This is a genomic window from Xanthomonas melonis (assembly GCF_020783655.1).
GTDB classification, from domain to species: Bacteria; Pseudomonadota; Gammaproteobacteria; order Xanthomonadales; family Xanthomonadaceae; genus Xanthomonas; species Xanthomonas melonis.
In genome coordinates, this window is record NZ_JAJGQH010000006.1 from 115,344 (window position 1) to 230,686 (window position 115,343).

88 protein-coding genes, 3 other RNA genes, 2 pseudogenes and 1 riboswitch (1 of these 94 only partly in view) are annotated in these 115,343 nt (G+C 66.9%); of the genes and pseudogenes, 44 read left to right on the forward strand and 49 right to left on the reverse strand.

Features of this window, described 5'->3' with window-relative positions; translation table 11 throughout:
* Nucleotides 1-82: 82 nt before the first annotated feature.
* The 9 genes and pseudogenes from recG to kdgD form a co-directional block, all read right to left on the reverse strand.
* The gene (recG, locus tag LL964_RS07680; RefSeq protein WP_104586736.1) at nucleotides 83-2,224 is read right to left on the reverse strand and encodes an ATP-dependent DNA helicase RecG; all 2,142 of its coding nucleotides are present in this window, start codon (nucleotides 2,222-2,224) and stop codon (nucleotides 83-85) included.
* Between the two features lie 30 nt (nucleotides 2,225-2,254).
* Nucleotides 2,255-2,635 carry a RidA family protein gene (locus tag LL964_RS07685; protein ID WP_011038342.1) on the reverse strand — a complete coding sequence of 127 codons (381 nt, stop codon included), beginning with the start codon at nucleotides 2,633-2,635 and terminating at the stop codon, nucleotides 2,255-2,257.
* 105 nt (nucleotides 2,636-2,740) lie between these two features.
* Nucleotides 2,741-2,866 (reverse strand): annotated as a pseudogene (locus tag LL964_RS07690) (IS481 family transposase); the annotation flags it as partial.
* 215 nt (nucleotides 2,867-3,081) lie between these two features.
* Nucleotides 3,082-4,623 (reverse strand): galactarate dehydratase, encoded by a 1,542-nt coding sequence (gene garD / locus LL964_RS07695; protein WP_104586737.1) that lies wholly within the window; start codon nucleotides 4,621-4,623, stop codon nucleotides 3,082-3,084.
* A 36-nt stretch (nucleotides 4,624-4,659) separates the two neighbouring features.
* Nucleotides 4,660-5,931, reverse strand: a complete 1,272-nt coding sequence (locus LL964_RS07700; RefSeq protein ID WP_104586738.1) for an OprD family porin — start codon at nucleotides 5,929-5,931, stop codon at nucleotides 4,660-4,662.
* A gap of 76 nt (nucleotides 5,932-6,007) precedes the next feature.
* Nucleotides 6,008-7,363: a glucarate dehydratase gene (gene gudD, locus LL964_RS07705; protein WP_104586739.1), complete on the reverse strand. Its 1,356-nt coding sequence runs from the start codon at nucleotides 7,361-7,363 to the stop codon at nucleotides 6,008-6,010.
* Nucleotides 7,364-7,382: 19 nt separating this feature from the next.
* A complete protein-coding gene (locus LL964_RS07710) occupies nucleotides 7,383-8,783 on the reverse strand; it encodes an MFS transporter (protein ID WP_208621405.1) in 1,401 nt (466 codons plus the stop codon).
* Nucleotides 8,784-8,898: 115 nt separating this feature from the next.
* The gene (locus tag LL964_RS07715; protein ID WP_104586740.1) at nucleotides 8,899-10,479 is read right to left on the reverse strand and encodes an aldehyde dehydrogenase (NADP(+)); all 1,581 of its coding nucleotides are present in this window, start codon (nucleotides 10,477-10,479) and stop codon (nucleotides 8,899-8,901) included.
* Nucleotides 10,479-11,396: a 5-dehydro-4-deoxyglucarate dehydratase gene (gene kdgD / locus LL964_RS07720; protein ID WP_104586741.1), complete on the reverse strand. Its 918-nt coding sequence runs from the start codon at nucleotides 11,394-11,396 to the stop codon at nucleotides 10,479-10,481. The genes LL964_RS07715 and kdgD overlap by 1 nt, the downstream gene beginning before the upstream one ends.
* Nucleotides 11,397-11,691: 295 nt before the next feature.
* Here kdgD and LL964_RS07725 point away from each other — a divergent pair, with 295 nt between their 5' ends.
* The gene (locus LL964_RS07725) at nucleotides 11,692-12,561 is read left to right on the forward strand and encodes a LysR family transcriptional regulator (protein ID WP_104586855.1); all 870 of its coding nucleotides are present in this window, start codon (nucleotides 11,692-11,694) and stop codon (nucleotides 12,559-12,561) included.
* 195 nt (nucleotides 12,562-12,756) lie between these two features.
* On the opposite strand, the gene LL964_RS07730 is transcribed toward LL964_RS07725, so the two are convergent.
* From LL964_RS07730 to LL964_RS07745, 4 genes are all read right to left on the reverse strand, one after another.
* Nucleotides 12,757-14,928: a RelA/SpoT family protein gene (locus LL964_RS07730; protein WP_104586742.1), complete on the reverse strand. Its 2,172-nt coding sequence runs from the start codon at nucleotides 14,926-14,928 to the stop codon at nucleotides 12,757-12,759.
* Between the two features lie 125 nt (nucleotides 14,929-15,053).
* A complete protein-coding gene (rpoZ, locus tag LL964_RS07735; protein ID WP_002812428.1) occupies nucleotides 15,054-15,353 on the reverse strand; it encodes a DNA-directed RNA polymerase subunit omega in 300 nt (99 codons plus the stop codon).
* Nucleotides 15,354-15,639: 286 nt separating this feature from the next.
* Entirely contained in the window at nucleotides 15,640-16,251 is a 612-nt protein-coding gene (gene gmk / locus LL964_RS07740; protein ID WP_104586743.1) for a guanylate kinase, read from the reverse strand.
* Nucleotides 16,252-16,409: 158 nt separating this feature from the next.
* Entirely contained in the window at nucleotides 16,410-17,270 is an 861-nt protein-coding gene (locus LL964_RS07745; RefSeq protein ID WP_104586744.1) for a YicC/YloC family endoribonuclease, read from the reverse strand.
* A gap of 106 nt (nucleotides 17,271-17,376) precedes the next feature.
* On the opposite strand from LL964_RS07745, the gene rph reads away from it, so the two are divergent.
* The 8 genes from rph (at nucleotide 17,377) to LL964_RS07785 (ending at nucleotide 25,153) form a co-directional block, all read left to right on the forward strand.
* The gene (gene rph / locus LL964_RS07750; protein WP_104586745.1) at nucleotides 17,377-18,102 is read left to right on the forward strand and encodes a ribonuclease PH; all 726 of its coding nucleotides are present in this window, start codon (nucleotides 17,377-17,379) and stop codon (nucleotides 18,100-18,102) included.
* Entirely contained in the window at nucleotides 18,099-18,491 is a 393-nt protein-coding gene (locus LL964_RS07755) for a VOC family protein (RefSeq protein ID WP_104586746.1), read from the forward strand. The genes rph and LL964_RS07755 overlap by 4 nt, the downstream gene beginning before the upstream one ends.
* Nucleotides 18,488-19,087: an RdgB/HAM1 family non-canonical purine NTP pyrophosphatase gene (rdgB, locus tag LL964_RS07760; protein ID WP_167395260.1), complete on the forward strand. Its 600-nt coding sequence runs from the start codon at nucleotides 18,488-18,490 to the stop codon at nucleotides 19,085-19,087. Before LL964_RS07755 ends, rdgB begins: the two co-directional genes overlap by 4 nt.
* A gap of 15 nt (nucleotides 19,088-19,102) precedes the next feature.
* A complete protein-coding gene (hemW, locus tag LL964_RS07765; protein WP_104586748.1) occupies nucleotides 19,103-20,260 on the forward strand; it encodes a radical SAM family heme chaperone HemW in 1,158 nt (385 codons plus the stop codon).
* A 326-nt stretch (nucleotides 20,261-20,586) separates the two neighbouring features.
* Nucleotides 20,587-22,995 (forward strand): DUF1631 domain-containing protein, encoded by a 2,409-nt coding sequence (locus LL964_RS07770; protein ID WP_104586749.1) that lies wholly within the window; start codon nucleotides 20,587-20,589, stop codon nucleotides 22,993-22,995.
* Nucleotides 22,992-23,339 (forward strand): PilZ domain-containing protein, encoded by a 348-nt coding sequence (locus tag LL964_RS07775; protein WP_104586750.1) that lies wholly within the window; start codon nucleotides 22,992-22,994, stop codon nucleotides 23,337-23,339. Before LL964_RS07770 ends, LL964_RS07775 begins: the two co-directional genes overlap by 4 nt.
* Nucleotides 23,340-23,400: 61 nt before the next feature.
* The gene (gene pepQ, locus LL964_RS07780) at nucleotides 23,401-24,726 is read left to right on the forward strand and encodes a Xaa-Pro dipeptidase (RefSeq protein ID WP_104586751.1); all 1,326 of its coding nucleotides are present in this window, start codon (nucleotides 23,401-23,403) and stop codon (nucleotides 24,724-24,726) included.
* Nucleotides 24,727-24,754: 28 nt separating this feature from the next.
* On the forward strand, nucleotides 24,755-25,153 hold the full coding sequence (locus LL964_RS07785; protein WP_104586752.1) for an XVIPCD domain-containing protein: 399 nt from the start codon (nucleotides 24,755-24,757) through the stop codon (nucleotides 25,151-25,153).
* 299 nt (nucleotides 25,154-25,452) lie between these two features.
* On the opposite strand, the gene LL964_RS07790 is transcribed toward LL964_RS07785, so the two are convergent.
* Together LL964_RS07790 and LL964_RS07795 are read right to left on the reverse strand one after the other, a co-directional pair.
* On the reverse strand, nucleotides 25,453-26,790 hold the full coding sequence (locus LL964_RS07790; protein WP_104586753.1) for an aminopeptidase P N-terminal domain-containing protein: 1,338 nt from the start codon (nucleotides 26,788-26,790) through the stop codon (nucleotides 25,453-25,455).
* Nucleotides 26,791-26,803: 13 nt separating this feature from the next.
* Nucleotides 26,804-27,346, reverse strand: a complete 543-nt coding sequence (locus tag LL964_RS07795) for a YecA/YgfB family protein (RefSeq protein ID WP_104586754.1) — start codon at nucleotides 27,344-27,346, stop codon at nucleotides 26,804-26,806.
* Between the two features lie 234 nt (nucleotides 27,347-27,580).
* Here LL964_RS07795 and LL964_RS07800 point away from each other — a divergent pair, with 234 nt between their 5' ends.
* From LL964_RS07800 to LL964_RS07835, 8 genes are all read left to right on the forward strand, one after another.
* Nucleotides 27,581-27,802 (forward strand): TIGR02449 family protein, encoded by a 222-nt coding sequence (locus tag LL964_RS07800; protein WP_104586856.1) that lies wholly within the window; start codon nucleotides 27,581-27,583, stop codon nucleotides 27,800-27,802.
* Nucleotides 27,799-28,098, forward strand: coding sequence for a cell division protein ZapA (locus LL964_RS07805; RefSeq protein ID WP_104586755.1), 300 nt, complete (start codon nucleotides 27,799-27,801; stop codon nucleotides 28,096-28,098). Before LL964_RS07800 ends, LL964_RS07805 begins: the two co-directional genes overlap by 4 nt.
* A gap of 96 nt (nucleotides 28,099-28,194) precedes the next feature.
* Nucleotides 28,195-28,377: non-coding RNA, 6S RNA (ssrS, locus tag LL964_RS07810), on the forward strand.
* 252 nt (nucleotides 28,378-28,629) lie between these two features.
* Nucleotides 28,630-29,220: a 5-formyltetrahydrofolate cyclo-ligase gene (locus LL964_RS07815; RefSeq protein WP_104586756.1), complete on the forward strand. Its 591-nt coding sequence runs from the start codon at nucleotides 28,630-28,632 to the stop codon at nucleotides 29,218-29,220.
* On the forward strand, nucleotides 29,217-29,693 hold the full coding sequence (locus tag LL964_RS07820; protein WP_146092347.1) for an EVE domain-containing protein: 477 nt from the start codon (nucleotides 29,217-29,219) through the stop codon (nucleotides 29,691-29,693). The genes LL964_RS07815 and LL964_RS07820 overlap by 4 nt, the downstream gene beginning before the upstream one ends.
* A gap of 92 nt (nucleotides 29,694-29,785) precedes the next feature.
* Nucleotides 29,786-30,433 carry a ribose-5-phosphate isomerase RpiA gene (rpiA, locus tag LL964_RS07825; protein ID WP_104586757.1) on the forward strand — a complete coding sequence of 216 codons (648 nt, stop codon included), beginning with the start codon at nucleotides 29,786-29,788 and terminating at the stop codon, nucleotides 30,431-30,433.
* Between the two features lie 299 nt (nucleotides 30,434-30,732).
* Entirely contained in the window at nucleotides 30,733-31,179 is a 447-nt protein-coding gene (locus LL964_RS07830; RefSeq protein WP_104586758.1) for a DUF192 domain-containing protein, read from the forward strand.
* 40 nt (nucleotides 31,180-31,219) lie between these two features.
* Nucleotides 31,220-32,101: a SirB1 family protein gene (locus tag LL964_RS07835; RefSeq protein ID WP_104586759.1), complete on the forward strand. Its 882-nt coding sequence runs from the start codon at nucleotides 31,220-31,222 to the stop codon at nucleotides 32,099-32,101.
* Between the two features lie 171 nt (nucleotides 32,102-32,272).
* On the opposite strand, the gene LL964_RS07840 is transcribed toward LL964_RS07835, so the two are convergent.
* Complete coding sequence (locus LL964_RS07840; RefSeq protein WP_146092348.1) at nucleotides 32,273-32,500, reverse strand: rubredoxin; 228 nt, start codon at nucleotides 32,498-32,500, stop codon at nucleotides 32,273-32,275.
* Between the two features lie 36 nt (nucleotides 32,501-32,536).
* Between LL964_RS07840 and thiE the strand changes: the two genes are divergently transcribed.
* Both thiE and LL964_RS07850 read left to right on the forward strand, forming a co-directional pair.
* Nucleotides 32,537-33,160, forward strand: a complete 624-nt coding sequence (thiE, locus tag LL964_RS07845; RefSeq protein ID WP_104586760.1) for a thiamine phosphate synthase — start codon at nucleotides 32,537-32,539, stop codon at nucleotides 33,158-33,160.
* 74 nt (nucleotides 33,161-33,234) lie between these two features.
* On the forward strand, nucleotides 33,235-33,501 hold the full coding sequence (locus LL964_RS07850) for a hypothetical protein (RefSeq protein ID WP_167395239.1): 267 nt from the start codon (nucleotides 33,235-33,237) through the stop codon (nucleotides 33,499-33,501).
* Nucleotides 33,502-33,824: 323 nt separating this feature from the next.
* Here LL964_RS07850 and LL964_RS07855 read toward each other — a convergent pair whose 3' ends face one another.
* Nucleotides 33,825-37,004, reverse strand: a complete 3,180-nt coding sequence (locus tag LL964_RS07855; RefSeq protein WP_167395261.1) for an outer membrane beta-barrel protein — start codon at nucleotides 37,002-37,004, stop codon at nucleotides 33,825-33,827.
* 299 nt (nucleotides 37,005-37,303) lie between these two features.
* Here LL964_RS07855 and hemL point away from each other — a divergent pair, with 299 nt between their 5' ends.
* The 3 genes from hemL to LL964_RS07870 all read left to right on the forward strand — a co-directional run bounded on the left by hemL (nucleotide 37,304) and on the right by LL964_RS07870 (nucleotide 42,260).
* Nucleotides 37,304-38,593, forward strand: a complete 1,290-nt coding sequence (gene hemL, locus LL964_RS07860; RefSeq protein WP_104586762.1) for a glutamate-1-semialdehyde 2,1-aminomutase — start codon at nucleotides 37,304-37,306, stop codon at nucleotides 38,591-38,593.
* A gap of 659 nt (nucleotides 38,594-39,252) precedes the next feature.
* A complete protein-coding gene (locus LL964_RS07865) occupies nucleotides 39,253-42,018 on the forward strand; it encodes a winged helix-turn-helix domain-containing protein (RefSeq protein ID WP_104586764.1) in 2,766 nt (921 codons plus the stop codon).
* A gap of 166 nt (nucleotides 42,019-42,184) precedes the next feature.
* Nucleotides 42,185-42,260: non-coding RNA, sX9 sRNA (locus LL964_RS07870), on the forward strand.
* 26 nt (nucleotides 42,261-42,286) lie between these two features.
* Here LL964_RS07870 and azu read toward each other — a convergent pair.
* The 4 genes from azu to LL964_RS07890 all read right to left on the reverse strand — a co-directional run bounded on the left by azu (nucleotide 42,287) and on the right by LL964_RS07890 (nucleotide 45,530).
* On the reverse strand, nucleotides 42,287-42,736 hold the full coding sequence (azu, locus tag LL964_RS07875) for an azurin (protein ID WP_104586765.1): 450 nt from the start codon (nucleotides 42,734-42,736) through the stop codon (nucleotides 42,287-42,289).
* Nucleotides 42,737-42,972: 236 nt separating this feature from the next.
* Nucleotides 42,973-43,476, reverse strand: a complete 504-nt coding sequence (locus LL964_RS07880) for a RidA family protein (RefSeq protein ID WP_104586766.1) — start codon at nucleotides 43,474-43,476, stop codon at nucleotides 42,973-42,975.
* Between the two features lie 24 nt (nucleotides 43,477-43,500).
* Entirely contained in the window at nucleotides 43,501-43,926 is a 426-nt protein-coding gene (locus LL964_RS07885; protein ID WP_104586767.1) for a c-type cytochrome, read from the reverse strand.
* A complete protein-coding gene (locus LL964_RS07890; RefSeq protein WP_167395262.1) occupies nucleotides 43,923-45,530 on the reverse strand; it encodes a flavin monoamine oxidase family protein in 1,608 nt (535 codons plus the stop codon). Before LL964_RS07890 ends, LL964_RS07885 begins: the two co-directional genes overlap by 4 nt.
* Nucleotides 45,531-45,984: 454 nt before the next feature.
* On the opposite strand from LL964_RS07890, the gene LL964_RS07895 reads away from it, so the two are divergent.
* Nucleotides 45,985-46,602 carry an HAD-IA family hydrolase gene (locus LL964_RS07895; protein WP_104586858.1) on the forward strand — a complete coding sequence of 206 codons (618 nt, stop codon included), beginning with the start codon at nucleotides 45,985-45,987 and terminating at the stop codon, nucleotides 46,600-46,602.
* Between the two features lie 96 nt (nucleotides 46,603-46,698).
* Here LL964_RS07895 and LL964_RS07900 read toward each other — a convergent pair whose 3' ends face one another.
* Entirely contained in the window at nucleotides 46,699-47,925 is a 1,227-nt protein-coding gene (locus LL964_RS07900) for an acetylornithine transaminase (protein ID WP_104586769.1), read from the reverse strand.
* Nucleotides 47,926-47,997: 72 nt separating this feature from the next.
* On the opposite strand from LL964_RS07900, the gene LL964_RS07905 reads away from it, so the two are divergent.
* Nucleotides 47,998-48,870 (forward strand): ion transporter, encoded by an 873-nt coding sequence (locus LL964_RS07905; protein WP_104586770.1) that lies wholly within the window; start codon nucleotides 47,998-48,000, stop codon nucleotides 48,868-48,870.
* Between the two features lie 138 nt (nucleotides 48,871-49,008).
* Here the strand turns inward: LL964_RS07905 and LL964_RS07910 are convergent, their stop codons facing one another.
* Together LL964_RS07910 and LL964_RS07915 are read right to left on the reverse strand one after the other, a co-directional pair.
* Entirely contained in the window at nucleotides 49,009-49,824 is an 816-nt protein-coding gene (locus LL964_RS07910) for an SDR family oxidoreductase (RefSeq protein ID WP_104586771.1), read from the reverse strand.
* A gap of 144 nt (nucleotides 49,825-49,968) precedes the next feature.
* Nucleotides 49,969-50,628: a serine/threonine-protein kinase gene (locus tag LL964_RS07915; RefSeq protein ID WP_104586772.1), complete on the reverse strand. Its 660-nt coding sequence runs from the start codon at nucleotides 50,626-50,628 to the stop codon at nucleotides 49,969-49,971.
* 159 nt (nucleotides 50,629-50,787) lie between these two features.
* Here LL964_RS07915 and LL964_RS07920 point away from each other — a divergent pair, with 159 nt between their 5' ends.
* Complete coding sequence (locus LL964_RS07920; protein WP_104586773.1) at nucleotides 50,788-52,875, forward strand: bifunctional DedA family/phosphatase PAP2 family protein; 2,088 nt, start codon at nucleotides 50,788-50,790, stop codon at nucleotides 52,873-52,875.
* A 186-nt stretch (nucleotides 52,876-53,061) separates the two neighbouring features.
* Here LL964_RS07920 and LL964_RS20105 read toward each other — a convergent pair.
* From LL964_RS20105 to LL964_RS07940, 5 genes and pseudogenes are all read right to left on the reverse strand, one after another.
* A pseudogene (locus LL964_RS20105) lies at nucleotides 53,062-53,254 on the reverse strand (hypothetical protein); the annotation flags it as partial.
* A 210-nt stretch (nucleotides 53,255-53,464) separates the two neighbouring features.
* Entirely contained in the window at nucleotides 53,465-54,349 is an 885-nt protein-coding gene (locus tag LL964_RS07925) for a bestrophin family protein (RefSeq protein ID WP_104586774.1), read from the reverse strand.
* 144 nt (nucleotides 54,350-54,493) lie between these two features.
* A complete protein-coding gene (locus LL964_RS07930) occupies nucleotides 54,494-55,090 on the reverse strand; it encodes an LON peptidase substrate-binding domain-containing protein (RefSeq protein WP_104586775.1) in 597 nt (198 codons plus the stop codon).
* Nucleotides 55,090-56,457, reverse strand: coding sequence for a UDP-N-acetylmuramate:L-alanyl-gamma-D-glutamyl-meso-diaminopimelate ligase (mpl, locus tag LL964_RS07935; RefSeq protein ID WP_208621406.1), 1,368 nt, complete (start codon nucleotides 56,455-56,457; stop codon nucleotides 55,090-55,092). The genes LL964_RS07930 and mpl overlap by 1 nt, the downstream gene beginning before the upstream one ends.
* A 331-nt stretch (nucleotides 56,458-56,788) precedes the next feature.
* A complete protein-coding gene (locus LL964_RS07940) occupies nucleotides 56,789-57,352 on the reverse strand; it encodes an adenylate kinase (protein WP_104586777.1) in 564 nt (187 codons plus the stop codon).
* Nucleotides 57,353-57,508: 156 nt separating this feature from the next.
* Here LL964_RS07940 and LL964_RS07945 point away from each other — a divergent pair, with 156 nt between their 5' ends.
* On the forward strand, nucleotides 57,509-58,765 hold the full coding sequence (locus LL964_RS07945) for a 6-phosphofructokinase (RefSeq protein ID WP_104586778.1): 1,257 nt from the start codon (nucleotides 57,509-57,511) through the stop codon (nucleotides 58,763-58,765).
* A 222-nt stretch (nucleotides 58,766-58,987) separates the two neighbouring features.
* On the opposite strand, the gene LL964_RS07950 is transcribed toward LL964_RS07945, so the two are convergent.
* The gene (locus tag LL964_RS07950; protein WP_104586779.1) at nucleotides 58,988-59,659 is read right to left on the reverse strand and encodes a hypothetical protein; all 672 of its coding nucleotides are present in this window, start codon (nucleotides 59,657-59,659) and stop codon (nucleotides 58,988-58,990) included.
* Nucleotides 59,660-59,838: 179 nt separating this feature from the next.
* Nucleotides 59,839-60,363: a hypothetical protein gene (locus LL964_RS07955; RefSeq protein ID WP_104586780.1), complete on the reverse strand. Its 525-nt coding sequence runs from the start codon at nucleotides 60,361-60,363 to the stop codon at nucleotides 59,839-59,841.
* A 246-nt stretch (nucleotides 60,364-60,609) separates the two neighbouring features.
* On the opposite strand from LL964_RS07955, the gene LL964_RS07960 reads away from it, so the two are divergent.
* On the forward strand, nucleotides 60,610-62,637 hold the full coding sequence (locus tag LL964_RS07960; protein ID WP_104586781.1) for a sodium-translocating pyrophosphatase: 2,028 nt from the start codon (nucleotides 60,610-60,612) through the stop codon (nucleotides 62,635-62,637).
* A 178-nt stretch (nucleotides 62,638-62,815) separates the two neighbouring features.
* Here the strand turns inward: LL964_RS07960 and LL964_RS07965 are convergent, their stop codons facing one another.
* Nucleotides 62,816-63,298 (reverse strand): hypothetical protein, encoded by a 483-nt coding sequence (locus LL964_RS07965; RefSeq protein WP_104586782.1) that lies wholly within the window; start codon nucleotides 63,296-63,298, stop codon nucleotides 62,816-62,818.
* A 197-nt stretch (nucleotides 63,299-63,495) separates the two neighbouring features.
* Between LL964_RS07965 and ppa the strand changes: the two genes are divergently transcribed.
* Together ppa and LL964_RS07975 are read left to right on the forward strand one after the other, a co-directional pair.
* Complete coding sequence (gene ppa, locus LL964_RS07970) at nucleotides 63,496-64,032, forward strand: inorganic diphosphatase (protein ID WP_104586783.1); 537 nt, start codon at nucleotides 63,496-63,498, stop codon at nucleotides 64,030-64,032.
* Nucleotides 64,033-64,146: 114 nt separating this feature from the next.
* Nucleotides 64,147-65,295 (forward strand): HDOD domain-containing protein, encoded by a 1,149-nt coding sequence (locus LL964_RS07975; RefSeq protein ID WP_167395263.1) that lies wholly within the window; start codon nucleotides 64,147-64,149, stop codon nucleotides 65,293-65,295.
* A gap of 448 nt (nucleotides 65,296-65,743) precedes the next feature.
* Here LL964_RS07975 and LL964_RS07980 read toward each other — a convergent pair whose 3' ends face one another.
* The 4 genes from LL964_RS07980 to thiC all read right to left on the reverse strand — a co-directional run bounded on the left by LL964_RS07980 (nucleotide 65,744) and on the right by thiC (nucleotide 74,309).
* Complete coding sequence (locus LL964_RS07980) at nucleotides 65,744-68,632, reverse strand: TonB-dependent receptor plug domain-containing protein (RefSeq protein WP_167395264.1); 2,889 nt, start codon at nucleotides 68,630-68,632, stop codon at nucleotides 65,744-65,746.
* A gap of 48 nt (nucleotides 68,633-68,680) precedes the next feature.
* Nucleotides 68,681-69,574: a helix-turn-helix domain-containing protein gene (locus LL964_RS07985; RefSeq protein WP_104586786.1), complete on the reverse strand. Its 894-nt coding sequence runs from the start codon at nucleotides 69,572-69,574 to the stop codon at nucleotides 68,681-68,683.
* A 110-nt stretch (nucleotides 69,575-69,684) separates the two neighbouring features.
* Nucleotides 69,685-72,009 carry a winged helix-turn-helix transcriptional regulator gene (locus LL964_RS07990; RefSeq protein ID WP_104586787.1) on the reverse strand — a complete coding sequence of 775 codons (2,325 nt, stop codon included), beginning with the start codon at nucleotides 72,007-72,009 and terminating at the stop codon, nucleotides 69,685-69,687.
* 422 nt (nucleotides 72,010-72,431) lie between these two features.
* The gene (gene thiC / locus LL964_RS07995) at nucleotides 72,432-74,309 is read right to left on the reverse strand and encodes a phosphomethylpyrimidine synthase ThiC (protein ID WP_104586788.1); all 1,878 of its coding nucleotides are present in this window, start codon (nucleotides 74,307-74,309) and stop codon (nucleotides 72,432-72,434) included.
* Nucleotides 74,310-74,423: 114 nt separating this feature from the next.
* Nucleotides 74,424-74,522, reverse strand: a riboswitch (TPP riboswitch).
* A gap of 133 nt (nucleotides 74,523-74,655) precedes the next feature.
* Between thiC and LL964_RS08000 the strand changes: the two genes are divergently transcribed.
* A complete protein-coding gene (locus tag LL964_RS08000) occupies nucleotides 74,656-75,267 on the forward strand; it encodes an RNA-binding protein (protein WP_146092350.1) in 612 nt (203 codons plus the stop codon).
* Nucleotides 75,268-75,430: 163 nt separating this feature from the next.
* Here LL964_RS08000 and LL964_RS08005 read toward each other — a convergent pair whose 3' ends face one another.
* Together LL964_RS08005 and ggt are read right to left on the reverse strand one after the other, a co-directional pair.
* Entirely contained in the window at nucleotides 75,431-77,269 is a 1,839-nt protein-coding gene (locus tag LL964_RS08005) for a methyl-accepting chemotaxis protein (protein WP_167395265.1), read from the reverse strand.
* Nucleotides 77,270-77,349: 80 nt separating this feature from the next.
* Nucleotides 77,350-79,059: a gamma-glutamyltransferase gene (gene ggt / locus LL964_RS08010; RefSeq protein WP_104586790.1), complete on the reverse strand. Its 1,710-nt coding sequence runs from the start codon at nucleotides 79,057-79,059 to the stop codon at nucleotides 77,350-77,352.
* A 642-nt stretch (nucleotides 79,060-79,701) separates the two neighbouring features.
* Between ggt and ilvC the strand changes: the two genes are divergently transcribed.
* The 5 genes from ilvC to LL964_RS08035 all read left to right on the forward strand — a co-directional run bounded on the left by ilvC (nucleotide 79,702) and on the right by LL964_RS08035 (nucleotide 85,461).
* The gene (gene ilvC, locus LL964_RS08015; RefSeq protein WP_104586791.1) at nucleotides 79,702-80,703 is read left to right on the forward strand and encodes a ketol-acid reductoisomerase; all 1,002 of its coding nucleotides are present in this window, start codon (nucleotides 79,702-79,704) and stop codon (nucleotides 80,701-80,703) included.
* A gap of 42 nt (nucleotides 80,704-80,745) precedes the next feature.
* Nucleotides 80,746-82,467, forward strand: a complete 1,722-nt coding sequence (gene ilvG / locus LL964_RS08020; protein WP_104586792.1) for an acetolactate synthase 2 catalytic subunit — start codon at nucleotides 80,746-80,748, stop codon at nucleotides 82,465-82,467.
* Nucleotides 82,451-82,708, forward strand: coding sequence for an ACT domain-containing protein (locus LL964_RS08025; RefSeq protein ID WP_104586793.1), 258 nt, complete (start codon nucleotides 82,451-82,453; stop codon nucleotides 82,706-82,708). Before ilvG ends, LL964_RS08025 begins: the two co-directional genes overlap by 17 nt.
* A gap of 75 nt (nucleotides 82,709-82,783) precedes the next feature.
* Nucleotides 82,784-83,902 carry a threonine dehydratase gene (locus tag LL964_RS08030; protein ID WP_104586794.1) on the forward strand — a complete coding sequence of 373 codons (1,119 nt, stop codon included), beginning with the start codon at nucleotides 82,784-82,786 and terminating at the stop codon, nucleotides 83,900-83,902.
* Entirely contained in the window at nucleotides 83,899-85,461 is a 1,563-nt protein-coding gene (locus LL964_RS08035) for a 2-isopropylmalate synthase (protein ID WP_104586795.1), read from the forward strand. Before LL964_RS08030 ends, LL964_RS08035 begins: the two co-directional genes overlap by 4 nt.
* A 698-nt stretch (nucleotides 85,462-86,159) precedes the next feature.
* On the opposite strand, the gene leuB is transcribed toward LL964_RS08035, so the two are convergent.
* From leuB to leuC, 3 genes are all read right to left on the reverse strand, one after another.
* Nucleotides 86,160-87,233, reverse strand: a complete 1,074-nt coding sequence (gene leuB / locus LL964_RS08040; protein WP_104586797.1) for a 3-isopropylmalate dehydrogenase — start codon at nucleotides 87,231-87,233, stop codon at nucleotides 86,160-86,162.
* 64 nt (nucleotides 87,234-87,297) lie between these two features.
* Complete coding sequence (gene leuD, locus LL964_RS08045; protein ID WP_104586798.1) at nucleotides 87,298-87,945, reverse strand: 3-isopropylmalate dehydratase small subunit; 648 nt, start codon at nucleotides 87,943-87,945, stop codon at nucleotides 87,298-87,300.
* A gap of 65 nt (nucleotides 87,946-88,010) precedes the next feature.
* On the reverse strand, nucleotides 88,011-89,459 hold the full coding sequence (gene leuC / locus LL964_RS08050; protein ID WP_104586799.1) for a 3-isopropylmalate dehydratase large subunit: 1,449 nt from the start codon (nucleotides 89,457-89,459) through the stop codon (nucleotides 88,011-88,013).
* A 118-nt stretch (nucleotides 89,460-89,577) separates the two neighbouring features.
* On the opposite strand from leuC, the gene LL964_RS08055 reads away from it, so the two are divergent.
* A complete protein-coding gene (locus tag LL964_RS08055) occupies nucleotides 89,578-90,462 on the forward strand; it encodes a LysR family transcriptional regulator (protein ID WP_104586860.1) in 885 nt (294 codons plus the stop codon).
* Nucleotides 90,463-90,510: 48 nt separating this feature from the next.
* On the opposite strand, the gene LL964_RS08060 is transcribed toward LL964_RS08055, so the two are convergent.
* Nucleotides 90,511-93,501 (reverse strand): two-component regulator propeller domain-containing protein, encoded by a 2,991-nt coding sequence (locus LL964_RS08060; RefSeq protein ID WP_425478147.1) that lies wholly within the window; start codon nucleotides 93,499-93,501, stop codon nucleotides 90,511-90,513.
* 349 nt (nucleotides 93,502-93,850) lie between these two features.
* Between LL964_RS08060 and LL964_RS08065 the strand changes: the two genes are divergently transcribed.
* The 3 genes from LL964_RS08065 (at nucleotide 93,851) to LL964_RS08075 (ending at nucleotide 96,683) form a co-directional block, all read left to right on the forward strand.
* Entirely contained in the window at nucleotides 93,851-94,504 is a 654-nt protein-coding gene (locus LL964_RS08065; RefSeq protein WP_104586800.1) for a TetR/AcrR family transcriptional regulator, read from the forward strand.
* A gap of 128 nt (nucleotides 94,505-94,632) precedes the next feature.
* Nucleotides 94,633-95,289 (forward strand): protein-L-isoaspartate O-methyltransferase family protein, encoded by a 657-nt coding sequence (locus tag LL964_RS08070; protein WP_104586801.1) that lies wholly within the window; start codon nucleotides 94,633-94,635, stop codon nucleotides 95,287-95,289.
* A gap of 20 nt (nucleotides 95,290-95,309) precedes the next feature.
* Nucleotides 95,310-96,683, forward strand: a complete 1,374-nt coding sequence (locus LL964_RS08075) for a TolC family outer membrane protein (RefSeq protein WP_104586802.1) — start codon at nucleotides 95,310-95,312, stop codon at nucleotides 96,681-96,683.
* Nucleotides 96,684-96,826: 143 nt separating this feature from the next.
* On the opposite strand, the gene waaA is transcribed toward LL964_RS08075, so the two are convergent.
* Nucleotides 96,827-98,143, reverse strand: coding sequence for a lipid IV(A) 3-deoxy-D-manno-octulosonic acid transferase (gene waaA, locus LL964_RS08080; protein WP_104586803.1), 1,317 nt, complete (start codon nucleotides 98,141-98,143; stop codon nucleotides 96,827-96,829).
* Between the two features lie 76 nt (nucleotides 98,144-98,219).
* On the opposite strand from waaA, the gene LL964_RS08085 reads away from it, so the two are divergent.
* Entirely contained in the window at nucleotides 98,220-99,140 is a 921-nt protein-coding gene (locus LL964_RS08085) for an LpxL/LpxP family Kdo(2)-lipid IV(A) lauroyl/palmitoleoyl acyltransferase (RefSeq protein WP_104586804.1), read from the forward strand.
* Nucleotides 99,141-99,185: 45 nt separating this feature from the next.
* On the opposite strand, the gene LL964_RS08090 is transcribed toward LL964_RS08085, so the two are convergent.
* From LL964_RS08090 to LL964_RS08100, 3 genes are read right to left on the reverse strand one after another with little or no spacing between them, the layout of a single operon-like run.
* Nucleotides 99,186-100,517 (reverse strand): O-antigen ligase family protein, encoded by a 1,332-nt coding sequence (locus tag LL964_RS08090; protein ID WP_104586805.1) that lies wholly within the window; start codon nucleotides 100,515-100,517, stop codon nucleotides 99,186-99,188.
* Nucleotides 100,498-101,610: a glycosyltransferase gene (locus tag LL964_RS08095; RefSeq protein WP_104586806.1), complete on the reverse strand. Its 1,113-nt coding sequence runs from the start codon at nucleotides 101,608-101,610 to the stop codon at nucleotides 100,498-100,500. Before LL964_RS08095 ends, LL964_RS08090 begins: the two co-directional genes overlap by 20 nt.
* A gap of 10 nt (nucleotides 101,611-101,620) precedes the next feature.
* Nucleotides 101,621-101,818: a zinc-finger domain-containing protein gene (locus LL964_RS08100; RefSeq protein ID WP_011038440.1), complete on the reverse strand. Its 198-nt coding sequence runs from the start codon at nucleotides 101,816-101,818 to the stop codon at nucleotides 101,621-101,623.
* Nucleotides 101,819-102,143: 325 nt separating this feature from the next.
* Between LL964_RS08100 and LL964_RS08105 the strand changes: the two genes are divergently transcribed.
* Nucleotides 102,144-105,506 (forward strand): GH92 family glycosyl hydrolase, encoded by a 3,363-nt coding sequence (locus tag LL964_RS08105; protein ID WP_146092351.1) that lies wholly within the window; start codon nucleotides 102,144-102,146, stop codon nucleotides 105,504-105,506.
* A 211-nt stretch (nucleotides 105,507-105,717) separates the two neighbouring features.
* On the opposite strand, the gene LL964_RS08110 is transcribed toward LL964_RS08105, so the two are convergent.
* The 3 genes from LL964_RS08110 to LL964_RS08120 form a co-directional block, all read right to left on the reverse strand.
* On the reverse strand, nucleotides 105,718-108,027 hold the full coding sequence (locus tag LL964_RS08110; RefSeq protein ID WP_104586807.1) for an NADP-dependent malic enzyme: 2,310 nt from the start codon (nucleotides 108,025-108,027) through the stop codon (nucleotides 105,718-105,720).
* Nucleotides 108,028-108,205: 178 nt separating this feature from the next.
* On the reverse strand, nucleotides 108,206-109,552 hold the full coding sequence (locus LL964_RS08115) for a dicarboxylate/amino acid:cation symporter (RefSeq protein ID WP_104586808.1): 1,347 nt from the start codon (nucleotides 109,550-109,552) through the stop codon (nucleotides 108,206-108,208).
* Nucleotides 109,553-109,654: 102 nt separating this feature from the next.
* Nucleotides 109,655-109,731: non-coding RNA, sX9 sRNA (locus LL964_RS08120), on the reverse strand.
* A 246-nt stretch (nucleotides 109,732-109,977) separates the two neighbouring features.
* Here LL964_RS08120 and LL964_RS08125 point away from each other — a divergent pair.
* The 3 genes from LL964_RS08125 to LL964_RS08135 all read left to right on the forward strand — a co-directional run.
* Nucleotides 109,978-111,147: an OprO/OprP family phosphate-selective porin gene (locus LL964_RS08125; RefSeq protein WP_104586809.1), complete on the forward strand. Its 1,170-nt coding sequence runs from the start codon at nucleotides 109,978-109,980 to the stop codon at nucleotides 111,145-111,147.
* A gap of 148 nt (nucleotides 111,148-111,295) precedes the next feature.
* The gene (locus tag LL964_RS08130; RefSeq protein WP_104586810.1) at nucleotides 111,296-113,944 is read left to right on the forward strand and encodes a hybrid sensor histidine kinase/response regulator; all 2,649 of its coding nucleotides are present in this window, start codon (nucleotides 111,296-111,298) and stop codon (nucleotides 113,942-113,944) included.
* A 154-nt stretch (nucleotides 113,945-114,098) separates the two neighbouring features.
* A protein-coding gene (locus LL964_RS08135; protein WP_104586863.1) for a TonB-dependent receptor crosses the window boundary here: on the forward strand, nucleotides 114,099-115,343 show its 5' portion. It continues 876 nt past the right edge of the window; 1,245 of the gene's 2,121 nt are visible here — the first part of the coding sequence; its start codon is at nucleotides 114,099-114,101; its stop codon lies off the right edge, out of view.

The window sequence follows — 115,343 nt, forward strand, 5'->3', positions numbered from 1 at the left end:
GATCGGCCGATCACGCGAACCTGCAGGCTGCAGCAGCCCCGCTCCGACGAATCCCCAATCCCGAATGCCCAATCCCCGCCGCTCACGCGGCGGCATACCGCACCGCGCCGCCGATCCAGCGCGCCACCACGCGGTCGGCGATCTGCGGGGCGTCGATCAGCAGCCGTTCGGCCAGCACCTGCACGCGCGGCAGCAGCGCGGCATCGCGGGCAAGGTCGGCGATGCGGAAACTGGCCAGGCCGGTCTGGCGCGTGCCCAGCAATTCGCCGGGGCCGCGCAGCTCCAGATCCTTTTCGGCGATCACGAAGCCATCGTTGGTCTGGCGCATGGTTTCCAGGCGCTGGCGCGCCATCAACGACAGCGGGCCCTGGTACAGCAGCACGCAACTGGACGCGGCCGCGCCGCGCCCGACCCGGCCGCGTAGCTGGTGCAACTGGGCCAGCCCCAGGCGCTCGGCGTTTTCGATGATCATCAGCGAGGCGTTGGGGACGTCCACGCCGACTTCGATCACGGTGGTGGCCACCAGCAGATCGCTGTGGCCCTGTTTGAAATCGAGCATGGCCCGCTGCTTCTCGGCAGGCTTCATGCGCCCGTGCACCAACGCGACGCGAACGCCGGGCAGCTGCGCCGACAAGGTCTCGTAGGTGACTTGCGCGGCCTGCGCGTCGATGCGCGGCGGCCCGTTCGGCGCGCCCTTCTCCGGCTCTTCGCTTTCTTCGATCAGTGTGCACACCCAGTAGGCCTGGCGGCCTTCGGCGCAGGCGGCGCGAATGCGTTCGACCAGCTCCGGGCGACGCTCGGCGCTCAACACGATCGTCTGCACCGGCGTGCGGCCGGGCGGCAGCTCGTCGATGGCCGACACGTCCAGGTCCGCGTAGGTGGACATCGCCAGCGTGCGCGGGATCGGGGTGGCGGTCATCACCAGTTGGTGCGGCACGCTGCCGGCGGCCGCCCCCTTGTCGCGCAGCGCCAGGCGCTGATGCACGCCGAAGCGGTGCTGCTCGTCGATGATGGCCAGGGCCAGGTCGTGGAAGACCACCGCCTCCTGCATCAAGGCGTGCGTGCCCACCACCAGCTGCGCCTGGCCGGAGGCGACCTCGGCCATGGCCGCGGCGCGCGCCTTGCCGGTGACCTTGCCGGCCAGCCAGACGATGCGGATGCCCAACGGCTCCAGCCAGCCGCGCAGGTTGCTCAGGTGCTGCTCGGCCAGCAGCTCGGTGGGCGCGGCCAGGGCGACCTGCTTGCCCTGCTCCACTGCCAGCATCGCCGCCAGCGCGGCGACCACCGTCTTGCCGCTGCCGACATCGCCCTGCACCAGCCGCAGCATCGGCGAGGGTTGTGCGAGATCGTGTGCGATCTGTTCGAACACGCGCTGCTGCGCGCCGGTGAGCTGGAACGGCAGTGCCTTGCGCAGCTGCTGCACCAGGCGAGCGCCGCGCAACTGCGGGGCACGGAAACGCTGCAACGCAATACGTTGGCGGCGCAGGCTGAGCTGGTGCGCCAGCAGCTCTTCCAGCGCAAGGCGTTGCTGGGCCGGATGCCCGCCGGCGAGCAGCTGTTGCGGGTCGGTGCCGACCGGGGGGCGGTGCATGGTCAGCAAGGCCACGCGCAGCGAGGGCAGCCGTTCGTCCTGCAGCCAATGCGGCGGCAGCAGTTCCAGCGCACCCTCCGCGGGCAGCCGCTCCAGTGCCTGGCCGATGAGCTTGCGCAACGTGGCCGGGCCAACGCCTTCGAGCACCGGATAGACCGGGTCCAGGCTGTCGCCCAATCCGGCGTCCTCGCCGGGCGCGAGCACCCGGTAGCTGGGGTGCACGATCTCCCAGCCATGCTGGCCGGGCTTGGGCGTGCCGAACACCCGCACGCGCGTGCCGACCGCGAACTGCGCCACCTGGGCGGCGCGGAAGTGGAAGAAGCGCAGCACCACGCTGCGGTGCGAGTCGTCCGAGACCGCCACACGCAACACCGGGCGGAAGCGGAAGCCGCGTTCCACCGCGTCCACCCGTCCTTCGATCTGCGCCGGCACGCCGCTCTGCAGCTGCGCGATGGTGGTCAGCCGGGTGCGGTCTTCGTAACGCAGCGGCAGGTGCAGCCACAGATCCTGCACGCTCACGATACCGCGCGCGGCGAATTTCTCGGCCACCTTGGGGCCGACGCCGGGCAGGCTGGACAGCGACGCCTCGCCGGCGACGGCCAGGCTGGGCGTTGCGATGCGCGCGCGCGGCATGACGGATCGGCGCCGATCAGTCGAACCGGATCAGTCGAGCACCATCACCGCATCGACTTCGAAGCCGGCGCCCTTGGGCAGGCCCGAGACTTCGATGGTGGAGCGGGCCGGGAACGGTGCCTGGAAATACTCCTGCATCACCGCGTTGACGGCGGCGAACTGGCCCAGGTCGGTCAGGTACAGGCCCAGCCGCACGATCTTGTCGAGCGAGCCGCCGGCCGCTTCGGCCACCGCCTTGAGGTTGTCGAAGGCGCGACGCGCCTGCGCGCCGATGTCGCCCGGCACGATCTCGCCGGTGGCCGGGTCCAGCGGGATCTGGCCGGAGAAATACACGGTGTTGCCGGCGCGCACGGCCTGGGAATACGGACCGATGGCGGCAGGCGCCTGATCGGTATGGATGATCTGGGACATGGGAACTCCGTCAACACTGAAAACGAGCGCGCATTGTATCGGCGCATGCGGTGGACGGGCGAATGGGGAACGGGGGACGACTGCGCGCGGGTGGTGGCTGGTGGACTAGCTGTATAAACCCACCACGTTGTTCATCAGGATCCCGGAGATGGGAGGTCGGCGTCCAAGGCTGGCATGGGGCCGATGCCAGTTGTCGTGATGAGGCCAGTGCGGCAGGTGCGCGGCGCGCTGCTCGGTGGGGGCATGTTTCGGCGATGCTGGTTGCTGCGCGCTTTCGCCTACGTGCGCGATTGGTTTTGCAGGGTAGCCAGTGTGTGCTGTCGGGCACTGTGTGAGGTCACTCATGAGGCTGCGCACGTATCCTCATCGGCCCCGTCGGGCACCTTCTCCCGACGGGCGAAGGAACCAGCGCCGCGCTGCCGGCCGAAAACGCTGACCCCGCAGAACTAGGTGATCGGCGCAGGGTTGAACAAGGCCAGGTCGTTGTGCAGGCGATGCTGCTCGGTCCAGGTGCGTTGGCCGCTGGCCACGTCCAGATAGCGCTGGAACAACTCCCAGCCCAGTTCCTCCAGCGTCTTGGCTCCCGTGGCCACGCCGCCGGCATCGATGTCCATCAGGTCGGACCAGCGCTGCGCCAGCTCGCTGCGGGTAGCGACCTTGATCACCGGCACCATGCCCAGGCCGTACGGGGTACCGCGCCCGGTGGTGAACACATGCAGGTTCATGCCGGCGGCCACCTGCAGCGTGCCGCAGACGAAATCGCTGGCCGGGGTCGCGCAATACTGCAGGCCACGCCCCTTAACCCGCTCGCCGGGTGGTACCACGCCGTTGATCGCCGACGAGCCGGATTTGGCGATCGACCCCATCGCCTTCTCGACGATATTGGCCAGCCCGCCCTTCTTGTTGCCCGGGGTGGTGTTGGCGCTGCGATCGGCCTGCCCGCGCGCCAGATAGGCATCGTACCAGGCCATTTCGCGTACCAGCGCCCTGGCCACATCGGCATTGGCCGCACGTGGCACCAGCAGATGGATGCCGTCGCGCACTTCGGTGTTCTCCGAAAACATCACCGTGGCGCCTGCACGCACCAGCAGATCGGCTGCCACGCCCAGCCCCGGGTTGGCGGTGACGCCGGAAAACGCGTCGCTGCCGCCGCATTGCATGCCCACCACCAGTTCGCTGGCCGGCACGGTTTCGCGGCGACGCCGGTCCAGATGGCGCAGGCGTTCCTCGGCCATGGCCATGATCGAGCCGACCATGTCGGCAAAGCCCAGGCTGGCTTCCTGCAGGCGGTAGACGTCGCTGTCGTCATCGGTGGCGTCGTCGGGCAGCAGCCGCTCGGGAGCGAGTTTTTCGCAGCCCAGCCCGACGATCAACGCCTGCCCGCCGAAGTTGGGGCTGCGCGCGATGTTGCGCAGCGTGCGGATGGGAATGATGGCCTCCGGCGCGGTGATCGCCACGCCGCACCCGTAGACATGATTGACCGCCACCACATCGTCGACGTTGGGATATTTGGGCAGCAGCTCGGTGCGAATGCGCTCCACCGCGTGACCGAGCACGCCGACCACGCACTGCACACTGGTCATGATGCCCAGGATGTTGCGCGTGCCCACGCTGCCATCGCGGTTGCGGTAGCCCTGGAAGGTGTAGCCATCCAAGGGCTCGGGTGCGGGCGTCGGCTGCAGCGACAAATCCAGCGCGGCCAGCTCGGGCGCTTCGGGCATCGCCAGCAATTGCTCGCTCACCCAGGCCCCGCGTGCGATGTCGGCATTGGCGGTGCCGATCACCGCACCCAGGCGTATCACCGGCGCGCCCGCGGACAGGTCCTCCAGCGCCATCTTGTGGCCCTGCGGAATGTGCTCGATGGCAGTCACCCCATCAGGAAAACCGGCGCCGGCGGGCGCACCGCCGTCGTTGACGACGATGGCGACATTGTCGCGCGCATGGGCGCGGATGCTGAGCCAGGGCATGGCGTGCGGGATTGCGGACATCACGGGGCTACCTTGCAGAACATGGGGTGGAATGCGTTAGCGATCGGGGCTGTCGAACTGGCGCCGGTACTGCAGGATCAGGCGGTTCTCATCGACATTGCGCTGGTAATTGGAACGGAAGGTGCCGTTGAACCAGATCAGGCTCAGATGCTTGAAGCGTTCGCCCTGGAATTGATAGGTGGTCAGGATGTCGCGTGCCCACTCGCGGCCTTCGCCGGCATAGGTGGCCGGCCGTGCATTGTCGCCGCTGATGTAGCGCGCCATGACGCTGAGACCGGGAATGCCGATGCTGTCGCCATCGATGTTGTAGCGCAGCTGCCAGCTGCGCTCGCCGCGTTCGAGGAAATCGTTGATGAAGGTCCAGTTGAAGACATTGCCGTCGGTGCCGCCCGGCCACGGCATGGCGCTGGGCCCGGACAGCCTCTGGTAGCCCACGCCGAATTCATGGCCGCCGGTGCGCCAGGACACCATGCTGCTGAACATGCGGTTGTCGATCGGGCCGGCACGCGACTGGCCGACGTCGTCGGTGCGGAAGTAACGCAGATCCACCCGCAGCCGGTCCTTGCCGAACATGTGGGTCTGGATCAGGTTGTAGAGCTGTTGGCGATAGATGTCCTGCATCAAGGCGCCCTGATAGCGCAGCTGGGTGCCCGGGGCCAGCGCGTAGGTCGCAGAGAACAGATTGAACGCATCCGAATCCGGCGTACCCGGAAAGCGCCGGTTCTTGTTGGCCAGGGTGATCGGCACGCGCGAATCGCCGTCGCGATACCAGGCGCTGGTGAAGCGGGCCAGCAGCAGATCGAGCTTGGGCACGTCCTTGGATTCCAGCGTCACGCCCTGGAAGGTCTCCGGCATGATGCGGGTGATGCTGGCGCGCACCAGCGGTTCGTTGGGAATGAAGCTGCCCCATTTCAGCTCGGTCTGCGAGGCGCGCAGTTTGAGCGTGGGCGCCACACGCACCAATGCATGCTGCGCGGTGCCGTCGTCGTTGTTGGGAAGCAGGCCGGTGCCGCCTTCCGCGCGCACGCCATCCAGCTTGAAATCGCCGATCCCCAGCAGATCCAGACCCGCACCGACCGGGCCGCGGGTGTAGCCGCTCCTGGCGTCGATCACGAAGCCCTGCGCCCATTCGGCGCGCTTGCCCTGCCCTTCGCCGCTGCGGAAGTCGCGGTTGTAGTAGAAATTGAGCGCGGTGACCTCGGCGGTGGCGCCATTCCAGAACCCCTCATCCGGCTGTTGCGCACGCGCACGCCCGGCCGCACCGACCACCAGCAGCGCCGCGCCGCTGATTGCCATCATGCTTTTCATTGCTCGGTTCTCCACCTGCGGTGAACTCATGGCCATGCGCTGCTGCCGACGATCCGGCAGCAGGCATCGGTGCGCCTCAACGCACCAGGCACGGCCGCTTGTTGTCGAAGACCCAGTCGGGGATCAGCGCCTGCATGGCCGCCGCATCGTCGCGCGCGCCAAGGCTCAGGCGTTGATAGGTGCGATGCGCCGCTTCCAATGCATCCATGTCCAGTTCCACCCCCAGGCCGGGCCTGGTCGGCAACTGGATCTGGCCGCCTGCAATCTGCAGGGGATTGCGTGTGAGCCGCTGGCCGTCCTGCCAGATCCAGTGCGTATCGATGGCCGTCACCTTGCCCGGTGCTGCAGCCGCCACGTGGGTGAACATCGCCAGCGAGATATCGAAATGGTTGTTGGAGTGCGAGCCCCAGGTCAGGCCCCAGTCACGACATAGCTGCGCTACCCGCACCGAGCCCTGCAAGGTCCAGAAATGCGGGTCGGCCAACGGGATGTCCACCGACTGCAGTTGGATCGCATGCCCCATCTGGCGCCAGTCGGTGGCGATCATGTTGGTGGCGGTCGGCAGACCGGTGGCGCGACGGAACTCGGCCATGATCTCGCGCCCGGAATAGCCCTGTTCTGCCCCGCACGGATCCTCGGCATAGGCCAGCACGCCATGCATGTCGCGGCACAGCGCAATGGCTTGCTGCAACGACCATGCGCCGTTGGGATCCAGGGTGATGCGTGCCTGCGGAAAGCGTGCATGCAGCGCGCGGATCGCCTCGATTTCGTCTTCGCCGCGCAGTACGCCGCCCTTGAGCTTGAAATCGCGGAAGCCGTATTTTTCGTAGGCTGCTTCGGCCAGCCGCACCACGGCGGCAGGCGTCAATGCTTCCTGGTCGCGCACGGCTTCCCAGGCATCGGTGGCAGCGCTGCCGTCGCGATAATCGAGCCCGGTCTTGCGGCGGTCGCCGATGAAGAATAGATAGCCCAGCACATCCACCGCATCGCGCTGCTGGCCTTCGCCGAGCAGTGCGGCGACCGGCTGATCCAGGAATTGCCCGAGCAGGTCCAGCAGTGCGGATTCGATCGCGGTCACCGCATGGATGGTGATGCGCAGGTCGAAGGTCTGCAGACCGCGCCCGGCGCTGTCTCGGTCGGCGAAGGCGGTGCGCACCTGATTGAGGATGCGCTGGTAATCGGCGATGGACCGGTCGCGGATCAGCGCTGCCGCTTCGTTCAACAGGCCGGCGATGGCGTCGCCGCCCGGCACCTCGCCCGCGCCGATGCGCCCGGACGAGTCACGCAGCACCAGCACGTTGCGGGTGAAATACGGCGCATGCGCGCCACTGAGGTTCAGCAGCATGCTGTCCTGGCCGGCAACCGGCACCACGCGGATCTCGGTGATGCGCGGCGTGGTACCGATGTTTGCAGGTGACGTATGGATATTCATCAGGATTCTCCGAAGACGATCAACGCGGTGCGGGCATGGAGACAGGCGCGGCCGGGCCACCCGGGGGGGCCTTCAGTTCCACGCGCTTGATCTCGCCCACCACGACCAGATAGGACACCACCGCCAGCAGGGCATTGAGCCCGACGAAGACCAGCGCCCATTCGAAGGTGCCGGTGGTGGAGACGATGTAGCCGATGACAATTGGCGTGGTGATGCCGGCGATATTGCCGAAGGTATTGAACAGGCCACCGGACAGGCCGGCGATCTCCTTGGGCGAGGTATCGGCCACCACTGCCCAGCCCAGCGCCCCGATGCCCTTGCCGAAGAAGGCCAGCGCCATCAGCCCGACCACCATCCATTCGGCCTGCACGTAATTGCAGCCGATCATCGTCACCGACATCAGCATGCCGATCACGATGGGTGTCTTGCGCGCGACAGTGAGCGAATAGCCGCGCCGGACCATGCGGTCGGAAACGAACCCGCCCAGGACGCCGCCGACGAAGCCGCAGACCGCCGGCAGCGAGGCGACGAAACCCGCCTCCAGGATCGACATGCCGCGCTCCTTGACCAGGTACACCGGGAACCAGGTCAGGAAGAAGTAGGTCAGCGTGGTAATGCAGTACTGGCCGATGTACACGCCCAGCAGCATGCGGTTGCATAGCAACTGTTTGGCGTAATGCCATTGCGTGCCCTTGGGCTGGCTGCCGGGCGTGGGGCGCTGTTCCATGTCCACCAGCGCACCGTTGGCCTGGATGTAGTGCAACTCCTGCGCGGACAGGCGGGGATGCTCGCGCGGCGCGTAGATGGTCTTGCGCCACAGCAGGGCCAGCAGCACGCCCACCCCGCCCATCACCAGGAACACATGCTCCCAGCCCCAGGCATGCACCAGCCAGCCCATCAGCGGCGCGAACGCCACCGTGGCGAAGTACTGCGCGGAATTGAAGATGGATGCGGCCAGGCCGCGTTCGGCGGTGGGGAACCAGGCCGCCACGATGCGGCTGTTGCCGGGAAACGACGGCGCTTCGGCGATGCCGACCAGAAAGCGCAGCGCGAACAGCGTGGTCACCGCCCAGGTCACCGGCACCCAGCCGATGAAGCCCTGCAAGACGGTGAACAACGACCAGATCAGCAGCGACAGCCCGTACACGCGGCGCGAGCCGAAGCGATCGAGCAACCAGCCGCCGGGAATCTGCCCGGCCACATAGGCCCAGCCGAATGCGGAGAAGATGAAGCCCATCTGCAGCGCATCGATGCCCAGGGCGTCCTGGACCGCGGAACCGGCGATGGACAAGGTGGCGCGATCGGCATAGTTGATCGTGGTCACCACGAACAACATCAGCAGGATCAGATAACGCCTGCGCGGAACTGTCGGTGCGCCGACCGGCGTCGAACCGACCGCTTTTGAATCGATAGCCATCATCGTTCCTCACCTATGACGATGGAAGCGCGTCGCGCTTCGGTACTCCAAGTGGGCCTGTGACTGGCGTGCCGGACCCTCCTCCGGCACGCCTCAGGCAAGGTTGCAGGCGGCTCGGTCAGTCGTGCCCCAATGCGCCGTCCACGCGCCGCCACAGACCCAGCGGATTGTCGTGCGCCACCGCCGCCGGCAGCAGCGCCGCCGGCAGGTCCTGGTAGCAGACCGGGCGCAGGAAGCGATCGATCGCCAGCGTGCCCACCGAGGTGCTGCGGCTGTCGGAGGTGGCCGGGAACGGGCCGCCATGCACCATGGCGTGGCAGACCTCCACGCCGGTGGGCCAGTCGTTGACCAGGATGCGCCCGGCCTTGCGCTCCAGCACCGGCAACAGCGCGCTCGCCAATTCGGTGTCGCCCTCGTCCATGTGCAAGGTGGCAGTGAGCTGGCCCTCCAGCCGTTCGCTCAATGCACGCAACTGGGCGATGTCCTTGCAGCGCACCAGCAGCGAAGACGCTCCGAACACTTCGGCCTGCAGTGCTTCGTCGGCCAGGAAGGCATCGGCATCGGTGCCGAACAACGCCGCCGGGCAACGCCCGGTATCTGCCGCCGCGCCACGCGCCAGCGTGGCGACCTGCGGATGCGCGCTCAGACGCTGCACGCCTTGCGCATAGGCCTGGCCGATGCCGGCAGTGAGCATCGCCGCCGGCGCTACCTCCTGCAGCGTTTGGGTGACGGAAGCGACAAACGCATCCAGCGCTGGCGAATCGATCGCCAGCAGCAGGCCGGGATTGGTGCAGAACTGTCCCGCCCCCAGGGTGAGCGAGCCGACGAAGGCCTTGCCCAGGGCCGGCGCGCGCGCCTGCAGCGCCTGCGGCAACAGATACACCGGGTTGATCGCGCTCATTTCCGCATACACCGGAATCGGCTCGCGTCGCGCTGCGGCGATCTTGACCAGGGCCATCCCGCCGGCACGCGAGCCGGTGAATCCCACCGCCTTGATGCGTGAGTCGGCCACCAGCTGCGCGCCGATCCCGATCCCGGCATCGAACAGCAGCGAGAACACGCCTTCCGGCAAGCCGCACTGCGCTACCGCGGCCTGGATCGCGCGGCCCACCAGCTCGGAGGTGCCCGGATGCGCGCCATGCGCCTTGACCACCACCGGGCAACCGGCTGCCAGGGCGGAGGCGGTATCGCCGCCGGCCACCGAGAACGCCAGCGGAAAGTTGCTGGCACCGAACACCGCCACCGGCCCCAGCGCGATATGGCGCTGGCGCAGATCCGCACGTGGCAGCGGCGTGCGCTGCGGCATGGCCGGATCGATGCGGGCCTGCAGCCAGCTGCCTTCGCGCACCACGTTGGCGAACAGCCGCAGCTGCCCCACGGTGCGCCCGCGCTCGCCTTCCAGCCGTGCGCGTGGCAGCCCGCTTTCGCGCATGGCACGTTCGATCAATGCATCGCCCAAGGCCAGGATCTGCTCGGCGATGCTCTCCAGAAAGCCGGCACGCACCTCCAGCGCGGTTTCGCGGTAGGCATCGAATGCGGCATGCGCCAGCGCACAGGCCTGCTCGAGATCCTGCGCGCTGGCCGAGGCGAACACCGGCTGCAGCGCTTCGCCGCTGGCGGCATCCAGCCCCTGGAATGTCGCACCGGCGCCGGGCACGCTGCGCTGGCCGATCAACGATTCACCCTGGATGGCATGCATCAGCGGCGTCCTCCGATCAGTTGCTTGAGCTGCGCCGATTCGGCCTCGGTCAGATCCGCCAGCGGCGTACGCACCGGCCCGGCCGGGCGGCCGACCGCGCGCATGCCGGCCTTGACGATGGACACCGCATAGCCGGCGCGGCGATTGCGCAGCACCGTGTACGGCAGCACGAAATCGTTGAGCTCGCGGTAGATGGTGGCGTGGTCGCGCGCGCGCACCGCGGCGTAAAACGCCAGCGCCCACTCGGGCAGGAAATTGAAGATGGCCGACGAATAGGTGGTGACGCCCATTTCCAAATACGGCAGCGCGAAGGTTTCGGCGGTGGGCAGGCCGCCTACGTACAGCAGCCGGTCGCCCAGCCGCGCGTAGATGCGGGTCATGCGATCCACGTCGCCGATACCGTCCTTGTAGCCCACCAGGTTGGGGCAGCGTTCGGCCACCCGTGCCAGCGTCACATCGTCGAGCTTGGCGTTGGCGCGGCCGTAGACGATCACGCCCAGCGCGGTCGCCTTGCAGACGCGTTCGACATGGTCGGCCACGCCATCGGCATCGCACTCGGTCAGGTACGGCGGAAACAGCAGGATGCCGTCGGCACCGTTGCGCTCGGCGGCCTGCGCCATCTCGATCGCGATCGCGGTGCCGTAGCCGGCCGGCGCGATCACCGGCATGCGCCCGGCGGTCTGGTCCACCGCGGCACGCACGGCGCGGTCGACCTCGCCCAGGCTCAGCGAAAACAGCTCGCCGGTGCCGCCGGCGGCGAACAGCCCGGCCGCCGGATGCGAGGACAGCCAGTCCAGGTTGCTGCGATAGGCCGGCTCGTCGAAGGCCAGCCCGGCATCGAAATGGGTCACCGGAAACGACAGCAATCCGGCGCCAAGCGCCTGGGCCATCTCGGACGGGGTGTATCTGCTGCTCATCGGACAAACGCTCCTGGATGGGGGTGCGCTGATCCTAGGAATGCAGATCGTTGCCAGTCCAAGCCAAATGACGCATCGTTTGATACATTGATTGAATCAAATGCGACAGGAATCGCACGAAAACAGTGCAAATGGCTGCTTTGCAACGCTTTTTTGTGGTCAGCGTAATTATCGATGCTCGCGCTCGTTATCGCCTTGCGGAGCGCGCCTGGCGTATTCATCCGAGCCGCATGCGCGCAGATGTTGCATGTGCAGCATCGAATTCATCCACATCGTCACATCGGAGAACACTGCCATGTTCGATCTGCCCCAGTTGCGCTGCTTCGTCGCCGTTGCCGACGAGCTGCACTTCCGGCGTGCAGCCGAGCGTCTGAACATGACCCAGCCGCCGCTCAGCCGACAGATCCAATTGCTGGAGCACAGCGTGGGTACCGCCTTGCTGGAGCGCAACAGTCGCCACGTGCGGTTGACCCAGGCCGGGCGCAGCCTGCTGGCCGAGGCGCGCGCGATCCTGCGCATGGCCGAGAACGCCGGCCTGCGCGCGCGCCGGATCGGCACCGGCGATGCCGGCAGCGTGTCGGTGGGGTTCACCGCCGGCGCCAGCTATCGCTTCCTGCCCGAGGCCATCGCGCGCTGGCGCAGCGACGCGCCGGATGTGGACCTGCAACTCAAGGAGATGGTCAGCCTGGCCCAGCTGGATGCGCTGGATGCCGGGCGGCTGGACATCGGCCTGCTGCGCCCGCCGATCCAGCGCCAGGGCCTGCACAGCCGCTGCGTCGCACGCGAACCCCTGATCGCCGCCCTGCCCGAAGACGCTCCCCTGGCGCAGCGCGACAGCCTGCGCCTGCAGGACTTCGACGGGCAGCCGCTGGTCAACTACGCCCCGGACGAGGCGCGCTACTTCTACGATCTGCTGGCGCAACTGTTCGGTGCACACGGCATCGCACCGCGCTCGGTGCAGTACGTCAGCCAGATCCACTCGGTGCTGGCCCTGGTGCGCGGCGGCATGGGCATGGCACTGGTACCCGAAGGCGCGAGCGGCCTGCGTTACGCCGGCATCGTCTACCTGCCGCTGCGCGACGAGGCACCGGCCACACCGGTGGAATTGCATCTGGTGTGGAAGCAGGACAACGACAATCCGGCGTTGCGCCGATTGATCGCCTGAGCGCATCGGCACGACCGTTGCGCCGACGGCAAAGGCCAGCGTTCGCCAGCCTTACGCGGGAGCGCCCGACCTCTTTCTCCTGTTTGCCCTGCAGACGCGCCCAAACAACCGGCGGGCGTGTTTCGGCGGGCGCTGAAGACGCTTCGCACTACCGCATCATCGATCCGCAGGGGACGATCAGGACGAGCGGATCCGCTACTGCCGCCCCACGCTCTGCACCACATGCAGACGCCGCAGCCGGCGCATCACTTCGGCCAGGTGGCGGCGGTCGCGCACCTGGATGTTGAAGCGCAGCACGGCGGCATTGAAGTCGCGGTCCAGGTAGTCCACCCGTTCGATGTTGGACTGGCTCTGCGCGATCGCCGCGGCCAGCTGCGCCAGCACGCCGGTGCGGTTTTCCACTTCGACGATCAGCGCGGTGTCGTAGTCGCCGCTGACGTTGGAGTCCCAGTCGATCGGTACCCAACGCTCGGGCGATTTGCGCAGCTCGGCCAGGTTCGGGCAATCCAGCCGGTGCACCACGATGCCCTTGCCGGCGGTGTGGTAGCCCATGATTTCGTCGCCGGGGATCGGTTGGCAGCAATTGGCGAAGCTGATCACGCCACGCTCGCTGCCGTCGATCAGGATCTTTTCGTGCGAATGCTTGGAATGCCCGCCACCGCGCAGTTCGGCGTAGGCCATCAGCGCCTGCGCGGCCTGGGTCGGCATCCAGTTGCCCAGCGCCACGTCGGCCAGCAGCGCTTCCAGCCGCGGGTAGCGATGTTCGGTGAGGAAGGCGTCCAGGCGTCCTTTGGGCAGCCGCTCCAGCGAGGAGTCCATCGCTTCCAGCGCGCGGTCGAGCATGCGGTGGCCCAGCTGCACCGCATCTTCGTGTTCGAGCTGTTTGAGCTGATGGCGGATCGCGGTACGCGCCTTGCTGCTGACCACGAACTCCAGCCATTGCGGCTTGGGCGTGGCCGAGCGCGCAGTGATGATCTCCACCGCCTGGCCGCTGACCAGCTTGGTGCGCAGCGGCACCAGCTTCTTGTCCACCCGCGAGGCCACCGCGCGGTTGCCCACGTCGGTGTGGACCGCGTAGGCGAAATCCAGCGCGGTGGAATTGCGTGGCAATGCCAGGATCTTGCCCTTGGGCGTGAACAGATAGACCTCGTCCGGGAACAGGTCGACCTTGACATTGTCCAGGAACTCCAGCGACGAGCCGGCCGCACGCTGCGAATCGATCAGCTCCACGATCCAGTCGTGCGCGCGGCTCTGCGCGCTGTTGGGTGCGGCCGAACCGACCTTGTAGGTCCAGTGCGCCGCCACGCCGCGTTCGGCGATCAGATCCATCTCCTCGGTGCGGATCTGCACTTCGATCGGCGAGCCGTACGGCCCGAACAACACCGTGTGCAGCGACTGGTAACCGTTGGCCTTCGGGATCGCGATGAAATCGCGGAAGCGCCCGTCCAGCGGCTTGAAGGTGGCATGCACCGCGCCCAGCGCGTGGTAGCAATCGGCCACCGTGCGCACCACCAGCCGGAAGCCGAACACGTCCATCACCTGGTCGAAGGACTTGTTCTCGTCGTGCATCTTCGAATAAATGCTCCACGGCGTCTTGATACGGCTGACCAGGCGGTGCTCCAGCCCTTCCTTGGCCAGCCGCTGGCTCAACTGCACTTCCACCTGCGCCATCGATTCGCGCCGCACCACCGGCTGGCTGCGGATGTGCTTTTCGATGATGGCGTGGCGCCACGGATACAGCGCACGAAAGCCCAGGTTCTGCAGCTCGGACTTGATCAGGCTCATGCCCAGGCGCTGGGCGATGGGTGCGTAGATCTCCAGCGTCTCGCGCGCGATGCGGCCGCGCGCCTCGGTGCTCTGCGCGCCCAGGGTCCGCATGTTGTGCAGGCGGTCGGCCAGCTTGATCATGATCACGCGCAGGTCGCGCGACATCGCCAGCAGCATCTTGCGGAAGCTTTCGGCCGCCGCTTCCTGGCGGTCGCGGAACTTGAGCTTGTCCAGCTTGGTAACGCCATCGACCAGCTCGGCCACCGCTTCGCCGAATTCGGAGGCCAGCTCTTCGCGCGTCAGCGGGGTGTCTTCGATGGTGTCGTGCAGGATCGCGGCGATCAACGATTCCATGTCCAGACCCAGCTCGGCCAGCACGCCGGCCACGGCCACCGGATGGGTGATGTAGGGCTCGCCGGATTTGCGGGTCTGGCCCGCATGTGCCGTGGCACCGACTTCCCAGGCACGGCGCAGGATCGGCAGCTGCTCCTTGGGCAGGTAGCTGGCAGCACGCTCGAAGTGCAGGACGTAGTCGGGAATCGCCGGGTCGGAGGACGGGGACATCGCCGCGCTCGCCTGGGCAGTAGGGCCTGGGTTCATGGCGGAAGACTATGCCAGCGGCGCAATGACGGCAAACGTTTGCATAGCCCGGCGCAGTGCAACGGTCCTAAACGAAAACAGCCCGCGGCGAGGCGGGCTGTCCGGACCGAACGCGCTGCGATGGATCAGTCGTCGTTCTTGGACATGTCTTCGTCGGCGACCACTTCGGCGGCGGCCCATTCCAGCGCTTCGCGCTCGGCGCGCTCGCGTTCGGCCTTCTCGACTTCATCGATCAGCGCGTTGTCGATCCGGCGGGCGGCGATCTCGCGCAGCGCCATCACGGTGGGCTTGTCGCTGGCGTCGGCGTTCTCGATCAGCGGCTGCACGCCGTTGGCGAGCTGACGGGCGCGCTTGGAGGCCATCATGACCAGCTCGAAACGGTTGTTCACGACTTCCAGGCAATCTTCTACGGTAATGCGGGCCATGCGGGCTCCCGGCGACCGGTAGCGGCCGCGCATCGAATGAGGGAAAGGGGGCGGAGTGTACGCCCGCCCTGCGGACCGGGCAACCGGCGGCCGTTCAGTTTCCTTTGGAATCAGCGACTTGAACCAGCGTCGCCGCCCCGAATCACGGTCCTGCTGCGCAGAACGCGGCCCCAGCGTCGCGCCTGGCGGCCTTCCGATCCCACTCGACGCAGGGCGCATGCCGCTCGCCGCGGTGGCCGATACACCGGTCCGTGAAGGACGATCTGCGCGCCGGAGGCCGCGCTGGTTACTCCAGCAGCGCCTGGATCAGCCCCGCATGCCGCTGCTGCTGCGCCTGCCGGCGCAAGCGGCTGGCGGTGAAGATGGCGCACATCTCCGCCACCGCGATGTCGAAGGTCTCGTTGATGATGACGTAGTCGAACTCTTCGAAGTGCAGCATTTCCTCGCGCGCGGCGGCCAGGCGCTGCGCCATCACGTCCTCGCTGTCCTGCCCACGCTTGCGCATGCGCTCGTCCAGCGCCTGGCGCGACGGCGGCAGGATGAACACGCTCACCGCATCGGGCACCTTCTGACGCACCTGGCGCGCACCCTGCCAGTCGATCTCCAGCAGCACGTCGTGGCCGGCGGCCAGTTGCGGCTCCACCGACTGCCGCGCGGTGCCTTTCCAGTCGCCGTGCACCAGGGCGTATTCGAAGAAGTCGCCCGCCTCGATCATGCCCTGGAACTCGCCGGCAGAGACGAAATGGTAGTGCTCGGCATGCCGCTCGCCCGGCCGCGGCGCGCGCGAAGTGAACGAGATCGACAGGGCGATCTTCGGGTCGCGTGCCAGGGTGGCGTTGACGATGCTGCTCTTGCCGGCGCCCGAGGGGGCCGCAACGATATAGAGAGTGCCGCGCATAGGGTCAGGGATTCGGAATTGGGGAGTCGGGATTCGCAAATGGACTGCGGACCGGTACCACCGGGGTCGACATGCTACCGGGATTGGCTGCAGTCCGCAGACATCCGGGCGTGCAGTTGCCCCTGCCCGAATCCCGAATCCCGAATCCCCAATCCCGGCTACTCGATGTTCTGCACCTGCTCGCGGATCTGGTCGATCAGCACCTTCAGGTCCACCGCGGCGTTGGAGGTGCGGCTGTCCACCGACTTGGAGCCGAGCGTGTTGGCCTCGCGGTTGAATTCCTGCAGCAGGAAATCCAGGCGCCGACCCACCGGTTCGCGCTGCCTGAGCACGCGGCGGATCTCGCCGATGTGGCTGGACAGCCGGTCCAGTTCCTCGTCCACATCGAGTTTCTGCAGCCACAACACCAGTTCCTGCTCGGCGCGGCCCGGGTCCACCGGATGCGGCAGATCGGCCAGGCGGGCGGCCAGCTTGGCACGCTGACCTTCGCGGATGACCGGAATCAGCGTGCGCACCTGCGCGGCGATGCGTTCGATCGCGTCCACCCGCTCGCCGATCGCCTCGGCCAGCTTGGCGCCCTCGCGCTCGCGTGCGTCCACGAAGCTGTCCACCACCTCGTCCAGCAACGCCAGCGCCTGCGCCTGCAAGGCCGGCCCATCCACGTCCTGCACCTGCAGCACGCCGGGCAGTTGCAGCAGCTCGGTGAAGCCTACCTGCAACCTGGGAAAGCTCGCATCCAGCCGCGTGGCGAGCGCGCCAAGCTCCTGCAGCAGCGCTTCGTTCACGGCCAGGCTCTGCGCATGCTCCGGCGCGCGCAGGCGCAGCGTCAGGTCCAGCTTGCCGCGGCTGTTCTTCGCCGCCACGCGTTCGCGCAGCAACGGCTCCAGCGCACGCAACTCCTCCGGCAGGCGGGTGCCGACCTCCAGAAACCGGTGGTTGACCGAGCGCAGCTCGCAGCCCAGCGTCCCCCAGGGCGTGATGCGTTCGCCGCCGGCGAATGCGGTCATGCTTCGGATCATCGTCAGTCCCGTTCCATCAAAGCGCGAATGGTACTCTAGCGGGCCGCGCTGGCTGACCGCCCGCCACGCGCCGACAGACCCACCTCCCGACTTCCGGATCCATCGCATGACCTTTTCCCGCCCCAGCGGCCGCATGGCCGATCAGCTGCGCCCGGTGCGCATCGAACGCGCTTTCACCCGCCATGCCGAAGGCTCGGTGCTGGTGAGCTTCGGCGACACCCGCGTGCTGTGCACCGCCAGCGTGGAGAACCGCGTGCCGAACTTCCTGCGCGGCAAGGGCGAAGGCTGGGTCACCGCCGAATACGGCATGCTGCCGCGCTCCACCCATACCCGCTCCGACCGCGAAGCCGCGCGCGGCAAGCAGGGCGGCCGCACGCTGGAAATCCAGCGCCTGATCGGCCGCGCACTGCGCGCCTGCGTGGACCGCAATGCCTTGGGCGAGCGCACCATCACCCTGGACTGCGACGTGCTGCAGGCCGACGGCGGCACCCGCACCGCCGCCATCACCGGCGCGTACGTGGCGCTGGCGGACGCGGTGAACCTGCTGCTCAAGCGCGGCGACATCAAGAAACACCCGGTGATCGGTGCGGTGGCGGCGGTATCGGTCGGCATCTACCGCGGCGAGCCGGTACTGGATTTGGATTACCCCGAAGACAGCGACTGCGATACCGACATGAACGTGGTTATGAACGATGGCGGTGGCTTCATCGAGCTGCAGGGCACCGCCGAAGGCCACGCCTTCCGCCGCGAGGAACTCGATGCGCTGCTGTCGCTGGCCGAAAAAGGCGTGAGCGAGCTGCTGGCGCTGCAACGCGCCGCACTGGCCGCATGAAGCGGCGCATCGCCATGACCACGCTGCTGGTCGCCGATTACGACGCGGCCATCGCCTGGTATGGCGGCGCGCTGGGTTTTCGCGTGCTCGAGGATCGAGCGCTGGGCGATGGCAAGCGTTGGGTGGTGATCGGCCCGGGCAGCGCGGACGATGCCGCCCTGCTGCTCGCGCAGCCATCCGATGCCGCGCAACAGGCGCGCATCGGCGACCAGACCGGCGGGCGGGTGGATCACTTCCTCTACACCGACGACTTCTGGCGCGACCATGCGGCGATGCAGGCGTACGGTGTGCAATTCCTGGAAACCCCACGCCAGGAGCCGTACGGAACGGTCGCCGTGTTCGCCGATCTGTACGGCACCCGGTGGGATCTGCTGGAGCCCAAACGATGAAACAACTGGTATTGGCCAGCGGCAACGCCGGCAAGCTGGAAGAACTGCGCGCCATGCTCGCCGACCTGCCGCTGCAGATCGTGGCGCAGGGCGAGCTGGGCGTGGACGAGGTGCCCGAGACCGGCCTGACCTTCGTCGAGAACGCCCTGATCAAGGCCCGCCACGCCAGCGCGGTGACCGGCCTGCCGGCACTGGCCGACGACTCGGGCCTGATCGTCGATGCGCTGGGCGGTGCGCCCGGCCTGTACAGCGCGCGCTATGCCGGCAGCCCCACCAACGCGCAGGCCAACAACGCAAAATTGCTCGATGCCATGCGCGGGATCCCCGCCGAGCGCCGCAGCGCGCGCTTCTATGCGGTGATCGTGCTGCTGCGCCATCCGGAAGATCCGCAACCGCTGATCGCCGAAGGCAGCTGGGAAGGCGTGATCACCACCGAACCGCGCGGCGACGGTGGCTTCGGCTACAACCCGGTGTTTCTGGATCCGACGCATGGCCTGACTGCCGCACAGATGGACAGCGAGCTGAAGAACCGCTTGAGCCATCGCGCAGTGGCGCTGGCCACGCTGCAGCACAAGCTGCGTGCGCTGGCGCTTTGAACGACGCGTCATGCAATGCCCGACCTGATCCCGCCCCCGCTCTCGCTCTACGTGCACCTGCCCTGGTGCGTGCGCAAATGCCCGTACTGCGACTTCAATTCGCATGCGGCCAAGGGCGCGTTGCCGTTCGACGATTACGTGGATGCATTGATCCGCGACCTGGATGCGGATCTGCCGCTGGTATGGGGCCGGGTGGTGCATTCGGTGTTCTTCGGCGGCGGCACGCCCAGCCTGTTTCCGCCTGCAGCGATCGACCGCTTCCTGCAGGCGGCTGCGGCACGGCTGCGCTTTGCGCCGAATCTCGAGATCACCCTGGAAACCAACCCGGGAACCGCCGAGCACGGCCGCTTCGAGCATTACCGCGCGGCCGGCGTGAACCGGCTGAGCTTTGGCGTGCAGAGCTTCGATGATGTGGCGCTGCAACGGCTCGGCCGCATCCACGACAGCGCCGAGGCCGAACGCGCGATCAAGCTGGCGCAGGATGCCGGCTATGACAATGTCAATATCGACCTGATGTATGCGCTGCCCGAGCAGACCCTGCAGCAGGCCGAGTACGATCTGGAACGCGCCTTCGCGCTGCAGCCCGCGCACCTGTCGCACTACCAGCTGACGCTGGAACCGAACACGGTGTTCTTCGCGCGGCCGCCCCAGGGCATCCCTGACGACGATACGGCCTGGGATATCCAGGAGCATTGCCAGCGCCTGCTCGCCGACGCCGGTTATGCGCAGTACGAAGTCAGCGCCTATGCCAGGCCGGGCCGGCAGTGCGCGCACAACCTCAATTACTGGCGCTTCGGCGATTACCTGGGCATCGGTGCCGGTGCGCACGGCAAGATCAGCGCCGGCGCGCAACAGCAGGTCATGCGGCGCTGGAAGCACAAGCATCCGCAAAGTTATCTGGCCAGCGCCGGCAGCCCGGCATCGATCGGCGGCGACGACGTCATCACGCGCGAACGGCTGCCGTTCGAATACATGCTCAACCTGTTGCGGCTGCACGAAGGCTTCCGGCTGGGCGACTTCGAAGCCTGCACCGGGCTGCCGGCCTCGGCCATCGCCGCGCCGCTGGCACGCGCGTTCGCGCAAGGCTGGCTGATCGAACAGGACGGCCGCCTGATGCCCACCGAGTTGGGCCGCCGCTTCACCAACGATGTGGTGGAACTCTTCCTGGACTGAGCGGCGCAGCAGATCAACCAGCCACCCGTGCCCGTCGCCATCTTCGAGCCTGCGTGCGATCGGGCACCGACCAGATGCCTCCCGCATGCCCGGCGCGACCGACGCGCACTCCACGCCCATCACGCGCCCGGATCGCCCCGGCGCGCGCGCCTGACCACCGAGCGACAGGCTGCCGAACCGCCGAGCCCCGCAGGCAGTGAGCTGCGCAGGCGCGAGGAATCGCCGGCACGCCGAAGCCGGCATGCAGCCCTGCGTACACCGGTTCGCTGGGCAGCGGAAAAACATGCTACATAGCTCACGCTTCGAACCGAGTCCGCCGCTCCCGGATGCCCACGCCCGCCTCTTCCCTGCCGCCCACACTCCCCGGCCCGATCGCCGAAGCGCCGGTGTCCGCGCGCGGCCGGCGCCTGCTCGGCATGCTGCACGCGCACTGCGTGCAGGCGCTCGCTGGTCCGCTGAGGCTGACCATCGTCGAGCTGGAACGCGATCTGCTGCATCAGGCCGAGCATGCGCGCAACAGCCAGATCCAGGCCGACACCTATGCGCAGACGCGCGGGCTGCGCGATCAGATCGATGGCTTTCCGCAGCGCTTTCTGCAGGCGCTGGCGCAGGACCTGGCCAACCTGCACACCCGCCCTGCGCTGATGCCGCCGCCGGAGGCATCGGCGCACCCGCAAATGCTTACGCTGGTGGAAGACACCGATATCGATCGCGACATCGTGCTCAGCGAGATCGCCAGACGCGAAACCTCGCGCCGCGCCGCTGCGCTGCAATTGCTGTCGCAGCGGCTGGCCGTGATCGGCGCGGTACCCGAATTCGAACTGGAAGCCTTGCCGCTCGGCCCCTACACGCTGTGTCGGATCCTGCGCGAATGCGGACAGACGCTTGGGCTCAACCAGGACGGGCAGCTCACACTGTACAAGGTGTTCGAGCGTCAGGTGATGGACCGGCTGGGCGATCTCTTCGAACGCGCCAATGGCACGTTGGAACAGGAAGGCATTCTGCCGGGGTTGGTCTATCACCCATATCTGGTGAAACCCACCCAGGTGCAGACGCGACGTGCGGCGCCAGCGGTTGCAGGCGCGCCCAAGGACGCCGGCGCAGGCGATGTTCGCGGCGGAGCGCAGCGCGCGGCGCGGCCAGCCACCGGCTGGAGCGGATCGGCCGCCCCGACCGCCTGGCAAAGCGCCTTGCTCGATCCGCTGAACGCGCCCGCGGCATCGCTTGGCGCTGCGGCAGGCATGCAGACCGACCCGGCCCTCGGCCAGGCCACGCACGCGCTGGGTGGCCTGATGGCGTCGGCCCGCCAGGCGCAGGCATCCAACGGCGCGCATGCCTCGCAAGGCGGCATGCCGGGCAGCCTGCGACAGGCCGCCGCGGCGCAACCTGCCAGCGCCCCCACGGCAGCAGCGGTCGCCGTGCCCAAGGCCGCGCTCGCCGAGGCGCTGGCCAGCCTGCAAGTCAACCTCCGCGCACAGCCGGATGCGGCCGCGCACACCAACGGCATCGACGCGCTGCAACACCAGGTGCTGCAAGTGCTGCGCGCCCAGCACGGCCCGGGCGCGGCACTGTCGCCGCAGGACAACGACACCTTCGACCTGCTCGGATTGCTCTACGCGCAGATGCAGCGCGAAGTGCGCGCACACACGCCTGCGCAGGCACTGCTCGCCAAACTGCAGGTGCCGGCCGTGCGCGCAGCGCTGGCCGACCCGCATTTTTTCGTACGCGACCAGCATCCGCTGCGCGAACTGCTCAACACCGTCGCCGAGTCCGGCGCGGTATGGCTGGGCGAAGACGAGATCGACCCGCAGTTGCTGCACAAGCTGGGCAGCGCAGTCGACAGCGTGGTCGACAACTACCAGGGCGATGAGGCGGTATTTGCCGCGGCGAACGACGATATCCAGGCGCACTTGCGTGCGCTCAGCCGCAAGGCCGAGGTCGCCGAGCGCCGGCATGTGGATGCCGCACGCGGCAAGGAACGGCTGGAAGCGGCCAAGCAGCAGGCCCAGGCGCGCATCGAGGACGTGTGCGAACACAGCGCGCCACCGCGGTTCGTGCAGTCGCTGCTGCGCCAGGCCTGGTCCGACGTGCTCACGCTCACCCTGCTGCGCCAGGGCGAGCAGTCGCCGGAATGGGACGAGCGCCAGGCCTTGACTGCGCGCATGGCCGAAGTCACCTGCCGCAGCAAGGGCGACCCCCCGGACACCGCGCTCGGCACCGAAGTGGAGACCGCGCTGCTGCAGGTGGGCTACCACCCCGACGAAGCGGCTGCGATCGCGCGCCGCCTGGCCACGCCCGGCGGCGAAGACGAACTCACCTCGCGCACCGAGCTCACCGCCAGGCTCAAGGCGCGTGCGCGACTGGGCGACCAGGGCAAGGGCGAAGCGCGCAAACCGGCAACGGCCCCGCGTACCCCGGCCGAAGAGGCCTGCTACGCGCAGCTACGCAGCCTGCCCTTCGGTACCTGGTTCGAATTCACCATCAACCAGCAAGGCGATCTGCGACGGCAGCGGCTGTCCTGGTATAGCCCGATGACCGGCCACGCGCTGTTCGTCAACCAGCGCGGGCAGAAGGTGGGCGAGCACTCGCTCGACGGCCTGGCACGGCTGATGGCCAACGGCCAGGCGCGGCTGCTGGTGGAAGACAAGGCACGACTGATCGATCGCGCCTGGCATGCCACCGTGCGCACGCTGCGCAGCCTGGCCGGCCAATCCCCCGCAGAGACCAGCCCATGATCCACGACACCCGCCGCGCTCCGCGCCGCCAGCCCAGCGATCTGGTGCCGGTCATCGACATGCTCAGCGAAGCGCAGATCGGCCGCGTCGGCAATGTGTCCGAAACCGGCATGCTGCTGTTGGCCTCGGTTCCGCTGCACGACGACGCTTTGTACCAGGTGCGCTTCAGCCTGCCCGAACGCCTGGGTCGCGCCACCGAGATCGATGCGGGCGTGCACCTGCTGTGGTCCGACGCGGCACATGCGCCCGGGCAGACCTGGGCCGGCTTCCGCTTCCTGAGCATGTCCGAGCCGCATCGCCTGCGCCTGCGCGCCTGGATCGCCGAAGAACACATGGTCGGCTGACCGCTTCACCGGGTTTGCGGCAAAATCGTGTCTTGCCTTCGCATCGCCGATCGAGCCCCGCATGCCCCAGCCGTCCCTGAGCCACCTGTATTCCGACCATTTGCGCACGCTCGCCGCGCGCGCCGACCAGGCGCTGCAACGCGGCGGCTTCGACCATCTGGTGGTGCCCAGCGGCAGCCTGCATTACCAGGCGTTCGACGACCGCGATTACCCGTACGCGGTGAACCCGCAATTCAAGGCCTGGGTGCCGCTGACGCGCGTGCCCGACAGCTGGCTGGTCTACACGCCGGGCCAGCGCCCGACGGTGATCTTCCATCAGCCGTTCGATTACTGGCACGTGGTGCCCGATGCGCCGAGCGGCTGGTGGGTGGAACACTGCGACATCCACATCGTCCGCACGCCCGACGAGGCGCTGACGCTGCTGCCCGCGCGCAGCGAACGCTGCGCCATCCTGGGCGAAGCGCACAGTGCGCTGGGCGCGTACGTGCCGAACAACCCGCCGCCGGTGCTCGACTACCTGGAGTATCAGCGCGCCTTCAAGACGCCATACGAACTGGCGCTGATGCGCATTGCCCAGCAACTGGCCGTCCGCGGCCATCGGGCTGCCGAAGCCGCGTTTCGCGCCGGCCAGAGCGAATTCGGCATCCACATGGCGTACTGCGCCGCGGTAGGCCAGGACGCCAACGACCTGCCCTACGGCAACATCGTCGCGCTCAACGAGCACGGCGCGGTGCTGCACTACACCGAGCTGAGCCAGCAACCGCCGCAGCCGCTGCGCAGCTTCCTCATCGATGCCGGCGCCTCCGCCTATGGCTATGCCAGCGACATCACCCGCACCTACGCCGCCGACACCGGCAGCGAGTTCCAGGCGCTGATCCAGGCGGTGGATGCCGCGCAGGTCCGCATGGGCCAGGGCGTGCGTGCCGGCGTGGACTACAAACAGCTGCATGTGGATGCGCACCTGGCGCTGATGGGCATCCTCAAGGACTTCGGCATCCTCACCGTCTCGCCCGAGGCCGCACTGGCCACCGGCGTCAGCGCCGCCTTCTTCCCGCACGGTCTGGGGCATCTGATCGGCCTGCAGGTGCACGATGTGGCGGGCTTTGCCGCCAGCGACCGCGGCGGCCGCATCGAGCGTCCGGATGGTCACCCGTATCTGCGCCTGACCCGCGTCCTGGAGCCGGGCATGGTGGTCACCATCGAGCCGGGCGTGTACTTCATCGACATGCTGCTGGAGCAGGTGAAGAAGAACGGCCATGCCGCCAGCATCGACTGGCAGCGCGTGGAACACTTCAAGCCCTATGGCGGCATCCGTATCGAAGACGAAGTGGTGTGTACCGACGACGCACCGGAAAACCTGACGCGCCCGGTGTTTGCGGCCGCATGACCGCCCCTGCGCAGCACGGAGGATTCCCATGAACGACCCACGCCAGGCCTCGCACCCAGACCATCCGATGTACCAACAGATCGAACGCGGTGTCCACGCAATCGACGCCACGCACGGGCGCACGCCCGACCAGACCAGCGCGCGGCTCACCGCGGCACTGCTGCCGTTGGCCAAGGAGAACGGCCTGTCGCGCGTGGATCACGTGCTGATGAGCGAGGCCAACGGCACCGGCGTGCACAGCGGCGAGAACGTATTCGTGGTGCAGGGCGACCCGGCCAACCCGGCGCATCTACGCGCGCACATGAAGACCGCGCAAGCGCTGGGTACGCCGGAAGAGCAATCGTTCGAGCGTGCGCGGCAGATCGCTGCGCCAGGCGAGCAGGTGCAGCAGCCCGAGCGTACCCAGACACCGCAGCTGGGACAGTAAAACAGCCGGGACGACGTACGATCAGGCACGCTCCTGACGCGCGCCGCCGGCGCGCACCCGTCTTCAGTGGTGGCCGCCGGACCCAGCTGTGAACCGGCGGCATGCCCGCGAACCGCAGCGTCGGGCGCAGGATGCGCCGTCAGGACGCGCACCGGAGCGCTCCGGCACGGCATGCCTCGCACGGGATTTTCCAAAAGCGCTTGCCACGCATCCATCACCACTGCGCGCGCCACCGCCGCGCCAGGCTTGCAGCGTTCTTTGCGCAGCGCTTTGACGCGAGGGCGCTGGCGATGGACCGGTCACAGCGACACGGTGGCACCCGCCATCTCTGCCTCGATCTCGTCGGCGCTGCGTGCCAGCGCATCGGTCAGTACGCGATGACCCTCGGCGGTGATCAGCACGTTGTCTTCGGTGCGGATGCCGATGCCGCGCCACCTGGCATCCACCGAGGTGTCGTCGGCAGACACGTAAAGCCCCGGCTCGATGGTGAACACCATGCCAGGTTCGAGCAGGCGCGACTCGCCGGCCAGTTTGTAATCGCCGACATCGTGCACGTCCAGCCCAAGCCAATGGCCGGTCTTGTGCCGATAGAACCGCTTGTAATGGCCTTCGGCGATATTGCGTTCCAGCTTGCCCTTGAGCAGCCCCAGCCGCAGCAGTCCCTCGGTCAGGGTCTGCACTGCAGCCAAATGCCCGGCTTCGTACGCCAGACCGGGGCGCGCCTGGGCCAGCGCGGCCGCCTGCGCGGCGCCGACCAGATCGTGCAGCGCGCGCTGCGCGGGGGTGAAACGGCCGTTGACCGGAAACGTGCGGGTGATGTCGGCTGCGTAGCCGCGGTATTCGGCGCCGGCGTCGATCAGCACCAGCTCGCCGTCGCGGCTGCGCGCGTTGTTGGCGCGGTAATGCAACACACAGGCATTGCTGCCGGTACCGACGATGCTGCCGTATGCCGGCCATGCGTCGGCAGCGCGGAACTCGCGTTCGACCTCCGCCTGCAGTTCGTACTCGTGCACGCCCGGGCGCGCCAGCCGCATCGCTGCGCGGTGCGCACGCACGCTGATATCGGCGGCCTGTTGCATCAGCGCGATCTCGTCGCGCGACTTGAACAGGCGCTGCTCGTGCAGCAAATGGCCAAGCTCGAGGAATTCGTGCGGCGGTTGCGCACCGTGGCGTACCTGCTCGCGCACGCGTTTGAGCCAACCGATCAGCTTGAGGTCGAAATCGACGTCACGACCGAAGTGGTAGTACACGCGGCTGCGGCCTTCGAGCAGACCCGGCAGGATGTCGTCCACATCGTCGATGGGATAGGCATCGTCCATGCCATAACGTGCCACCGCGCCTTCCTGGCCCTCGCGCGGGCCGTCCCAGGCTTCGCGCTCGGCATCGCGCTCGCGGCAGAACAGGATCGCCTCGCCATGCTTGCGGCCTGGCACCAGTACCAGCACCGCTTCCGGCTCAGGAAACCCGCTCAGATACCAAAAGTCCGAATCCTGACGGTAGGGGTAGTGCGTGTCGTGACTCCGCACGCGCTCGGGCGCGGCGGGCAGGATCAGGATGGCGTGCTCGCCGGCCATCTGCATCAGCTGCCTGCGCCGGCGCGCGTATTCGGCCGCGCCGATCCCGGTAAGCTTTTTCATGTCGGTGCGCAGATCAGTTCAGGCGTTGACGGAAACGCGGCCCCATCACGCAGTCGCCATGCAGCAACAGCACCGCCACGCGCACGAACTCCTCGATCTCGGCCAGCGCGGTATCGTCTTCCTCGCCGGCATCGAAGTCCTCGCTGGACGCCTGTGCCAGCCGTGCCAGATCCTGCAGCGCTTCTTCGCCTTCTTCGCTCAGCGCCGGCCGCTGCTGTGCGGCCAGGCCGAACCCGCCCAGGAACGCACGGCACCAATCGAACAAGGCATCGGTGCGCGCCGACAGCGGAGCGCCGTCCTCGACCAGCAGCAGTTCGAAGGCGAAGTCGCGATCCTCCAGCTGCATCACCGTAGCCTGCCGCAACCGATCCAGCGCGCCGCCCTGCGCGGGCGCTCCCTGTGCCGAATCGGCCAGGATGCGCGCCAGCCAGTCGGCGCTGTCGGCGCCACCGCCAGACAGCCAACCGCACAATCCACCATGCAACTCCGCCGCTGAGGACGCCAGCGCAAGCTGCCGGCTTTCGGTTTGCACAGCGGTCACGTCAGGCAGATCCATCGGGTCATCCAGGCTAAGAGCGGCAGGTGCCCGCGGATGGCGGGCGATCGGACTCACCAGTGTACCAAGGCGGCCTGCGCCGCCCGCCACCTCGGCGTTCCATGCAGCGTTCCACGCACCGCGTGCGCCCTGCAGGATACGGCTCCAGGCCTTGGCCTGGCTGGCCCGGCAGGAGGCAGGGGATGCCCAGGCCGCCGCTTGACCGCTCTGCGCGCGCGCGCCTATCGTGCGCGCATGGACAACGCCGCCGCCCTCGCCCAGATTCGCGCACTTGCCGCCCGCGTGGAGGCGCTGGTCGAGCGTACTCAACGGTTGACCGACGAGAACCGCAGCCTGCGCCATCAGCAGGAACAGCTGATCGGCGAGCGTTCGCAATTGCTGAGCAAGAACGAGCAGGCGCGCTCGCGCGTGGAAGCGATGATCGTACGCCTGAAGTCGCTGGAGCAGCACACGTGAGCAGCAACGAACCGGTCAGCGTGCGTATTCTGGATCGTGAATACACGGTGGGCGTGACCGCGGAAGAGCGAGAGAGCCTCACTGCCGCGGCCCGCCTGTTGGATCTGCGCATGCGCGAGATCCGCGGCAGCAACCGCATGGCCGCCGTCGATCGGGTCGCCGTACTGGCCGCGCTCAATCTGGCGCACGAACTGCAGCAACTGCGCGAGCAGCAGGCGCTTTACGATCGGGAGCTGGCCGAAACGCTGAGCTCCTTGAATCGCCGCCTGGATGGCCTGACCGACACACCGCGTTGAGGCCTGCGTCGCATTGCCGTCGCAAACATGAACTTTCGAGCGTGTGCGCCGACGAATGGGCTAGCCATCGCGCCGCAGAGGTCTATACTTCACCTGCGTTCTCTGCTGTAAACGACAGCGTGCAAAACATTCGCCTTGTCCCTTAATGACGACCACGGGGGCGCGACGAAGCCGGGTGTGCAAGTCCGCCTTGTAGCGGGAAGCCCGATGGCCTCACAACGTCCCCACTTGAACCCCGGGTTCAAGGTCGTTTCGCCGCATCGTCACGGCGGAGAATGCAAATCTGAAACGACGCCTCCGGGCGTCGTTTCTTTTTGCGCCGTCGTCGGCGAACCCGCCGCATCGGTGCTGGCCGATGATGCAGGCAAGGCCGGCGACTGCAACCCGACGCGCGCGCGTGCGCGCATATGCCGGCGCCACCGCATGCCATCGCGCACAGCGCCATGACACATCGCACTGCGGTCGAGACGGTGCTAGGCACGCGTCCACGCGGCGACGACAATGCCCACACCCCGTCGCTCCGAGAGCTCGATGACCGAGGACAGAAATGCGTTGCGTCAACGGCTGCGCGCCCAGCGCCGCGCGCTGCCGGCAGCGCAACGCCTGGCAGCGGCCGACTCCCTGGCAACGCGCCTGCTGACACTGCCGTTCGCACCGCAGACCGGCGCAGTGGCAGGGTATTGGGCGATGGATGGCGAAATCGCGCTGCACCGCTGGCAACTCGGTTTGCCGGCCGGGGTGCGCTATTGCCTGCCCGTGCTGGACGGGCGCGTGCTGCGCTTTGCGCCATGGCGGCCCGGCCAGGCACTGATCAGCAATCGTTACGGCATTCCCGAACCGGACGTGGAGCGCGCCGCCACCCTGGCGCCGGAGGAGATGGCCCTGGTGGTCGCCCCGCTCACCGGCTTCGACGCAGCCTGCCGCCGGCTGGGTATGGGAGGCGGCTGGTATGATCGCAGCTTCGCGTTCCGGCATCGCCAGGCGCCCCCGCCCTGGCTGGTGGGTGCCGGCTTCGCCGCGCAACAGGTGCCCGCCCTGCCGACCGAACCCTGGGACGTGGCGGTGGACGCCATCTGTACCGAACACGCCACCTTCCTGAAAGACGACGCCGTTTCCGTATGACCGCACGCAAGCGCTACTGGTTGATGAAGTCCGAGCCGGACACCTTTTCCATCGACGATCTGGAACGTGTCGGCACCGAGCCCTGGAATGGGGTGCGCAACTACCAGGCGCGCAATTTCATGCGCGATGGCATGCGGGTCGGCGACGGGGTGCTGTTCTATCACTCCAACTGCAAGGTGCCCGGTATCGTCGGCATCGCCAAGGTGGCCAGCACGGCGTACCCGGACGACACCCAGTTCGATCCGGCATCCGACTATCACGACCCGAAATCCACGCGCGAAGATCCGCGCTGGGTGCTGGTGGACGTGGCGTTCGAGCGCAAGCTCGGACGGACGATCGCACTGGACGAGATCAAGCAGCACGCCGACGCGCTGGGCGAGGGTTTCCCGCTGATCGCGCGCGGCAATCGGCTGTCGATCCTGCCGGTGACCGCTGCGCAGTGGAAATTGTTGCTGGCGATGGAATCGCCGTGATTCGGGATTGGGCATTCGCTCAATCCCCGCAGCCCGACGTGCGCCGCTCCGACGAATCCCGACTCCCCAATCCCCAATCCCGAGCCTCAACAATGTCCGAAGCAAAACGCCTGGCCGCCGAAAAGGCGATCGATTACGTAGAAGACGGCATGATCGTCGGCGTGGGGACCGGTTCGACGGTGGCCTACTTCATCGATGCGCTGGGCCGGATCGGCCACCGCATCAAGGGCGCAGTGTCCAGCTCCGAGCAAAGCACCGCGCGATTGCGACAGCACGGCATCGAGGTGCTGGACCTCAATCACACCGGCAACCTGTCGCTGTATGTGGACGGGGCCGACGAGTGCGACCCCAACCGCTGCCTGATCAAGGGCGGCGGCGCGGCGCTGACGCGCGAGAAGATCATTGCCGAGGCCAGCGAGCGCTTCATCTGCATCGTCGACCCGAGCAAGCAGGTGCCGGTGCTGGGCAAGTTCCCGCTGCCGGTGGAAGTGATTCCGATGGCACGCAGCCTGGTGGCCCGGCAGATCCTGGCCTCGACCGGCGGCCAGCCGGTGTGGCGCGACGGAGTGGTCACCGACAACGGCAACGTGGTGCTGGACGTGCACAACCTGCACATCGCCGACCCGGTGGCTCTGGAGCGCAGCCTGAACCAGATTCCCGGCGTGGTCTGCGTGGGCCTGTTCGCCCGCCGCCCGGCCGATGTGGTGATCGTCGGTGGCGAACCGCCGCGCGTGCTGTGACGCGTCGGCGACATGGAGCGCCGGCGGTCCGCGCGCGTCGATAATCACAGCGCCCGCGCGGCCGGCGCTTCGGCGCCCACCCGGCCGCGCTCGCGGCCAGGTCCATCCGCGGCGGCCTGTGTCCGCTTTGGAGCAACGCGCTGCAAGCGCAATGCATGCAGCGTCATTGCATCGGTCCGGACACGCTTGCCTGCAGGCCACGCAACCACGCCTGGGCCGCTGCGACGACGCACCGGCGGCTTGACGCGCGCCGGTGCATGGCAGATGGTGCGCCATCCCCCGCTTCGCCGGTCTGTCGCATGCGCCCTGTCCGCCTCTTCGCCCTCGCCTGCCTGATCCTGCTAGGGGGCTGTGCCAGCAGCGGACCATGGGTGGAGCTGGCCGGCACGCGCTACCAGGTCGAGGTGGCGCAGAACGACGCCGAGCGTATCCAGGGCCTGATGTTCCGCGATGCCATGGACGACGATCGCGGCATGCTGTTCATTCACGACCGTCAGGAGCCGCTGGCGTACTGGATGAAGAACACCAAGATCGCCCTGGACATCCTGTATTTCGACGACCAGCGCCGGCTGGTGTCGCAGCAGCGCGACGTGCCGCCGTGTTCGGCCGGCGATGCCTGCCCGCCCTACCCCAGCAAGGCTCCGGCCCGCTATGTGCTGGAACTCAATGCCGGGCAGGCGGCCAGGCTCGGCCTGCAGGACGGCACCGAGCTTGTTTTCAGTCCGGATATTCCCAAGCTGAAGTGATTCACAGCGATGCGGTGTCGCCTGTCAGGAAGTACCGGACTTGAACCCCGCGTCGCTTGCCGACACTCTTGGAGGCATGGTCGACATGCTCCCACTTCCCCACTGGACCGCACTCGCCAGCCTGGACGACGAGGCGGTGCCGCTGATGTCCACCGCGCTGCTGATCGCGCGCGACGAGTATCCACAGCTGGATGCCGAGTTGTACGACACCCTGGTGCAGAGCCATGTCGAACACCTGCGCCCCGAAGTGGAGGCGATCGATCTGTGGCCACTGAAGATGGCCGCGGTCAACCGCTACCTGTTCGACGAACTGGGGTACTCCGGCAATCACAACGAGTACTACGATCCGCGTAACAGCTATCTCAACCAGGTGTTCGAGCGCCGGCTGGGCAATCCGATCTCGCTGGCCATGGTGCAGATCGAAGTGGCGCGGCGCCTGGGCATCCCGCTGGCCGGCGTGTCGTTTCCCGGGCATTTCCTGGTCCGGCTGCCGGTCGACGACGGGGTGCTGGTGATGGACCCGTTCAACGGCGGCCGCCCGCTGGGCGTGGACGAACTACGCGAACGCGCGCGCCCGCATCTGGGCGGCGAGATTCCCGACGACCGCGCACTGGCGCAAATCCTCGACCCGGCCCCGCACCGTGCGATCCTGATCCGCATCCTGCGCAACCTGCACGGCGTCTACGCCGATGCCGAGCATTGGGACCGCGCCGCACGTAGCGCCGACCGCATCCTGAAGCTGGTGCCCGATCAGCCCGAAGCCCTGCGCGATCGCGGCATGGCGTATCTGCACCTGGGCCACCGTAGCGGCGCGCGTCACGATCTGTCGCGCTATCTGCTGCTCAACCCGAGCGCGCAGGACGCGGCGAGCCTGCACGAACATCTGGTCGAATTGAACAGTCAGCGCGCCCGCGCGCACTGAAGCACACCCCCAGCGCCGGCCAGACGGCATCCTGCCTGCGCGCGGCCTCGGCCAGGCCGACCGGGCGGCCGACATCCGTGGATGCCTCGCGTACGGCCGCGCGCGTCCGCCTGCAATGCCCGCTCCCGGGCGCAATCCGCCCGCGGCATTGGGCCAGGCGGCTTTTGCCGCTCAGTCGATCTCCACCATCTCGAAATCGTCCTTGGTCACCCCGCAGTCCGGGCAGGTCCAGGTATCGGGCACGTCCTGCCAGCGCGTGCCGGGGGCGATGCCTTCCTCGGGAATGCCGTCGGCCTCGTGGTACAGAAAGCCGCAGACCACGCACATCCAGGTTCGGTAGGTAGTCGTGGATGTCTCGCTCATCGGATAATCGCGGCCATGCAACGGTGGGGTCTGCATTGTCCCATTCCACCCACTGCTTTCGGAAGCGCAGCCATGCCGCACCTCGAAGACGCCCGCGGCGTCTACCTGATCACCCCCGATGAGCCCAACACGCAGCGCCTGCTGCTGCGCACCGTCCCGTTGCTGCCGTCCGTCACCTGGCTGCAGTACCGCAACAAGCAGGCCGACGCGCCGCTGCGGCTGCGCCAGGCGCGTGCCCTGCACGAGGCCTGCGCGGCGCATGGGGTGCCGCTGATCATCAACGACGATGCGCAGCTGGCCGCGCAGGTCGGGGCGCAGGGCGTGCATCTGGGCGAGGACGATGGCGAAGTGGCCGCAGTCCGCGCCTTGCTGGGCGAGCAGGCGATCATTGGGGTGTCGTGCTACGACGGGATCGATCGCGCACGCATCGCGGCTGCGGCAGGCGCCAGCTACGTGGCGTTCGGTGCGTTCTTCCCCACCACCACCAAGCAGACCACCCGGCGCGCCACGCCGGCGCTGCTGCAGCAGGCTGCCACGCTGGGCGTGCCGCGCGTGGCGATCGGCGGTATCACGCCTGCGCATGTGCCCGACCTGGTGGCAGCAGGTGCCGATCTGGTCGCCGTGGTCAGCGGCGTGTACGCGGCGGCGGATCCGGTCGCAGCGGTGCAGGCATATCGTGCAGGGTTCGGGTCTTAGTGCGGCAATCGTTCAGGCTTGCAGGCTTGCAGGCTTGCAGGCTTGCAGGCGCAAGCTATTCGTCCAGGCTTGTAATGCGCTTCAAGCTGGTGAATTTTTATTTCACTGCATCTGTTGATCACAGAAAGCCGGGGGCGTCGAGTGTGCGGTGCCCTCACCGCTCGCGGGACACGCCGTGGACCCGTCCATGGGGGCTAGATGGCGGCATCCATGCCGCCAACGGTCCCGCAATCGGCAAGGACACCGCATCAGATAGTTGGCTGGCAGCCAACGAAAAGCGGCTCACTGCTACGAACCGCTTGCTGCATTTGTCGATTGGGTTGCTGCTGCGGATCGGTTGATCCATGACATCCGATAGGCATTGCGACAGAAATCGAACGAGCTGACACCTGCTTTGTTCAGCGAGTCGCGCAATGCACCGCTTGTGCTACGCCCGCCGACCGTCGCGAATGGTCCTTGCCCGCTCACCGTCGCGGGACCCTTGGCGGCATCCATGCCGCCAAGGGTCCCGCAATCGGCAAGGACACCACGCCAGACAGTTGGCTGGTTCTTTTTGTTGAAGAGCAAAAGACACCGCGTCGTCAGCCAAGCCATCTCCCAAAACAAAAACAGCGACGCGTGCTTTCACGCGTCACTGCCGGAACCGGCTTTGTCGCTGGCGCGATTAGAAGTCGTAGCTCAGGGTCACCCGGCCAGAGCGCGGCGCCTGGTAGGCCACGACCTGATTCCACAACGGATTGGTCGTGTTATCGGGCAGCTGCGAGAACGGGTAGATATTGGTCGCGGTCTGCTCGTTGGTGATGTTGAACACGTCAAAGCGCAGCGCCAGCCTGCCATCGGCGAACGCGGGCTTGTAGGTCACGCCCATGTCGAGTTGCGCGATCCAGCCCAGGCGGCCCTGCGAGCCCGGAGGCGATGCCACGCCGGTGCCGGTTTCCGGGTTGTAGCAGTAGTGGTAAGGCCCGCCAGTGATGGCGCTGCCGCCATAGCCGGCCGGATCGCGGCCGCTGTATTGGCTGCCGTAGTAATTGCCCAGGCAATTGTGTGGCGCACCGGAGATCAGGCTGAAGTTGGCCGAGGCGCCCCATTGCGGATTGAACTGGTAGAAGCCGAACAACTTGAGCTGATGGCGGTGATCGTTGGACTGGTCGCCGTTGAAGTGTTCCATCAGCGCCGGATGGTCCCAGCTTTGCGTGGTCGAGACCGAGGCCTGGCCCTGGTAGCTGCCCAGCGCACCGCCGGTACGCCATAGATCCGAGCGCACCTGACCCTCTGTGGTGCCGTAGCTGTGCGACCACACATAGTTGACCTTGGCATACCACTGGCCGTCGAACGGGCGTTCCAGATTGAATTCCACCGCCGAATAGTTGCGTTTGAACTTCGGGAAGCCAGCCGCTTCACGGCTGACCGAGACTTCGTGGAATTGACCGTCGGTGCCGATCACGCCCCAGGTGTTGGTCTGGCCAGGATTGATCAGCGAGGCGCCAGCCACCTTCGAGAAATCGATGGTCACCCCTTGCGCCGCTGCCGCATCGATCAATGCGGTGTTGGAGACATCGTAGTTCTGGTCGTCGATGCCCGCGTTGAGGCGGCGATGGGTGCCGCGCATGCCCAGTACCCAGCCGCTGTCGAGTTGCTTGGTGAAGCCGAGGATGAGTTCGTCCTGGTTCTCGCCTTCGATGTCCTTGACCACCGCCGTGCGCACGTCGGCAATGCGGCCGAAGCGCGAATTGGCCGACACCGCAGAGCCCAGTTGCTGCGCCAGGATCGGCGTGCCGTCGGCATTGATGCCGCTGTAGGTGAAATAGGTGTCGGTGGTGGTGGCCGGGGTAAACAGACTCACCGCCGACAGCGGCAGGCCTAGATAGTAGCGGCCGAGGTTACCGAACACCTTCAGGCTGGAATCGCCGTTGACGTCCCAGCTGAAACCCAACCGTGGCGCCCAGGCGTTGTCCACCTCGATGTACGGGTCGCCGAACGGGGTGTAGTTGGTGAATTCGTCCTTGCGCAGGCCCAGGCTGAGCAGCAGATTATCGGTGACCTGCCATTTGTCTTCGATGTAGTACGCGCGTTGTTTCGCCTCGTAGGAATACAGGCTGGTATTGATGTTGCGCACCACGTAGTAGCCGCTCGATCCGTTGACCGGATCGACCAGCCCCGGGCTCGGCGCGCCGATGCCGCCGGCTTCGTTGGCCGACTGACTGACCAATCCGCCGGTCGCCAGCCCGTTGGGATCATTGGTCTGGCCATAGGTCCACGCAAAGCCGGGGCCGGACAGCACCGACCCGACGTCGATGCCTTCGGACTTCTGGTTGTCGATACCGAAGTTGAGCGTGTGATGGCCCAGCCGCCATTCCAGATTCAAGCGCTGATTGTCCTTCTTGTACTCGCGGTCGGGCGAGCTGACCGAGGTGACCAGCTGATTGCCGATACGCGGTGTGCCGCCGGTATAGGCGGGATTCTGCAACGCGGCGCTGTTGATCACCGGACCGTTGGCCGCGTTGTAGTTGAACGGAGTCAGCTCGTCCGGTGTGGTCATCTTGCCGTACAGCGCCGTCACGGTGAGGTTGTCGCCGAGGTAGCCGGTGTACTTGCCGGTGAACAGGGTCGGGCCGGTCTTCCAGGTGGATTCGTCGGTGAGATAGCTGCCGCGCGCGCGGCTGAGATAGTTGTAGCGATAGATCGAGCCGTTGGTTTCGGCTTCGTCACTGGCACCGGTCACCTCGATCAGATGGTTGTCGGTGATGTTCCAGTCCACCTTGGCGTACCAGCGCTGCTGCTTGTAGTCGTAGTCGGTGAGGCCGCCGGTGCGGCCATTGTCGGTGTCGCGATTGGTGCCCACGCGCACGCCGTCCGAGTCGACCTGTTCGGCGGCCAGGAAGAAGAACAGCTTGTCCTGGATGATCGGCCCGCCCACGTAGGCGCTATAGGTGGTCTGGTTGGCCTCGGCCTCGCTGGCCGGCTGGTACAGGCCGTTGGCTGCGCGCGCGTAACGGTAGGCGGCGTTGTTGACGGTGCTGGCCTGGCTGTCCGGGCGCCAGTAGAGATCGCGCTGGTTGGCGCGCAGGCCATTGGGCTCCCAGATCACCGCGGCGCCGAACTTCCATTCGTTGGTGCCACGCTTGCCGATCTGATTGATCACGCCGCCGTTGGAGCGACCGAACTGCGCGCCGTAGCCGCCGGTGAAGATTTCCTGCTGGTCGATGGCGCCGTAGGGCAGGGTCAGGCCGCCGAGATTGTTGCTGATGGTGGTGGTGTTGAAACCGTTGAGGTAGTACGCGTTTTCGCTGGCGGCCGAGCCGCCGAAGCTGGGCAGCGAGCCGCCGAGCGGGCCGTTGTCGAACCCACCGCTGTTGACCACGACGCCCGGCGCCAGCAGCGCGATCGCTTCGGCGGTGCGGCCCAGCGGCAGCTGCGCCAGCTGTTCGGCGGTGACCACGGTGCGGGTATCCACGCTGCTGACGTCGATGGTGGCCAGGCTGGCGGCATTGACGGTCACGCTGTCCAGGGTCTGCACGCCGCTTCCTGCGGCATTGGCGGCGAACGAGACGTCGGTGTTCGCGCCGACGGTGATGGCCACATTTTCGCGGGTTTCCACCACCGCGCCGTCGCGCTTGACCGTCACCTTGTAGGTACCCAGCGGCAGGTTGCCGGCGGTATAGCGGCCGCGCGCATCCACCGGCACCTCACGGCTGAGGCCACTGTTGTTTTCCACCACCACGCTGGTGCCGTTGCCCTGCCCCACGCTGCCGACGATGCTGCCGGTGGTCGACTGCGCGTGTGCGCTGCCGATGGCCACCACCAGGGCCAACGCCAGGGCACGCTTCTGGATCCTGCGGTTCATGCTGTCTCCCAAAAGTCTGAACTGTTGCGACGAATGAACGGGGCCATGAGCCACCGCAATCACACTTTCTGAACATCGGCTGCCCAGCGCCAATAGCGCTATGCCATCAGCTCATGCCCGAGGCGGTCGATACCGTCGCGCTCGATCATAGGCAGGCCGGCTCGCCCACCCGTCGCCCGCGACGGGTAGGCAGGCATCTACCGGGTAGGCGTACACGGCTGCAGGCCTGACAATGGCGCAGACGATGCCTGTTGCCGGGCATCGCGGCCCCCACCGAACTTCCTCAAGGATCCGCGCGCATGAACCACACCCGCTCCCACGCCCTGTTCGCCCGGGCGCAGACACTGCTGCCCGGTGGCGTCAACTCACCGGTGCGCGCGTTCAAGTCGGTGGGAGGCGAGCCGTTCTTCGTGGCGCGCGCCGACGGCCCGTATCTCTACGATGTCGACGACAACCGCTATATCGACTACGTGGGCTCGTGGGGCCCGATGATCGCCGGCCACAACCACCCTGCAGTGCGCGAGGCGGTGGAGCGCGCGATCCGCGACGGACTGTCGTTCGGCGCACCCTGCGCGGCCGAGGTCGGCATGGCCGACACCATCACCCGGCTGGTGCCGTCGTGCGAGATGGTGCGCATGGTCAACTCCGGCACCGAGGCCACGCTGTCAGCGGTGCGTCTGGCACGCGGCGCGACCGGGCGTAACCGCATCGTCAAGTTCGAAGGCTGCTATCACGGCCACGGCGACTCGTTCCTGGTCAAGGCCGGCAGCGGCATGCTGACCCTGGGCGTGCCCACTTCGCCGGGCGTGCCGTCGGGCCTGAGCGAGCTGACCGCCACGCTCAGCTTCAACGACTTCGAAGGCGCGACCGCCCTGTTCGACGAGATCGGCGCCGACGTGGCGGCGGTGATCATCGAACCGGTGGTGGGCAACGCCAACTGCATTCCGCCGCTGGCGGGCTACCTGCAGCACCTGCGCACGCTGTGCACGCGCCACGGCGCGCTGCTGATCTTCGACGAGGTGATGACCGGCTTCCGCGTGGCCCTGGGTGGTGCGCAGGCGCACTACGGCGTGACCCCGGACCTGACCACGTTCGGCAAGATCATCGGCGGCGGCATGCCGGTGGGCGCCTATGGCGGCCGGCGCGAGCTGATGGAGCAGATCGCGCCGGCGGGCCCGATCTACCAGGCGGGCACCTTGTCGGGCAATCCGGTGGCCATGGCCGCGGGACTGGCGATGCTGGAGCTGGTGCAGGCACCCGGCTTCCACGACCGGCTGAGCGAGGCCACCGGCCTGTTGTGCGAAGGGCTGGAAGACGCCGCACGCGCGGCCGGCGTTGCGGTCACCACCAACCGGGTGGGCGGCATGTTCGGGCTGTTCTTCACCGACCAGATCGTGGAGAGCTACGCGCAGGCCACCGCCTGCGACACCACCACCTTCAATCGCTTCTTCCACGCGATGCTGCAGCGGGGCGTGTACCTGGCGCCCTCGGCGTACGAAGCCGGCTTCATGTCCAGCGCGCACGACGCGGCGACGATCGAGGCGACGCTTGCCGCCGCAGGCGAAGCCTTTGCCGAGGTGGCGCGCTGAACGAGGCGGTCGACTGAGCGGCGCGTGTCCGCTGCGATCGCCGGCTCGGGCCATCCCGCGCCGGCGATTGGCCACGGCCGCCGATGCGTCCTGCATGGCCGGCCGCGATCGCGCCCACGTTTGCACGCGACCACCGCGCCAACGCCACAGCTCGCTGGCGAGGATGCTCGCACGGCGTGCGCGTTGGCTGAGTGGGCCGGTGGCGGTTCGCGCCCGGCCCGACGGCAACACTGCCTGCATCGCCGGATGTGCAGGACATTCGAACAGCGATCCGCGGTTTCAGCGATCGCTGCAAGCGCCGGCTCCCGTGCAGGCGCATGCAGCTGCTGCCACGGCCTGCACCGGCACCGATGCATGCGCCTGCGCGACCTTCACGAACGCCATTGGCTGACGGAGCGCGCTTGCCGACCCGGCGCACACCGACGGCATCGCTTGCCGCGATGCCTGCGATATGCAGCAGACGTCTTTGCTTTTGTCGTGTGGCTGTCATACCTTTCTGAAAGGTGCTCACGGACGGGCATGGGTGGGGACCCTCGAAGCAGCCGATCCGCCGTTGTCGTCTTCGCTGGCGACAGGTTGGCCGTCGCCGCTGTTTCATCCAGTCATGCAGCGCGTCGCGCCGGCGCGCTGCCGACGCTTGCCACGGCCGCCCTCGCCTCATGCTCAAGCCTGTTGCGTTGCTCACTCCGCGCCCGTCGCCATTGCGCGACCGCCATCTTCCCGACTGGCTGCTTGCCGGCAAGCTGGAGCCCCCATCGCCGCGTCCGGGGGCAGTGCTGCGCACGTCGCTGCTGACCGCGCTGGATCAGGCACAGGCACGCCCGCTCACCTTGCTGCTGGCGCCACCCGGCTTCGGCAAGACCACCGTGCTGGCGCAATGGCATGCCCATCTGCATGCAAGCCGGCACAGGGCGGTGGCGTGGCTATCGCTGGATGAAGAAGATGCCGATGCCGCGCGCTTGCTTGGCCACCTTGCCCTGGCGCTGCAGCACGCGGGCGCGGACGAGGCATTTTGCGCACGCGTGCTGCACGAGCGTGACCAGGACCCACGCAAGGCGCTGACCCTGTTGCTCCGCGCACTGCATAGCGCACCGCGTCCGATCAGCGTGATCCTCGACGACTATGACCGCGTGGGCAGTGCGTCGGTCGATGACCTGGTGCTGCGGTTGATCGAACACGGCGGCGGGCGCCTGCATCTGTTGCTGGCCACCCGCCGCATCCCGGCGCTGCCGCTGGCGCGCCTGGACCTGCAAGCGCAACTCAGCCGGCTCGGCAGCGCGCAACTGGCATTAGATGGCGATGAGGCGCGCGCGTTGCTGGGAGCGCAGATCCCTGCCCCGGTGGCGGACGCCTTGCTGCATTACACCGAAGGCTGGCCGGTGGCGCTGCATCTGGCCCGGCTCTGGCTGGAAGGCGATGCGCAACGCCAGCAACAGGTGACGGCGCGCTTCTCCGGGCGTAGCGCGCAGATCGCCGCTTACCTGGCCGAACAGGTGGTCAACGACCTGGATGCGGACACGCGCGATCTGTTGCTGCGCACCAGCCACCTGGAGCGCGTCAATGCATCCCTCGCCGATGCGCTACGCCAGCGCGATGACAGCGGGCGGCTGCTGGCGCGCCTGGAGCACTTCCATGGGCTGCTGGTGCCGCTGGACGGCGAGCGCGAATGGTTCCGCTATCACCCGCTGTTCGCCGACTTCCTGCAGCAGTTGCTCGACCGCGAACATCCCGGCCAGGCCATGCAGCTGCACCAACGCGCGGCGCGCTGGTTTGGCGAGCACCGGCATCTGGCCGACGCCGTGCGGCATGCCGCGCGTGGCGAGTGCGGCGACCTGGCTGCCAGCTACATCGCACGCGCAGGCACCTGGCAATTGCTGTTGACCCATGGCACGCATGCGGTGCGCGCGTTGTTGCGCCACTTCGACCACCGCACCATCCGCGACACGCCCGCGCTCAACCTGACCCAGGCGCACCTGCATCTCAAGCTCGGCGAATTCGGCCACGCACGCCTGCTGCTGGAGCGCTTCCGCGATTTCCCGGCCGCCCTGCGCGAGCCGCAACAACGCGACTACACCGTGATGGTGGCGCTGCTGCGCGACCGCCTGGATGAGATCTGCGGCAATCCGCATGGCCTGGCCCAGATCGCCGCGCAAGCCGGCGCACTGGACGAAGACGACCACCTGAGCCGCGGCATGCTGCTGTGCATCTGTGCCAACACGGCTCTCGCACAGGGCGCCTTTGCCGTGGCCGAGCGCCATGCGCTGGCCGCGCGCGATGCCATGCGCCGCGGCGGCAGCGATCTCGGCGCCAGCCAGGCGCTGCTGTCGTTGGGGCAGAGTCTGTTCTATCGGGGCCGGCTCGGCGACGCCGAAGCCTGCTACCAGCAAGCCCTGCAGTGCTGCGCGCGTTCACCGCAGCCGGATCGTGTATTGCAAGCCGCAGGTCAGTGCCTGCTTGCGCAGCTGCACCATGAGCGCGGCCACCACGACGATGCGGCCGACCTGCTGCATCCGGCTCTGGAGCTGCTGGAACAACACGATGGCAGCGCCGACATCCTGGCAGCCGCCTACCAGACCGCGCTGGGCCTGGAACGCCTGCGCGATCGCAGCGGACGCAGTGCCCTGGCGTTGCTCGAACACGTCGAACAGATCGCCCACGGGCGCAAGCTGGCGCGCTTGTCCGAACTGGCCGCCGCGTGGCGGCTGATGTTGCTGCTGGAGCACCCCGGCACGACGGCCATCGACCTGCTGATCGCGCGCAGCGGCGGCGAATCCGGCCTGGCCCACACGCTGCGTGCCGCGCACCGCTGGCGCGATCGTGCCGCGATGGGCTTCGCGCTGGCACGCTGGCACCGCCTGGCCGGACGCAGCAGTGCGGCACTGGGCATTCTTGGACAGATCGAACAGGCCTGCCTGAGCAACGATAACGCGTGGCATCTGGCGCGTACCCGCGCACGCATCGCGCTGGTGCTACAGCAGCGCGGCGAACTGCTCGAGGCACTGCCGCCGCTGTACAGTGCACTGGAGCATGTAGCGCTGACCCAAAGCTGGCAGGCCATCGTCGAGCTGGGGCTGCCCGCCAAGGCCATGCTGCGCTCGCTGCGTCAGCACGACCCGCACACCATTGGCGGCACCACGCGCGCCTTGACCATCCAGGCACTGCTCGAACGGCTCAGCGGCGACGAAGACCCGGCCAGCGACATGTTCAGCGAGCGCGAACTGGAAGTGCTGGCGCAGCTGGCGCGGGGTCACTCCAACAAGCAGATCGCCCGCCACCTGCACCTGTCGGAGAACACCGTCAAGTTCCACCTCAAGAACCTGTATCGCAAGCTCGATGCACGCAGCCGCGAGGGTGCGCTGGCGCAGGCACAGCAACGCGGTGTGTTGTGTGTCCAGCCTCCGCAGCACTCCAAGGCGCCAACTTGAGTGGGCGGCACCTTGAGCGAGCGGCGGTGCCAGGCCTATTGAACGACCCTGCCGCACTCGGCAATGCACGGGATAAGACGCGGGCAACCAACACGCTTCAGCCAAGAGCAACCCACAAAACGACGGTGCTCACCGGCAGGCGGGCGCGGCCGGTGCCCGGAACGGCATGTACCATGCATACATTCCGCTTCCTCAAAGCCGTCCATACCCAGCTCACGACTGTTCGTTACGTTCTATCAGTCGCTCTGAGTGCCACCCCGCTGCAGCTTCAGCCGAATGTGAGTGTGCCCTTCATCATCGCCCAGTGCCCGGGGAACGAGCAGAAGAACGTGTACGCGCCGCCCTTGGTCAACTTGCTGGTCGCAAAGCTGACGGTGGTACTTTCGCCGCCACCGATGACCTTGGTATGCGCGATCACGCGCGCATCGGCCTTGGGCAGATAGCTGTTGGCGATGGTCGATCGCATGCCGTCATTGGCGACCGGCTGGAAATCGGCAGACTTGGTCAGCACCCAGTTGTGCCCCATCACCGTGGCAGCCAGCTTGCCGGAGTGCTTGAGCGTCACGTCCACCTGGGTGCAGTCGGGCGCGATGCTGATGGCGCTCCGGTCGAACGCCATGTGGTCGTTGCCGGTGATGGTGACCGCACAGCTACGCGCCCATGCCGATGGCGCCATCGCCATCAAGCCGAGCACCGCAATCGTCGAATACAGTTTCAAGACATGTCTCCAGCAAACAGAACTGCGCGATCCATTCGTCACCCGCGCCGCTCGCGCACGGCGTCGGGGCACTCAGGGTAGCGCCTTGGCGCAATCAACGGAATCGAGTGCGCTCCAGTGACGCAACCTGAGCGGCGTAGCGCACCGTTGGCGCGCGGGACATGCGCGGCGTTGCCCAAGGAAACCCCTGCGTCGCCACGCTGGCGGTCATGGTGCTTCCGCATGCCAGCACGGCGTCAGGGCCGTACCGCGACCACTTCGATCTCCACCCGGTACAGCGGATTGCCCAGCGCAGCGATCTGGAAGGCCGAGCGTGCCGGAAGATTCGGCTGCGCCTTGGTGCCGAAGAACTGGCGGTAGCCTTCCATGAAGCCATTGAAATCCATCTTGCCCCCCAGGGCCGGGTCGCCGACCAAAAACACCTGCATCTTCACCACATCGCCCATCCCCAGCCCCAGCGCTTCCAGCTGCTGTTTGATCTGGTTCAACACGCTCACCGTCTGCGCTTTGGTATCGCCGTAGGCGGCAGCCGAATCCTTCGGTGCGCTGGTATCCAGCACCGCCGGTACCTTGCCGCTGACGTACACCGTCGCCTTGCCGGCAGGAATCTCCACCGCCGCGGCGATCGGGAAGTCGCTATTGGGAATCTTGTGACGGATGACCTCGGCGGCAGTGGCAGCGGCAATACCCACCGAGCATGCGAGAGCGGCAACCAGGACACTTGCAAGAGGACGGAACATGGCAACTCCTTGGCATGGAAAAGGTCAGCGACGCAGCAGTTTGACGTCGTCGGCGGTGACGCGCTCGCTGTACTCGTTGCCGAAGTGGGTGCGCACATAGCTCACCACCTCGGCCACCTGGCGATCGTCGAGCAGGTCGGCGAAGCCGGGCATGCCGGCGTGCCCGTCGAGCACCATCATCGTCACGTACGGGCCGGCCGCCAGTTTGGGATTGGTCGCCAGTGCAGGATATTCACCGGCGCCCTGGGCGCCATGTCCGGCCGGCATGTGGCACCCCTGGCAGATGGCCTGATAGACCTCCCGTCCGGAAGCCCTGGCAAAGCGCTGTTGCGGGAACAGGCGCGTGGCATCCGAACTCTGCGCCTGCGCATCGCGCATACCGGGCGGTAGCAGCAGCGCGACGATGAGCAGGCTCGCCAGGGCGATCAGGACGCGGGGTAGCAGACTCATGGGCGGGATCCTCCGGCGACGACCTTGCGATGCAGCCGGTCGACGACGTCATGCGCAGACAGGATCGCGCCCTCCTGCCAGGCGGGAATGTAGGACACATGCTCGCCCGCCAGCGCCAGGCGTCCGTCGATCTGACACAGCGCTTCGTAGTGTTCGGCACGCGCCTGCTCGCTCCACATGCCGAAACAGCCATGCGCGAACGGCACCCGATGCCAGCCGACCGCCACACCGGTCTCGAATTCGTGCGGATATTGCGGATGCAGCTGGGTGCCGTCGTCCACAGCCTTGCGCACGCGCTGCTCCGGCGTCATCGCGGTGAACTGGTAGGCGTCCAGCCCCCACGCATAGGCACCGAGCAGCACGCCTTTGCCAGGACTGTGATAACCGGTACTGGGATAGCTGATCAGCGTGATCGGCAGGTCGGTATAGCTGATGCCGCCGTAGATCGCTTCGTCCTCTTCCCAGAAACGGCGCTTGAACTGCAGCCCGACCTTGACTGAGGCCGCATACGGTACCTGACCGATCGCGGCGGTCATCGCGTCGCTGGCGGTGACCGGAATCCGGCTCAGCACCGAAAGCGGGATCGTGCAGATGCACCAGTCTGCGCTGGCGATGCGTTGCTCGCCGCCCCGCGTCACATCCTGCCAGGACACGCGCACGCCACCGCCATCCTGATCGATCCGGGTGACCTTGGCGTTGTAGGTGATGGCGTCGCCGAGCCGACGCGCGAACGCCTTGCCGATCTGATCCATGCCGCCCACCGGCTGAAACATGGTGGTCTGCATCTCGTAGTTGTTGCCGGCCGCCAGGGTGGTCCATAGCCGCGAGCGCAGCACGTCCTGCATCCCGAACGGTTCGGAGAATTCCGGCTTGCCCGACAGGCCGCCGCCGGGATAACGCGCAAAGCCGCGCCGCTCGCTGCTGTCCTTGCCGCGTACGTAGCCGAAGTTGCGATCCAGCGCGCCCCAGCTGCGCAGCGATTCCAGCAGGATCTGCTGGTCCTCTGCGCTGACGCGCGCGTCCAGCGCATGCTGCTGGGTACACTTGGCCAGCAGCTCGGACACATGCCCCCTGTAGTCGGCGTCGATGGCGCGAAAGCGCTGCGGCCTGCCGCCGAAGCCGCGCTGGCTGTGCAGCAGCGCGTTGTAGTTGACCTGATTGAACGCCTCCAGTGCCACGCCGAACTGCTTGCAGTAGCTCAGCACCGCCGCGTGGTGATGCGGAATGCGCCACGGGCCTGGATTCAGATACAGCCCATCGTCGAACTGGCAGTGCTGACTGGCACCGCCCAGTTCGGTATAGCGATCGCCTCCGCGCAGTGTCCAGTTACGGCCACCGGGTCGGCCGTTGTATTCCAGCACCTGGACGCGATAACCGGCCTTGCGCAGCTCGAAGGCCGCGGTCATGCCGGCCAAGCCGGCCCCCAGGACCAGCACCGACGCGCCCTTTGCGTCGCCATCCAGCTGCAGCGGGCCGCTGAACCTGGATTCGGCCGCCATGCCCAGGCTGCTCATCGCCTGGTACATCATGGCGCCGCCGGCGCTCATCCCGATCCGCGCCAGCAATTGCCGCCGCGTCATCACCCGCGTATGAGTACCCTGCATCAATGCATTCCCTGCACGTCATGGGCGCGTGCGGCCAGTGCGGCCGTCGGGTACTCGGTCTTCAAGTGCTCAGGCATGCAGTCGCCCCCCGGAATATGTTGCCTGCAGAGTGACCGCCCCCGCTCCCCGAGCCTGGCTGTCACCGCAGCTGCGGCACGGACCGACCATACCCAGCGCCGTTCTGCTACAGCGGCGGTGCGAAGGGTAGGCGCTGCCCGAGCGGGTAGGTTGCTACCGAATCGAAACATTTGGATACGAAGCATCGCTGCCCTCGGGCAGACGCGCGCCTGCAGGGCAAGGCATTGCCAAGGCCGGCATTCACCCGGCGGCGCGCAGGCGTGAGCCGGTCGCGGTAATGCGCCTACCCGTTCGCGGCTGGTCGGGCATCGCCCCTCGCACGCTTGCCATGCAGCGGCAAATCGACAAGGCTGCGGCACTACTCCCGAGCCTGCGCATGCCGACCGCACCGATTTCCCTGTTGCTGCTCGACTTCGACGGGGTGCTCGCCAGCTATCGGCGTCCGCGCCGTCTGGCCGCCCTGGCAACGGCCGCCGCCTGCACTCCGGAGCGCGTGCAGCAGGTGCTGTTCGAACAGGGACTGGAGCGCGCCTACGATGCCGGCGCGATCGACACGCCGACGTACCTGAACCAGCTCGGCGACGGTCTGGGGCACCCGATCGACCGGGCCACCTGGATCGCTGCACGCGTGGCCGCGTGCCGTGCAGACCCTGCGGTGGTGGCGCAGGTATTGGCGGTATCGGCGACGACCGCCGTGGCCGTGCTGACCAACAACGGCACGTTGATGGCCGAGGCGATTGCACGGATCGTGCCGTCGCTGTTTCCGCTCTTGCAGGGGCGCGTGTTGTGCAGCGGTGCACTGGGCGGGCGCAAGCCGGACCTGCAGGTGTATCAGCGTGCGCTCGACGCCCTGGGTGCGAGCGCGGCCGGCACCTTGTTTGTCGATGACCTGTTCGTCAACGTCCGCGGCGCCCGCGCTGCGGGCCTGCATGCCGACACGGTGCGCGATGCGCGTGCCTTGCGGCGGGTGTTGCGGCGGTACGGCTTGGGCTGAGGAATCGGGAACCGGAACTTCCGAGTTCGAGTTCCGAGTTCCTCACCGCTCACGTGCCTGCAACGCTGCAGCCGCAGCCACGCGCGCCGTAATCGATTACTTCTGCGCCGCGTACTCGGCAATCGCCAGCCGCAGGCGCGCCAGCCCATCGGCCAGCTCGGCATCGGTCAGATTCAGCGCCGGCACGAAGCGCAGTACGTCCGGTCCGGCCTGCAACATCAACAGCCCGTGCTTGGCCGCCAGGTCGAGGATCGCACCGGCCTGGCCGGCATGCACCTGCGCCAGCACCGCGCCCAGCATCAGGCCGCGCCCGCGGATCTGCGCGAACACGCCGAACTCGGCGTTCAATGCCTCCAGCCCTGCGCGCAATCCAGCCGATTGACGCTCCACATTGGCCGCGATCTCCGCCGAGGCCAGCTTGCGCAAGGCCACCCGCGCCACCGCCGCCGCTAGCGGATTGCCGCCGAAGGTGGTGCCGTGCGCGCCAAACTGCATGGTCTGCGCCACCTTGGAGCCGGCCAGCATCGCACCGATCGGGAAACCACCACCCAGCGCCTTGGCCAGCGTCACGATGTCCGGCGTCGCCTGCTCCTGCCAGTGCGCGAACAGGGTCCCGGTGCGGCCCATGCCGCATTGGATCTCGTCCAGCACCAGCAAGGCATCGTGTTGGTCGCACAGCGCGCGTACGCGCGCCAGGAAGCCCGGTGCGGCCGGCATCACTCCGCCCTCGCCCTGGATCGGCTCGACCATCACCGCCGCCACGTCGCCTGCGGCCATCGCCGCTTCCAGCGCCGGCACGTCGTTGAAATCCACATAGCGAAACCCGCCCGGCAGTGGCTCGTAGCCTTCCTGGTACTTCGGCTGCGCAGTCGCGGTGACCGATGCCAGCGTGCGGCCATGGAAACTGCCGCGGAAGGTGACGATCACGCGACGCTCGGCCGGGCGGCCCTGATCGCTGGCCCACTTGCGCACCAGCTTGATCGCCGCCTCGTTGGCCTCGGTGCCCGAATTGCACAGGAAAACTTTCTCGGCGAAGCGCGAAGCGCCGACCAGTTCTTCGGCCAGACGCAGCGGTGGTTCGCTGTAGAAGATGTTGCTGGTGTGCCATAGCTTGCCGGCCTGCTCGGTGAGCGCGGCCACCAGATCCGGATCGTTATGGCCCAGCCCGCTGACCGCGATGCCCGAGGACAGATCCAGATACTCGCGGCCGGCCGCGTCCCACACGCGACTGCCCTGGCCGCGCTCCAGCACCACCTGGCGCGGGCGATACACCGGCAGGTAGTAGTGCGCCAGTGACAGGGGCGAATCGGCAGCGGTACTCATGATGATCGGTCGCGGAAGCGGAAGGGGAACCGGCATTCTCGCGCATTCGCACGCCTGCGGCACAATGCGCGCATGCGCCCACTCTCCGATCCGCAGCTCACCCCCGCCACCGACCAGGGCTGGCGCCGGCACTGGTTCGACATCATCTACCGGCACGATACGCGCCCCTCGCGCAATTTCGACCTGATGCTGGTGGCGGCCATCCTGGCCAGCGTGGTGGTGATCATGATCGACAGCGTGCCGCGCATCCATGCGCAATCGGTACACTGGCTGCTGCCGCTGGAATGGGCCTTCACGATCCTGTTCACGCTGGAATATGCATTGCGCCTGGCGGTGGTGCGGCGCCCGCTGCATTACGCGCTCAGCATCTGGGGCGTGATCGACCTGCTGTCGATCCTGCCCAGCTATCTGTCCTTCTTCGTCCCCGGTGCACAGACGTTGCTGGTGGTGCGGGTGCTGCGCATCCTGCGCCTGTTCCGCATCCTCAAACTCACGCGCTATATCCAGGAAAGCGGGCAGCTGGTGGATGCGCTGTGGCGCAGCCGCCGCAAGGTGCTGGTATTCCTGTTCAGCGTACTCACCATCACCGTGATCGCCGGCGCCACGATGTACGTCATCGAAGGCCCGCAGCATGGGTTCACCAGCATTCCGACCAGCATGTACTGGGCCATCGTCACCATGGCCACGGTGGGCTTCGGCGATCTGGTGCCGCAGACCACGCTGGGCCGTTTCGTCACCTCGGCGCTGATCCTGATCGGTTACAGCATCATCGCCGTGCCCACCGGCATCTACACCGCCGAACTGGCCACCACGCTGCGCGAAGGTGGCCACGCGGGCAAGCGCGACATCCGCAACTGCGTGCGTTGCGGGCTGGAAGGCCATGCGCCGGACGCGCGCTATTGCCGGCAGTGCGCCGAGCCGCTACCGGCCGTGGGCAACGGCTGACGAAAAACCCTGCACGCAGGTGGGTCGCGCAGCCGGCAGGTGCGGCCGCAAGGCCTGCACCGCGCATCGCCAGCGGCGTGTACGCCCCGCGCTCCTGGCCCAGGCGATCCATGCGCACATGCACGCACGCGCGCAGCCTCAATCCAGAAACAGATCCGGAAGCAGGTCGCGCGAGGGATCCACCGCATAGCCGCGCAGATCGGTGATGCCGGCCTGCGCCAACACCTGCTCGTCGATCAGGAACTGCCCGTGGAAACCGGCCGCTTCGCGAGTCAGCACCGCATGTGCGGCATCGGCCACGATCTCCGGCCGGCGACAGGCGGCCGCCTCCACCCCGGGCAGCATATTGATCGCATCGGTGGCGATCACCGTGCGCGGCCACAGCGCGTTGACCGCCACGCCCTGCGGGCCGAACTCGGCGGCCAGCCCGAGCGTGACCAGGCTCATCCCCATCTTGGCCAGCGTGTAGCCGGTGTGCGCGCCCCACCACGCCGGATTCAACGAAGGCGGCGGCGCCAGGCTGAGGATGTGCGGATTCGGCGCCTGCAGCAGATGCGGCAGGCAGGCCTGTGCACAGACGAAGCTGCCGCGCGCATTGACCTGCTGCATCAGGTCGAAGCGCTTCATCGGCGTCTGCAGCGTGCCGCGCAACCAGATCGCGCTGGCGTTGTTGACCAGGATGTCGATGCCGCCGAACGCCTCCACGGTGGCGGCAACGGCGGCCTGTACCTGCTGCTCGTCGCGGATGTCGCATTTGAGCGCCAGCGCCTGCCCACCGGCCGCGCGAACCGCGTCCGCCGCACCATGGATGGTGCCGGGCAGTTTCGGATTGGCCACTGCCGACTTGGCTGCGATCGCCACATTGGCGCCATCGCGCGCCGCCCGCAGCGCAATCGCCAGCCCGATCCCGCGCGAGGCACCGGTGATGAAGAGGGTTTTGCCTTGTAACGTCATGGGATTCGGGAGTCTGGATTGGGGATTCGTCAGAGCTTACAGCCGATGCTCGCACCGAATCGGGATTCGTCATGCCGCCCAACCACCAGCCCTGCACCATCCGCTTTTACGAATCCCCAATCCCGAACAACCAATCCCGGCCCCTCAGGGCTTCGGCCCCTGCCCCTCGTTGTCTTCCCAGTGCAGGATGCGCCGGGTCACGAAGCGGTAGACCGGTTTGCCGGTGGCGAACCACAGCTCGCGCACCCAGGAGCGGCGCTGGAGCACGCGGCGCTCCACCGGGGTGATCGCGGCCGGGCAGTACATCCGCTTGTGCTTGAGCAGGTGACGCAGGTCTTCGCGTGCAAGCAGGCGCATCCAGCGCGCGCGCGGGCGGCCGCAGACTGCCAGTTGGAAATCGATCACCGCCGGGCTGCCGTCGTCCTGCACCAGCCAGTTGGCTTCCTTGGCCAGGTCGTTGTGAGCGACGCCGCGCCGATGCAGCTGCTGCAGCAGCCGGCGCGCACGGCGGAAGTAGGCCAGATCGCCGCATGGCGGGCGCTGGTACATCGCAGCGCCGGCCAGATAGCTACGGTCCAGGTGGCGCCCGTCCCAGTGCAACAGGCGCGGCGTTCGCGCCAGTCCATCCAGCTGCCGCAACGCCCGGGCCTCGCGCCGGGCCAGCCACCACGCCACACCGCGCAGCAGCCACGGCGCCGCACTCAGGTCGCGTCGCACGAAGACGCGGCCGGCGTCGCGGATCAACAGGATGCGTCCGAAGGTGTCGGACTTCAGCGGCAGGTTGCCGGCGGAATCGTCGCTCATGCCCCATTGTAGGCGGCGCGCCAACCCGACCCTACCGCAGGCGGCTGGCCCGCAGATCGCGCAGGCGCGTATCGACTCGGCTGCAACCGCAGGTGAAGCGGGCGGGCGGATGTGAGGGCCACGCACGTCAGCGCCGCCCTACCCACCTATAATTCCGCAATGAACTCATGGATCGACGCCACGCTGGAGTGGATCGGACACCACCCCACCTTGGCTGGCGTGGCGATCTTCGTCATCGCATTCTGCGATGCGGTGATCGTGCTCGGCGCCATCGTGCCTGCGCTGCCGTTGCTGTTCGCCATCGGCGTGCTGATCGGCCTGGGGCAGATCAACGGCCCGTACGCGGTGGTCTGCGCGACGCTGGGCGCCTTCGTCGGCGATGCGCTGAGCTTCTGGGTCGGCCATCGCTGGGGCCATCAACTGCATACCTACTGGCCGTTCCGGCGCTATCCGCAATTGCTGGAGCGCGGTGAACTGCTGTTCCGGCGCAATGCCTTCAAGAGCATCCTGATCGCCCGCTACGTGGGTGCGGTGCGTCCCTTCGTGCCGGCCATCGCCGGCATGTCACACATGCCGTTCAAACGCTATTTGATCGCCAGCGGGCTGGCCTGCATCTCGTGGGCTCTGCTGTTCCTGGTGCCGGGCTGGGTGCTGGGCACCGCCTACGACGCAGTGGCCGCCGTGGCCGGGCGTCTGTTCGTGGTGGTGGCGCTGCTGGCCGCGGTGATCGGCCTGGCCTGGGCGATGGTGCTGTATTCGTATCGCTGGTCGGCCGGCCACCTGGATGCCCTGCTGGCGCGGCTGCTGGAGTGGTCGCACCGGCATCCGGTGCTGGGCAACTGGTCGGTCAGCGTGTTCGATCCGCGCCGGCGCGAGTCGGTGCCGCTGGCGATGATGGCCTTGATGCTGTTGCTGCTCGGCTGGGGCTGGTTCGCGCTGTTGATGGTGGTGCTGGCGCATGGCGAACCGCTGCGCGTGGACCTGGCCGTGCACGACCTGATGCTGGCCCTGCGCAACCCGCTGGCCGATTACCCGATGGTGGCGCTGGCCTCGCTGGGCGACTGGCAGGTGCTGCTGCCGGCCATCGCGGCGGCGATGGGGTATCTGGCCTGGCGGCGGCGCTGGATGGCAGTGACGCATTGGGTGATCGCGCTGGCGTTCGGCCTTGCCCTGACCCAGTTGCTGGGCGCCACCGTCCAGGTCGTGCGCCCGCCGGCGGCCAGCAGCGGCTTCGGGTTTCCGTCGGTGGCGGTCACCATGGCCACGATTGGATTCGGCTTCTTCGCGTTGCTGATCGCACGCGAATTGCCCGGCCGGCGCCGGGTGTGGCCATACCTGGTCAGCGGTGCGCTGGTGTCGCTGATCGGCTTTGCACGGTTGTATCTGGGCGCGCACTGGCTCAGCGACGTGGTCGGCGGAATGCTGTTCGGCATCTTCTGGCTGCTGGTGCTGGGCATTGCCTACCGCCGCCGCGCCACCCGTGCATTCTGGGTCAAGCCGGTGTCGTGGATTTTTTATGGCGTCTTCCTGGGCTGTGCGATCTTCTTCGCCCCGCGCAATCTGGAGGCCAAGCTGGCGAAGTTCGAACCGCCGGCGGCGCTGCTGATGGAGCTGCCCGCCAGCGACTGGTGGAACGGCCAGTGGCGATTGCTGCCGGCGCGCCGCAACGAATTCGACGACGACCAGCGCTGGCCGCTGGACGTGCAGCTGGCCGGCCCGCTCGCGCCATTACAACGGCAACTCGAAGCGCGCGGCTGGCGCGCACAGCCGCAGGCCGGATGGGAGCAGGCGCTACATCTGCTCGATGTCAGCGACCGCCCGGATGAAGTGCCCATTCTGCCGGCGACGCTCGATACCCGGGTCGAAGCGCTGTTGATGGTGCGCCACGCCGCTCCCGGCCATGTCCATGTTCTGCGCCTGTGGCCCGCTGCCGCGCGCCTGCAGCCCGGCGCCCAGCCCCTCTGGGTAGGCAGCACGCAGACCCTGCGTTACAGCCGCCACTTCAGCCTGATAGGCCTGTGGTATCCGCTGCGTGGCGTGGATCCGGCACTGAGCGCCCTGCGCGATGCGCTCGGCCCGCTGCCGCATCGGGTGGAACAGCGGCGTCGCTCGCGAGTACCGGTGATCCTGATCGACAGCACCTCGGGCAGTGCGGTGCGTGGCGAAAACAACCACAACGCTGCAGCGCAAACGCAGACCGCGGCGTTCGATCCAGCAGCATCAGGTTCTCCACAACAACGCCGTTGATCGATCGGGCAACAGGCGATTGGCTGGCGATCGCGCGGTCGTGTTGATATGGGGTTTCAGCAACGCGTCTTGAACGCTGTATCGATGGCGGTCACGTGCTGACGTCCTGTAGAAACAGATGAATTTTCAGGGTTAACGCTTGGCTAGCCGAGCGCGCGGCGCCCTCACCACTTGCGGGACACGCCGTTAACCCATCCATGGGGGCTCGATGGCGGCATCCATGCCGCAAGCGGCGAGGACACCGCACCAGAACGTTTGTCGGTGATCTACCAAGGAGCAGAGAACACTGCACCGCCTGCATCGCATGGTTTGCTATCGCTTGAACACTCTGCGCACCGACCAACTTGACTGGTCCTTGCCCGCTCACCGTCGCGGGACCTTACGCGGCATGGATGCCGCGTAAGAGCTTACAAGGACGTACTTGCAGCGTGTCCCGCGATGGTGGGCGGGCAAGGGCCCTGCAGCCAAGCCGCAGCCGCCCTACAACTAACGCATCCGCACCGTTTCATTACCTCTCAAGGTGGCCGAGAGCTTGTGTTTCAGCGCCGTTTGGATGCGCACAAGCCGCGCTGGTCAAGGGCGCAATGCCTCACCACAACACGCCATCCACCGGCTGAATCGGCTCCGGCGCTTGCTCACCAATGGCCTGCAGCGCATCGATCTCCACCGTGCGGCACATGGTGTCCAGCGGCAGGTCGTGGATGGTGTTGGCGAACGGGTCGACCAACTCGTCGCCGATCTTGAGGACCGCCAGGAACATCAATCCGGCCACCGTCGATCCCACCGGCGTGGCGTACTGCAGGGTCTCCACCAAACCGATCGGCAGCAGCACGCAGAACAACCGGGTGAACAGCGTGGGATAGAAACGGTACTGGTAGGGCAGCGGAGTGTTCTTCAGCCGCTCCATGCCGCCTTGCGCATTGGCGATATCGACCAGGATACGTTCGACGCTGGCCTGCTGGATGCTGTCGATCCAGCCCGCGCGCCGCGCCTGCTCCACGTCGCGGCCGGTGGTATCGAGCAGGCCATTGGCCACATTGGTGCGCGTGATCACCGCCGCGACCTCGTCGGCGTGCAGGCGTGACTCCAGCGCCATCGCCACCGGCAGGCGACGCAACTGACAACGCAAGGCGTTGACGTAGGCGACCTGCCGCATCGCGATCGTACGCCCCAGCCCTGTGGCCTCCGGTGCGGACAGCAGACTCACGCCCAGACGTACCAGGTTGCGCGAGGCATTGATCATCTGCCCCCACAGCACCCGCCCTTCCCACCAGCGCTGATAGGTGGAATTGGCGCGAAAGCCCAGGAACAACGCCAAGGCCGAACCGAAGATCGTCAGCGGCAGCGCCGGCGCGCGGAACGGCAGCACGTAGTAGATGATCGTGATCAACACGTCCCACACGAACAACACCGCCAGGGTTCGCCAGACCTGGCCGATCACATCGGCCACTCGCGGTTTTACGTCGATGATCAAGGGCACACTCCGTCGGAAAGGAACGAGTGCGCCCGCGGCGCGCATCCTGTGCGCAGATGCGGTCGCTGGCGCACTCATGCGTGCGCAGTGTGAGGCCGTCGTGGTGCAAGCGTGGTGAGCGGCGGCCGGTGCGCGATCGCCGGGTTACGGCATCCACGCCAGCAGTTGATCCAGTCGCCGGTGCGGATCGTCCAGCTGCAACAGCGACAGCCGCTGCTGTTCGGTCAACGGCAGCAGTTCGGCCAATCGCCAGCCCACCCAGGCGGCCTGATCCAGCAGGCCCGGACCCACCGATGCGAACTCGCCGCCCACCTGCTCCAGCAGACGCTCCAGCAGCGTGGACAGCAGCGCGTGTTCGGGGCGCAGTTCGTCATCCGGGTCCGGTTCGCACCAGGCCACCTCGCCGACCACCAGGCCATTGTCGCGAATGCGCGAGCGCTGCACGCGGAAGCGGCGCACGCCGCGCAGGCGCAGCACCAGCACGCCGTCGGCACCCACATCGAAATCCTCGATGCGCACCTCGGTCCCGAATGCCGCAGGCGTCGCCGGTACACCGACCTCGTTGCCATCCAGGATCAGGCACACACCGAAGCTGGTGCCGCTGCGGCCGCACTCGCGCACCAGATCCAGGTAGCGGCGCTCGAACACGCGCAGGCCGATCGCCGCGCCCGGCAGCAACACGCTGTGCAAGGGGAACAGCGGCAGCGTGCCGGTGTCGGCAGTGGCATGGACCGGCGCCATCAGGCCAGCTGCGCCAGAAAACGCCGCGGCGCGCCATCGAACCCGCCGTTGGACATGAACACCACATGGTCGCCAGGGCGTGCCAGCTCGCCCAGGCGGCGCAGCAAGGCGTCCACATCCTGCGCCACGTGCGCATCGCCACGCACCTGCGCAATGATCGGCGCCGCATCCCAGGCCAGCTCGGGCCGATGCAGGAACACCACCGCGTCGGCCTCCTGCAGCGACGGTGCCAGCGCCTGCGCATGCGCGCCCAGCCGCATCGAATTGCTGCGCGGCTCCATGGCCACCACCACGCGCGCCGTGCCCACCTTCGCGCGCAGGCCCTGCAGCGTGGTCGCGATGGCGGTGGGATGGTGCGCAAAGTCGTCGTAGACGGTCACCTCGCGCGCCTGGCCCAGCAGCTCCAGCCGCCGCTTGACGCTCTGGAAGCGCGCCAGTGCCGGCATCACGCTGGATGGATCCACCCCCACCGCCTGTACGGCGGCCAGTGCGGCCAGCCCGTTGAGCACATTGTGACGCCCGACCAATGGCCACTGCACCTGGCCGATCTCCACGCCGCGATGCGCCACCGCGAAAACACTGCCATCAGCGGCGATCAGGCGCGCGCTCCACTCCAGCCCCGCGTCGAAGCCGAAGCGCTCCACCGGCGTCCAGCAGCCCATCGCCAGCACCTCGGCCAGCCGCGCATCCTCGCCATTGACGATCAGCCGCCCGCGCGCCGGCACCGTCCGCACCAGGTGATGGAACTGCCGCTGGATGGCGGCCACGTCGGGAAAGATGTCGGCGTGGTCGTATTCGAGATTGTTGAGGATCGCCACCAGCGGCCGGTAATGCACGAACTTGCTGCGCTTGTCGAAGAAGGCGGTGTCGTACTCGTCGGCCTCCACTACGAACTCGCGCCCCTGGCCCAGCCGTGCGGAGACGCCGAAATCCTCGGCCACCCCGCCGATCAGAAAGCCCGGCGCGCGGCCGGCCGCCTCCAGCAAGTAGCTCAGGATGGTGGTGGTGGTGGTCTTGCCATGGGTCCCGGCAACCGCCAGCGTGTCGCGCCCGGGCAGGACCTGCTCGGCCAGCCACTGCGCGCCGGAGGTGTAGCGCCGCCCGGCATCGAGCACCGCTTCCACCGCAGGATTGCCGCGCGACAAGGCATTGCCGATGACCACATCGCTGGCATCGGCGGCGATATTGGACGCCGCATAGCCCTGCGCCAGCGCGATGCCCAAGGTTTCCAACTGTGTGGACATGGGCGGGTAGATGGCCTGATCGCTGCCTTCCACCTGCCAGCCCAGCTCGCGCGCCAGGGCGGCCACACCGCCCATGAAGGTTCCGGCGATGCCGAGAATGTGAAGTTTGCTCATGACACCCATTGTCGCCGATCGCTGGCGTTACGCGACCTTGCAACCTTGTTACAAGCCCGCTGTCAGGAAAATCCTACCGTACTGTCAGGAATCTCCCGATATGCGAACTGCGTCACATCCATCACTATGCTGAACGCCAGTCGCAGCACCCTTTGGTCCTACTCCCCAAGAGGCCAAATCCCCAGGGAGCTCATGTTGTCGAGGCTTTGAGCAAGCCTATTACTGGCGTTATTGGGCCCCGGTCGTCTTGTACGACCGGGGTTTTTCTTTTCCGATCCGGATACCGCATACGCTGACGCACCGGTCGGCGGACCGGACCCCGTGGGCCCGGCCCGGGGGATCAGCGCTTGAGCGCCGAGCGGATCCGCTCCAGCACCTCGTCCAGCGACCCCACGCCATCCACGCGCGCCAGCTTGCCGCGCTGCGCGTAGAAGCCGATCACCGGGGCGGTGGAATCGGTGTAGACCTGCAGACGCTTGCGGACCGAATCCGGATTGTCGTCCTCACGGCCCTCGGCCTTGGCGCGCCCGGCGATGCGCTCGACCAGCAGTTCGCTGGCCACGTCCAGCTGCACGACCGCATCCAGTGGCTGCCCGATCTTGCTGAGCAGTTCGTCCAACGCATGGGCCTGGGCCACGTTGCGCGGATAGCCGTCCAGGATGAAGCCATTGGCGACATCGGCCTGGCCGAGCCGCGCTTCCAGCATGCCGAGCAGGATGTCATCGGAAACCAGGTCGCCACGCGCCATGACTTCCTTGGCTTTCAAGCCCAACGGCGAGCCGGCGGCGACTTCGGCGCGCAACAGGTCGCCGGTGGAAATATGCGGGATCTCAAAACTCTCTTTGAGCCGTGCAGCCTGGGTGCCCTTGCCCGAACCGGGCGGTCCCAACAGAACCAATCGCATCAGTGGACTCCACTTTCGAATAAAAACGCGTTGCGGTTGGCGGCGTTAGACTCGAGCCTTCGCCAGCACTGACCGTCTGGTCGTGCAGCTTACCGCATCCGGGGAATGTCCCGGCACTGTCCCTGCGTCATGTCCCCTTCGAGGAGCCTGTCCCTTATGACCATCGGCAACTTGTTGTATGCCCAATCCGGCGGCGTCACCGCTGTCATCAACGCCACCGCCGCTGGCGTGATCGGCGAGGCACGCGCACGCAAGGTCAAGGTGCTGGCGGCGCGCAACGGCATTCTGGGTGCCCTGCGCGAAGAGTTGATCGACACCTCCAGGGAATCGGCTGCCGCCATCGCCGCGCTGGCGCAGACCCCCGGCGGCGCGTTCGGCTCGTGCCGCTACAAGCTCAAGTCGCTGGAACAGGACAGCGCCAAGTACGAACGCCTGCTCGAGGTCCTGCGTGCGCATGACGTGCGCTGGTTCCTCTACAACGGCGGCAACGACTCGGCCGATACCGCGTGGAAGGTCTCGCAGCTGGCCAAGGCCTATGGCTACCCGCTGCATTGCATCGGCGTGCCCAAAACCATCGACAACGATCTGGCGGTGACCGATACCTGCCCCGGCTTTGGCTCGGCCGCCAAATACACCGCGGTATCGGTGCGCGAGGCGGCATTGGACGTCGCCGCCATGGCCGACACCTCCACCAAGGTCTTCATCTACGAAGCGATGGGCCGCCATGCCGGCTGGCTGGCTGCCGCAGCCGGCCTGGCCGGGCAGGGTCCGGACGACGCGCCGCAGATCATCCTGCTGCCCGAACGGGCCTATGATCAGGCCGCGTTCCTGGCCAGGGTCAAGCAAGTGGTCGAAAAGGTGGGCTGGTGCGTGGTGGTCGCCAGCGAAGGCATCCAGGACGCGCAGGGCCGCTTTGTCGCCGATGCGGGCGGTGCTGCAGATTCGTTCGGCCATGCCCAACTCGGCGGCGTGGCCGCGTTCCTGGCCGCGCAGGTCAAACAAGAGCTGGGCTACAAGGTGCACTGGACGCTGCCCGACTACCTGCAACGCTCCGCACGCCACCTGGCGTCGAAGACCGACTGGGAACAGGCCCAGGCAGTGGGCAAGGCCGCCGTGCAGTACGCGCTCAAGGGCATGAACGCGGTGATCCCGGTGATCGAGCGCGTCAGCGATACCCCTTATCGCTGGAAGATCGTGCCGGCCCCGCTGCACAAGGTGGCCAACCACGAAAAGAAGATGCCTCCCAGCTTCCTGCGCAAGGACGGCTTCGGCATCACCGAGCGCGCCCGTCGCTACTTCGCTCCGCTGATCAAGGGCGAAGCGCCGCTGACCTATGGCAACGACGGCCTGCCGAAGTATGTGGCGCTGAAGAACGTGGCAGTGGCCAAGAAGCTGCCGGCGTGGGAGGGCTGACGCATCGCTCAGCCCCCCGGCGCACCGCTCGGATCACGCGCATGCCACGACGCGTCATCCCGAACGCATACGGGATGCGGCGGTGCGCTCTGCCTTGAGGCAGCACGGCGACGCACCGACCACATCGGATGGGGAATCTATCGCGGAAGTGAGCCGGAGCGATGGACACTCCATCGCCACGGCAGCCGGCCACCGCTTGCAGCGTCAGCGTGGGAGCAGGAGCTACGGCGCCATCGCCAGGTTGACCCCGAGCGTGATCCAGCCGTGCGGCGCGTTGCGGCGGTCCTGTCCGGCGACAAGGTCGATGCTGGACGCCTTGCCGACCATCCGGCGCAGCCCCAACTGACCGCCTTGTCCGGCATGGTCATCCCCGAAGGCCTCGGCCAGAACGGTCCACGACGCATTGATCGCATGCTCCATCCCGAGCCCGGCGCTGGTCGTATCCGGCCCGGCATGCAGCGCAGAGGCACCGAGGTTGGCGTGGATGCGGGTAGCGGCGTCGGGGCCGATCGACCACGTCAACGGCACGCTGAGGTAGCTGCCGCGCTGCTGCGGACCCTGCCATGCGCGCTGCATGCCGACCGACACCGCAAGGCCCCAGGCGTGGCGCTCCGGATCGCGCAAGACACGCTTGGCACCGACATCCAACGATGCCGGCCCGTGCCTGAGGTCGGTCAGCCCGAACGCGATCTCCGTTCCCATTACATTGCATGCAGGTACCACGGTGCTGGAAGCGCCGCTCGGCGTTGCCCGCCACCAGGCTTCCAGCTGACAGTGGCCGCGCGCAGTGACGCCGGCATCATCGACGACCATGCTGGCGGCCGCGCGCGCCGTCACCGGATGCGACAACGCAATGGCTGCAAGCAGTATCGTGCAGTAACGAAATGGCTTCATGCATATCACATCGAAGAGGACGGCTGCCCCCGCCTACCCCACGCGGCAGCGCCGCGTAGACCAGGAATCGGGTCGACGATTGCCCACGCAGGCATGGGTTCGCTGCATGGCGCCGCGCAGTATCCACGACGCGTTGTGTGTGCCGCAATGTGGATGGCAGAGCCGCTCTCAGGGCGTCGTCACGGGCAGGCCTTGCCTTCCATGAGCTGCTGCGCTGCGAACATCGGCACCTGCGGAATCTTGCCGGCAGCAGCCTGCTGTTTCGCATCTTCCAGATAGATGCGCGACTGACCCTGCCCATCCAGCTGCGGCTTGGCGTCCACCGGCTTGCGCCAGACGCGCACCACCGCCTGCTGGCTCGGGCAGGCCGCACTGGGAACACGGATCACGTCGTTGAAGATCCAGCCCGACGCAACGCTGGGCGCGGCCTTGGCGTAGTCCACGAAACGCGCGCGCGGCTGACAGGTAGGACTGCTACGCACCACCGACAAGGTATACGGCTGCGCCGCATTCCCGGTGAAGACGCCCTCGAGCCGTGCGCACGCCTCGGGAATCTGCCGCAAGGTGTGCACGGCGCCGACCGCCTGCGCGGTGCCGGCTGGACGCGGCTTGAGCTCCGGCACGGGGTCGGCGGCGAACGCGCTACCGGCAAGCAACAAGGCACTCAGCGCTGTGACGTAGCTGGACGCGGCGTGGTTGGACATGGTCGCTCCGTGGAAGGCCTGGATCGTGGTGGCCGCAGGCTGTCACGCGGCAACTGAACGACGTGCCAAAGCCATGGTGGTGGCACCCCCGCAAACCGCGGCGCATACTCGGTCGCGATCCGGCCATTGAACATCGCGACGCGCATTGCGGCCCCTGCGGCCGTCGAGTCCGTAATCGCCATCTACTCGTCGTGCATCGCCCCTGGTTCGTCCCGACCGGATGACATCCATTCTTTGGGAGGGGTCATGCTGGAACATTACGGGTTGGTGCTTGCGCTGGGTTGTGCGGTCGTGGCAATCGTCTATGGCATGGTCTCCGCGCGCTGGGTGGTCGCGCAGCCAAGCGGCAATGCACGCATGCAGGAGATTGCCGCCGCGATCCAGGAAGGCGCGCGCGCCTACCTCAACCGGCAGTACCTCACCATTTCGATCGCCGGCGGCGTGCTGTTCGTCCTGGTCGGCCTGTTCCTGAGCTGGTACACCGCGATCGGCTTTGCGCTTGGCGCAGTGTTGTCCGGGCTGGCCGGGTACATCGGCATGAATGTCTCGGTGCGCGCCAACGTGCGCACGGCCGAGGCTGCGCGCCAGGGCATCGGCAAGGCGATGGACGTGGCGTTTCGCGGCGGCGCGATCACCGGCATGCTGGTGGTCGGACTCGGGCTGCTCGGCGTGGCCGGCTATTTCGCCGCGCTGCAGGCCATGGGGCTTGCACTGGAGCAGAACCTGCATGCGCTGGTCGGGCTGGCGTTCGGATCGTCGCTGATCTCGATCTTCGCTCGCCTGGGAGGCGGCATCTTCACCAAGGGTGCGGATGTGGGCGCGGACCTGGTGGGCAAGGTCGAAGCCGGCATTCCCGAAGACGATCCACGCAACCCGGCCGTGATCGCCGACAACGTGGGCGACAACGTGGGCGATTGCGCCGGCATGGCGGCCGATCTGTTCGAGACCTATGCGGTGACCGTGATCGCCACGATGCTGCTCGGCAGTCTGACACTCGCCGACACCGGGCCGCATGCGGTGCTGTATCCGCTGGTGCTTGGCGGTGTCTCGATCATCGCTTCGATCGTCGGCGCGGCCTTCGTCAAGGTCAAGCCCGGCGGCTCGATCATGGGCGCCCTCTACAAGGGGGTGATCGTATCCGGTGTGCTGGCGGCGCTGGCGTACTGGCCGATCACCCAGGCATTGATGCGCGACAACAGCCACGGCGCCACCGCGTTGTATCTGTGCGCGCTGATCGGCCTGGTGTTGACCGGGCTGATCGTCTGGATCACCGAGTACTACACCGGCACCCAATACACGCCGGTGCAGCACGTGGCATCGGCGAGCACCACCGGCCATGGCACCAACATCATTGCCGGCCTTGGCATTTCGATGAAATCCACCGCGCTGCCGGTGGTCGCCGTATGTGCCGCGATCTGGAGCGCGTTCCATTTCGGCGGCCTGTACGGCATCGCCATCGCGGCCACCGCCATGCTGTCGATGGCCGGCATGATCGTGGCATTGGACGCATACGGCCCCATCACCGACAACGCCGGCGGCATCGCCGAGATGGCCGAACTGCCGCCGGACGTGCGCAGCATCACCGATCCACTGGATGCGGTCGGCAATACCACCAAGGCCGTGACCAAGGGCTATGCGATCGGTTCGGCGGCGCTGGCCGCCCTGGTGCTGTTCGCCGACTACACCCACAACCTGCAGGCCGCCAACCCGGAAGCGGTGTTCACCTTCGACCTGTCCGACCACACGGTGATCATCGGCTTGCTGATCGGCGGACTGATTCCCTACCTGTTCGGCGCAATGGCGATGGAAGCGGTCGGCCGCGCGGCGGGCGCAGTGGTGGAGGAAGTGCGGCGCCAGTTCCGCGAGATGCCCGGCATCATGGCCGGCACCGCCAAGCCGCAATACGATCGTGCGGTGGACATGCTGACCCGCTCGGCGATCCGCGAAATGGTCGTGCCATCGCTGCTGCCAGTCGTGGTCCCCATCGTGGTGGGCTTGCTGCTGGGGCCACGCGCATTGGGGGGGCTGCTGATCGGCACCATCGTCACCGGGTTGTTCCTGGCCATTTCCATGACCACCGGCGGTGGCGCCTGGGACAACGCCAAGAAGTACATCGAAGATGGCCACTTCGGCGGCAAGGGCAGCGAAGCGCACAAGGCCGCGATCACTGGCGATACCGTCGGCGACCCGTACAAGGACACCGCAGGCCCGGCGATCAACCCGCTGATCAAGATCATCAACATCGTGGCTTTGCTGCTGGTGCCGCTGCTCTAGCCCGGCGCACGGCCCAAGCGGGCACCCGATGCTCCACCGATCGGGATGCCCGCTGCGGCGCGACCGCTCGACGCCAGGCGGTCGCCCGTGGGGGCACCTGCTGCGGACTACCGCGAATGGCGCAACGCATACCGCCCCGGCCTGCGCCACGTCGATCGAAGGGCCGCCGGCGCGTGTCCTATAGACAGCCGATCAGGCCGTCGTAGATCGGCGGAGCGCCGCCGGGCAGCGGCTCGAACAACGGATTGGTCACCGCCAACACGCGGTACAGCTCGTCCAGGCGGGTTCCGGCCTTCAACGGCGCAGTACAGCGCCAGACCCGGCTATCGGACCGCAGGTAACCGGTGCGCGGATCCACGCTGACCTCGCTGGCGCCGAACGTCCAGATGCAGCTGCGCACGATCCCGCTGACCCGCTGGACCGAACAACGGAAGCGCAACGACTGGTAATCGCTGAACTCCCCACCGCAGAAGGTATCGCCACAGATCTGGTCGAAGTCGTGCTCCAGCCGCTGCTCCAGGTCGATGAACGCCTCCCAGCCCTCGCCGTTGGCGGGCCAGTCCACCGCATCGACGAAGGCCGGCGCGGCGGAGGTGGCCGTGGCGGCGGGAGCCAGAATGGACAACGACAAGACGACGAGGACGTGGGCAAGCCTGTACATGGGCACTCTCCGTAGCTGGGATGTGCCGTCAGCGTGCGCCGGGGCAAGCGCCGCCGGCATCGGAGAGCTCCCCGCGTCGCGTGCGGACTATGCCGCGGCCGGCCATCGGAAGCCTGCCCATTCAGGGTCGCTGCAGCGCAACAGCCGAACGCGTAGAATCGCGCTCCACACACTGCTGATGCCTCGGAGCTACGCGCATGGGTCTTGAACTGGTCACCTCTGGCAAGAATCTGCCGGAAGAAATCAACGTCGTCATCGAAATCCCCAAGGATTCCGAGCCAGTCAAGTACGAAGTGGATAAGGCCAGCGGCGCGATCTTCGTCGACCGCATCCTGTCCACCCCGATGCGCTATCCCTGCAACTACGGCTACGTGCCCAACACCCTGTGCGGCGACGGCGATCCGGCCGATGTCCTGGTGGTGCTGCCGTTGCCGCTGGTGCCGGGCTCGGTGGTGCGGTGCCGCCCGGTCGGCGTGTTGCGCATGAGCGACGAAGCCGGCAGCGACGAAAAGATCCTGGCGGTGCCGATCGAGAAGATCTTCTCCGGCTACGCGCACATCGAGGACATCAACCAGGTGTCCAGCCACTGGATGGAGCGCATCGGCCACTTCTTCGAACACTACAAGGATCTGGAGAAGGGCAAGTGGGTCAAGCTGGACGGCTGGGGCGGCGCGGTGGAAGCCAAGCGCATCCTGGTGGAAGCGGTGGAACGCTTCAACTCCGACGTGCCCTGATCCATTCAGCCCTGCAACGGCCCTGCAGGCATGGGGCGATCGGGATCACGCTTTCGGCGTGATCCCGGTGACCGCTGGCGGCAGATTGGGTACATTGCCGACAGCGTTTGGCCGGTGTCTGTCACCGGTGACTTCTGGGGAAGTGTCTTGCGTATTCTGTTTGTTGGGGACGAAGCCAGCCTTCCGTCCGACCTGATCGATTATGTCGCCGATCTCGGCGAGCAGTGGCAGGCACAGCAGGTCGCCGATGGCAATTCGGCGATCGAGGCTGCCGCGCTGTCGCCCTTCGATGCGGTGATCGTTGCGCCGGTCCTGCCGGACCTGACTGCGGCGACCTTGCTGGGGCAGATCCGTACCCTGCGACCGGACACGATCCGGATTGCGTTGATCGACGCCCAGGATGGCCAGCGGACGCCACCGGCCCGCATCATCGGCGTGGCGCATCGCTTCCTGCCGATGCCGTTGGCGCCGGAAGTGCTGCTCGAGGCGGTCACCAGCCTGGAAGAATTACGCGATCTGCTCGGCAATCCGCGCCTGCGCGCGGCGATAGGCCGGATCGAGAAACTGCCTTCGCCGCCACACCTGTATCTGAGCCTGATGCATGCGTTGGAAGAAGACGATGGTGCCGACGCGGCCGATATCGCCAAGCTGATCGCGGGCGACCCGGCGATCGCCGCCAAGGTGCTGCAGTTGTGCAACTCGGCGTTCTTCTCCGGCGGCCGCAGCATTACCGATCTGCGCACGGCGGTCACCCGTCTGGGCGTCGCGACGCTGCGCGATCTGGTGCTTGCCAGCGAAGTGTTCTCGGTGCAGACCCTGACGCCCGCCGAACGTAGCGCGATGCAACGGCGCGCCCTGCTTTCTTCGCGGCTGGCGGCCAAGGTATTGCCGCCGACCAGCGCGGAACTGGGCTCCACCGCGGCCTTGCTGGCCGATATCGGCCTGCTGCTGCCGGGTGTGCGCGACGAACGCGAGCCGACGCCGGAGGGCGGCGACGAGCGCCTGGGCCATACCGAAGCCGGCGCCTATCTGCTCGGCCTGTGGGGCCTGCCGATGCCGATCATCGAAGCGGTCGCCTTCCATCGGCACCCGCAGCGTTCCAGCCTGCGCAGTTTCTGGGTCACCGGCGCGGTCCATGTGGCCACGGCGCTGGCCAGCGGCGAAACGGTGGACGAGGAGTATCTGTCCAGGGTCGGCGTGATCTCGCGCCTGCCCACCTGGCGCGAACAGGCCGATACCCTGCTGGGGCTTGCCGAGGCGTGATCGGCTGATCGCACTGGCGATCGGAATGGAAAAGGCGCGATCGGATCGCGCCTTTTTTCGTTGCCACCTCGCTCGCAGGCCGGGCGCCGGTCTCGCATGCATGGCCGGCCACGCACTCCGACGCTGGCGGGCTCGGCCGTTCCCACCCTGCACCGCTGGCTGTGCCGGCAGGAGCGCCTGCCGGACGCTGGCACCGCTCAGTTGGCAGCCGGCTTCAGGACACACGGCCCTGCATTTGTCGCATGTCCTGTAGCGGCTCATCTTGCAGCGGCCAGCGTAGAAACCCCGCCTTTCCGGCAGACGCCATCCTGCCAGCGCATCGTTCCGTTGAGCGTCTGTCGGCTGCGTCAACGACACGCTCCAGTGCGAGACCCCGCTGCTCGCGACGAAGCCGCACATAAAAAAAGCGGGCCTTTCGGCCCGCTTTCTTGTTGCGACGCTTCGATGATCAGAAGCGCTGGTTGTACTGCACGAACAGGAAGCGGTCGTAGTCCAGCATCGGGTCGATCGCAGCGGTGCTGCTGTTGGTGATCGAGTAGGTCACCGGCGGCTGCCTGTTCCAGATGTTGCGTGCACCAACGGTCACGCTGCCATCCCACGGAGCCTGCCAGGTCACGGAGACGTCCTGGTAGGAGATCGAACCCTTCTTGTTGGCGCCCGTACCGCCGCCCCAACCCGGATTCGGGGTCTGGTAGTTCGGGTCGTTGCACTCGATACCTGCCGAGGCATCCCAGCAGTAATCGCGGAAACCGCCGTAGTAGCGCAGGTTCCAGTTGGCCGACAGCGAACCCAGCGACCAATCCACACCCAGGGTGGCGCGCACGCGCGGGAAGTTCCAGTAGCCGGCCGAATTCGCCCAATCCGCACCCGACTCGGCCTGCGACTTGTAGGTCGCCAGGTAGTTGGTGTCCAGGTTGAAGGCGAACTTGCCGTACGCGGTTTCCGGCATGCGGTAACGCACACCGAAGTTGTAGCCTTCGGTTTCCAGACGACCCAGGTTGACGTTGCCGCGGCTCAGCGTGGTGACCTGGCCGCTGATCGGGTCACGACCGTAGTCGGCGCAGTAGCTGGCCAGGCTGTTGAGGTAGCAGTTGTTCAACACATCGTTGGCCGTCAGCGACGTGATGATGTTGGAGATCGAAATGCGGTACCAGTCCAGCGAGAGGTCCAGGCCCTGTACCCACTGCGGGCTGTACACCATGCCCACGGTGCGGGTGATGCTGTATTCCGGCTCCAGCTCCGTGTTGCCCACGCCGGAATTGAACGGTGCGTTGCCCTGCACGTCGCGGCGGGTCACCGGGTTGCCCGCAGTGTCGGTCTGGCGGTAACCGGCCGGCAGGCCTTCGCCGGCACAGCGTGCTGCCACGCCCGCATTGCCCAGCGAGCCGAAGGTGGCATCGCACGGATCGGTGAAGCTATCGAAGGTCTGAGAACCGCCACCGAAGGTGTCCGACAGCGTCGGCGCACGGAAGCCGGTGCCGTAGGTACCGCGCACCAGCAGGTCGTCGATCGGCTTCCAGGTGAAGCTGAACTTGCTGTTGGTGGTGTCGCCAAAGCGGCTGTAGTTGCTGTAGCGCGCGGCCACGTCGAACGACAGCTCCTTGGCGCCCGGCAGATCGCTCAGCACCGGGATCAGCAGTTCCAGGTAGGCTTCGTTGGTCTGGTAGCGACCTTCGGTCGCCTGCGCCGCCAGGTCGGTGGTGTAACCGGCGCTGGACAGCTGATCCGGATAGTCGTAACCGCTGATCTGGCGATGTTCGAAGCCTGCTGCGAAGCCCAGCTCACCGGCCGGCAGTTCGACCAGGCCACCGGTGATGTTGGCGGTCCACTGCTTGCTCAGGCTCTGCTGCGTGGACTGGCCAAGCGCATTGATGTACTGCAGTGCGTTCGGCGTGGAAGCCGACGGGCCGCCCAGGATGTTGAACGGGGTGCACTGGCCCAGCGCGTTGCTGGTGCCCAGTGCGATCGGAGCCGCTGCGGTACCGCACTGCACCTGGCCCTGCGCATTGAGGAACGACGGGCCGAGCGCCTTCTGCAACGCCAGCAGGTTGATGTTGCCGCGCGAAACCTGCGTCACATCGTACTTGTTGTAGTTGAAGCCGACATCCCAGTTCCAGCCGTGGCTGCCGACGTCGAACACGCCTTCGAGCGCCGCATCGAAGTGCAGGGTCTTGACGTTGCTTTCGGTGGTGCGCGGCAACTCGATGGTACGACGGAACCAGCTGGTGATGTCCTGGCCGACCGGGTTGTAGTAGCTGCTGCCGCTGATCGCCACCGGGAACTGCGGCTGCGAACGCGCCTGCAGCGGGTAGCCGGCGATCTGACGGTTCGAGTCGCGCTCGGAGTACATCGCGGTCGACTTGAAGGTCAGGCTGTCGGTCAGGTTGTAGCTACCGGTGGTGAAGATCGACTTGTTGCGGCTGGACTGCTGCAACATCATCTGGTCGACGGAGTTGTAATAGTCGTCGGTGGTGATCTCGTTGTGGTAGTTGGCCAGGTTGCGCGAATCGGCACCCACGCCACGGCCGTCGAACGAACCGGTGTGATTGAGGATGTAGGTTTCACCATTGGAGGTGAAACGACCCCACGGGCCGGTCGCGCTCAGGCTGTCCTCGATGTGGTTCGGGCCGGCCGAGTAACGGGTCAGCGCACGGTCCTTGGCCCACACCGGATCTTCGTTGGTGTAGTTGGCGCCGAACACCAGCGAGGCGCGGTCGGTGGTGGTGCCGGCGGTGAAGGAGTACTGCTCCTTGGAACCGTCGCCGCGACCGTTCTGACCGAAGTACGCCGAAGCTTCGGCGCCGTCGTAGTTCTGACGCAGGATGATGTTGACCACACCGGCCACGGCATCGGAGCCGTAGATCGCCGAGGCGCCGTCCTTCAGGACTTCGATGCGCTCGATCAGCGAGCTGGGGATGGTCGACATGTCGGTCAGGCCGTTCAGGCTGCTGGTCCAACGCTTGCCGTTCACCAGCACCAGGGTGCGGTTCTCATTCAAGTTGTACAGGTTGACGTACTGGCCACCCTGCTCCGGATCGGAGGTCAGCACCGCCGCCTTGCTATAGGTCTGGGTGCCGGCGATCGACAGGTTCTGAAGGATGTCGCCGACGCTGACCAGACCGGACTTCTGGATGTCCTGCTGGGACACGGTGAACACCGGCTGCGCGGTTTCCACGTCGACCGAGCGAATGCGCGAGCCGGTGATTTCGATGCGATCCAGCGTCGTGGTCGACGGGGCGGACTGCTCTTGTGCATTGGCGGCAAACGCCGGCGTCAACGCGATCGCAATACCGGCGGGCAACAGGCCCAGCCGCACTGCGGAGGTGCGAAGGTTCATCAATCTCTCCAGGGTTCGTTAGTGGCGCGTTAAGCGCCCCTGTGCAAATTACGTTTGCGTGAACGCCGTCGCTTTGCGGGTCACGTTCCGTGGCTTTGCCGAATCTGGCGGGATGGCCGCCTGGTCGCGGTAATGGGAGGCGGAGACACCGAAGCGCGCACGGAACGCGCGCGCGAAACTGCAGCAGTTGTCGAAGCCGCTGGCGGCCGCGACCTCACCGATCATCATCGAGGTATCGCGCAGCAGATCCGACGCGCGCTCCAGGCGCAGGCGCGCCGACAAGGCCTGCGGACTTTCCTCGTACAGGCTCTGGAAGGTCTTGGAGACGTACCAGCTGGAGAAGTTGGTCAGCTGCGCCAACTCGCTGATGCGCACCACGCGGTCGCTATTGCCTTCCAGATAGAGACGGGCGCGCTGCATGCGGCCGAAGACCTGGCGGCGACGACTGCGCGAGCGGCCCGGGCAGCGTTGTTCCTGCTCGATGAAACTGCGTTGCATGGCGGCCAAGTGCAACAGCAGCGGCCGTGCCGAGGCGCTGTCGCTTTGCGTGGCCGCGTTGCGCCACAGTCGCAACGCGATGCGCAGATCGTTGCGCGCGAGCTGGCTGCGTCCCGGGTACAGCGTGGCATCGGTCAATTCGGCCAGCGACTGCAGGCTGTCGCCATCCAGACCCACCCCAACACACAAGGCGCCGCGATCTGCCTGCACGTTGGGATGGGAATCCTTGTCGAAGGCGATCCAGTCGCCTGCACGCAGCCGGAAGCGACCCTCCTTGGATTCCACCCAGGCGCGTCCGCGCAACTGCACCCACAAAGTGAAGGTGGCAGAGACTGTGCGGATGCTGCCCAGCCGCGACACCGCCAGACAGGTGGTCGGCGCCGACTCGCCGGCGGTGTCCAGCGTCAGCGCGAGACCGCGATCGGCAGTGATGACCTGTTGCATGTTGGCAGCCCCCTGTACGAAAGAGGGCGCATTGTTTTGCCGAATCTGGCGCCGGTCAGGAAGTTCCGACGAAACCCTGCCGAAATCGCCACGAAGCCTTTCCGAGAAAGTTACGAGGCCATTTTTCTCAGCAGGATCAGCAAGTTGGAGAGCACACCCAAGTTCGCGACGGGGCGCTCCGGCAGCGTCATATGGGCGATCGCGCTGCCATCTTCTTCGGCCAGTGCCACATACAGCGCACCGCTGTGCTGATCCACGCTGAAGCCGTTGATGGTGGTGAACTTGGTCGCATCCAGGCATCGCCCGCTGCCACCACTACGCAGCATCGCATCGAAGGTGGCGCAGCTGTCGGTGGGCGAGAGATAGTGCACCTGCCCCGCAATGCCTGGCGCCCAGGCGCGATAGCGCCAGCGCGACGGCTGCTGCGGATCGATCGCCTGCAAGGTATCGGCTGCCAACGATGGCGCGATCTGCCACAAGCCGCCGCGGCTCAGCCGCGTCAACAACAGCTGGCCGCTGTGCCGGTCCAGACGCACCTGCGAGACATCCGGCAACGAGGCCAACGCACGCCACGGGCTGCTGCGCCGATCGTACAGGGTGGCGAAGGTGTGTCCATCCTCGGCCGCGGCGACCACCAACAGACGGTCGGGATCGGGCAGATGGATCGCCTGAAGCGGCCGCGGCTGCGGGACTGGCAGGCGCACCGCCTCCCCGGTTTCCGGGGTCACCTCGAACAGCGCAGCATGCCCCCGCGCATCGCTGCCGCTGACCAGCACCTGCCGCGCATCGGCCGACCAGTCGGCCGCCTGCCGCGCATCCGGTCGCACGCCTTCGATCAGACGCACCGAGCCCGGGCGGGTGACATCGCCCCACCACAATCCGTAGGCGCCTGAGCGATCGGAGGCGAAGATCAGCTGGCGGCCGTCGGGCGCGATCACGGGATGGTCGTCGCGCCCGCTGGAGACGAACAACCGCCGCCGGAGGTAACCGCCGTTCATGGGATCCTGGATGACCTGATACACGCCGAACAAGGGCCTGCGTTGCACGAACACCAGATGGCCCTGCGCAACGTCCGGGGCCTGGGCATCGTCCACCCCGAGATCGTGCAGGCTGCGATCGCCCAGATCGAGCCGATACAAACGCGACTCGCTGTCCACCCGGCGCCCGAAGACCACCCCGCTGCCGTCCGGCAGCCAGCTCCAGCCGCGGATGTCGGCGTTGTCGTAGGTCAAGCGCTCGGCACCACCGCCCTGCGCGGGAATCCTCCACAGATCGCCCAGTTGCGGGTTACGCAGGAACACGATCCAGCGCCCGTCGGGCGAATAGCGCGGCGCGTAATCGAAGTCGTCGGTGCCGGCACTGTAGCGCAGGGTCTGCCACTGACCACTGTCCAGATCCAGACGCCGGATACGCGCAGATCCCTGCGCGCCGCTCATGCTGCCGAACAGCAGCGCGCGCCCGTCCGGCGACCAGCTGAAACTGAGCATGTCCGCGCCGTCGCAGCGCGCTACCTCACGCGCGGCCGTTCCGGTCGCAGCGGCGATCATGATCCGGCACCTGCCATCGGGCGACTGCCGGGAGAACGCGATATCGCGCCCATCCGGCGACCACGCCGGTAGCCGATCGGAAACGCCGGGCGCAGGCGTCTGCAGCACGCGGGGATACGCGTTGTCGGTGCGCTTGACCAGGATCGACGTAGTCAGGCGACCTTCGGTCAGCGAGGCATAGGCCACCATGGAGCCGTCGGGCGACAGGCTGGGGGTGAGATCGAAGCCGCCACCGGTGGTGATGACCTGGTAAGGCCGTTTGGGACTGCCCGGCACGGTGGCCGAGGCCGCGCTGGAAGAGGACATCGGCGCACGCAGCCACAGCATCCACCCTGCCAGGCTCGCCACCAGCAGCACGGCCAGGGACGTGATGATCGAGACCTTCCAGCGCCCCCGCGCCCCTTTCGAATCCGCAGCGCTGGATGCGTCGGTCGAAGGCGGGCGCGCGCCCGCTGCCACCGTGTCATCGGCGGCAGCGACCGCAGGGACCGTCTCGACTGGCGACGCTTGCTGCGCAGGCAACGCAGCCGGAAGCGCGTGCGCCGACTCGGACGCATGCGCCTCCCACGCCACCGGTGCGATCAGGCGGTACCCGGTCTTGGCGATGGTCTCGATATGCTGGGAACGCTCGCTGCCCTGGCTGGCGAAGGCCTTGCGCAGCTGCGTCACCGCCTGGGTCACCACATCGTTGGTGGGCAAGGTATCCGGCCAGACCTCCGTCAGCAGTTGCTCACGACTGACCACCTGCCCGGGCTGACGTGCCAGCGTCAGCAGCACCGCCAACGACTTCGGCGCCAACCGCAGCACGCGCCGCGCGCCGGGCACATGCACCTCGCGAGAAGTCACATCGACCACGCACTCCCCGACGTACAGCCGGGCAGCGGGCATGGCATTGGCGGGAGGGACACTCATCGGCAAGGAAACGCATCGCACGCAAAGAGACGACAAAGGGCGCAACGCGCGGTCGCGCGAAACGCCAAATTCAGCAAAGGACCACGACCGACTGTGTCATGCATCCATTTGGTGCAAATTTTACCCTATGCGCCGTTGCTTCCTATGACAGGCGGCGACGTCAGGCTCTCTCTCTCTCGCCGACGAATTCGAATAATCACGATGTTCTCTTCGCGCCTTCTGGCGCGATTTTTTTATCTGCGATTCAGCTCGAGCGCCCGAGACCCTTGCACGCCGGAACCGGTTGCAGAACGACCGCACGGCGGCACTTGCGCATCGCCGTGCGATCTGCACAACTAAAACTGAACTAGCGCTAAGCGACCGCTACCCGACGTAGTGACCGCGCCGGCCGTGCGCGCTTAGGACGCACGATAGACCTGCGCGCCCTGGGCCAGGAATTGCGCCGCCTTCTCTTCCATTCCGGCTGCCAGTGCCCGCTCCTCGCCTACCCCGTGTTCGGCCGCGTAATCGCGTACGTCCTGGGTGATCTTCATCGAACAGAAATGCGGCCCGCACATCGAACAGAAGTGCGCGAGCTTGTGCGCGTCCTTCGGAAGGGTTTCGTCGTGGAACTCCTTGGCCTTGACCGGATCCAGGCCGAGATGGAATTGGTCTTCCCAGCGAAACTCGAAGCGCGCCTTGCTCAGCGCGTTGTCGCGCACCTGTGCGCCCGGATGGCCCTTGGCAAGATCGGCCGCGTGCGCGGCGATCTTGTAGGCCATGATGCCGTCGCGCACGTCCTGCCGGTTGGGTAGGCCCAGGTGTTCCTTGGGCGTGACATAGCACAGCATCGCCGTGCCGTACCAACCGATCATGGCCGCCCCGATCGCGCTGGTGATGTGGTCGTAGCCCGGCGCGATATCGGTGGTCAGCGGCCCCAGCGTGTAGAACGGCGCCTCACCGCACTCGCGCAACTGTTTGTCCATGTTTTCCTTGATCAGTTGCATCGGCACGTGGCCGGGACCTTCGATCATGGTCTGCACGTCGTGCTTCCAGGCCACCCGGGTCAACTCGCCGAGCGTTTCCAGTTCGCCGAACTGCGCCGCATCGTTGGCGTCGGCGATGCAGCCAGGACGCAGGCCATCACCCAGCGAAAAGGCCACGTCGTAGGCCTTCATGATGTCGCAGATGTCTTCGAAGTGGGTGTAGAGGAAGTTTTCCTTGTGATGGGCCAGGCACCACTTGGCCAGGATGGAACCACCGCGCGACACGATGCCGGTGAGGCGTCTGGCGGTCAGCGGCACGTAGCGCAGCAGCACGCCGGCATGGATGGTGAAGTAGTCCACGCCTTGTTCGGCCTGCTCGATCAGGGTGTCGCGGAAGATCTCCCAGGTGAGTTCTTCGGCGCGCCCGTCGACCTTTTCCAACGCCTGGTAGATCGGCACCGTCCCGATCGGCACCGGCGAATTGCGGATGATCCACTCGCGCGTCTCGTGGATGTGCTTGCCGGTGGACAGATCCATCACCGTGTCGCCGCCCCAGCGGATCGCCCACACCAGTTTTTCCACCTCTTCGGCGATACCGGACGACACCGCGCTGCTGCCGATGTTGGCGTTGATCTTGGTCAGGAAGTTACGGCCGATGATCATCGGCTCGCTCTCGGGATGATTGATGTTATTGGGCAGGATCGCACGGCCGCGCGCGATCTCCTGCCGCACGAATTCCGGCGTGATGCGCTGCTGGATCGCGGCACCGAAAGGCTCGCCCGGATGCTGCTGGCGCAGCACCGCATCGGCGACGGACTCCAGCCGCTGGTTTTCGCGAATGGCCACGAATTCCATCTCGGGAGTGACGATGCCGCTGCGTGCGTAGTGCATCTGGGTGACATTGGCGCCGGCACGTGCGACACGCGGCAGGTGGCGCGCGGGAAAGCGCACCGCGTCCAGCCGCGCATCCTGCTCGCGACCGCGTCCGAAGCTGGAACTGAGCCGATCCAGGGCCACGGTATCGCCACGTTCGGCGATCCAGCCCGCGCGCAGCGGTGCCAGCCCGGCGGCCAGATCGATCGCCGCCTGTGGATCGGTGTACGGCCCGGAGGTGTCGTAGACGCTGAGCGGCGGGTTGTCTTCGCCGCCGAACAGGGTCGGAGTGCGGGTCAGGGCGATCTCGCGCATCGGCACCTGCAGATCCGGGCGCGAGCCCTGCACGAAGATCTTGCGCGAACCGGGAATCGGCTGGGTCACAGCTCCGGACAGGGATTGGGTGTGTTGCTGCAAAACGGTGGGCGCGGCATTCATGGCATTCGTCCTGTGTGCTGGAAGACCAGCACCGGGGGCGCTGGCTCTGCGAGGGAATCGCAGTACGGACGAAGCGGCGGCGCTCAACACGCAAGGCCCGTGCAGGCACGGACCATCGCATCTAACGAAGCTTCCCTACGCCGGTATGAGCCGGATCAGGTTCGAAGGGACTATCTCAACCGCAACACTGCTGCGGTACCCCCACTTCGGTGCAAATTAGAACACGAAACGCAGCGGCCAAGCGCCGCCCGCCTTACGCGCCGGCACGCGTGCGCGGTGCATCCCGCTCTGGACGCGCCCAGACCCTTGCGCCATGCTCCGCGCCTGCTTGCACGCCACTCTGCCCATGAACTCCAGCGTCTCACGCCGCCCGTTGACTCACGCCGAAGCCGACGCGTTGCAGGCACGTTGCCCAGCCGGTTGGGAGTACCTGCGCTTGCGTGGCGGCGAGGACGGCTTCGATGCCTGCGATGGCCCACTGCGGATCGATGGGGCACTGGAAATCGAGGAGAACGTGCTCGTGGTTCTGGGCGACCTGGAGTGCGACATCCTGTTCGTCAACGATATCGCCAGCCTGATCGTCGCCGGGGAACTGCGCGCCCAGGCGATCATCGCCAACGGTGGCCTCCACGTGCTTGGCGACCTCGACTGCCAGACCCTGGTCGGTCTGTCCTATGGCGATCGTATCTTCGGCTGCACCGGGCGTGCCCGCGTGGGCACGCTGATCGAGGACGCGCATACTTTCGACTTCGTCGGCACATTCGAAGCCGACCTGATCGCGCCGCAGTCCAACGTCATCGCTGTGCCGGAGAACGCACGCATCGCCCGCGATTTCCGCCACGGCATGGACGCGCAGCAGGCGCGGGAGGCCTTCGTGGAGAGCGTACTGGAGGATGGCGCGCTCGACGTCGACCGTGTCTGCAGCGTGCTATGGGAAGGCCGCTCGCCGTTGCGTTGAACACGTACCGCTGTGCCCCCCTCTCGAATGCAGCGACGCTAGCGCGGTATCGAGGGTCTTTTCCAACCCGGCCTTCGTCCCCACAAACCCGAGCATTGCGCCAACAGGCCGCGCCTGGAACGCGCGCAGACGCCCCTGTCAGCCGGCGGCTGCTCGCCCGCGCTCACTCCAGGGTGTACCCCACCCGCAGGCCGCCCCAGTGCTTGCGGCCCACGAAGATCGGCGCAGACAGATCGAACATGATCTGCCCGGTGTCGCGGCGGTAGACCTGCAGGCGGTACGGGTCGGTGTGTGCGCCGACGCTGCGGCCGACTCGGTCGGTGAACTTGCGCTTGGTGCGGTTGCCGACCAGATCGCGCTTGGGGTCGCCGGTCAACGGCTGGGTGAAACGCAGGTTGTGGGTGGGCACGTAGCCGTCGGGATTGGCGCAGATCGCAAACACGATCCACGGATGCGCCTCCAGCAGCGGCTCCTGCAGCGGCGGAAGCACGTGATCGCACACCGCGTCGAAGTCGGTGCTGAACTTGGCCGGCTCCACGCCGGGGATCGGAGTATAGGTGCGCGCGAACAACGCCGCCTCGTCGATCTGGCCGCGTGCCATCGCCTGTGCCAGGGCCGTGCCGATCTTGCCTGCCGTGGCGACGGCCAGTTCCTTGACGCGCGCATGCCGCGGCACCTGCAACGGGTCCGCCGGCAGTCGGAACAGCCCCACGCAATCGCGCAGGGTCTCGGTGCCGCGCTCCAGCGCTTCGCTGCGTTCGGCCACATGGGCGGCGTGCTGCAGATTGCTGCGACCCAGCGCGACCACACCATCCACCGCGTGCTCGATCCCGCGAATCTCCCCATCCTGCGCCTGGATGCGCCCGGCCACCGTGGTCATCGCGGCACTGGCCTGGCCAAGCACGCGGGTGATGCCGTCGAGCACCGCTTCGGTGCCGCGCGCGGAGGCCGCACCTTCGCCTACCGCGGCGCTGGTTTCGGCCAGGATCGCGCGTACATCGCGCGCCGCAGTGGCAGCGCGTTCGGCCAGCCGGCGGATCTCGGTGGCCACGACGGCGAAGCCGCGCCCGGCCTCGCCGGCATGCGCGGCCTCGATACTGGCGTTGATCGACAGAATATTGGTCTGGAAGGCCACCGAGTCGATGACCTCGATGACCTCGCCAGCGCGTGCGGCCCGCCGTTCCACTTCGTGCATCGCCTGGCCCAGCGCATGCGCCGCGGCCACGCCCTGGCGTGCGCTGTCGTCGGCGCTGGCCGCCAACGCGATCACCTGCGCCAGTTCGGCGTTGACGTCCTGCAGGCTGGACGAGAGCCGCTCCACAGCCATGCGCGCCCCATCCAGCGCGTCGGTCTGCGCCTGCGACTGGCGCACCATTTCGTCGTTCTCGGCCACCAGCGGCGGCACTTCGGCGGCGATCTGCACCGACAGCGCCACGGCCTGGCGGATCGCTTCGGCCAGGTTGCCGAAGCCGGCCTGCAGCCGGCGGCCCATCTCGGTCTCCGCCAGGCCTGGTGGCAACAGCAATTCCAGTTCGCACCCGGCCAGCGCCTGCGCGGTGCGCTCCAGCACCGTGCGGTCTTCGTGCTCGGCCTGCAGGCGCGCCACCAGCGGTTGCAGCAGGGGCGAGATCGGCACCGGACGGCTGTCTTCGGCCAGACGCGTGGCTTCGCGCAGCAGGATCGCGGTTTCCACATGCGGCAACGACAGCATCCAGCCGCCATGCTCACGGTCGCGCACGTAGCGCACGCGCCGGGCCGGATCGTCGCCCGGTGCGGCCCACACGCCTTCGTCACCGACCAGATCGGCCGCAGCCAATCCCCATAACACCGTCGCCGGCGCGCCGATCAGATCGCTGGCAGTCGTACCCAGCACATCCAGGCCGACACGGTTGCAGGCCACGACCTGGGCAGCGGCCGACAGGCGCAGCAACGCCACCGGGGCATCGGGAAGCAGGGCCGCCTGGGTTTGCGACGGCACATCGGGCTGTTGCATCGAGCTCATGGGAATGTCCTGGTCCATCGCTGTCGTTAGCGGCGCGTCGTGGCTGGAGTTGAGCGGCGAACTCGAACCGGGCGGCCTGTTCAGTAGCCGGCGGCCTGTCCGTCCTTGCGGCTCTCCGACGCTCCGTAATAGACGCCGCTGGCCGCATCGCGTGCGATCGCCTGGTAGCCGCCGTACGGACCATCGGCAAAGATCACCCGATGCCCCTTGCGCATCAGTGCGCGGATGGTGTCGTAGGAGAAGCCGGTTTCCAGATTGAGCTCGCCGCCATCGCGCATTGCGGTGGCCTGACCGGTGGGCTCGGTGGAGCCTTCGTGCTGGATACGCGGCGCGTCGCCGGCTTCCTGCAGATTCATGTGGAAGTCCACCAGGTTCATCACGATCTGCACATGCCCCTGCGGCTGCATCGCCCCGCCCATCACGCCAAAGCTCAGCCACGGCTTTCCGTCCTTGGTGACGAAGGCCGGGATGATGGTCTGGAACGGCCGCTTGCCCGGCGCATAGCCGTTGGGATGGTCCTTCTTCAGCACGAACATCTCGCCGCGATCCTGCAGGATGAAGCCCAGGCCGGGCGGCGCCATGCCGCTGCCCATCCCGCGATAGTTGGACTGGATCAGCGACACCATCATGCCGTCGGCATCGGCCACGGTCATGTAGATGGTGTCGCCCTCTTCCAACTGCCTGGGCGTGCCGGGCTGGACTTCCTTGAGCACCTTGTCCATCGAGATCAGCGCGCGGCGCTGGGTCGCGTAGTCCTTGGAGATCAGCCTGGCCAGCGGTGCCGGCTGAAAGGCCGGGTCGGCGTAGAAGCGCGCACGGTCGGCAAACGCCAGCTTCTTGGCCTCGGTGAACAAGTGCACGTGCTCGGCCGAACCGAACGGGATCTTGGAAAAATCGTAGCCTTCCAGGATGTTGAGCATCTGCAATGCGGCGATGCCCTGGCTGTTGGGCGGCAATTCCCACACGTCGTAACCGCGGTAGTTGGTGCCGACCGGCTCCACCCACTCGCCTTGATGGCTGGCCATGTCCTCATAGCTGAGGTAGCCACCGTTGGCCTTGAAGTAGGCACCGATGGTGCGCGCGATCCCGCCCTTGTAGAACGCATCGCGGCCGCCGTCGGCGATCTGCTGCAGCGTGTTGGCCAGATTCGGGTTCTTCCACAGCTCCCCCTTGCGCGGGGCGCGGCCATCGATGGTGAACTGCTCCTTGAAGCCGGGGTATTGCGACAGGCGCGGCACCGAACGATCCCAGTAATAGGCGATGGTCTCGGCGACCGGATGGCCTTCGCGCGCATAGCGGATCGCCGGCGCCAGGTTCTGTGCCATCGGCTTGCGGCCGAAGCGCTCGTGCAGCGCGAACCAGCCGTCCACTGCGCCCGGCACCGAGATCGGCAACGGGCCGGTCGGCGGTATGTCCTTCAGCCCACGGCGCTGGAACTCGGCCAGGGTCAGCGACTTGGGCGAACGGCCCGAACCGTTGTAACCGTAGAGTTTGCTGGTCTTGGGATCCCAGACGATGGCGAACAGATCCCCGCCCACGCCGTTGCCGGTCGGCTCCATCAGGCCCAGCGCCGCATTGGCGGCAATGGCCGCATCCACCGCCGAGCCGCCATCCTTCATCACATCCAGCGCGATCTGGGTGGCCAACGGTTGCGAGGTCGCGGCCATGGCGTGCGGAGCAATGACTTCCGAGCGGGTGGCGAAGGGCTGCCCGGTGATGCGGTCGGCAGCGCCGAGAGGCGGCGCGAGCAGCGCCAGAGCAGAGACCAACAGCACAGGGACGCGACGCATTGCAGGCAACTCCAAAGGACAGGACGGATGGAGACGCCACCATACCAGCGGCCTCGCCTTGCAGCGCTCGATCGCACGCTGCACCGCGCCATGAACCCGCGCAATTGGCGATCCTGATCAGCCCGTCCGGCTGCCGGGCGATGCGGTTTCAGCGGTAACCATGCTGGCGCGCCGCGGCCTGCCACCACATCGCCGACGCATTCGCAGATGTTTCATCCGCAAGGGTTGACACCTCACTGGCAGCGATGGTTATCTCAGCCACATGTCGCATCGCCCCGCCACCTTGAACGCCTGCCTGTCCGCGCCTTCCGGCGCGTCGGCGTCGCTTCTCGTGCTCGTACTCATTACCTCGCCAACCGGTGCGGGACGAGACTTCGTGTAGGCAACAGACACACAAGGCTTCGATCAGACCCCGCACCGGCAACGGCGCGGGGTTTCGCGTTTCAGGGATCACCAAAAGTTTCGAATGACATGAACGACATCACGGCCACTTCCGCACCACTGTCGACCGACACCCGCAAGCCTGCGGCTGCCCATGGCTGCCGGTGCCGTGCCCTCGTCCATCCCCGCCTTGTTCAGCCGGCCAGTGCCTGCACTGCCGGCTGATTCGTTTTTCCACTGCCAACCTCGCAAGGATTACTCATGAGCAACCATACCCAACCGAAAATCGCGATCATCGGCTACGGCAGCCAGGGCCGCGCGCATGCACTGAACCTGCGCGATTCCGGCTTCGATGTCACTGTCGGCCTGCGCCCGGGCGGCCCCACCGAAGCCAAGGCCCAGGCCGAGGGCTTTGCCGTGGTGGCGCCGGCAGAAGCGGTGAAGACCGCCGATCTGGTCGCAGTCCTGACTCCGGACATGGTGCAGAAGAAGCTCTATGAAGACGTCATCGCTCCGAACATGAAACAGGGCGCCTGCCTGCTGTTCGCGCACGGCCTGAACGTGCACTTCGACATGATCACCCCGCGTGCCGACCTGGACGTGGTACTGGTGGCACCGAAGGGCCCGGGCGCGCTGGTGCGTCGCGAGTACGAAATCGGCCGCGGCGTGCCGTGCATCTATGCGGTGTACCAGGACACCAGCGGCAAGGCCGAGCAGTTCGCGTTGACCTACGCGGGCGGCCTCGGCGGCGCACGCGCCAACATCATCAAGACCACTTTCAAGGAGGAGACCGAAACCGACCTGTTCGGCGAACAGGCCGTGCTGTGCGGCGGCGCGTCGTCGCTGGTGCAGGCCGGTTTCGAGGTTCTGGTGGAAGCGGGCTACCAGCCGGAGATCGCATACTACGAAGTACTGCACGAATTGAAGTTGATCGTGGACCTGTTCTACGAAGGCGGCATCACCCGCATGCTGGAATTCGTCTCCGAGACCGCACAGTACGGCGATTATGTCAGCGGTCCGCGCGTGATCGACGCCAGTACCAAGGCGCGCATGAAGGATGTGCTGACCGACATCCAGAACGGCACCTTCACCAAGAACTGGGTGGCCGAATACGAAGCGGGTCTGCCCAACTACAACAAGTTCAAGCAGGCCGATCTGGAGCACCCGATCGAAGAAGTGGGCAAGAAGCTGCGCGCCAAGATGGTATGGCTCAACGGGCAACAGCAGGCCGCTACTGCACCAGCGAATCAACAAGCGGCGTAACTGCCGCCTCCCCCACCGTTTAACACCGAAGGTCCGCAACGCATGAACACCTCCGCACACAGCACGCCCCGCAATGGCGCGCGCTGGCTGACGCAGGCCCTGGAGGCCGAAGGCGTGGAAACGCTGTTCGGTTATCCGGGCGGCACCATCATGCCGTTCTACGACGCACTGGTGGATTCCAGGCTCAAGCACATCCTGGTCCGCCACGAGCAGGGCGCAGCCCTGGCCGCCAACGGCTATGCCCGCGCCAGCGGTCGGGTAGGCGTATGCGTGGCCACCTCCGGTCCGGGCGCATCCAACCTGGTCACCGGCATCGCCGATGCGATGCTCGACTCGGTGCCGATGATCTGCCTGACCGGCCAGGTCGCCACGCCGTTGCTAGGCACCGATGCGTTTCAGGAACTGGATGTGTTCGGCATGACCATGCCGATCGTCAAGCACAGCTTTCTGGTGCGCAGCGTGGACCAGTTGCCGGAGATGGTGCGCGAGGCGTTCCGGATTGCCCGCGAAGGACGTCCCGGGCCGGTCCTGATCGACCTGCCCAAGGACGTGCAGCTCGCCGATGCGGCGCATCTGCCCGACCACGTACCGGCGGCGGTGGTGCCTCCGCCGGCACCGGCCGACGCGCCGCTGGCCGACGCGCTGGCGGCCATTGCCGGCGCCGAACGCCCGATCGTGTACGGCGGCGGCGGCATTGCGCTGGCCGGCGCGGTGGACGCGTTCCGGCGCTTCGTCGAGTCCACCGGCATCCCGACCGCGCTGACCTTGCGCGGTCTGGGCGCCCTGCCGCATGGACACCCGGATTACCTGGGCATGTTGGGCATGCACGGCACCCGGGCAGCCAACATGGCCATCCAGGAATGCGATCTGCTGGTGGTGGTGGGCGCACGCTTCGACGACCGTGCCACCGGCAAATTGAGCGAATTCGCTCCGTTTGCGCGCGTCATCCATCTGGATGCCGACGCCTATGAGATTTCCAAGCTGCGCACCGCCGACATCGCGGTGCCCGGCGACGTGGCAGTGAGCCTGAAGGCGCTCAGCGCTGCGCGTGCCAATTGCCAGGCGTGGCGCACGCGCTGCTTTGCCAACCGCGAAAAGTTCGGTGCGCGCTACGACGCGCCCGGTACCGATGTCTATGCCCCGGCGCTGCTGAAGCGCCTGAGCGAAGTGGCCCCGGCCGACACCATCATTGCCTGCGACGTGGGTCAGCACCAGATGTGGGTGGCCCAGCATTGCCGTTTCAACGACCCGCGCAACCACCTGACCAGCGGCGCCCTCGGCACCATGGGCTTCGGCCTGCCCGCCGCGATGGGCGCCCAGTTCGCCTGCCCCGATCGCACCGTCGTGCTGGTCTCCGGCGATGGCAGCTTCATGATGAACGTACAGGAGCTGGTGACCATTGCGCGCTGCAAGTTGCCGGTGAAGATCGTGCTGCTGGACAACAGCTCGCTGGGCATGGTGCGGCAGTGGCAGGAACTGTTCTTCGCCGAGCGTTACAGCGAGATCGATCTGTCCGACAACCCGGACTTTGCGGCGCTGGCGCAGGTGTTCGGCATTCCGGCCAAGCGCATCGTCACGCGGAGCGAGGTGGATGCGGCGCTGGCCGAGCTGCTGGCCCAGCCCGGTCCCGGCCTGCTGCATGTGGCCATCGATGCACGCGCCAACGTCTGGCCGCTGGTACCGCCCAACAATGCCAACAGCACCATGCTGGACAGCAATCCCGCACACGCGGCCAAGGAGGCGACCCATGCGTTACCGGCTTGATCTGGTGCTGAAGCCGGCCGAAGGCGCACTGGTGCGGGTGATCGGCATGACCGAGCGCCGTGGCTTCCGTCCCTGCGCCATCCAGGGCGCCGCGCACCCGGACGGGTCGGGCCGCTGGCACCTGCAGCTGGACGTGGACAGCAGCCGCCCGCCGGAGACGCTGCGCCTGCAACTGGAAAAGGTGTACGACTGCGAAGCGGTGACGATCACCGCGCTGGAATCGATCGAGGCAGCCGCATGAACGGCCCCACCTCGCACGATCACCACAACGCCATCCGGAGGTCTCTTCTTCCGGATCGGCCAAGCGTGCGCCGCAATGCCTGATTCGGGCCGCTCTTCCGTGCAGGAGCCAGACGTAGGCGACGTCGCCGTCAGTGTGGCCGACGTCCTGGCCGCGCAGGCCCGCCTGCGCAAGTATCTGTCGCCCACGCCACTGCACTACGCCGAACGCTTCGGCGTGTGGTTGAAGCTGGAAAATCTGCAACGCACCGGCTCCTACAAGGTGCGTGGCGCGTTGAATGCCTTGCTGGCAGGGCTGGAGCGCGGCGATGAACGCCCGGTGATCTGCGCCTCGGCCGGCAACCACGCGCAAGGCGTGGCATGGTCGGCATACCGGCTCGGCGTGCAGGCCATCACCGTGATGCCGCATGGCGCACCGCAGACGAAGATCGCCGGCGTGGCCCACTGGGGCGCAACCGTGCGCCAGCACGGCAACAGTTACGACGAAGCATTCGCCTTCGCCCGCGAGCTGGCCGACCAGAACGGCTATCGGTTTCTCTCCGCTTTCGACGACCCGGATGTGATCGCCGGCCAGGGCACGGTGGGTATCGAATTGGCCGCGCATGCCCCGGATGTGGTGATCGTGCCGATCGGCGGCGGCGGCCTGGCATCCGGCATCGCCCTTGCGCTGAAGTCGCAGGGCGTGCGCGTGGTCGGTGCGCAGGTGGAGGGCGTGGACTCCATGGCCCGCGCCGTCCGCGGCGATGTGCGCGAAATCGCGCCCGTGCCCACGCTCGCCGATGGCGTCAAGGTCAAGATTCCCGGCTTCCTCACCCGTCGTCTGTGCGCCAGCCTGCTGGACGATGTCGTCATCGTGCGCGAAGCCGAATTACGCGAAACCCTGGTGCGGCTGGCACTGGAAGAACACGTCATCGCCGAGGGCGCCGGTGCGCTCGCCCTGGCCGCCGGTCGCCGCGTTGCGGGCAAACGCAAATGTGCGGTCGTCTCTGGCGGTAATATCGACGCAACCGTTCTGGCCACACTCTTGTCCGAAGTGCGGCCGCGTCCGCCACGCAAACCGCGCCGCCGCAATACCGAGCGGCTGCGCAACGAACGCAGCGTCAAGCCGCCCCCACCCGCCGCCGCTGTTTCCCGCCCATCCGCAGTCGCTACAACGCCTGTCACCGCCATCGCAGTAGAGGAGTCTTACTGGTGAACACGACCGTATCCAACCAGACCCCGCGTATCCGAATTTTCGACACCACCCTGCGCGACGGCGAGCAATCCCCCGGCTGCAGCATGACGCCCCAGCAGAAGCTGGTGATGGCGCGCGCGCTGGATGAGCTCGGCGTGGACATCATCGAAACCGGCTTCCCGGCCAGTTCGCATTCCGATCGCGAAGCGGTAGCGATGATCGGCCGCGAGCTGCGACGCCCCACGCTTGCGGTGCTGTCGCGCTGCCTGCAGGCCGACATCGAAACTTCCGCAAAGGCACTGGAGGCCGCCGCCAATCCGCGCCTGCACGTGTTCCTGTCCACCAGCCCGCTGCACCGCGAGCACAAGCTGCGCATGAACCGCGAGCAGGTGCTGGAATCGGTGCACAGGCACGTGACGCTGGCGCGCAGCTACATCGACGATGTGGAGTTCTCCGCCGAAGACGCCACCCGCACCGAGGAAGACTTCCTGGCCGAGGTCGCCCGCGTGGCGATCGCCGCTGGCGCCACGACCATCAACCTGCCCGACACGGTGGGCTTCACCACGCCGGAAGAGATCCGCGGCATGTTCTCGCGCCTGATCGCCGGTGTGGAAGGCGCCGACAGGGTGATCTTCAGCGCGCACTGCCATAACGACCTGGGCCTGGCGGTGGCCAATTCGCTGGCCGCCATCGAAGGCGGCGCGCGTCAGGTGGAATGCACCATCAACGGCATTGGCGAGCGCGCTGGCAACTGCGCGCTGGAAGAAATCACCATGGCATTGAAGGTGCGTGGTGCGTTCTACAACATCGATACCGACATCAATACCCCACGCATCGTGTCCACCTCGCAGTTGCTGCAGCGCCTGGTCGGCATGCCGGTGCAGCGCAACAAGGCGGTGGTCGGCGGCAATGCGTTCGCACACGAATCCGGCATCCACCAACACGGCATGCTGCGTCACCGCGGCACCTACGAAATCATGCGCCCGGAAGACGTGGGTTGGGAGTCCTCGCAGATGGTGCTGGGCCGCCACAGCGGACGCGCCGCAGTGGAACAGCGCCTGCGTGCGCTGGGCTACCTGCTGGAGGAAGAAGAGGTCAAGCTGGTGTTCGAACAGTTCAAGGCGCTGTGCGAGAAGCAGCGCGTGGTCACCGATGCCGACCTGCAGGCATTGATGCAGGATGCCACCGTGCAGGAAGGCTACCGCCTGGCATCGATGACCATCAGCGACGTCGGCAGCCGCGCCAATGCGCTGGTGGAATTGTCCGACCCGGAAGGCAACCGCGTGGCCGAAACCGCGCAGGGCAACGGGCCGGTCGATGCGTTGTTCGGTGCATTGGCGTCGGCCACCGGCGTGAAGCTGGAGCTGGATAGCTACCAGGTGCACAGCGTTGGCATCGGCGCCGACGCGCGCGGCGAGGCCAGCCTGAGCGTGCGTCACGACGGTGTGGAATACGAAGGCACCGGCACCAGCAAGGACATCATCGAAGCCAGTGCGCTGGCGTGGCTGGATGTGGCCAATCGTCTATTGCGCCAACGCGAGCGCGGCGTGGTCGCAGGCAAGACGGCGGCGGTGGCGTAACACTGCTCGTTGGTTAGGTGATGCAAGCCTGACGGCCAGCAGAGTGATCTGCTGGCCGTTTTGGTGTTTGGTGTTTGGTGATTTGAACGTCTTCTAAGAATGCTTGCTTGCCGATCAGCAGCCGCGAAGAGTGGGAGCGCGGCGCCGCATCGATCAATCCCACGCACGACGTCTGCCGGTTTCGCGCGAACGCCTCGTTCACTGAGGGTGCTTGCACGCGTACCGGCATGGGACACGCCGCAAGTACGTCCCTGTAGGCTCTTACGCGGCATCCATGCCGCGCAAGGTCCCACGCCGATACGCGCGCAAGCACCTCCGGTTTGAGTCGGTAACTGAAGGAAAAGCGTTCCTTGGTTGATTGATCATGCTTTGGAGCGCGCCCTTCGCTGGCGGAATCATGGCAAAGCGACAGACGAACTGCATCGACTATCGACTGCTGAATCGAAAGCATTACGCCTACAAAGGGCGTTGCTTGCCCATGAGCAACCGCAAAGAATGGAAGCACGGTGGCGCGTCCAGGGGCGGGACCATGTGGCGGCATGGATGCCACCACTGAGCCTCCACGGACGGATTTACGGCGTGTCCTGCCACTGGATGCGGCACCGCGCCATCGATAAGCCCAAAAACGAAAGCGGCCATCGCCCAAACAGGACTATGACCGCCAGTACTTCGAAAAAACGATACATCCAACCAAAGCTTTATAACGCAGCCACCACCGCGTCGCCCATTGCCACCGTACCCACCCTGGTCGTGCCTTGGGACCAGATATCGGCAGTGCGCAGGCCTTGGTCGAGCACCTTGCCGACCGCTTGCTCGATCGCATCTGCTGCGGCAGATTGCGCAAACGTATAGCGCAACATCATCGCCACCGACAGGATCGTCGCCAGCGGATTGGCGATGCCCTGCCCCGCAATATCCGGAGCCGAGCCATGGCAGGGTTCGTACATGCCCTTGCTGTCGGCATCCAGTGACGCCGACGGCAGCATGCCGATCGAACCGGTGAGCATCGACGCCTGGTCGGACAAGATATCGCCGAACATGTTGTCGGTCACGATCACGTCGAACTGTTTGGGAGCGCGCACCAGCTGCATCGCAGCGTTGTCGACATACATATGCGACAGCGCGATATCCGGATAGTCCTTGGCCACTTCTTCCACCACCGCGCGCCAGAGCTGGCTCGACGCCAGCACGTTGGCCTTGTCGACCGAACACAGCTTCTTGCCGCGCAGGCGTGCCATCTCGAAGCCGGCCTTGGCGATGCGGCGGATCTCGCTTTCGCTATACGGCAAGGTGTCGTAGGCCTGGCGCTCGCCGTTGTCCAAGGTGCGATTGCCACGCGGCTGGCCGAAATAGATGCCGCCGGTGAGCTCGCGCAGGATCAGCAGATCCAGCCCGGCCACCACCTCCGGCTTGAGCGTGGACGCCTCGGCCAGCTGCGGATACAGCAAGGCCGGGCGCAGATTGGCGAACAGGCCCAGCTGCGAGCGGATCTTCAGCAACCCGCGCTCCGGGCGCAGCGCCGGGTCGATGGTGTCCCATTGCGGGCCACCCACCGCGCCCAGCAGCACGGCATCGGCAGCGCGCGCGCGCGCCAACGTTTCATCCGCCAACGGGCTGCCGTACTTGTCGTAGGCAGCGCCACCGAGCTCGTCGTACACCAGGCTGTAGCCAAGACCGTACTGCGCATCGATCCGCGTCAGTACCTTGACCGCTTCGGCCATGATTTCCGGGCCGATGCCGTCACCGGGAAGAATCAGAATCTGCTTGCTCATGCAATCCTCGTGGGTCGGCGCCGCGGCGCCAGGTGTCGATGGGCCGTGCCGGCCGGCGTTCAGATCAGCGCAGCGCCCCGAACAGCCAGGGCTGGCGGACGCGATGGGCCTGCTCGAACCGGTCGATCGCCTCGGCGTCCTGCAAGGTCAGGCCGATATCGTCCAGGCCATTGAGCAGGCAGTGCTTGCGGAATGCGTCGATCTCGAAGGCATACTCCACGCCATCGGGCCTGCGCACGCGCTGCGCCTCCAGATCCACGGTGAGTTGGTAGCCTTCGGTGTGAAAGCACTGCGCGAACAAGGCATCCACGTCGGCTTCGGCCAGTACGATCGGCAACAGACCATTCTTGAAGCTGTTGTTGTAGAAGATGTCGGCAAAGCTGGGCGCGATGACCGTGCGGAATCCGTATTCGTCCAGCGCCCACGGCGCATGTTCGCGCGAGGAGCCGCAGCCGAAGTTCTCGCGCGCCAGCAGCACACTGGCGCCCTGGTAGCGCGGGAAGTTGAGCACGAAATCCGGGTTGAGGGGGCGCGTGCTGTTGTCGCGCCCCGGCTCGCCGATATCCAGGTACCGCCACTCGTCGAACAGGTTCGGCCCGAAACCGGTGCGCTTGATCGATTTCAGGAACTGCTTGGGAATGATCTGGTCGGTGTCGACATTGGCGCGATCCAGCGGCGCCACCAGTCCGGTGTGTTGGGTGAAAGGAGTCATGGGAATGCCGGGATTAGGGATTGGACAATGGGGATTCGAAAAGGCTGGGGATGGCGTAGCGCTTTTTACGAATCCCGAATCCCCATTCCCGAATCCCCAAGCTCACGCACATCGACAAAATGCCCGCTCACCGCCGCCGCTGCCGCCATCGCCGGGCTGACCAGGTGGGTGCGGCCACCGGCACCCTGGCGACCTTCGAAATTGCGGTTGGAGGTGGAAGCGCAATGCTCGCCGCTGCCCAGCTTGTCCGGATTCATCGCCAGGCACATCGAGCAGCCTGGCTCGCGCCATTCGAAGCCGGCCTCCAGGAATACCTTGTCCAGGCCTTCGGCCTCGGCTTGCGCCTTGACCAGGCCCGAGCCCGGTACCACCAGCGCCTGCTTGATGGTGGAGGCCACCTTGCGGCCCCTGGCAACCGCAGCGGCCGCACGCAGGTCTTCGATGCGCGAATTGGTGCATGAACCGATGAACACGCGATCCAGGCGGATCTCGGTGATCGGCTGGTTGGCGCGCAGGCCCATGTACTTGAGCGCGCGCTCGATCGAGTCGCGCCTGGTCGGATCCGGCTCGGCAGCGGGATCCGGCACCTGCTGATCCACCGCCAGCACCATCTCCGGCGAGGTCCCCCAGCTGACCTGCGGCTTGATGTCCTCGGCACGCAGTTCCACCACCGTGTCGAAGTGTGCGCCTGGGTCGGACACCAGCGTGCGCCACAACACGACGGCCGCGTCCCATTCGGCGCCCTTGGGTGCGAACGGACGACCTTGCACGTAGGCAATGGTCTTTTCGTCCACCGCCACCATGCCCACACGCGCCCCGGCTTCGATGGACATGTTGCAGATGGTCATGCGCCCTTCCATCGACAGCTCGGCAATGGCGCTGCCGGCAAATTCCAGCGCATGCCCGTTGCCGCCGGCGGTGCCGATCCTGCCGATCACGGCCAGCACGATGTCCTTGGCGGTGACGCCGAACGGCAAGCTGCCTTCGACGCGCACCTGCATGTTCTTCATCTTCTTGGCGATCAAGCACTGGGTGGCCAGCACGTGCTCGACCTCGGAGGTGCCGATGCCGTGCGCCAGCGCGCCGAATGCGCCGTGCGTGGACGTGTGGGAATCGCCGCAGACCACGGTCATGCCCGGCAAGGTGGCGCCCTGTTCGGGGCCGACCACGTGCACGATGCCCTGGCGGGTATCGTTCATCTTGAACTCGAGGATGCCGAAATCGTCGCAGTTCTCGTCCAGGGTCTGCACCTGCAGCCGCGACACTTCATCGGCGATCGCCTGCAGCCCGCCCTGGCGCTCGGTCCGCGTGGTCGGCACGTTGTGGTCGGGCGTGGCGATGTTGGCATCGATCCGCCATGGCTTGCGCCCGGCCAGACGCAGACCCTCGAAGGCCTGTGGCGAGGTCACTTCATGCAGGATGTGGCGGTCGATGTAGATCAACGACGAGCCGTCATCGCGGCGGGCGACCTCGTGCATCTCCCACAATTTGTCGTACAGGGTCTTGGCAGTCATTGCGTGGTCCGTTGGCGAAGGGTGGGCAGGCCCATCTGGCTGGGTTCGATGCTAGGAGCTTGCCTCGGATAACACAAATTCATATTGTTTATTCAAGGAATGAATTATAGGAATGGTTTTGGACCTCGCAAATCTGAGCGCGTTCGTGGCGATCGCCGAGAGCGGCAGTTTTTCTGGGGCAGGCGAGTCGCTGCACTTGACCCAACCGGCGGTGAGCAAGCGCATCGCGGTGCTTGAAGCACAACTGTCCGCACGGCTGTTCGATCGCCTGGGCCGCCAGGTCGTGCTGACCGAAGCGGGACAGGCCCTGCTGCCGCGCGCCCAGCGCATCCTGTCAGAGCTGGAAGACACCCGCCGCGTGCTGGAGCATCTGGGTGCGGCAGTCGGCGGCCGTCTGAGCCTGGCCACCAGTCACCATGTCGGCCTGCATCGTCTGCCGGCGCTGCTTCGCCAGTTTGCCGCGCAGCAGCCACAGGCAGCACTGGACATCCAGTTCCTGGATTCGGAGTTGGCATATGCGGCGGTGCTGCGCGGCGAGGTGGAGCTGGCGGTGACCACGCTGGCACCGGACACGCGTGCGCCGCTGCGTGCGCAATCGATCTGGCACGACCGCCTGCAGGTCGTCGTCGCCCCGGACCATCCCCTGGCCGGTTTGCGCGAGGTGACGCTGGACGACGTGGCAGCGTATCCAGCGGTCCTGCCGGATGCAGGGACCTTCACCCATCGCATCGTTGCCGGGCTGTTCGCCGATCGTGGGCTGGCGCCGCGGCTGCGCATGACCACCAACTATCTGGAGACGATCAAGATGCTGGTCTCGGTGGGCCTGGCCTGGAGCGTGCTGCCCGAGCGCATGATCGACCATCAGATCGTGGCGCTGCCGGTGGCCGATGTGGCGCTGTCGCGCGAGCTGGGCTGCGTGACCCACGGCGGGCGCACCTTGTCGCGTGCCGCGCAGGCCTTTGTCGCCCTATTGAACGCGCAGGCCGACAAGCCCAGGCCCTGAGCGGGCGCGCGTGTCCCCTCCAGCCCGGACGCTGGCGCCCTGCCGCAGTTACTGGTCCACCAACCGATCGCGCCCCAACCGCTTGGCCTGATACAGCCGGCGATCGGCCAGGGCGAGCAGCTCGCGCCGGGTCGGCGCCTGCCCGCTCATCGCCATGCCCATGCTGGCGGTGCAGCGCACGCTGCTGCCGTGCGCGTCGATCTCGATCGCTGCCAGCCGTTGCCGCATGCCTTCGAACAGCATGCGCGCCTGCGCGGCATCCAGGCCAGTGGCTGCCAGCAGGAATTCTTCGCCGCCGTGGCGCGCGGCAAAACAACGCGCCTGTCCCTGTTCGCTCAGGACTTCGGCGACCGCGCACAATACCGCATCGCCCACCTCGTGGCCGTGCGCATCGTTGATGCGTTTGAAGTGATCGATATCCATCAGCGCCAATGCCAGCGGGGCGCCACCGGCCCGCGCTTCGTCGAACCATTGCTGCAGCACGCGCTCGGCCTCGCGGCGGTTCGGCAGCGCGGTCAACACGTCGTGGCTGGCGCGATACTCCAGCTGGCGCATCAGGGCTTCGCGCTCCTGACTGGCCTGTTGCAGGGCCAGGTTCTTGTCGCTCAACTCGCGTGTCCGCCGATCGATGACGGTGTTGAGCTGGCGTTGCCGATGGCGGTAACTGGCCGTACGCCACAGGTAGAACGCATAGATCAGGCCACCGGCCAGCAGCAGCCCCAGTGCGATCACTTCGCCGCGGCGCCACCACGGTGGGGCCAGCGCGATCATCATGCTGGACTCCCCTTGCAGCGCCGCCTGCCGCCAATCCACCGGCAGCGACATGGCCTGCACCCGAAAACGGAACTGCCCCGGCGGCAGGTTGGTGTATACCGCCTCGGTGGCACCGTCGGCATCCACCCAATCCGGGTCGAATCCCTCCAGCCGGTAGCGGTAGCGCACCTTGTCCGGGCCGCGGAAATTCAACCCCGCATAGCCGATGGCGATGCGACGGGTTTCGGCGCCGAACTGGTGCGGCCCGCTCAGCGGCTGCACCATGCCATCGACCAGCAGACGCTCGAACACGATCGGCACGCGATGCCCCTGCAGGGTACCGACCCGCGCAGGATCGATCACGCCCAGGCCGGCGGAGGTGGGAAACAACAGCTGCCCGGACTGCGTCAACCAGCCGGCCGGCGCGCTGCTGCCGTTGCCCTGGTTGCTGGGCATGCCATCGCTGCGATCCACCACTTCCACGCTCAATTGCTCGCGGGTGCCGGCATCGATCTGATCGAAGTCGCTGCGTGCGATGCGGAACACGCCGTGATTGCTGGACAACCATAGATGACCGCGGCCATCGTCGATCACCCGGAACACCTTGTCGCGCGGCAGTCCGACGCGATGGTCGTAGACGCGGAAGCGTTCGCCGCGCAGGCGCAGCAGGCCGCGATCGCTGGCGATCCACAGATCGCCAGCGGCATCGCGCAGGAAATCGAAGGCGTTCTGTCCGGGGAAGTCCTGCTCGCCCAGCCACGCGCGCGTGCTGCCGTCGGGTGACAACGCGGTCATGCCGCGGTCGGTACCGCTCCACACCACGCCTTGCGCATCACGGTACAGCGCCTGCACCGAACCGTCGGGCACGCCATCTGCAGCGGTGTATCGGTGCGCCTTGCCCTGGCGCCAGCGCACCAGGCCACCGGTGGTGCCGATCCACAGGTCCTCGCCGTCCGGCAGCACCGCACGCACCGACAGCGACGGCAGGCCGTCGGCCGCCCCGATGCGCGTGCGCACCTCGCCCTGCGCATCCAGGCGCAGCACGCCCTGGCTGTACGTTCCGGCCCAGACGCCGCCGTCTCCCGCATCGGCCAGCGACAGCACCGATTGCTCCAGCACGCGTCCATCGTCGCTGGGCAGCAAGGCGACCCGGTCGATCCGGCCGTCGCGCCAGCGATCCAGGCCCACCGCACTGCCCACCCACACCGTGCCATCGGCAGTCTGCAGGACCGTGCGCACGTAGTCCGACGCCAATCCATCGGCCTGGGTAATGCCGTGCGCGGCGCCTTCGGCGATGCGGAACAGGCCATGCGTGCTGCCGACCCAGATCAGACCTTCGGCATCTTCCAGCAAGGCCGGGCTGGCCACGCCGGAAATGGCGATCTGTTCGTCCTGCGCCTGCGCACTGCTGTGGACCACCAGGGTGCCGGTCGGCAGGCTCATCCACAGATGTCCGCGCCGGTCCAGCAGCAATGCATCCACCCGCTCACCCTGGCGGAAGCGCTGCAGGCCGCCGCCGCGGCTCCACCACCACACGCCGTCATCGCCGGCGACCAGCAGGCCGCCGTTGCGATCGCTGGCCAGGCGTCGCACCGGCGCGGCCCGCATGCCGTGCGCCGCCCCCCAGGCCTCGACCGCCCCTCCCGCCGCCGGCAGGCGATACAGCCCGACCTCGGTGCCGATCCAGACATCGCCGCCGTCGTCGGCCTGCAGGGCGGTGATCCGTGCGCGCGGCAGCCCTGCCTGGCGGCCGATGTCCAGCAGCCGACCGTCCGGCTCGATGCGGTACAGCGTCTGCGGAGTTCCCACCCATAACGCGCCGTCGGTGCGACGCAGCAGCGCGCTCACCGCCAGATGGCGGGCCGAGGCGTCGCCCAGCTGTCGCCAGCGACCATCCTGATAGTGATAGACCCCATCGAAGGCAGTACCGAACAACATGCCGGCACCGTCGCGTGCCACCACGAAGACGCCGCCCAGCTCCACCCCGGGCGTGTTCTGGCGGTCGTAGACGGTGAAATCGCGGCCGTTGAAGCGCGCCACACCTTCCCAGGTGCCGACCCAGATCAGCCCGTCCTCGCCCTGGGCGACGGCGTGCACCAGGTTGTGCGGCAGGCCGTCGTCCATGTTCCAGCGGGTGACGGTGTGATAGGCGGTGTGCTCCAGCGGCTGCGCGGCAGCCGGCAGGATTCCCAGTCCCTGGCAGCACAGCAGGATCCATAGCCAGGCAATGACCGCCCGCGACACGCCTGTGCCGCGAGCGCAGCCTGCCTGCGCATCCGCCCCGATCCTGTCCACGCTTCCTTCCCCCGTCCATGCCCGATGGAGTTGCCCTGCGGCAAGCGCCGGCGGGCGTTGCGCCAATCTAGCACCGGGATTTTTGCCCCGCCTTAGGTACATCCCCCACAGCTGCCGGGTGCACCATGACACCGGGAGCATACGAATGTAACCGTGATGGATCATCACCATTGCCATGCGCCGCAGGTGCGAGCGATCGCGTGGAATTCCCGCCATCTGCGCGCGTATTCACCTGCCACGGCGTGGCGGAGATGGGTGGGCCGGATGGGGCGCGCATTCGTGCTGATGCGTTCAGCCCTTCCAGTATAAATATAGAACCGGATGGTCTAGTATTGAGCGCATGTCCAGCTCGCCCCCCCTCAAGTCCAAGGCCAGGAGCAACGGTCCCGGACGTCCCAAAGACCTCGGCAAGCGCGCCGCGATCCTCGACGCTGCGCGCGCCCTGTTCATGGAGCAGGGCTATGCCGGCGTCAGCATGGACGGGATCGCCGCCCAGGCCGGCGTCTCCAAGCTGACCGTGTACAGCCATTTCGGCGACAAGGAGAGCCTGTTTTCCGAGGCCATCCGTGCGCAATGCCAGCACATGATGCCGGACGACCTGTTCGATCACGCGCCCAAGGGTGCATTGCGCGACCAGCTGACCGAGATCGCCCATGCGTTCTTCGCCATGGTCAGCACCGAATCGGCCATTTCCACCCACCGCATGATGATGGCGCCGGGGACCGGCGACGTGCATGTGCGCGAGATGTTCTGGGACGCGGGCCCCAAGCGAACCCAGCAGGCGTTGGCGGACTTTCTGGCCGCGCGGGTGGCCGACGGGCAGCTCGACATTCCCGACCTGGCACGCGCCGCTTCGCAGTTCTTCTGCCTGCTCAAGGGCGAACTGTATGCGTTGATGATGTGCGGGCTGCACGGCCAACCCAGCCGCGCACAGGTGGACGAGCACATCACCTCGAGTGTGGATTTTTTCTTGAAGGCCTATGCGTCGCGCTGATCGGCGGGCGCCTTTGGTGGCGATGACTTCCGGCACTGCGCCGGCCGTCGGTGCGCGGCGATGCTAGATGCACCAGCCGCCCCGCGCACCGGTAAAATGTCCGCCCCACCGTGTTGGATAACCGCACCATGACGATCGATTTCACCCAGGCCCGCGAAAAAATGGTCGAACAGCAGATCCGGCCGTGGGACGTGCTGGACCTGCGCGTGCTCGACGTGCTGGCGCGCATGCCGCGCGAAGCTTTCGTGCCGGAGGCCTACAAGACGCTGGCCTATGTCGACGTGGAAATTCCGCTGTCGGCCGGCCACAAGATGATGAAGCCGGTGATCGAAGGCCGCATGCTGCAGGCGCTGGATCTGCAACCGGGCGAAGACGTGCTGGAAGTCGGCACCGGCAGCGGGTTTTCCACTGCCTGCCTGGCAGCACTGGCCCGCGAAGTGGTGAGCCTGGAGATCGACCCGGCATTGGCTGCCGCCGCACGCGCCAACCTGGACCGCACCGGCCTGGGCAGCAACGTCCGCATCGAAACCGCCGACGTCTTCGGCTGGCAGAGCGAGCGTCGCTTCGATGCCATCTGCGTGACCGGCGCCGTCGATACCCTGCCGGTCCAGTGGCTGCAGTGGCTGCGTCCGAATGGCCGGCTGTTCGTGGTGCGCGGTCACGATCCGGTCATGGAAGCGGTCCTGGTCCGTGGCGAGGTCAACGCCCCACGCATCGAATCGTTGTTCGAAACCGACCTCGCCTATCTGCAGGGCGCCGCACCGACGCCCCGATTCCAATTCTGATTCCCAAGGAAGCTCCCCCGATGATCCGCCGATCCCTCGCCCTGGCCCTGGCCGCCGCCCTGTCACCGATGGCGGCGCACGCCACCGATCTGCTGCAGGTCTACGAAATGGCCCGCAATGGCGACCCGCAGCTGGCCGTGGCCGAGTCCACCCGGCTGGTGAATCGGGAGGGCCAGGTGCAGGCCCGGGCGGCATTGTTGCCGCAGCTGGATGGGCAGGCGAGCTACAGCAAGGCGCATCGTGAGATCGAAGGGCTGGACGGGCGTATCACCACCTCCTCGCGCTCGCAGCAGATCCAGGGCAGCCAGACCATCTTCAACTGGGCGCAGTTCGCCAACCTGCGCGCGCAGCGCGAGATCGCCAAAGCGGCGGATTTCACCCTGCAGTCGGCCAACAACAATCTGATCACCCGCACCTCGGCGGCGTACTTCCAGGTGTTGGTGGGGATCGAGTCGCTGGCAGCGGCGGAGACCAACGAAGCGGCGGCCAAGAAGCAGTTCGACTTCGCCGACAAGCGTCTGGAGGTCGGCCTGGCGCCGATCACCGACGTGCACGAAGCGCGTGCCCAGTACGACCAGGCGCGCGCCGACACCATCAATGCGCGCAACCTGTTGAAGGACTACTACCAGGCGCTGACCGAACTCACCGGCCAGCCGGTGACGGCCCTGCGCTCGCTGCCGGAGAGCTTCCGCCCCGAGGTGCCGGCGGCCTACGGCAATGTCGATCAATTGGTGGCCACCGCCATCGCCGACAACCCGGAACTCAAAGCGCAGCAGCTGCAGGTGAGCGCCGCCGAAGCGCAGGTCAATGCCGCGCGCGCCGGTCACCTGCCCACCGTGAGTCTGAACGGCAACATCGGGCGGACCAATAGCTGGGGCGGCGGCGCTGCCGAAAGCGGCGTCTTCACCACCCAGGGCCGCGACATCGACACCGACTCCATCGGCTTCACCGTCTCGATTCCGATCTTCGCCGGTGGCGCCACGCAGTCGGCCGTGCGCCAGGCGCTGTCGCGCCGCGATATCCAGCAGGACACCTACGAGCAGCAGAAGCGCGCGCTCGATCGCAATACACGCAATGCCTACCAGACCGTGGTCGCCGGCATCAGCGAAGTGGAAGCGCGCCGTCTGGCCGTGGTCTCGGCGCAGGCGGCCTACGACGCGTCGCAGGTCGGCCTGGAAGTGGGTACCCGCACTGTGCTGGACGTGGTGCAGAACCAGCGCACGCTGTATCAATCGCAGGTGGCCTATGCGCAGGCGCGCTACACCTTCCTGCAGAACCGGCTGCTGCTGGGCCAGGCGATCGGCAAGCTGGATATCGCCGACCTGCAGGACGTCAACCGCCTGTTGTCGCAGGATGCCGAGGCCGGGCTGCAGGGCAGCGGCTCGCTGCAGTAACGCAGCGCAGATGTTGCCGGGAAGGCGGGCTCAGGCCCGCCTTTTTCGTTTGCGACGGCAAGTGCCTGCAGGCGCGTGCACGGCGCCTGAGGTGGCCCCTGCCGACCCGTGATCGCGCGCGAATGGCAGCGCGCTGCTGCGGCTCACGGCAACGCACCCTCGCTGGCCACCGGCGGCAGATCCGGCGCGATCTGCACCAGCGTGCGCGCCACCGCGCCCTTGCCGTTGGCGACCAGCGCCAGGCCGGCGGCGACCATGGCTTCGCGCTGCGCCGGCTCGCTCAGCAGGCGCGCCAGTTCGCGGTGGACACAAGCGGCGTCATCGCAGATGGCAACCGCTTCGGCCTCGCGCATGCGCCGCGAGATTTCGGAGAAGTTGTGCAGATGCGGGCCGGTGACCGCTGCGGTGCCCACGGCGGCCGGCTCGAGCAGGTTGTGCCCGCCGATCGGCTGCAGGCTGCCACCGACGAAGGCGACCTGGGCGCACGCATAGAAGCTCATCAGCTCGCCCAGGGTATCGATGACGAATACCGCATCGTGCGCCTGCGGCCACTGCTGCGCCTTGCGCGTGGCCACGCACCAACCACGTTCGCGCGCCAGTGCTTCCACCTTGCCGAAACGTTCGGGGTGACGCGGCGCCCACAGCAACAGCAGATCGGGAAATTGTGCCAGCAGCCGCGCATGGATATCGGCCACCGCCGCCTCCTCGCCTTCATGCGTGCTGGCGGCGATCCACACCGGTCGCGTGGCCGGCACATGCGCGCGGAACTGCGCCACCAGTACAGGCAATTGCGCAGGCGCGGCGATGTCGAACTTGAGGTTGCCCAGCGCCACCACCTGGTCGGCCCGCGCGCCCAGGGTGATGAAACGCTCCGCGTCGTCCTGCGACTGCGCCGCCACGCAGGTCACCGTGCGCAGCGCGCGACTGATCAACGGTGCCAGCACGCGGTAGCCACGCAGCGAGCGTGCCGACAGCCGGGCGTTGAGGATGTACAGCGGAATCCTGCGATCGCGGCAACCGAACAACATGTTCGGCCACAACTCGGTTTCCAGGATCAAGGCCAGCCGCGGGCGGAAATGTTCCAGGAAACGGCCCACGCTGCCGGGCACGTCGTAGGGAAGATAGACGTGATCCACCGCATCACCCCAGACCGCGCGCACGCGCTCGGAGCCGGTCGGCGTGATGGTGGTGATGACCCAGCGGATATCCGGCCGCTGCGCGCGCAAGGCGTTGACCAGCGGCACGGCCGCATTGACCTCGCCCACCGACACCGCATGCACCCAGACGCGCGGGCGGCCGCAGGCATGCGTGTACGACGCGTAGCGCTCGTTCCAGCGATTGAAGTATTCGCGCACGCGGAAGCCGCGCCACACCAGGTGGTACACCGTGATCGGCAGCAACAGATACAACAGCGCCGAGTACAGCCCACGCAATAGCCATTCGATCGGGTCTTTCCGCATCCGTGCAGGATACGGGAGCGCTCCGGCGTGCGCATGTGCACGCTGCCGCGCGCACGCGATCCCTTAGAATTGCCGCATGTCCGAGTCCGCCAACGTCGCCGTTCGCCCCTCCCTGCGCAACCCCAGGCACTGGCCCATGTATCTTGGGCTCGCAGTGATGGTGCTGGCCGGCCGCCTGCCCTGGACGCTGCAGCGCGCGGTGGGGCGCGGCGTGGGCTGGATCGCCATGCGCGTGGCGGGCACGCGCCGTCGCGCTGCCGAAGTAAACCTCAAGTTGTGCTTCCCCGAACAGGACGACGCCTGGCGGGCACGACTGCTGCGCGACAGCTTCGATGCGCTGGGTGTGGGCCTGTTCGAATTCGCGCGCGCCTGGTGGGGCAGCATCGATGCGATTCGCCCGGGGGTGCAGATCGAAGGCCTGGAGCATCTGCAACGGTTACAGGAGCAGCAGCGCGGCGTGCTGCTGGTGTCCGGCCACTTCATGACGCTGGAGATGTGCGGACGCCTGCTGTGCGAGTACGTGCCGCTGGCCGGCATGTACCGCAGGCACCGCAATCCGGTGTTCGAATGGGCGGTCAAGCGCGGGCGTCTGCGCTATGCCACGCACATGTTCGCCAACGAAGACCTGCGCGCCACCATCAAGCATCTCAAGCGCGGCGGCTTCCTGTGGTACGCACCCGACCAGGACATGCGCGGCAAGGACACCGTGTTCGTGCCGTTCTTCGGCCATCCGGCCTCCACCATCACCGCCACCCATCAACTGGCGCGATTGACCGGGTGCGCGGTGGTGCCGTACTTCCATCGCCGCGAAGGCGGGCGCTACATCCTCAAGATTGCACCGCCGCTGGCGGGCATTCCGTCCGACGACGTGATCGCCGATACCACCCAGGTCAATGCGGCGATCGAAGACATGGTGCGCGAAGCGCCGGATCAATACCTGTGGATCCACCGCCGCTTCAAGCGCCAGCCCGGCGGGCGCAGCGCGTTCTATCAATGACCCGGCGGGTCCGCGTGCGCGGGCCGGAGTTCATCACGCGATCGCTCAGCGCGGCGGCGGATCGCCATCGTCGTTGAGCAGTGCTCCGGCATACAACCCGGCCAGCATCAGACTCAACCCGCCCCAGAAGCTGGAATAGAAGGCCAGGTGCGTGTTGAGCGGGAAGACCGTTGCCACCAGCGCGATCATCGCCGGACGCGCCTGCTCGCGTGCGGCCGCGCTCGAATAGCGCCACGCGCGCCACGCCTGCGCCGCACCGGCGAGCCACAGCAGCAACCCGACCACCCCGGTTTCGGCCAGGATTTCCAGCACGATCTGGTGCGCATGGAAGGCCGGACCATCGCCCCAGGCCGGCGCCTGGGTCGGGGCCGGATTGCAGGCCGGGTACGCCTGACGGAAGCCGCGCGCGCCCACGCCATTGATCGGATGCTCGGCGATCATGCACAGCGCCGCGCCCCAGATCTGGGCACGCCCGGACAAGGCCTGGTCCACGCCCTGTTCGCCATCGCCGAACGCCAGGGCGGTACGCTGGATGCGCTCGCGCGCCTGCGGCGCCACTGCCACCACGCCACCGCCCAGCAGCGCGCCGGCCACCGCTACCGCCAGCAGCCGGCGGCCACCCAGCAATTGCCAGCCGGACAGCAGCACGATCACCGCATAGGTGATCCACGATGCGCGCGAACCTGCCAGCACCAGCACGATGCCGACCGCCGCCGCAGCGCCCCCCCAGGCCCAGACCGTGCGCCGCCCCAGCGCCAGCAACAGGAAGGGCGACAGGCTGGCCAGGGTCTGCCCGAACTTGAGGTTGCATGGCCCCAGCGCACCGCTGAGGCGGTCCACCAGCGCCAGCTCCTGCGCGGTGCATAGTCCGTGGCCGCTGATCAGTTGCTTGAGCTGATCCAGGCCGAAGAACAGCGGGCTGCTGCCGATCACCGCCTGCGCCAATGCATCCAGTGTCCACACCCCGCCGATCACCGCCAGCCCGGTGAAGGTGCGACGGCGGCGCTGCGCATTGGCCACTGCGATCGCGCATAGCCACATGAACGGCAGGTAGCGCAGATCCGTGGCGGACTTGCGCAGTGCACGGCCGGCATCCACCGCATCGAACGCCGACAGCATCTGCGGCAGCCAGTAGGCCAGGAACAGCACGCTGGTCAGGGCCCAGGCCGCGCCGCTGAGCAAGCCGGTACCGCCGCGGAAGCGCGCGTGCAGCAAACGGTAGGCGGCGAACACCGCGCCCAGCGACAACACCGTTTCGGCCAGCCCGGGCGTGGGCCATAGCGCGACGAACAGGATCACCCAGGCCGGCGCCCAGCGGCCGACGTCCGGGGTCAATACGGGTGGGCGCGCCATGGCGTCAGCGGCGGAGTTCGTCATAGACCTTCAAGGTGGCCGATTGCATGGCCTGCAACGTATAGGGAATGACCGCCGGAGCCGCAGGCGCCTGCCGCAGCAGGGCCAGCGCCTGCGCGCACAGGGCTGCGGCATCGAAAGGCGCGACCGCGCCGCCGGGCTGCAGCTCGGCAAGCAGTTCACCGACCCCGCCGTGTGCCCAGCCCAGTGCCGGCCGTCCGACCGACAGGGCTTCGACCACGGTGCGGCCGAAGGCTTCGGGTTTGCGCGACAGTTGCAGCACCAGATCGCTGGCGGCATAGGCCTCGGCGATGCGCGCGGTGGGCTCGGTGAACGCCACGGCCTCGGCCACGCCCAAGCGGGTGGCCTCGGCCTCCAGTTCGCGCACATAGGCCTCGCGTCCGGGTTCGCGCGCCCCCGGCAGCCACAGCCAGGCCGCCACGCCGGCCGCACGCACGTCGGCCAGCAGTTGCAGACCGTCGGCATGGCCCTTCAGGCGGGTGCCGCGACCCGGCAACAACAGCAGCGGCGCCTCGGCCGGCAGGCCGGGCAACAGGCTCTGGACCCAGGCGCGCGCGCGGCGATCCGGCCGCGGACGGCGCGGAAACTGGGCGATGTCCACGCCGCGCGCAATGGTGCGCAGGCGGGCCGCCTCGGTGCGCGGGTAGTGTGTGCCCACGTAGTCGCGCACCGTGCGCGAGACGCAGATGACCCGCTCGCCGTAGGTCATCACCGCACTGTAGCGGCTGGGCGAGTTGAGGCCGTGGACGGTGGTGACGAAGCGCGGCCGCGTCGCGGCCGGCATGCCGCGCAGCGCGTACCACCCCAACCAGGCCGGCAACCGCGAGCGCGCATGCACGATGTCGGCCCCGAGTCCGGCGAACAGCCGGCGCAGGCCGACCACATGCCGCAGCGTCAACAAGGACTTGCGGCCGATATCCAGGGTCAGATGCTCGCCACCGGCATCCAGCAATGGCTGGACCAGGCGACCGCCGGCTGACACGACCACGGCGCGATGCCCCGCCTGCACCAGGGCGGCGGCGATTTCCAGGGTGGAGCGCTCGACGCCGCCGGACTGCAGTGCCGGCAGCAGTTGCACCACGGTCAGGCGGTGCATCCGGCCAGTATCAGTCGGCGAGCACGAACAGCGCGCCGCAATACGGGCACTTGGCCTCGCAGTTGGGCTCGTCCTCGATCGGCAGGTACACGCGCGGATGCGAGTTCCACAGCGCCATCGCAGGCGTCGGGCAGCTCAGCGGCAGGTCGCCGCGGTGCACGGTGTAACGCTTTTCGGCATTGGCGGGCGCGGTGGCGGTCTGGCTCATGGCGGTGCGATCGGAAGGCAAAGGCAGAGCGCGGATTCTAGCAGCCTGCATGATGATCGGCCCATCGACCGAGGAGTCACGGCCCGTGCGGACGGTAGGCGCATCGCTTGCCGTCGCGCTGCCGATCCCATCGCCGAGGCCGCTGTGGATGCATCGAGCCGCTTGCACCCGCCTGCCGACGGCGCTGCAGCGCAACGACACTGCGCCGGGCATGCCGCCTATCATCGGGAGTCGGCGCTCCGCCATCCGGCTGCGCGCCCCCCGACGGGCGCAGCATCGGCCCAGCGCACGGGCGGCCGCGCCCGCCCCAAGGAGACATCACCCCGTGACCTTGCCTGTTGCCCAGCTGCACCCGCGCGGTCTGCCGCGAACGCTCGCGGTTGCCCTGCTGTATTCCGCTACGCTGCCGACACTGGCAGCGACGCACTTCGCAAGCAGCTTCGACGGCGGTGACCCGACGCCAGTGCAGGTGGCAGAAACTGCCGTCCATGTCGCCATTGGCGCCGGGCCGTCAACGCCATATGCAGCCAAGCCGAACGCCGGCTACACCGGCCCCCATGCGTTGGCGTATACGACGCAGGGAGTGGGCGGGCGGCGCAGATTGTTCGCCACCGATCTTCCGATCGATGCACACACGACATTGTCTTGGATGGTGTTGCCGGAAAGTGTGGGCAACGACCATGTGGCATCCACGTATGTCTCGTTGGACCTGCTGTTGGATGACGGCACGCGCGTCTCTGCCAGCGCAGCGCGCGACCAGCAGGGCGTTGCACTGGACGCGCAGGCGCAAGGCGGTTCGAAGACGCTGTATCCGCAGCAGTGGACGCGCAAGCAGGTGCGGTTGGGGGATGTGGCCGGGTTGCGCGGGCGTCGTGTGCGGGCGATCGAACTGGAGGTGGCGCCGCCTGCGGGCGCGAGCGCTGCCGGGTGGATCGACGATATCGCCATTGCCGAGGTGCCACTGGTAACGCCGGCCCGCCCATCGGACTGGGTGTTGACCACACGCGGCACGCAATCCAACGGCACGTTCTCGCGCGGCAACAACTTCCCTGCGACGGCGGTGCCGCATGGGTTCAACTTCTGGACGCCGGTGACCGATGCCGGAACGCTGAGCTGGCTGTATCGCTGGAACGAGCACAACGATGCGGACAACCGGCCGCGCCTGCAGGCGCTGTCGCTCAGCCATCAACCGAGCCCGTGGATGGGGGATCGGCAGACGTTTCAGGTGATGCCCTCGCTCGGTGCTGGCGTGCCGGAAGCCGATCGAAAAAAGCGCGCACTGGCGTTCTCGCATGCCAACGAAGTCGCACGCCCCTATCGCTATGCGGTGCAGTTCGACAATGGCATCCAGGCCGAGATCGCGCCCACCGATCATGCGGCGCTGTTCCGTTTTCGCTTCCCTGACCAGGGCGATGCCAATCTGCTGTTCGACAATGTGGACGGGCGCGGCGGGCTACACCTGGATGCCGCAACGCAGACACTGTCCGGCTACACCGGTGTGCGCAGCGGGCTGTCGACCGGGGCGACGCGCATGTATGTCTATGCCAGCTTCGACCGGCCGTGGACGGACAGCGGGAGCATCGACAGCGGGCGGCCGACCGGTTGGATCAAGTTCGATGCTGGCAGCGCACGGCAGGTGCAGATGCGTATCGCGACCTCGCTGATCTCGCTGGACCAGGCCAGGCACAACCTGGCGCTCGAGATCGCATCCGAGGCCAGTATCGAACAGATCGCCGCGCAAGCGCAGGACGCGTGGGATGCGTTGCTGGGGCGGTTCGACGTGCCCGATGCGACTGCCGACCAGAAGACCACGCTGTATTCCAATCTCTACCGGCTCTACCTGTATCCGAACTCCGGGCATGAAAACGTCGGCAGCGCGCAGGCACCGGACTGGCGCTACGCAAGCCAGAACAGCTGGTCGGACGACAACATCGATGGCAGCGCGGTGCGCAGCTTCGCACCGATCCGCGATGGCCGGGTCTACGTCAACAACGGGCTGTGGGACACCTTTCGCACCGCATGGCCGGCGTATGCGCTCTTTGCGCCCGACGACGCCGGACGCCTTGTGCAGGGCTTTATCGAACAAGCGCGTGCAGGCGGCTGGATCGCGCGCTGGTCGTCGCCCGGTTATGCCGATCTGATGGTCGGCACCAGTTCCGACGTGGCGTTCGCCGATGCCTGGCTCAAGGGCGTGCGCGGCTTCGAACCGGCCGAGGCCTATGCGGCGGCGTTGAAGAACGCAACCGTGGTGCCGCCGGATCGGCACGTGGGCCGCAAGGGCATGGCGCGTTCGACCTTCCGCGGCTACACCGATACCGACACGCACGAGGGCATGTCGTGGTCGCTGGAAGGCGCGCTCAACGACTTCGGCATCGCCAACATGGCCGATGCCTTGTCCCGCCAGGCGAGCACGGCGGAAGATCGTGAGCGGTATGCGACCGAGGCGGTGTATTTCCGCCATCGCGCGGCCGGATACGCGGCCTTGTTCGATCCTGGAGTCGGGTTCTTCCAGGGGCGTACACCCGATGGCGCGTGGCGCGTGAATCCGGCGCAGTACGACCCACGCGTCTGGGGCAATGACTACACCGAGTCCAGCGGCTGGACGTTTGCGTTCACCGCGCCACACGATGGCCAGGGCCTGGCTGCGTTGTACGGCGGGCGTGACGCCTTGGCGGCAAAGCTGGACAGCTTCTTCGCCACGCCTGAAACCGGCGAATCGGCATTTGCCGGCTCCTATGGCAACGCCATCCATGAGATGACCGAAGCACGCGATGTGCGCATGGGCATGTATGCGCACAGCAACCAGCCGGCGCACCACATTCCGTGGATGTATCTGTATGCCGGGCAGCCGTGGAAAACCCAGCAGCTGACGCGCGAGATCCTGACGCGGCTCTACCTGGGCAGCGAGATCGGCCAGGGCTATGCAGGCGATGAGGACAATGGCGAGATGTCGGCGTGGTATCTGTTCGCGGCACTGGGCATCTATCCGTTGCGCATGGGCGCGGCGGAGTACGTGATCGGCTCGCCGTTGTTCCGCCACGCGCGCGTGCGCCTGCCCGGCGGCGGCACGCTGACCGTCAATGCGCCGCAGAATTCGCCGCAGAACGTGTACGTGCAATCGCTCAGGGTCAACGGCAAACCGTGGCGCAAGACCTGGTTGCCGCATGCGGCGATTGCCAAGGGCGCAACGCTGGATTTCGTGATGGGGCCAGCGCCATCGCGCTGGGGCAGCGAGCCGCACGCTGCGCCGCCGTCGTTGACGCCAGCGGGTGAACGCCCTGCCCCGTTGCATGACCTGCTGGGTGCCAGCGCACGCGTGACGCAGGCCGATGGTCGCGCGCTGGCGGCTTTGCATGACGACGATGCGGGCAGCGCAAGCGCGGTGTCGCAGGCCACGGTACTGACATTCAGCGGCCTTGATCGCGGTGAAGCCATGCTCTACACCGTGACCAACGGCAACGCCGGGATTGCGTCGGCCGCCTGGACGCTGGAAGCACGCACTGCAGAAGGCACGTGGCGCGTCGTCGACGCGCGCCGCGAGGAGCGCTTTCAATGGCCGCTGCAAACGCGCCCGTTCCGGATCGCGACGCCAGGCTCGTATGCGGAGTATCGGCTGCGTTGGACGGCGCCCGCGCGTGCGCAGGTGGCGGAGATCGAGTTACTGGGTGCAGTGCCGGAGGGGCGCTGAGGAGTGAGGTTTTGGGCGTGATCGCTTGGGATGACGACGACCCGCGACGCCTGCCGTTTGCGTTGCTAAGCCCTACCCTCACCCCAACCCCTCTCCCGTGGGGAGAGGGGCTCTGGGCCGTTGTCTTGCCGGCCGAGCGCTTACCGCTTCAAATCGAGCGACACTCGGCCAATCAAGTCTTGGACAGCTCGCAAGTCTTCGACACCTCGACTCACTCGTTGCCTTTTTCGGTTGACGATTTTTCCGCATCGCGCTGCTTGCGGATCTGCGCATCCACCGCAGCGATCGCGGTCATGTTCATCACCCGGCGCGAGGTGGCACTGGTGGTGAGGATGTGCACCGGCTTGGAGATGCCCATCAGGATCGGGCCGATCGCCACGCCATCGGTGAACACGCGCACCAGGTTGTAGGCGATGTTGGCCGCTTCCAGGTTCGGCAGCACGAACAGGTTGGCGCGGCCCTTGAGCGTGCTGTTGGGCATGATCTGCTTGCGCAGCGCTTCGTCCCAGGCGGTGTCGCCCTGCATCTCGCCATCGATATTGAGCTCGGGCTTGCGCTTGAGCAGGGCTTCGCGCACCTGGCGCATCTTCAGCGCATCGCGCGAATCATGGCTGCCGAAATTGGAATGCGACAGCAACGCGATATTGGGCTCGATGCCGAACAGTTTGAGGCGGTACGCGGCCTGCAGCGTCGCTTCGACCACCTGCTCGACGGTGGGGTCTTCCTGCACATGGGTATCGAGGAAGAAGAACACGCCGAGCTGGTTGATCACGCCGGTCATCGCCGAGGTGGAGCTCACCCGCGGCTCCAGCGGAATCACGCTGCGTGCGTAGCCCAGCTTCTTGTGGAAGCGGCCGACCACGCCGGACAGCATCGCGTCGGCTTCGCCGCGCGCCACCATCACTGCCGCGATCAGGGTCGGGCGCGAACGCATCAGCTCCTTGGCCGCGGTGACGGTCACGCCACGGCGTTCGGTGAGCGCATGGTAGTACTGCCAGTAATCGTTGAAGCGGGGGTCGTCGAGGATGTTGGTGATCTCGAAGTCCACACCGGCGGTCAGGCGCAGGCCCATGCGTTGGATACGCGCCTCGATGACGTCCGGGCGGCCGATCAGGATCGGCAAGGCCAGGCCTTCGTCGACCACGTTCTGCACCGCGCGCAGCACCACTTCTTCTTCGCCTTCGGCATACACCACGCGCTGTTTGTCGGCGCGGGCGCGGTCGTACACCGGCTTCATCATCAGGCTGGTGCGGTAGACGAACTGGCCGAGCTTGTCGCGATACGCCTCCATGTCGGTGATCGGGCGCGTGGCCACGCCCGAGTCCATCGCCGCCTGCGCAACCGCAGACGACAGTTCCACCAGCAGGCGCGGGTCCAGCGGACGCGGAATCAGGTAGTCAGGACCGAAACTCGGGGTCTCGCCGCCGTAGGCCGCGCCCAGGTCGGAGGCTTCGCGCCGTGCCATCGCCGCGATCGCCTTGACGCAGGCGATCTTCATCTCCTCGTTGATGCCGGTGGCGCCCACGTCCAGCGCGCCACGGAACAGATAGGGGAAGCACAGCACGTTGTTGATCTGGTTCGGGTAGTCCGACCGGCCGGTACCGATGATGCAATCCGGACGCACCGCCTTGGCCGCCTCCGGGGTGATCTCCGGGTTGGGATTGGCCAGCGCGAAGATCACCGGCTGGCGCGCCATGCTGGCGACCATCTCCGGCTTGAGGATGCCGGCGGCCGACAGGCCCAGGAAGATGTCCGCGCCTTCGACGATCTCGGCCAGGGTGCGCTTGTCGGTATCGCGCGCGTAGCGCTGCTTGTCCGGGTCCAGGTCGGTGCGGCCGGTGTGGATCACGCCGTCGCGATCCAGCGCCAGGATGTTCTCCGGCTTCAGCCCCAGCGAGACCAGCATGTTGACGCAGGAGATGCCGGCCGCGCCCATGCCGGTGGTGGCCAGCTTGACCTCTTCGATCTTCTTGCCGGTGACTACCAGCGCATTGAGCACGGCGGCGCCGACGATGATCGCGGTGCCGTGCTGGTCGTCATGGAACACCGGAATGTTCATGCGCTCGCGCAGCTTGCGCTCGACGATGAAACACTCCGGCGCCTTGATGTCTTCGAGGTTGATGCCGCCGAAGGTGGGCTCCAGGCTGGCGATGATGTCCACCAGCTTGTCCGGATCGTTCTCGTTGATCTCGATATCGAACACGTCGATGCCGGCGAATTTCTGGAACAGCACGCCCTTGCCTTCCATCACCGGCTTGGACGCCAGCGGGCCGATGTTGCCCAGGCCCAGCACCGCGGTCCCGTTGCTGATGACCGCCACCAGATTGCCGCGTGCAGTGAGTTCGCTGGCCTGGGTGGCGTCCTCGACGATCGCTTCGCAGGCAAACGCCACGCCCGGCGAATACGCCAGCGACAGATCGCGCTGGGTCAGCATCGGCTTGGTCGCGGTGACCTTGATCTTGCCGGCCGGCTGCTGGCGGTGATAGTCGAGGGCGGCCTGTTTGAAGTCGTCGGTGGACATCGGCTGTGTAAGTCTCGAAGGCGCAGGAGGGCTGAATTCTACCCTCCTGCCTGAACAAGGGCCTGTCGCGCAGCTGTCGGCGCGGCAGGAATGGAGCATCGCCAGCCATCGGCGGCCAACGCAGAACGGCCCTGCACCCCGCCGGGAGCGCCGACGGAGGACAGGGCCGCAGGAAGCCTCAGCGTGCGCTGACCGGAGCGACCGTATCGGTCGAGGCCGGTGGCGCCTGCAGCGGCGGCGAGCCGCCATCCAGCACCAGCTTCAGTTGGTCGCGATCCAGCGCGTTCTCCCAACGCGACACCACCACGGTGGCCACTGCGTTACCGATGAAGTTGGTCAGCGAGCGGCACTCGCTCATGAAGCGGTCCACGCCCAGGATCAGCGCCATGCCGGCCACCGGCACGTCCGGCACCACCGACAGCGTGGCCGCCAGGGTGATGAAGCCGGCGCCGGTCACGCCGGCCGCACCCTTGGAGCTGAGCATGGCCACCGCCAGCAAGGTGATCTGCTGGCCCAGGGTCAGGTCCACGTTGGTGGCCTGGGCGATGAACAGCGCGGCCAGGGTCATGTAGATGTTGGTACCGTCCAGATTGAACGAATAACCGGTCGGTACCACCAGGCCCACCACCGACTTCTCGCAGCCGGCCTTTTCCATCTTTTCCATCAGCGAAGGCAATGCCGACTCCGACGAGGACGTGCCCAGCACCAGCAGCAGCTCGGCCTTGAGGTAGCGGATCAGCTTGAGCACCGAAAAACCGCAGAACCGGCACACCAGGCCCAGGATCACCAGAACGAACAGCAACGAGGTGATGTAAAACGAGCCCACCAGCCAGGCCAGATTGACCAGCGATTCCACGCCGTACTTGCCGATGGTGAAGGCAATCGCGCCGAACGCACCGATCGGCGCGGCCTTCATCAGGATGTGCACCAGGCGGAACACCGGCGCGGTCAGCGCCTCCAGGAAGCTCAGTACCGGCCGGCCACGCTCGCCCACCAGCGCCAGCGCGATGCCGAACAGCACCGCCACGAACAGCACCTGCAGGATGTTGCCATCCACGAACGCGCTGATCAGCGTGGCCGGGATGATGTCCATCAGGAAACCGACCAGGCTCAACTCGTGCGACTTCTGCACATAGGTGTTGACCGCGCTCTGATCCAGCTCGGCCGGGTTGATGTTCATGCCGGCACCCGGCTGCACCACGTGCGCCACCACCATGCCCACCACCAGCGCCAGCGTGGAGAAGAACAGGAAGTAGGTCATCGCCTTGGCGAAGACCCGGCCTACCGTCTTGAGGTGGGTCATGCCGGCGATGCCGGTGACGATGGTCAGGAAGATCACCGGAGCGATGATCATCTTCACCAGCTTGATGAAGGCATCGCCCAGCGGCTTGAGGCTCTCGGCGAAGGCGGGCTCGAAATGCCCCAACAGGGCGCCGAGGACGATCGCCACCACCACCTGGAAATACAGCTGGCGGTAGAAGGGCACGGACGCCGGCACCGGGCCGGCAGGCTTGCTGATGTGCATGACACCACTCCGAGGGAACTGGAGGTGCCTTGCGCGGCACCCGGTGCGGGCATTCTGGCCGGACGGCGCCGCCACGACCGATAGCCCATTGGTACTACGAGAGCCTGACAGAGCGTAGCGAGCGATCGTCAGGCGGGTGTGGACGGCACACTCGGGACCGCAGTGTACGATGGGAACATGCCGATTCCGGGCAGCGGCCGCGTCCTCCGGGTGCCTGCGCCGTCGGTGTCGTCAGTCGTTGTGAACATTGTCCAGCAGACGGAAGGCCCCCTACACTTCAGCCGCAGCGCTGGCGGCCGTTAATTGCATTTAACGCAGACACCGACGTTGCCGTGTTGCCCGTTTGTCCTGCGCGCTTCTGAAGCCGTTCACCGTGACCGCCATGGCAGGACGCCCCGGCCTTTCCATTGCCGAAGATCACTCCTATGCGCCTCAATCCGCTCGTTCTGGCGTTGGCGTTTGCCGCCGCCCCTGCCGCCCATGCGGCCACCTCGCTCGAAAACTGGCCGACCAAGTACGCCTTCGGTGATGGCACCGAGCTCGCGCTGACCGGCAACTTCGCCTACGACGACAACAATTTCTCCGGCGACGACCGCCTGGAGGACCGTACCGACTTCCGCCGCAAGGAATTCGGCGCCACCGTGAAGAAGAAGGGCGCCTACGACGCCATGGTCTACTTCGACTTCGAGTCCAAACTGTGGCTGGACGTGTTCTTCCGTTTCGAAACCAAGGCGCTGCTGGGCCAGGACTACGGCCGCGTGCGACTAGGCTACATGAAGGTGCCGGTGGGCCTGGAAGCGGTGCAGAGCTCGCGTGCGGGCAGCTTCATGGAGCTGGGCCTGCCGGTGCAGGCAGTGTTCCAGGGCCGCCGGACCGGCGTGGAGTGGACCCTGGAGCGGCCACGCTACCTGTTGCAGGCCGGCGCCTACGGCGGCCAGGACCTGCAGGGCGACAATCCGGGCACCACCCAGGCCGTGCATGCGGCGTGGACTCCGCACAAGGCCGATGGCGACGTGCTGCACCTGGGCATCGCCGGTTCGGTGGAGAACCCGCGTGGCTTCACCGACGGCCGTGGCGTGGCGTTCGGCCCGCGCGTGCGCCTGCGGGCACGCCCGGAAGCCGGCCTGACCGACGTCCGGCTGATCGACACCGGCACCATCCTGGACGTGGACCACGTGATCCGCACCGGCGTGGAAGCGGTATGGATCCATGGCCCGTTCTCGCTGCAGAGCGAGGCGCTGCGTGCCGAGGTGGCGCGTAACGAGGGCTTGCCGCACTTCATCGCCCAGGGCCAGTACCTCTACGGCACCTGGTCCTTGACCGGCGAGTCGCGCAGCTACGCCGGCGGCGTGCCGGGCAATATCAAGCCGGCGCACGAATACGGCGCCGTCGAACTCACCGCCCGCTACAGCCATCTGAATCTGGAAGACAACAACGTCCATGGCGGCCGTCAGCACGACACCACCATCGGCGCCAACTGGTACCTCACCAGCCACTTCAAGTTCCAGGCCAACTACAGCTGGGTGGATGCCTCGCGCAATGGCGTGCACGTGACCCCGAAGGTCATGGAGCTGCGGGCGCAGGTGCAGTTCTAGCCCGCGAAGGCGCCCGTTCGCGGGCCGCCGCGCTGGCGCGCGAGAGGGCCTGCGCTCGCATGCCAGCGCGGATGTTCCGGCACGGCCGCATCCTCTGCCCGGGTGCGGCCGTCGTCGTTTGCGGCATGCCTCGGCCATACTTGCCGGCATGTACGCCTCGCAACGCCGCCGCCTGCTGCTCACCCTGGCCATCGTGCTGGGCGGCATGGTGGTGGCCATGCTCGCAGCCGAGCACTTCGTGCAACAGAGCGCGCTGCGCGAGGAAAGCACCACCGTGCGCCGCCAGCTGCGCCTGTATGCACAGGCGCTGCAACAACGCGTCGATCGCTACCGCACCCTGCCGCAGATCCTGGCGCTGGACCCGGAGCTGCGCGCGGCCGTATCGACAGCCTTGTCGCCCGCGCAGGTGGAACAGCTCAATCGCAAGCTCGAACGCGCCAACAATGTCACCCGTTCGTCCACGCTGACGCTGATCGACCGTAACGGCACCGCGTTGGCGGCAAGCAATTGGCGCGCCGCGCGCAGCAACGTGGGCGTGGACTACGCGTTCCGGCCGTACTACCAGCAGGCGCTGGCCAAGGGCAGCGGCAGCTTCTACGGCATCGGCATGACCACCAGCGAGCCGGGCTACTTCCTGTCGCAGGCCATCGTCGACGACACCGGCCAGGTACAGGGCGTGGTGGTGATCAAGATCGCGCTGGCCGCGCTGGAACGCGAGTGGCTGCAGACCCCGGACATCGTGCTGGCCTCCGACGCGCACGGGGTGGTGTTCCTGGCCAGTCGCGCCAGCTGGCGCTACCGCATGCTGGCGCCACTGAGCCCGCGCGACCGTCGCGAATTGCGCAGCACCCGCCAGTACGCCGATCAGGGCCTGCTGCCGCTGCGGCGGCGCCTGATCGAGCAGACCGGCGATGGCGGCGTGCTGGTGGATGTCCGCGACCCGCCACTGGACGCGGCGGTGCTGTGGCAGACCCTGGAAGTGCCCGAGAGCGGCTGGCGCCTGCATCTGCTGCACGACACGCGCAGCAGCGGTGCGGCCGGCCGTGCCGCGGCGATCGCCGCGGCCGGGGCCTGGCTGGCGCTGGCGCTGCTGTGGTTGTTCGTACAGCAGCGGCGGCGCCTGGCAGCATTGCGCCAGCGCAGCCGGCAGGAGCTGGAAACGGTGCTGCAACAGCATGCCGAAGAACTGCGTACCGCCCAGGACGGGGTGGTGGCCGCCGCGCAGCAGGCCAATGCCGGCCTGAGCCGCAGCCTGGAGCACCTGCCGCAAGGCGTGGTGGTGATCGATGCCGCGCTCGATCTGGTCGCCTGGAATTCGCGCTATGTGGAGCTGTTCCGGTTCCCGCCGGAGCTGCTGCAGATCGGCCGCCCGATCGAGGACCTGTTCCGCTACAACGCCCGCCGCGGGCTGCTGGGGCCGGGGCCGATCGAGGCCGCCATCGAGCGGCGCCTGAATCACCTGCGCAGCGGCAAGCCGCATATGCGCGAGAGCGAGAAGGAAGACGGCACGGTGCTGGAGATCCGCGGCAACCCGTTGCCCGATGGCGGCTTCGTCACCAGCTACGCCGACATCACCAGCTACAAGAACGCTGCCCGCGAACTGCGCTCGCTGGCCGATGCGCTGGAACACCGCGTGGCCGAGCGCACCCGCGACCTGGCCGCGGCCAAGCGCGAGGCCGAAAGCGCCAACCGCTACAAGACCCGTTTCGTCGCCTCGGCCGTGCACGATCTGCTGCAGCCGCTCAACGCCGCGCGCATGTTCGTCTCACTATTGCGCGGGCAGGTGCACGAGGCCGGCAGCGCGCGCGTGGTGGACAACATCGACGGCGCACTGGCCGCGCAGGACGCCATCCTCAACAGCCTGCTGGACATCTCGCGCCTGGAAGCCGGCAGCCTGAAGACGCAGGTGCGCGACTTCGCGCTCGGCCCGCTGCTGGAGGCGCTGGCGCGCGAGTTCGGCATCCTGGCCGAAGACCGCGGCCTGGCTCTGGAATGGGTGCCGACCTCGGCGGTGGTATTGAGCGACGAGAACCTGTTGCGCCGCATCCTGCAGAATTTCCTGTCCAATGCGATCCGCTACACCCCCCGCGGGCGCGTGCTGATCGGCTGCCGCAGGCGGGGCGGCTGGTTGCGCATCGAGGTCCACGACCAGGGGCCGGGCATTCCCGAGTCCTTGCAGCACGAAATCTTCGAGGAATTCCGCCGCCTGGACGACGGGGTGGCCAACGATCGCGGCGCCGGCCTGGGTCTGGCCATCGTCGAACGCATCGGCCGCTTGCTCGGGCACCGCATCGGGCTGCGCTCCACGTTGGGCAGCGGCAGCGTGTTCTCGGTCAGCGTGCCGCTGGGCGAACGTGCAGCCATCGCCACGCGCCCGCCGCCACCGCCCGCCATGGCGCGCGAACCCGGCAACGATCCCATCCTGCACGGCTGCCGGGTGTGGTGCGTGGACGACGACCCACGCGTGTGCGAGGCCACGCGCGCCCTGCTGGAACGCTGGGAATGCCGGGTGGATTTCGCCGGCGGTCCGGACGATGCACTGGCCGCCGCTACGGCCGGCGACGGCCCCGAATTGCTGCTGCTGGACGTGCGCATGGGCCACCACTACGGCCCGATGCTGCTGCCACAGCTGGTGGAGCACTGGCAGCGCGAGCCGCGCGTGATCCTGGTCACCGCCGAACCCAGCGCCGCCCTGCGCGATCACGCGCTCGAAGCGGGCTGGGGTTTCCTGTCCAAGCCGGTGCGCCCGCCGGCACTACGCGCGCTGATCACGCAGATGCTGCTGCGGCGCGGCTGACCGGGTTAGGCCATCGCTGCAGCCCGAGGGCACCGTGCATGACACGCAGCCGCAGTCGCGAGCGGCGGAAAGCGCGCCTGCTACACTATCGATAATGATTCCCATTTTGATCGCCATCGTTGCGCGATCGCCTGTCGCATTGGAGTTCCTGCCCATGACCTCTCCCACGCCCCGAACGGCACGCCTGCCGCTCGCCGTTGTTCTGTCCTTGCTCGGTGCGCAGGCCGCATTTGCCCAGTCGCAGGTCACCGATACGCTCGAAACGGTGGTGGTCGCCGCCGCACGTTCGAACATGACGGTGGCCGAATCGCCGCAAACGGTGCTGATCATCGACAAGGCGCAGATCCAGCAGCAGCTGACGCTGTCCAGCAATTCCTCGGACGTGCTCGCCAACCTGATTCCCTCCTACACGCCCAGCCGCGGCAAGATGAACGGTAGCGGCGAAACGCTGCGCGGCCGCGCGCCGCTGATCCTGATCGACGGCATCCCGCAGTCCAATCCGATCCGCCCTACCGGCCGTGAAGCGCATACCATCGATTTCGCCATGGTCGAGCGGATCGAGGTGATCCAGGGCGCCAATGCGATCAACGGCCTGGGCGCCACCGGCGGCACCATCAACATCATCACCCGTCGTCCGCAGGACGGCGCGCTGAATCAGCACCTCGACGTGCAGGCCACCGCGCCCACCGCCCAGACCCGCGCCGAAACTGCCAGCTACGAGACCCGCTATCGCGTGGACGGCCGCAGCGACCGGCTGGATTACCTGTTTTCGGCCAGCTACGCCGATCAGGGACTGCATGTGGATGGGCAGGGCCGGCCGATCGGCGCGGACAACATCCAGGGCGACCTGATGACCTCCAGGAGCTACGACGTGCTGGCCAAAGTCGGTTATGCGCTCACCGACACCCAGCGCCTGAGCCTGAGCGTCAATCGCTACCGCATCAAGAACGACAACGACTACATCGGCATTCCGGGCGACCGCGCACGGCGCCTGCCCACCACCTCGGTCCGCGGCACCCCCGAAGGCAGCGCGCCGCACAACGAGGTGTTGACCTCGGGTCTGTCGTATACCCACGACGACCTGGCCGGCATGCAGTTGAACGCGCTGGTGTTCAATCAGGAATTCGAAGGTTTGTTCGGTGCGGCCAACACGTCCACCTTCCAGGACCCGCTGATCGCTCCGCTCGGCCGCCTGTACGATCAGTCGCGTTCGGTCGCGTCCAAGTGGGGCAGCAAGGTCACCCTGAGCAAGGACGACCTGCTCGACGACCGGCTCAAGCTCACCGGCGGCTTCGATCTGCTGGCCGATACCGGCAAGCAGGATCTCTACGGCACCGGACGCACCTACGTGCCGGAATCGGATTTCCGCAACCTGTCGCTGTTCGTGCAGGGCGAATAC

What these genes read in the sequence shown, in the direction of transcription:
- LL964_RS07710 (WP_208621405.1), bottom strand. Translation starts at nt 8,783, where the DNA reads ATGATGGCTATCGATTCAAAAGCGGTCGGTTCGACGCCGGTCGGCGCA.
- LL964_RS08085 (WP_104586804.1), top strand. Translation starts at nt 98,220, where the DNA reads ATGTCCGAGTCCGCCAACGTCGCCGTTCGCCCCTCCCTGCGCAACCCC.
- LL964_RS07895 (WP_104586858.1), top strand. Translation starts at nt 45,985, where the DNA reads ATGCCGACCGCACCGATTTCCCTGTTGCTGCTCGACTTCGACGGGGTG.
- LL964_RS07940 (WP_104586777.1), bottom strand. Translation starts at nt 57,352, where the DNA reads ATGCGATTGGTTCTGTTGGGACCGCCCGGTTCGGGCAAGGGCACCCAG.
- rph (WP_104586745.1), top strand. Translation starts at nt 17,377, where the DNA reads ATGACCTTTTCCCGCCCCAGCGGCCGCATGGCCGATCAGCTGCGCCCG.
- LL964_RS08030 (WP_104586794.1), top strand. Translation starts at nt 82,784, where the DNA reads ATGCCTGATTCGGGCCGCTCTTCCGTGCAGGAGCCAGACGTAGGCGAC.
- LL964_RS08100 (WP_011038440.1), bottom strand. Translation starts at nt 101,818, where the DNA reads ATGAGCCAGACCGCCACCGCGCCCGCCAATGCCGAAAAGCGTTACACC.
- LL964_RS07910 (WP_104586771.1), bottom strand. Translation starts at nt 49,824, where the DNA reads ATGACGTTACAAGGCAAAACCCTCTTCATCACCGGTGCCTCGCGCGGG.
- LL964_RS07960 (WP_104586781.1), top strand. Translation starts at nt 60,610, where the DNA reads ATGCTGGAACATTACGGGTTGGTGCTTGCGCTGGGTTGTGCGGTCGTG.
- LL964_RS08130 (WP_104586810.1), top strand. Translation starts at nt 111,296, where the DNA reads ATGTACGCCTCGCAACGCCGCCGCCTGCTGCTCACCCTGGCCATCGTG.
- LL964_RS08125 (WP_104586809.1), top strand. Translation starts at nt 109,978, where the DNA reads ATGCGCCTCAATCCGCTCGTTCTGGCGTTGGCGTTTGCCGCCGCCCCT.
- LL964_RS07915 (WP_104586772.1), bottom strand. Translation starts at nt 50,628, where the DNA reads ATGAGCGACGATTCCGCCGGCAACCTGCCGCTGAAGTCCGACACCTTC.
- LL964_RS07950 (WP_104586779.1), bottom strand. Translation starts at nt 59,659, where the DNA reads ATGAAGCCATTTCGTTACTGCACGATACTGCTTGCAGCCATTGCGTTG.
- LL964_RS08090 (WP_104586805.1), bottom strand. Translation starts at nt 100,517, where the DNA reads ATGACGAACTCCGCCGCTGACGCCATGGCGCGCCCACCCGTATTGACC.
- LL964_RS07885 (WP_104586767.1), bottom strand. Translation starts at nt 43,926, where the DNA reads ATGAGTCTGCTACCCCGCGTCCTGATCGCCCTGGCGAGCCTGCTCATC.
- LL964_RS07840 (WP_146092348.1), bottom strand. Translation starts at nt 32,500, where the DNA reads ATGCAGACCCCACCGTTGCATGGCCGCGATTATCCGATGAGCGAGACA.
- LL964_RS07920 (WP_104586773.1), top strand. Translation starts at nt 50,788, where the DNA reads ATGAACTCATGGATCGACGCCACGCTGGAGTGGATCGGACACCACCCC.
- LL964_RS08115 (WP_104586808.1), bottom strand. Translation starts at nt 109,552, where the DNA reads ATGCACATCAGCAAGCCTGCCGGCCCGGTGCCGGCGTCCGTGCCCTTC.
- LL964_RS08025 (WP_104586793.1), top strand. Translation starts at nt 82,451, where the DNA reads ATGCGTTACCGGCTTGATCTGGTGCTGAAGCCGGCCGAAGGCGCACTG.
- LL964_RS07930 (WP_104586775.1), bottom strand. Translation starts at nt 55,090, where the DNA reads ATGGCGCCGGTCCATGCCACTGCCGACACCGGCACGCTGCCGCTGTTC.
- LL964_RS07900 (WP_104586769.1), bottom strand. Translation starts at nt 47,925, where the DNA reads ATGAGTACCGCTGCCGATTCGCCCCTGTCACTGGCGCACTACTACCTG.
- LL964_RS08000 (WP_146092350.1), top strand. Translation starts at nt 74,656, where the DNA reads ATGAACTCCAGCGTCTCACGCCGCCCGTTGACTCACGCCGAAGCCGAC.
- LL964_RS07725 (WP_104586855.1), top strand. Translation starts at nt 11,692, where the DNA reads ATGTTCGATCTGCCCCAGTTGCGCTGCTTCGTCGCCGTTGCCGACGAG.
- hemW (WP_104586748.1), top strand. Translation starts at nt 19,103, where the DNA reads ATGCCCGACCTGATCCCGCCCCCGCTCTCGCTCTACGTGCACCTGCCC.
- LL964_RS07890 (WP_167395262.1), bottom strand. Translation starts at nt 45,530, where the DNA reads ATGCAGGGTACTCATACGCGGGTGATGACGCGGCGGCAATTGCTGGCG.
- LL964_RS07905 (WP_104586770.1), top strand. Translation starts at nt 47,998, where the DNA reads ATGCGCCCACTCTCCGATCCGCAGCTCACCCCCGCCACCGACCAGGGC.
- LL964_RS08065 (WP_104586800.1), top strand. Translation starts at nt 93,851, where the DNA reads ATGTCCAGCTCGCCCCCCCTCAAGTCCAAGGCCAGGAGCAACGGTCCC.
- leuD (WP_104586798.1), bottom strand. Translation starts at nt 87,945, where the DNA reads ATGACTCCTTTCACCCAACACACCGGACTGGTGGCGCCGCTGGATCGC.
- LL964_RS07830 (WP_104586758.1), top strand. Translation starts at nt 30,733, where the DNA reads ATGCGCCCTGTCCGCCTCTTCGCCCTCGCCTGCCTGATCCTGCTAGGG.
- LL964_RS07790 (WP_104586753.1), bottom strand. Translation starts at nt 26,790, where the DNA reads ATGAAAAAGCTTACCGGGATCGGCGCGGCCGAATACGCGCGCCGGCGC.
- LL964_RS07815 (WP_104586756.1), top strand. Translation starts at nt 28,630, where the DNA reads ATGACCGAGGACAGAAATGCGTTGCGTCAACGGCTGCGCGCCCAGCGC.
- leuC (WP_104586799.1), bottom strand. Translation starts at nt 89,459, where the DNA reads ATGACTGCCAAGACCCTGTACGACAAATTGTGGGAGATGCACGAGGTC.
- LL964_RS08070 (WP_104586801.1), top strand. Translation starts at nt 94,633, where the DNA reads ATGACGATCGATTTCACCCAGGCCCGCGAAAAAATGGTCGAACAGCAG.
- leuB (WP_104586797.1), bottom strand. Translation starts at nt 87,233, where the DNA reads ATGAGCAAGCAGATTCTGATTCTTCCCGGTGACGGCATCGGCCCGGAA.
- waaA (WP_104586803.1), bottom strand. Translation starts at nt 98,143, where the DNA reads ATGCGGAAAGACCCGATCGAATGGCTATTGCGTGGGCTGTACTCGGCG.
- LL964_RS08110 (WP_104586807.1), bottom strand. Translation starts at nt 108,027, where the DNA reads ATGTCCACCGACGACTTCAAACAGGCCGCCCTCGACTATCACCGCCAG.
- garD (WP_104586737.1), bottom strand. Translation starts at nt 4,623, where the DNA reads ATGTCCGCAATCCCGCACGCCATGCCCTGGCTCAGCATCCGCGCCCAT.
- rdgB (WP_167395260.1), top strand. Translation starts at nt 18,488, where the DNA reads ATGAAACAACTGGTATTGGCCAGCGGCAACGCCGGCAAGCTGGAAGAA.
- LL964_RS07820 (WP_146092347.1), top strand. Translation starts at nt 29,217, where the DNA reads ATGACCGCACGCAAGCGCTACTGGTTGATGAAGTCCGAGCCGGACACC.
- LL964_RS07955 (WP_104586780.1), bottom strand. Translation starts at nt 60,363, where the DNA reads ATGTCCAACCACGCCGCGTCCAGCTACGTCACAGCGCTGAGTGCCTTG.
- gmk (WP_104586743.1), bottom strand. Translation starts at nt 16,251, where the DNA reads ATGCGCGGCACTCTCTATATCGTTGCGGCCCCCTCGGGCGCCGGCAAG.
- LL964_RS08095 (WP_104586806.1), bottom strand. Translation starts at nt 101,610, where the DNA reads ATGCACCGCCTGACCGTGGTGCAACTGCTGCCGGCACTGCAGTCCGGC.
- LL964_RS07985 (WP_104586786.1), bottom strand. Translation starts at nt 69,574, where the DNA reads ATGCAACAGGTCATCACTGCCGATCGCGGTCTCGCGCTGACGCTGGAC.
- ggt (WP_104586790.1), bottom strand. Translation starts at nt 79,059, where the DNA reads ATGCGTCGCGTCCCTGTGCTGTTGGTCTCTGCTCTGGCGCTGCTCGCG.
- LL964_RS08005 (WP_167395265.1), bottom strand. Translation starts at nt 77,269, where the DNA reads ATGAGCTCGATGCAACAGCCCGATGTGCCGTCGCAAACCCAGGCGGCC.
- recG (WP_104586736.1), bottom strand. Translation starts at nt 2,224, where the DNA reads ATGCCGCGCGCGCGCATCGCAACGCCCAGCCTGGCCGTCGCCGGCGAG.
- LL964_RS07715 (WP_104586740.1), bottom strand. Translation starts at nt 10,479, where the DNA reads ATGCATGCCATCCAGGGTGAATCGTTGATCGGCCAGCGCAGCGTGCCC.
- LL964_RS07855 (WP_167395261.1), bottom strand. Translation starts at nt 37,004, where the DNA reads ATGAACCGCAGGATCCAGAAGCGTGCCCTGGCGTTGGCCCTGGTGGTG.
- ilvC (WP_104586791.1), top strand. Translation starts at nt 79,702, where the DNA reads ATGAGCAACCATACCCAACCGAAAATCGCGATCATCGGCTACGGCAGC.
- LL964_RS07800 (WP_104586856.1), top strand. Translation starts at nt 27,581, where the DNA reads ATGGACAACGCCGCCGCCCTCGCCCAGATTCGCGCACTTGCCGCCCGC.
- LL964_RS07880 (WP_104586766.1), bottom strand. Translation starts at nt 43,476, where the DNA reads ATGTTCCGTCCTCTTGCAAGTGTCCTGGTTGCCGCTCTCGCATGCTCG.
- LL964_RS07775 (WP_104586750.1), top strand. Translation starts at nt 22,992, where the DNA reads ATGATCCACGACACCCGCCGCGCTCCGCGCCGCCAGCCCAGCGATCTG.
- LL964_RS07755 (WP_104586746.1), top strand. Translation starts at nt 18,099, where the DNA reads ATGAAGCGGCGCATCGCCATGACCACGCTGCTGGTCGCCGATTACGAC.
- LL964_RS07700 (WP_104586738.1), bottom strand. Translation starts at nt 5,931, where the DNA reads ATGAAAAGCATGATGGCAATCAGCGGCGCGGCGCTGCTGGTGGTCGGT.
- thiC (WP_104586788.1), bottom strand. Translation starts at nt 74,309, where the DNA reads ATGAATGCCGCGCCCACCGTTTTGCAGCAACACACCCAATCCCTGTCC.
- LL964_RS07770 (WP_104586749.1), top strand. Translation starts at nt 20,587, where the DNA reads ATGCCCACGCCCGCCTCTTCCCTGCCGCCCACACTCCCCGGCCCGATC.
- LL964_RS07685 (WP_011038342.1), bottom strand. Translation starts at nt 2,635, where the DNA reads ATGTCCCAGATCATCCATACCGATCAGGCGCCTGCCGCCATCGGTCCG.
- ilvG (WP_104586792.1), top strand. Translation starts at nt 80,746, where the DNA reads ATGAACACCTCCGCACACAGCACGCCCCGCAATGGCGCGCGCTGGCTG.
- kdgD (WP_104586741.1), bottom strand. Translation starts at nt 11,396, where the DNA reads ATGAGCAGCAGATACACCCCGTCCGAGATGGCCCAGGCGCTTGGCGCC.
- rpiA (WP_104586757.1), top strand. Translation starts at nt 29,786, where the DNA reads ATGTCCGAAGCAAAACGCCTGGCCGCCGAAAAGGCGATCGATTACGTA.
- LL964_RS07980 (WP_167395264.1), bottom strand. Translation starts at nt 68,632, where the DNA reads ATGAACCTTCGCACCTCCGCAGTGCGGCTGGGCCTGTTGCCCGCCGGT.
- LL964_RS07965 (WP_104586782.1), bottom strand. Translation starts at nt 63,298, where the DNA reads ATGTACAGGCTTGCCCACGTCCTCGTCGTCTTGTCGTTGTCCATTCTG.
- rpoZ (WP_002812428.1), bottom strand. Translation starts at nt 15,353, where the DNA reads ATGGCCCGCATTACCGTAGAAGATTGCCTGGAAGTCGTGAACAACCGT.
- LL964_RS07865 (WP_104586764.1), top strand. Translation starts at nt 39,253, where the DNA reads ATGCTCAAGCCTGTTGCGTTGCTCACTCCGCGCCCGTCGCCATTGCGC.
- LL964_RS07945 (WP_104586778.1), top strand. Translation starts at nt 57,509, where the DNA reads ATGACCATCGGCAACTTGTTGTATGCCCAATCCGGCGGCGTCACCGCT.
- gudD (WP_104586739.1), bottom strand. Translation starts at nt 7,363, where the DNA reads ATGAATATCCATACGTCACCTGCAAACATCGGTACCACGCCGCGCATC.
- LL964_RS07745 (WP_104586744.1), bottom strand. Translation starts at nt 17,270, where the DNA reads ATGATCCGAAGCATGACCGCATTCGCCGGCGGCGAACGCATCACGCCC.
- LL964_RS07785 (WP_104586752.1), top strand. Translation starts at nt 24,755, where the DNA reads ATGAACGACCCACGCCAGGCCTCGCACCCAGACCATCCGATGTACCAA.
- LL964_RS07795 (WP_104586754.1), bottom strand. Translation starts at nt 27,346, where the DNA reads ATGGATCTGCCTGACGTGACCGCTGTGCAAACCGAAAGCCGGCAGCTT.
- pepQ (WP_104586751.1), top strand. Translation starts at nt 23,401, where the DNA reads ATGCCCCAGCCGTCCCTGAGCCACCTGTATTCCGACCATTTGCGCACG.
- LL964_RS07990 (WP_104586787.1), bottom strand. Translation starts at nt 72,009, where the DNA reads ATGCCCGCTGCCCGGCTGTACGTCGGGGAGTGCGTGGTCGATGTGACT.
- thiE (WP_104586760.1), top strand. Translation starts at nt 32,537, where the DNA reads ATGCCGCACCTCGAAGACGCCCGCGGCGTCTACCTGATCACCCCCGAT.
- LL964_RS08075 (WP_104586802.1), top strand. Translation starts at nt 95,310, where the DNA reads ATGATCCGCCGATCCCTCGCCCTGGCCCTGGCCGCCGCCCTGTCACCG.
- mpl (WP_208621406.1), bottom strand. Translation starts at nt 56,457, where the DNA reads ATGGGTGTCATGAGCAAACTTCACATTCTCGGCATCGCCGGAACCTTC.
- LL964_RS07730 (WP_104586742.1), bottom strand. Translation starts at nt 14,928, where the DNA reads ATGAACCCAGGCCCTACTGCCCAGGCGAGCGCGGCGATGTCCCCGTCC.
- hemL (WP_104586762.1), top strand. Translation starts at nt 37,304, where the DNA reads ATGAACCACACCCGCTCCCACGCCCTGTTCGCCCGGGCGCAGACACTG.
- LL964_RS07850 (WP_167395239.1), top strand. Translation starts at nt 33,235, where the DNA reads ATGCGCTTCAAGCTGGTGAATTTTTATTTCACTGCATCTGTTGATCAC.
- ppa (WP_104586783.1), top strand. Translation starts at nt 63,496, where the DNA reads ATGGGTCTTGAACTGGTCACCTCTGGCAAGAATCTGCCGGAAGAAATC.